Below are 97,319 nucleotides of genomic sequence, written 5' to 3' on the forward strand. Positions count from 1 at the left end.
GGAGCAGATTTTGCGTTGCTCCTTCGAGGAACAACCGGCATGAACCCATCCCTGTCCTTGAGCGCGCTAGCGCTGAAAAAACCGCAGATCAATCGTGCGCGGCTACTACGCAGCGCCTTGCCTGGCTTGTCGCTGGCGTTGCTGCTGGTGGCGATTTTCATCATCCAGCCACGGGCCATAAGCTACATGGGCATGAACCTGATGCTCAACCTCGCGGTGCCGATTGCCTTGGCAACCATCGCGCAGATGCTGATCATCACGGTCAATGACCTGGACCTGTCCCTGGGCAGTTTCATCAGTTTCGTTGCCTGCGTCGCGGCCACTTTGCTCAACGAGCATCCGCTGCTCGGTTGCCTCGCATTGCTGGCCTGTATCGCGGTGTACGCGCTGATTGGGGCGTTGATCCATACCCGCAATTTGCCGTCGATCGTAGTGACGTTGGGCATGTCGTTTATCTGGATGGGCGGTGCCGTGTTGCTGCTACCCGCGCCCGGCGGCAGCGCGCCGCACTGGCTGCAAAGCCTGGTGCGGATCAAGACACCCTGGCTGCCGTTCGCAATCATCGTCTGCATAGTACTGGCATTGCTGGTGCATGCCTTCCTCATGCGTTCGCCCCTCGGCGTGGTGTTGCGCGGGGCGGGCGGCAACCCGCTGGCGGTGGCCAAGGCCGGTTGGTCGCTGCTGCGCATCAAGGTCTCGCTCTATGCCCTGGCCGGCAGTTTTGGCGTATTGGCCGGATTGTTCCTGGTGGGCCTGACCACCTCGGCGGACGCCACCATCGCCCTGCGCTACACCTTGCTGTCGATTGCCGGGGTGATCCTCGGTGGCGGCGAATTTGTCGGCGGTCGGGTGTCACCGATTGGCGCGGTACTGGGTGCCTTGACCCTGGTGCTGGCCGGTTCGTTGTTGTCATTCATGCGCATTTCCCCTGACTGGCAGATCGGTGCCCAGGGCGCAATCCTGATTCTGGTGCTGGCCCTGCGTGCCGCCGTCAATCGCCTGGAGACCCGGCCCCTATGAACCCTCGTGCTTCGTTGTCCACGCTGACGCGCAAACCCTGGTTATGGTCGTTTTTGGCGGCATTGCTGATCTGGCTGGCGACCATCGCCTTTACCGGTGGAGCGGGCGCCGGTTCGCTGCTGTCGGGCGCCCTGAGTTTTTCGGCGTTTTTCGTCATCGTCGGCATCGGCCAGATGTTCGTCATCACAACCGGTCCCGGCAATATCGACCTGTCGATCCCGGCCAATATCGCCTTGAGCGGCGCCATCGGCATGAAGTTGATGAACGGCGATCCAGGGTTGATCTGGCTCGGTGTGCTGGGCGTGTTCTGCAGCGGTCTGTTGGTGGGCTGTAGCAATTACGCGTTGATTCGCGTGCTGCGCATTCCGCCGATCATCGCCACCCTGTCCGCCAGTTTCCTGTTGCAGTCGATGGCCATCGCTTACGGCCGTAGCGTGCGGGTGCAACCGCCGGAAATTTTCTATCAGTTCTGCACCGGCAACCTGTGGGGCGTGCCGTACCTGGCGATCAGCGTTGTCGTGCTCGCGGTGCTGATGGCGGTGGTGCTCAACCGCACCCTTTACGGGCGTTGGGTCATCGCCATCGGCCAGAACCCGCGAGCCGCCGAACTGGCGGGTGGCCGGATCGGGCGTGTGCGATTTGCCACCTATGTGCTCAGCGCGTTGCTGGCCTCCTTGTGCGGATTGCTGCTGGCGGGCTTCTCCGGCGGTGCGTCCTTGAGCATGGGCGATGAATACCTGTTGGCCTCGATTGCCGTGGTGGTGATCGGTGGCACCTCGGTGGCAGGGGGTTTTTCCAACGTGCCAGGGATCTGGGGCGCATCGCTGTTTCTGTATTTACTGGTGAGCATGCTCAACACCTTCGGCACCAGCGCCGGGGTACGGATGATCCTCACCGGGTTAATCATCATCGCGGTGATTACCGCCGTCAGCGGCCGCAGATCGGCCCGCTCCGCTTGAATCTTGGGTACTGACATGTCCGAACCTGTTTACGAATACCTCGACCCGCGCTTTCGCGCGCTGACGTTGCCCAATACCCAGTTGGAGCGGCTGTACGACCAATGCCGCTGGGCCGAAGGTCCGGTGTGGTTCAACGATGGCGGCTACCTGCTCTGGAGCGACATTCCGAACCAGCGCATCTTGCGCTGGACCCCGGAGCAGGGCGTCTCGGTCTATCGCCACGCCTCGAACTTCGCCAACGGCAACACCCGAGATGTGCAGGGACGCTTGATCACCTGTGAGCACGGCACCCGCCGCGTGACCCGCACCGAGCCGGATGGCTCGATCACTGTGCTGGCCGAGCGCTTTGAAGGACGACGCCTTAATTCGCCGAACGATGTGGTGGTGCATCGCGATGGCGGCATCTGGTTCACCGACCCGACCTACGGAATCCTCAGCGACTACGAGGGCTTTAAGGCTGACCCCGAGCAGGCGAGTCGCAATGTCTACCGCATTGACCCGCGTACCGGCGAGCTGAGTTGTGTCGCCGACGACTTTGTGCAGCCCAATGGCCTGGCTTTTTCGCCGGACGGCAGCACCCTCTACGTGGCCGATTCGGCGCGCACCCACGACCCCGATGCACCGCATCACATTCGTGCCCTGACGGTGCTGGACAATTGCCGGCTTGGCGCTTCGCGGGTGCTGGCGCAGATTGAGCCGGGGATTCCCGATGGGCTGCGGGTCGACGTGCAGGGCAATATCTGGACCAGCGCCGGGGACGGAATTCAGTGTTTCGCGCCGTGTGGCACATTGCTGGGCAAGATCCTGCTGCCGGAGAAAGTCGCCAACCTGACGTTTGGCGGGCCACGGCGCAATCGGTTATTCATTACCGCGAACACTTCGCTGTACATGATTCATGTGGCGGTGGCAGGGGCGCAAATGCCTTGAAACATTGCGCACCCGCCCCTCGATCCCGACAAGAGCGACCAAGCGGGTATATAACTTCCTGAGCGGATTCGCGATGTAGCGCTCGTGATGGCCTAACCTCCACTTCAGACAACTCAAAACGAGAGGTCACTCCGGACGTGCAATCGTGCAGATTGGCAGCCAATCACAGGTTACGCACGTCAAAAAATGAAAAAAACCAGATTAGGTAAGTGACTGATTTATGGAAGAAAAACCACAGGTGACAGTCACCAGCGCTGCGCAAGTCGTGACGAGTGAACAGATCGAGCCCGGCACACCTGGCCATGCCGAGCAGCAACGCCTGCGCGCCAGCCAACTGGCCCAAGCGATACGCAACGAGCTGCAAAAAGTCGTGATCGGCCAGGGCAGCGTGATCGACGACGTTCTCACCGCGCTGATTGCCGGCGGCCACGTATTGCTCGAAGGCGTGCCGGGGCTGGGCAAGACGTTGCTGGTACGCGCGCTGGCGCGTTGCTTCGGCGGTGAATTCGCCCGTATTCAGTTCACCCCGGACCTGATGCCCAGCGATGTCACCGGGCATGCGGTGTACGACCTGCAAACCGAGCAATTCAAACTGCGCAAAGGCCCGCTGTTCACCCACCTGTTACTGGCCGACGAGATCAACCGTGCCCCGGCGAAAACCCAGGCCGCCTTGCTCGAAGCCATGCAGGAGCGGCAAGTCACCCTGGAAGGTCGCGCCCTGCCGATCGCGCAGCCCTTCATGGTGCTCGCCACACAGAACCCCATCGAACAGGAAGGCACTTATCCACTGCCGGAAGCCGAGCTGGATCGCTTCATGCTCAAGGTGCGCATGGACTACCCGGACGCCGGGCAGGAACTGGACATGGTGCGTCAAGTCTGCCGCTCTACCCGCGCCGACATGCTCGACGTGCAACCATTGCGCACCCTCCTGCAGGCCAAAGACGTGCTGGTCCTGCAACGTATCGCCAGCGAACTGCCCCTGGACGATCAGGTGCTCGACTACGCCGTGCGTCTGGCCCGTACCACCCGCGGCTGGCCGGGACTGACACTCGGCGCCGGGCCCAGAGCCTCCATAGCCCTGGTGCGTTGCGCCAGGGCGCGGGCCCTGTTGCGCGGTGGCGAGTTCGTGATTCCGGACGACATCAAGGGCTGCGCGCTGGCCGTGCTGCGCCATCGGGTGCGCATCTCGCCAGAACTGGACATCGAAGGGCTGGAGGTCGATCACGTGCTACGGCAATTGCTCGATCAAGTACCGGCGCCACGCCTGTGAAACCGACCCGCCTGCTGTTGCTCTGGCTCGCCTTGCTGCTGGCCGTCGGCATCGTGCTGGGCGCTGTGCGGGCATTGGGAATCGACGTTGCACCAAGCCTGCTACGAATCAACTGGGCGTTGCTGCTGGCGTTGCTGGTATTGGCTGCTCTGGACATCGTGCTGATCAAACGCCTGCCATCCCCGAGGGTTACCCGACGCCTGTCCGGCAGTCTGGCGCTGGGTCGATGGAGCGAAACCAACCTGGAGGTCGAGCATGATTTTTCCCAATCATTGAACATCCAGCTCTTCGACCACGTACCGGATGGGCTGAACGTTGAAAACCTGCCCCTGACGGTGGAGCTTCAGCCCGGCCAACGCAGCCTGACCGGCTATCGTCTGCGCCCGCTCAAACGTGGTCACTTCAGCTTCGAACACTGCGAAGTCAGCCTGCCCGGCCCATTGGGCTTGTGGTCCGACAAACGCCTGCTGACCGTTCCGGACCAGACCCGTGTCTATCCGGATTTCGCCCGCCTCTACGGCGGCCAGTTACTGGCTGTGGATAACTGGCTCAGCCAGCTCGGCGTACGCCAACACCAACGCCGTGGCCAGGGGCAGGAGTTTCATCAGTTGCGCGAATTTCGCGAGGGCGACAGCCTGCGGCAAATCGACTGGAAGGCCACCGCCCGCCAACGCACGCCGATTGCCCGGGAGTATCAGGACGAACGTGACCAGCAGATAATCTTCCTGCTCGACTGCGGACGCCGCATGCGCAGTCAGGACGGCGAGCTGTCGCATTTCGACCATGCGCTCAATGCCTGCCTGCTGCTGAGTTACGTCGCACTACGCCAGGGCGACGCGGTGGGATTCAGCACCTTTGCGAGCGAGCAAGCTCGCTACCTCGCCCCAGTCAAAGGCACCGGGCAACTCAACGTTTTGCTCAATACGGTCTACGACCTGTACAGCAGTCAACATAGTGCTGACTATCAAACCGCCATCACCCAACTTTTGGCCCGACAAAAACGTCGAGCGCTGGTGGTGTTGATGACCAATCTGCGCGATGAAGATGATGAGGAACTGCTCACGGCCGTCAAACGAATGGGCAAACAGCATCAAGTGATCGTCGCCAGCATGAGGGAAGACGTACTCGACCGCATTCGCCAAGCCCCCGTGCAAACCTTGTCCGAAGCACTGGCCTACTGCGGAGCGATGGATTACCTCAATGCACGGACCAAACTCCACGAGAAACTGGACGCTCATGGGATATCAGCAATAAATGTCTTGCCCCGGGAATTGGGTGTGGACTTGTTAACGCGTTATCTGAACTGGAAAAAAAACGGTACGTTGTAGGGGGGCGGTGGCATCAGGCGCAATCAAACATTCCCGCTCCAAAAAACATAAATCGCCTTACCAACAACGAACGCCCCAAAAAACACATCTAATTGCGCAATGTAAAATTCAACCACCCATCTGCAACACCCACCTAAAAAAGACAACCCCATACAAAACGACAACACCAACCCTCCCCCCAATAAAAACTGACGGCAGCATTTTCAAAATCAATAACAAGAAGAAATCCATCAAACACTTTGAAGTACTACCGCCCCTCGACCAGAAGCCATTTCACACTGACGCGTTTAGAGGTTTAGCACGACCACTAACAAAACAGACAGCATGATTGCTCAGCACGAAGAAATTAAAGGTGTTTTACTTATCACGGAATCAAATCAACTACATTCCCCCAACTATCGCGCTCACCCACGCCATTATTGGTTCCGTCATACTCAATTCGAATTTTAAAACCCGCTCTGAACACGGGGTCATGAACGACGCTCAGGCCCACGCTATAGGCATGCCACTGCGCGTTTTGGCTCATCGCGTCGGGTGAGTTCACACGCTGTGAGCCATAACTTTCAAGTTGCACATCAATATTGGCGCGATACCAATACTTATTACTCGGCCGACTGGTCAAAAAGTACCTCAATGTCCGCACATACACTCGGCCACTATCAAATTTATATTGATACTCCACCTGCCCCGTCAACTCCGGAACTCTTAAATGCCGATGATGATAAGTGAAAACCTCCACACCTTCCCAAAAACTATCGAAAAGCTCTTCACCTTCACCGCGCGCTACAAATGAACCATCTTTAAAGTCATCAGCCAGCACGTATTTCACCACAAGATTTTCTTTATCAGCTTTACCATTCATCTGCCACCTCCACAAAGACACTAATAGACTGCCCAGAAAAAATAACTCAATCGCCTATTCATTTACCACTGTCAGAACTGACAGTTATGAAGACACAAATGGAATAACCAATATGACTTTTTATTTCCAAACCAGAAATATTAATACCAGGTTCATTGACGTAAGACTGTGCCCTGGAGAGCAACGACCTTCCTCGCAACAATCTCACGCCCATGACCAAACACGCTGGGCTCTTGTAGGCGGCGCCGCTCAATAGCGTGCATTTGACAAGCCTGTGATGCTTCAACGGAAGCACACACGCTGAGGGTAGTCAGCCTGTGATCATTTGCCTCTCAAGCCGAAGCCGGCAACGTATGAAAACTGAAGTACTGCTTCAACGCCTCTACCAGTTGCCCATACTCCGGCGGCGGCCGGTGCAAGCTGAACCCGGCGTCATAGTGCTGAGGGGTTGCGTCTTCGTGGCACCACAGGCAACACGCCCGCAGGTCGATGACCTGTTGGCAACCATCGCTGGCGGGGATCTTCAGGCGTAAATCGAAGTCCGCGCCGATCATCAGGGGCAACTGACTGATCAGCATCAGCCCGTCCTCGGACACGTTGCCCAGAAATCCGATGGGTTTGTCGGTGATGCTGTTGAACACTTTCAGAAAATACGGCAGTTGATGCCGCTCGATCCGGCGGTCAGTGAACATGCTGAATTCGCTATGCAAGGCCCTTAAGCAGGGCCGCACTAATGCTTCGGAACAGACCTGCCTGGTGTGGTTTGACAGCCACGGGCGGCCCGCTCTCCCCGATCCCGGTGCGACAGTCGCCGAAAACCGCTGCCGCTTACCTCTGCCGATCACAGGTGTTACCTCGGTTTAGAGGCAAGGCTCTAAAACCGGTCTAATCGACTATAGCTCACCACCGCCGGTAGGCCAGCCATCAGATGACCACTGACATCAGAACCGGGTCGGGCGCACCACCGCCGCACTGCGAGTCGGGTAATGGCCCAGGCTCTGCAGGGTTTCCAGGCGAGCGCGGGCGCGGTAGGCGTACTCGCTCTGCGGATAGGACGCGATAATGAATTGGTAAGTCTGAGCCGCATCGATAAACATCTTCTGCCGTTCCAGGCACTGACCGCGCATCATCGAGACTTCAGGCCACACATAGGGGCGTGCCCGGCTGTCGCGCTCGACCTTGGACAACTCAAGCATCACCTGCTCGCAATTGCCACGGTCATAGGCACTGTAGGCATTGTTCAAATGATGATTCATCGCCCAACGGGTGCAACCGGTGACGCTGAAGGCGCTGATGGCAAGGGCAGCAACGAGTACGAAACGCATGGGAAAATCTCCTGTCTTGAACGCTGTATCGACCCATGGTCGGAAATCTTCAGGCGGCCGGGATGCAAAGTTGCGGTGTTCAATAAAGAAAGCAATAAGTAGTGCATACGAACAATGACTACAACTTCGGACCATAGTAGCCTCACTCAGCGCTTGAACTCAGGAGTCTTTGCATGTCCGTCCGTCGTACCAAAATCGTTGCCACCCTTGGCCCGGCCAGTAACTCGCCGGAAGTTCTCGAACAGCTGATTCTGGCTGGCCTGGACGTCGCCCGTCTGAACTTCTCCCACGGCACCCCCGACGAGCATAAGGCTCGCGCCAAGCTGGTGCGTGATCTCGCTGCCAAGCATGGCCGCTTCGTGGCCCTGCTGGGTGACCTGCAAGGCCCGAAAATCCGTATCGCCAAATTCGCCAACAAGCGCATCGAGCTGAAGATCGGTGATCAATTCACCTTCTCCACCAGCCATCCGCTGACTGAAGGCAACCAGCAAGTGGTCGGCATCGATTACCCGGATCTGGTCAAGGACTGCGGCGTGGGCGACGAGCTGCTGCTCGACGACGGTCGCGTCGTGATGCGTGTCGATACCGCCACCGCCACCGAACTGCACTGCACCGTGACCATCGGCGGTCCGCTGTCGGACCACAAAGGCATCAACCGTCGCGGTGGTGGCCTGACCGCACCGGCCCTGACCGAAAAAGACAAGGCTGACATCAAGCTCGCCGCCGAAATGCAGGTCGACTACCTCGCCGTATCGTTCCCGCGTGACGCTGCCGACATGGAGTACGCCCGTCAACTGCGCGACGAAGCTGGCGGCACCGCCTGGCTGGTGGCGAAGATCGAACGCGCCGAAGCCGTGGCCGACGACGAAACCCTCGATGGCCTGATCAAGGCATCCGACGCCGTGATGGTGGCCCGTGGTGACCTGGGCGTGGAAATCGGCGACGCCGAGCTGGTGGGCATCCAGAAGAAAATCATTCTGCATGCACGCCGCCACAACAAGGCCGTGATCGTGGCGACCCAGATGATGGAGTCGATGATCCAGAACCCGATGCCGACCCGTGCTGAAGTGTCCGACGTGGCGAACGCCGTGCTCGACTACACCGACGCCGTGATGCTTTCTGCGGAAAGTGCCGCCGGTCTGTATCCGCTGGAGGCCGTGCAGGCCATGGCACGCATCTGTGTCGGCGCCGAAAAGCACCCGACCAGCAAGACGTCCAGCCACCGCATCGGCAAGGAATTCACGCGTTGCGACGAGAGCATTGCCCTGGCGACCATGTACACCGCCAACCACTTCCCGGGCGTGAAGGCGATCATCGCCCTGACCGAAAGTGGCTACACCCCGCTGATCATGTCGCGCATCCGTTCCTCGGTGCCGATCTACGCGTTCACCCCGCACCGTGAAGCCCAGGCTCGCGCGGCGCTGTTCCGTGGCGTGTACACCATTCCGTTCGATCCGGCTTCGCTGGCGCCGAACGAAGTCAGCCAGAAGGCGATCGACGAACTGGTCAAGCGCGGCATCGTGGTGAAAGGCGACTGGGTCATCCTGACCAAGGGCGACAGCTACCACACCACCGGTGGCACCAACGGCATGAAAATCCTGCACGTTGGCGACCCGATGGTCTGAGTGACTGCTCGCTGAAAGACGAAAGCCCCGCCATGTGAATGCCGGGGCTTTTTATTTTCTGATCCAGTGAATGCGTGGCCCGTAAAGGCCACGCTCAACTCAATGCCTGTTGATAAACCCTGCCAACGCCGCCATCGCTTCCGGCGAACGCAGCCGCTGGGTGAACAACGCACCCTCTTCTTCTATGACCTTGCGCAACATCTCCCGATCCGGCGCCCTCATCAATTGCTTGCTGATACGCACCGCTTCCGGCGGCAGCGACTCAAAACGCAGCGCCATTTCCCGCGCCTTGGCCAACGTCTCTTCGCCACTGCCCAAGGCTTCGCAGGCAATGCCCCATGCGGCAGCTTGTTCACCGTTGAACCCCTCACCGAGCAACAGCAACTCCGCCGCCCTGGCCTGCCCGAGCAAGCGCGGCAGGATCAGGCTGGAACCGAATTCCGGGCACAAACCAAGGTTGACGAATGGCATGCGCAAACGCGCATCGCGGCTGACGTACACCAGATCACAATGCAGCAACAGGGTCGTACCAATGCCCACCGCTGCACCCGCCACCGCCGCGATCACCGGCTTGCGGCATTCAAGCAGGTTGAGCATGAACTGGAACACCGGGCTGTCGAGGCCGCTCGGCGGTTGCTGGATGAAATCGGCAATGTCGTTGCCGGCGGTGAAGCACTCACTGGAACCCGTGATCAGTACGGCATGGATTTCAGGGTCGTGGTCGGCCAGTTTCAGCGCTTCGGCCAGGTGGCTGTACATGGCGCGGGTCAGGGCGTTTTTCTTGTCGGGACGATTCAGCTGCAGGGTCAGCAGCCCCCGTTCGCGTTCAACTTGGATGGCATCGGTCATGGCAGGTCTCGCGTCTGAAAGATCAGCGCTCAACCACGGGGCAGGAAGACGTCGGCCAGCAGTTGATTGCGCGGCAATCCCGCCAGGTACAGGCGTCGAGCAAAGGCGTCGATGCTGTCGGGGGCTCCGCAGAGTAAGGCCTGGGTTTGCCGGGAAACAAGCCGCAGTTGCGCCAAAGCCGCCGGCAACTCGGCCGCGGTCCACAGCTCGATACTCAGGTTCGACCGGTTCGCCGCAAGGGCTTGCAGGGGTTTGGCCAGATAATGCTCATTGGCATCATGGGCCAGGTGAATGACACGAATCGCACCCTGGTGATCCTGGCGCAACGCTTCGCGCAACACACCGAACAGCGGCCCCAATCCGGTGCCCGCAGCCATCAGCCACAGCGGGCGCTCGTGCCAGTCCGGGTCGTAATGCAAGGCCCCGCCACGCAACTCGCCGAGACGGATCCCGTCGCCGATCTTCAGTTGACGCGCCGCATCGCTGAATTGCCCGGGCTGTCGACAATCGAGGTGAAACTCCAGAAAACGGTCATCTTGCGGCAGGCTGGCGAGGGAGTAAGGCCGCGCCACATTGCCCGCCCACAACACCAGATGCTGGCCGGCGCTGTAGCGCAATGGCCGCTGCGGGATCAGGCGCAAACGCAACACGCTGGCGCTCAGCCAATCGACGGCGGCGACCTCGGCCGGCTGGCCATCCCGCTGCGGGTCGAAGGTGTGCACCTGCAGGTCCTCGATCACCTGGCACTGACAGGCCAGGCGCCAGCCTTGCTGACGCTGCTCGGCGCTCAAGGCATCGGGACGGCTGTCGCTCGGCAGGCCTTGCACACATTGCACCAGGCAGGCATGACAACTGCCGGCGCGACAGCTGTAGGGCACCGGCACGCCGTTCTGATTCAGGGCATCCAGCAAATTACTGCCCGCCGCCACCGACCATAGACGGTCGCCAACACGCAACTCAGGCATCGACGTTTTCCCAGGCCGCCGCGCAACGGTTGCGGCCGTCGCGTTTGGCGCGATAAAGCGCCTGGTCCGCGCGCTGCAAGGCATCGTCGAGATCATCACCGAGTTCCAGCAGGGTCATGCCGGCGGACAGGCTGAGGTTGCGCACATTCAGGCCAATCAACTCGACATCGGTGAAGGCTATGCGCAGCCGCTCGCAACAGGAGGTCAAGCTCTCGGGATCGCAATCGGGCAGCAGCACCACGAACTCCTCGCCGCCATAACGGGCCAGGACATCACCCTCGCGCAGACAGGCCGAGGCCACGCCGGCAAAGGCTTGCAACACCTGGTCGCCTGCGGCGTGGCCGTGCAGATCGTTGATGCGTTTGAAATGGTCGAGATCGATCAGCGCCAGGCCATGCACGACACCCACTTCCATGGCGTTCAACTCGCGGGAGGCCAGGCGCAGGAAGTGCCGACGATTGAACAATCCGGTCAACTCATCAGTGGCCACCAGGTCCTCGAGCTGACGCATCATCCCGCGCAGCGTGTCCTGGTGCGCCTGCAAGGCAAATCGCCGCTGACGCATGCGGTGTCGCGAAGCCTGGACATAACCGGCATAGAGCACCAGCCACACCAGCACGATCAACAGCACGCACACTTGCAACGCCGCCAATGCCGGGTCAGGCAACTGGAAGTGGTAGCCCTCCCACAGCGTGATCGCGCTGAAACTGAAAAACACCAGCGAGGCACAACGCACAAATGAGCGACGGGACAGATGGAACAGCCCGAACAGCAGAATCAGTACGTAAAAAACCAGAAACGCCCCACGGGCATCCCCCAGGTGTGCGATCAGCCAGGTTTGCCACCCCAGCCCCAGCAAGACTTGGGCCTCGGTCAGGCTGGGGTCGGCAAAGCGCAGGTTGAGGCCCGAATAGAACAGTGCAAACAGCGTCGCCTGACTGATGACCACCAGTGCGCTGCCAATGGCAACGCCGGAGAGCGACTCTTCATAGTGCCCGGTAAAAAATGCCAGCCACAGCAATACCAATGCCAGGGCATAGGTGCCGGCCGCAAGGGCGAAACGCTTGAGCAACAGTCGCTGGATGGCGTTATGGGTCAATCGTTGACTCACCGAATGAAAGGAGACTGACAGAGCGTCCTACTCTACAGACCGTATGTCACTTTAGTGGCGTGGCCAATAAATGACCATCCTATTTTCAAGGGTGGATAACAGGAATACACGCGACTCAACGGGAGCAAGCTCCCTCGCCACAAAAGCAATATGCCTTTATCTGCCCGTTTCAAACTTGCTGCTGCCTGTATGCGACCAACGATTGATTACCGGCGGGTGTTTACCGAACCGAGGCGCGTTATACTGCCGCGCCTTTTTAGCGTCGCGCCAGCATGCCCGGCGTGCCTTGAAAGGTGCTTGCAACCGACCGATGCACCCAAGCTGCAAGCACCTTATTGAATGTTCCCGTCTTTTAGAGGAGCGCGACTCATGACCGTGATCAAGCAAGACGACCTGATTCAGAGCGTTGCCAACGCCCTGCAGTTCATTTCCTACTACCACCCCGTGGATTTCATCCAGGCGATGCACGAGGCCTACCTGCGTGAAGAATCGCCGGCAGCCCGTGACTCCATCGCTCAAATCCTGATCAACTCGCGCATGTGCGCCACCGGCCACCGTCCGATCTGCCAGGACACCGGCATCGTGACCGTGTTTGTCCGCGTGGGCATGGACGTGCGTTGGGATGGCGCCACCATGGGCCTGGACGACATGATCAACGAAGGCGTTCGTCGCGCCTACAACCTGCCGGAAAACGTCCTGCGTGCCTCGATCCTTGCCGACCCGGCAGGCGCTCGCAAGAACACCAAGGACAACACCCCGGCCGTTATCCACTACTCCATCGTTCCGGGTAACACCGTGGAAGTGGACGTGGCGGCCAAGGGCGGCGGTTCCGAGAACAAATCGAAAATGGCCATGCTCAACCCGTCCGACTCGATCGTCGACTGGGTGCTCAAGACCGTTCCGACCATGGGCGCCGGCTGGTGCCCACCGGGTATGCTCGGCATCGGCATCGGCGGCACCGCCGAGAAAGCCGCGGTGATGGCCAAGGAAGTGTTGATGGAATCCATCGACATCCACGAACTGAAGGCCCGTGGCCCACAGAACCGCATCGAAGAAATGCGTCTGGAACTGTTCGAGAAGGTCAACCAGTTGGGCATCGGCGCCCAGGGCCTGGGCGGCCTGACCACCGTGCTCGACGTGAAGATCATGGATTACCCGACTCACGCCGCTTCGCTGCCGGTGTGCATGATCCCGAACTGCGCCGCCACCCGCCACGCACACTTCGTGCTCGACGGCTCCGGCCCGGCGTCCCTGGAAGCGCCACCGCTGGACGCCTACCCGGAAATCGTCTGGGAAGCAGGTCCTTCGGCCCGCCGCGTGAACCTCGACACCCTGACCCCGGAAGAAGTGCAGAGCTGGAAGCCGGGCGAAACCATCCTGCTCAACGGCAAGATGCTCACCGGTCGCGACGCCGCGCACAAACGCATGGTCGAGATGCTGAACAAGGGTGAAACCCTGCCGGTCGACCTCAAGGGCCGCTTCATCTACTACGTCGGCCCGGTCGATCCGGTCCGTGAAGAAGTGGTTGGCCCGGCTGGCCCGACCACCGCCACGCGGATGGACAAGTTCACCCGTCAGATCCTCGAGCAAACCGGCCTGTTGGGCATGATCGGCAAATCCGAGCGCGGCCCGACCGCCATCGAAGCGATCAAGGACTACAAGGCCGTCTACCTGATGGCTGTCGGCGGCGCGGCTTACCTGGTGGCCCAAGCCATCAAGAAATCCCGCGTGGTGGCTTTCGCCGAACTGGGCATGGAAGCGATCTACGAGTTCGACGTGAAAGACATGCCGGTCACTGTTGCAGTCGACAGCAACGGCGAGTCGGTACACATCACCGGTCCTGCCATCTGGCAGAAAAAGATCAGTGACAGCCTGGCGGTGGAAGTGCAGTAAGTATTTCGACTGACCACTGAAAAAGGCGACAGGGCTAACCCTGTCGCCTTTTTTATTGCCAGATGCGTCCCCCGTAGGAGCGAGCCTGATCGCGATGGACGCATGGGCAACACGGTTTGTCTGTTGCCCCGCGTTATCGTTGACGACCATCGCGAGCAGGCTCGCGCCTACAAGGGTCAAGCGGCGCATGTTATGGTGCGCGCCCTCTGTACCTGTGTGTCATACCCAGCATGTTCGAGTTATCTCGCCCCTTGCGCCTGGCGCTCTACACCCTGGTGATCATCGCCGGTGCCGCCATCGCCGCCACCCTGGCGATGCGCCACACCGTACGCCAGTCCATGGTCGAAGACGCCGCCCGGGCCAATCAGCAATTGGCGCTGTACGCCACGTCGCTGCATACCCTGATCGAGCGTTACCGTGCCCTGCCCTCCGTGCTGGCACTGGACCCGCAATTACGCGAAGCACTCAATGGCCCGGTAAGCGCCGAGCAACAGGACGTGCTGAACCGCAAGCTGGAAAAAATCAACGGCGCCGCCGAGTCCTCGACCCTGGAATTGCTTGATCGCACCGGCCTGGCCGTGGCAGCCAGCAACTGGCGTTTGCCCAGCAGTTATGTCGGTCACAATTATGGTTTCCGCCCTTACTTCAGTCAGACGCGCACCCAGGGCACCGGGCGTTTTTATGCGGTGGGCGTGACCAGTGGGATACCGGGTTACTTCCTGTCCAGCGCCGTCAGCGATGACGACGGGCAGTTTCTCGGCGCGATGGTGGTCAAACTGGAATTTCCGGAACTGGAACGGGAGTGGCGTCAGGGCAGCGACACACTGCTGGTCAGCGACGCCCGTGGGATCATCTTCATCGCCAACCAGCCGGGCTGGCGCTATCGGCTTTTGAAACCGCTCAATGACAGGGATGACACCGAACTCAAGGCCACCCGCCAATACGACAAGCAGCCACTGACACCGCTTGATTATCAATCGCTGCGCCGTTTTGACGAAAACAGCGAGCTGGCACGGGTCGATGGCCCGGACGGTAAGTCTGATTACCTATGGGAGTCCCTTCCGCTTCCCGCCGAAGGCTGGACGCTGCACCTGCTGCGTCGCCCGCACGTCGCGTTCGAGGACAGTCGCAACGCTGCACTCGCCGCTGCCGGCCTTTGGTTGACCCTGGTGTTTCTACTGCTGTTCCTTAACCAGCGCTGGCGTCTGGCGAAAATGCGCCAGCGCAGCCGCGAAGAGCTTGAACAGCTTGTAGAAGAACGTACCCGCGACCTGCGCACCGCCCAGGAAGGCCTGGTGCAATCGGCCAAACTCGCGGCGCTCGGGCAGATGTCCGCCGCCCTCGCCCATGAGATCAATCAGCCTTTGACTGCCCAGCGCATGCAGCTGGCCACGCTGCGGTTGCTGCTCGACCACGGCCGCGTCGACGACGCCTACAAAGCGCTCAAACCGCTGGACGAGATGCTCACGCGCATGGCGGCGCTCACCGGACACCTGAAAACCTTCGCCCGGAAAAGTCCCGGTGGTTTGCGCGAACGCCTGGATCTGGCCACCGTGGTGGACCAGTCAATACAACTGCTCGACACCCGATTGCGCGATGAGCAAGTCAGCACGGTGCTGCATCTGACCCGCCCGGCCTGGGTACGGGGTGATGCGATTCGCCTGGAACAGGTGCTGATCAATTTGCTGCGCAACGCGCTGGATGCGATGCAGGACAAACCCTGCAAGCGCCTGGAAATCCGTCTCGAAGCCGATGAACAATTGTGGCGCCTGAGCGTCATTGATAACGGTGGCGGCATTGCCGAAGAGAACCTGGCCAAAGTGTTCGACCCGTTCTTCACCACCAAACCGGTCGGCGATGGACTGGGCATCGGTCTGGCTGTTTCCTTTGCAATCGCTCACGAGTCGGGCGGGCGCCTGACGGCCGGCAATCGCGACAACGGCGCCGTGTTCTCCCTCGCCCTGCCCATCGACCTGGAGGCCCATGGCTCATGCTGAATTCCGTGATGGTGGTCGACGACGAAAGCAGCATCCGCAGCGCCGTCGAACAATGGCTGAGCCTGTCGGGGTTCGATGTGCAGTTGTTCAGCCGTGCGGACGAGTGCCTGGCGCAGTTGCCGAAACACTTTGCCGGGGTGATTCTCAGCGATGTACGCATGCCCGGCATGAGCGGCCTGGAACTGCTGGCCGAAGTGCAGCAGCGCGATGCCGAGCTGCCGGTGATCCTGCTGACGGGCCACGGCGACGTGCCGATGGCAGTGGATGCGATGCGCGACGGGGCCTACGACTTTCTGGAGAAACCCTTCAGCCCCGAAGCCCTGCTCGGCAGCCTGCGCCGCGCGCTGGACAAGCGCCGGCTGGTGCTGGAGAACCGTGCCCTGCATGAACAGGCGGACAATCGCGCCAAACTCGATGCCACGCTGCTGGGCGTATCCCGTGGCTTGCAGACCTTGCGCCGTCAGGTGCTGGAGCTGGCTGCATTGCCGGTCAATGTGCTGATCCGTGGCGAAACCGGCAGCGGCAAGGAACTGGTTGCCCGCTGCCTGCACGACTTTGGCCCGCGGGCGGATAAACCTTTTGTGGCGTTGAACTGCGCAGCCATCCCCGAGCAACTGTTTGAAGCCGAGCTGTTCGGTCATGAGAGCGGTGCGTTTACCGGCGCCCAGGGCAAACGCATCGGCAAACTCGAATACGCCGACGGCGGCACGCTGTTTCTCGATGAGATCGAAAGCATGCCCTTGGCGCAGCAGGTGAAGCTGCTGCGCGTGTTACAGGAACAGAAACTGGAACGCCTGGGCTCGAACCAGAGTATCCGCGTGGATCTACGGATCATTGCCGCGACCAAGCCGGACTTACTCGACGAAGCACGGGCCGGGCGTTTTCGCGAGGACCTGGCTTATCGTTTGAACGTCGCCGAGCTGCGTCTGCCGCCGTTGCGCGATCGCCGCGAAGACATTCCGTTGTTGTACGAATCGTTCGCCCGCCATGCCGCCGAACGCCTCGGGCGCACCTTCGCGCCGCTGAGCGGCCCGCAGTTGAGCCACCTGCTGAGCCACGACTGGCCAGGCAATGTGCGTGAACTGGCGAATGTCGCCGAACGTCAGGTGCTGGGGCTTGGCGAACCTGTTCCTGCTGGCATCGACCCAGGGCAGTCACTGGCGGCCCAGCAGGAAGCCTTTGAGGCGCAGTGCTTGCGCGCGGCGCTCACCCGACACAAGGGTGACGTCAAGGCCGTGCTTGAAGAGCTGCAACTGCCACGCCGTACGTTCAACGAAAAGATGCAGCGTCATGGCCTGAGTCGAGAGATGTTCCTGCAAGAAAACTGAATGCTCCAGCGCCTTTAATGGCCTCTTCGCGGGCTTGCCCGCGAAGAGGCTGGTCCAGGCAACATTCCCCATGAGCAATTTTTCGCTCACACCCAACCTTTCATGAGCGGATTTCCGCTCATAAGATCGCTCCAACCCCTCTAAAACGGCACTCTCCACCTTGGCACACCTCCTGCTATAGCCCCCGCAGGCTGCGTTAACGCGCGCTCCACAAACAATAATTAGACGAAGGATCCTTCAATGGATAACTCCAATACCCTGCCCCGTGGGTCGGCCGCCGTGCCGACAAGAGAACGCACCACCTCCAGCCGTATCAAGTCGATCTTCAGCGGCTCGATCGGCAACATGGTCGAGTGGTATGACTGGTACGTCTACGCCGCTTTCTCCCTGTACTTCGCCAAGACCTTTTTCCCGAAAGGCGACACCACTGCACAACTGCTGAACACCGCCGCAATCTTCGCCGTGGGCTTCCTGATGCGTCCGATCGGTGGCTGGCTGATGGGCCTGTATGCCGACAAGGTCGGGCGTAAAAAGGCCCTGATGGCCTCGGTGTACCTGATGTGCTTCGGCTCGCTGCTGATCGCCCTGAGCCCGGGCTATGAAATCATTGGCATCGGCGCGCCGATCCTGCTGGTGTTCGCCCGCTTGCTACAGGGCCTGTCGGTCGGTGGCGAGTACGGCACCTCGGCCACTTACCTCAGTGAGATGGCGACCAAGGAACGCCGCGGTTTCTACTCCAGTTTCCAGTACGTGACCCTGATCTCCGGCCAGCTCATCGCGTTGGCCGTGTTGATCGTATTGCAACAATTGCTGACCACCGAGGAGCTGTACGCCTGGGGCTGGCGCATTCCGTTCGCGATCGGCGCACTCTGCGCCATCGTCGCGCTGTACCTGCGTCGCGGTATGGAAGAAACCGAATCGTTCACCAAGAAGGAAAAGGCCAAGGAAAGCGCGATGCGCACCTTGCTGCGTCATCCAAAGGAACTGATGACCGTGGTCGGCCTGACCATGGGTGGCACCCTGGCGTTCTACACCTACACCACGTACATGCAGAAATACCTGGTGAACACCGTCGGCATGAGCATTTCCGACTCCACCACCATTTCCGCCGCCACGCTGTTCTTGTTCATGTGCCTGCAACCGATCATCGGCGGCCTGTCGGATAAAATCGGTCGTCGGCCGATCCTGATCGCCTTCGGCATCCTGGGCACCCTGTTCACCGTGCCGATCCTCACCACCCTGCACACCATCCAGACCTGGTGGGGCGCGTTCTTCCTGATCATGGCGGCGCTGATCATTGTCAGCGGCTACACCTCGATCAACGCGGTAGTCAAAGCCGAACTGTTCCCGACCGAAATCCGCGCCCTGGGTGTTGGCCTGCCCTACGCACTGACCGTGTCGATTTTCGGTGGCACCGCTGAATACATCGCACTGTGGTTCAAGAGCATTGGCATGGAGACCGGCTACTACTGGTATGTCACTGCCTGTATTGCCGTATCGCTGCTGGTGTACATCACCATGAAAGACACCCGCAAACATTCGCGGATCGTCACGGACTAAGTCCAGCCGCGTCACCATCAAAAGGGGCAGACCGTCATGGGTCTGCCCCTTTTTTTGTTTGGCATGGCATGAAAAAACCTTCACCCCCGTGAGAGCCGGATTAATCACGAGTTAATGCTTAACCACCACCCTGAACCTGCCTGATCGATTAACTGCGATGCGCTCACTCAGACCTTGAAAGCAAAAATATCTGCGGGCCTTAACATCTATTTAATCGATTGTTATTAGCATTTATTTGCGCTTTTTAATCAGTTTAATTGGCGTAGCATGAGACCCATGCCCAAGACACAACCGCCAACGAATCTGGAGAAATGAAGATGAAAACCAAACTGTTCCTCGCCCTGGCCCTCACCGTACTGACCGCCAACACCTTCGCCGCCGACGGCTTTGACCGTACCAGCTCCGCCGTTGCAGCAGACGGCTATGAACGCACTGGCTCGGCCACCGTTGCCGCTGATGGCTACGACCGCACCGGTTCTGCCACCGTTGCCGAAGACGGCTACGACCGCACGGGCGGCGCCACTGTCGCCGAAGATGGCTACGACCGTACTGGCGGCGCCACCGTCGCTGAAGACGGCTACGACCGTACTGGCGGCGCTTCCATCAGCTGATCCGCAATCGCGGCACCACAGCCCGGCCTCGGCCGGGCTTGGTCATTTCTGGAGAACACTAAATAAGACAACCCCTCAGGGTCCCCCATAGAAGACCCCGACTCTCGCGATTGACTGGAAATTAGTCATCGTCGCCAGCAATATGACCCTCTCTCGAAAAACCCAGGTTTACCCGATGCCCGACGATATCCACTATTACGAACCTGCCAACGGCCATGGCCTGCCCCACGATCCGTTCAACGCAATCGTCGGCCCACGCCCTATTGGCTGGATTTCCTCCCAGGATGCCGATGGCCATTTGAATCTGGCGCCTTACAGCTTTTTCACGGCCTTCAATTACATTCCGCCGATCATTGGTTTTTCCAGCATCGGGCGCAAAGACAGCCTGAACAACATCGAACAGACCGGTGAGTTCGCGTGGAACCTGGCGACCCGGCCATTGGCCGAACAGATGAACCAGAGCTGCGCTATGGTTGGCCCAGAGGTGAATGAATTCGAGCTGTCCGGGCTGACCACCGTTGCCTCGAACGTCATTTCAGTGCCACGGGTGGCCGAAAGCCCGGTGTCCTTCGAGTGCAAGGTCACGCAGATCATTCAGTTGCAGCGGGCAGACGGGAATGTGGTGCCGAGCTGGCTGATTCTGGGCGAAGTGGTCGCCGTGCATATCGCCAGGAGACTGTTGAAGGACGGTGTGTACGACACCGCCGCGGCAGAGCCGATTCTGCGCGGCGGCGGACCAGCGGACTACTTCCAGTTGGGGCCTGAGGCCTTGTTCAAGATGTATCGCCCGGGGGCGGTCAGGTAGTTACCAGATCAGGGCGCCGTCTTCGCTGACACCCTTGAGGTGAGTCAACTGCAGAGCGGCCGCTTCGTCCGCTTCTTTGGCGGTCTTGAACGTCTGCTCTTCCAGCAGCTTATTGAAGCGAGGCGCCCCCGAGCCACCGATGGCTTTAGTGGCGATTGCGGCGTAATACCCGCCTTCACGGGGAACGACCGCCGATACTGCTTCGAAGGTTTCAAAGGCTTTGCGTGCCATGTCGCGCATCCTGTCTGGTTGAGAATAGTGCCATTAAACCCTCAACCAGCCAGTTTGTGTACCGCAGCCCCGGACTGGCGGAGGGCCTGCGCCGCCGACACATCCCTGAAGGTGTGAAAATCCAGGCTATTGACCACCAGTTCCTGCACCAGCTCGGCGAAGATCTCCATGGCCGGGGTGCTGAAGTACGCGGTCATGGCCTGTTGGTTAGTCCAGAAACCGGAGACCAGCCACAACTCGGGGTCACATTGCGAATGCTGCAAGGCAAAGCTCAGGCAGCCTGGCGCGGCGCGAGACGGCTCAATCAATGCGCTCAAGCGCACACCCAGCTCCTGCGAACGTCCGGCGCGCGCTCGAACAAAGGCCATATGACTGACGGGGATCTGCTTAGACATGTTCAACCCTCCCAGGGAGTCGTGTGGCAGCCGGGGGACGGGCTGCGACAGGATCAAAGGTTAAGGGTTGGCGTGCATGGCTCGTTAGTCGATTTCTGCCGGGACGTTGCACAATCCTGCGAGCGTGCATGGATTGGCTGTAACAATGTGTAAAACACTGTCACGGTTCTGCCCTGCGAGTTTCAAGCAAGTTTTGCCGTCTCTGTCCGGTCTTGTCGGGGTAAAAAGCAACGCCCATGCAGAATCAGGCAAGCATCCGGCAGGATGTGTCTACCGCCGCGACTTGCACAAACTTATGCTCTGCCCGTTCAATCCAACCTTGCCGAGGATGCCTCCCATGTCGTCGCTCGATCACTTTCAAGCCCCGCTGGACGCCGACATGGAGAAACAGCGCGCGGAACTGGCGGCGATCATTCGTCGCAACACCGCCGAAGATGGCAGTTATGCCACCGCTGTCGATTCGCTGCTCATGTCGCGCCACAGCCAAAACCACGACTTCGCCCCGGTGCTGGCGCAACCGGCACTGTGCATCATGGCCCAGGGGCGCAAGGAAGTTCGGCTCGCCGATGAGTTCTTCAATTACGACCCGCTCAATTACCTGGTCGTCTCCGTCTCGATGCCACTGAGCGGCCGGGTTGTGAATGTCACGTCGCAGGAACCGATCCTGGCATTGCGGCTGGACATCGACCCGGCGGAAATCACCGCCTTGATCGCCGACGCGGGTCCGCTTGGCGTGCCCACCCGGCCGACCGGGCGCGGGCTGTATGTCGAACGGCTCGACAGCGCGATGCTCGATGCAGTGCTGCGACTGGCACGGTTGCTCGACACGCCGAAAGACATTGCCATGCTCGCGCCACTGATTCGCCGGGAAATTCTCTATCGGTTGCTGCGCAGCAAACAGGGCCACCGGTTGTACGAAATCGCCATCGCCAACAGCCAGAGCCATCGCATCAGCCAGGCAATCAAATGGCTCAACAGCAACTATGAACAGCCGCTGCGCATCGATGATCTGGCGAAGGAAGTGAACCTGAGCGTGTCGACGCTGCATCATCGTTTCAAGGCGATGACGGCGATGAGCCCGCTGCAGTACCAGAAACAACTGCGATTGCAGGAAGCGCGACGCTTGATGCTGGCCGAAGGGCTGGAAGCTTCAGCGGCGGGATATCGGGTCGGGTATGAAAGCCCTTCGCAGTTCAGCCGCGAGTACAGCCGTTTGTTCGGCGCGCCGCCGTTGCGGGATCTGGCGCGGTTGCGGTTGAGCGTTTAGCCAGGATTTGTGCAGTCAGTACCGGCCCCATCGCGAGCCAGCTTGCTCGCGATGGGGCCAGAGAGGCCAAGATCCAATCCGGATCAGGCTCCCAATACCCTGCACGCCTCGGCAGGAAGGGTCACCGACACCGGGTGCCCGACGCTCAAGCCAAAGCCCTGACACGGCGTGCTCAGCGCCGTGAATGTAACCCCGGAACATTCGACCGTGGTTTCGATGGTCGCGCCGATATCCCGTACGAACGTCACCTTGCCCAACAACCGATTACCCGCCGTCGCCTGCGGCGCCGACAGTTGCAAGTCTTCCGGGCGAATCAGCATCTTCACTTTCTCACCGACCACAATGCTGCTGCAGATCGGCACTTGCAGCGCATCACCGCCCGGCAGACTGATCTTGCCATTGCCCAGCGCCGTGGCCGGGAAGATATTGCCCGAACCGATAAAGTCCGCGACGAATTCGTTGGCCGGGTGCCGGTAGATTTCGATCGGCGTACCGACCTGCTGCACCCGGTGCTCACCCAGCACGACGACAATATCCGCCATGGTCATGGCCTCACGCTGGTCGTGAGTCACCATGATGGTGGTGATGTTCAGGCGTTGTTGCAGCTGACGGATCTCCACCTGCATCGACTCGCGCAGCTTGGCATCCAGCGCCGACAGCGGTTCGTCGAGCAAAAGGATCTTCGGGTGACTGGCAATCGCCCGGGCAATCGCCACCCGCTGACGCTGCCCGCCGGAGAGTTTGGCCACCGGGCGATCAATCATCTGTTGCAGCTGGATCAATTCCAGCAACTCCACCACTCGCGCCTGCTGGTCAGCCTTGCTGACCCCGCGCAGTTTCAGCGGGTAAGCAATGTTCTCGCCCACCGTCATGTGCGGGAACAGGGCCAGGGACTGGAAAACCATGCCGAAATTGCGCAAGTGCGCCGGGGTTTGACCGATGTCTTCACCGTCCAGGCGAATCTCACCGCCGGTCAGGGTTTCAAGACCGGCGATCATCCGCAGCAGCGTGGTTTTGCCACAACCCGAAGGGCCGAGGAAACACACCAGCTTGCCCTCGGGCAAATGCAGGTTTACATCTTTTACCGCGCAGGCCGAGCCGTAGTGTTTCTCGACGTTTTCCAGAATCAGACCAGACATAAATCACCTCAAGAAATCAGGGGTTCTGGCTGGAGGTCGCCGAGCGATGATCAGGCAAGGCAAAAGTCTGCGAAGAAGCGGAGTTGACTTTAGTCAATGAGCATTCTGAGCTGACTTTTAACGCAGCATGATCGAGCGCAGGCACCTCCAGACAGGAGCTAGAACGAAACGCCACCTTCGCCAACCAGCTTCTCCAGCGCCCAGATGAGGACGAAGTCGATCAGCACGATCAGCACGGCAAACGAAAATACGGTTGGGTCGAGTGAAGACACGGTGCGGCTGTACATCCAGATCGGCACGGTCATGACGTCGATGGTGTAGAGGAAATAGGTCACGGTGAATTCGTTGAACGAGACGATGAACGCCAGCAGCATGCCCGCCAGAATCCCCGACTTCATCAACGGCACCACCACATCGACGATCGCCCGCAGCGGTGACGCGCCAAGCATTTGCGCAGCCTCTTCGACTTCGCTGCCGATGGAGAGCATGGCGGCGGTGCAGTTCTTCACCACGAACGGCAACGCCAGGATCACGTGGGCAATCACCAGGCGCGAGGTGGTCATCTGGAACGGCAGGCTGTCGAACACCAGCAGCAACGCCAGGCCCAACACCACCATCGGGAACACCAGCGGCAGCGACATCAGTTGCAGCGCCACGGCTTTGCCGCGGAATTCGCAACGGGTCAGTGCGTACGCCGCCGGCACCGCGATCAGCGTCGCGAACACCATGGTCAGACACGACACCATGAGGCTGGTGGTCATGGCTTTGCCCAGGCTCAACACGTCGCTGGCGTCCGGCGAAACGAAGGTGTGCCAGGCGGCCTTGTACCATTGCAGGCTGTAGCTGCTCGGCGGGAAGTCGAGGTTCGACGCGCCACTGAAGGACATGACGATCATGGTCAGGATCGGCAACACCGCCAGCAACAGGATGAAGCCGGACAGTATGCCTGCGAACTTGCCGGTTTCTCCCGGCAACAGCGACTGGCGCTTTTTGATCAGGGTACTCATTGCGAAGCCTCCAGTCTGCGCCGACGACGGCCAGTGATGTATTCGGACAACGTCATGATGGCGAGCGTGGTGACAATCAGCACCACACCGGCAGCGGACGCGGCGGGCCAGTTCATCAGCGGCGCGATCTGGTCATGCACCATCACCGCCAGCATCGGCACGCGACGGCCACCGAGCAGCAGCGGCACCACGAAGCTGCTGGCGTTATAGGCGAACACCAGGGTGGCACCGGTGATGATCCCCGGCAGGCTCATCGGCAACACCACTTGGCGGAACACTTGAAAACGACTGGCGCCCAGGGTGGCGGCGGCCTCTTCGTAACTGCGCGCAACGCCGCGCATGGCGCTGGCGATCGGCAGCACGGCCAGCGGGAAGGCGGTTTGCACCAGGCCCATCAACACGCCGTTCTGGTTGTAGAGCAGCATGATCGGACGCTTGATCAGGCCCAGGCCCATCAACGTCTGGTTGAGCATCCCGCCCGGGCCGAGAATGACCAGCCAGCCGTAGCTTTGCAGCAGCAGGTTGACCAGCAAGGGCAGCAGCACCGCCGCGAGGAAAATCCGGCGCACGAACGGCGAGGTCAGGCGCGACATGGTGTAAGCCACCGGGATCGCCAGCACGACCGCGATCACTGCGCTGATCAGCGCCAGGCGCAGGGTCAGCAGCAGGGATTTGAGGTAGTAGGGTTCCAGCAATTGCGCGTAGCTGGCCAGGCTGAACCCGCTCCATTCCGCGCCCTTGGTGCCCACGCTCATGCGCAGGACCAACAGGCTGGCGGCAATCAGTACGCCCAGAAACAGCATCGACGGCGAAAGAAACAGCCAGGCGCGCGTCGTCGGCGAAACACCCCGATCAGTGCGCGCGGGAGCGGCACTCACCGGATGGGTCAGAGGTTGGTGTTCCATAGCAAAGGTCTCGTCAATGGAAGATCAGTGGCACACGGAAGCGGGGTATCAACCCCGATCCCCTGTAGGAGCGAGCTTGCTCGCGAAGGACGTGAAGGCGCCGCGTAGTTTCAGGCAGCCCTCGTCATCGTTAACGTCCATCGTCGGAACGCCGCCCGGAGCAAGCTTGCTCCTACAGATCAGGAAGAAAAGATTTCCGTGTAACGACGAATCCATTGGTCATGCACGGTGGCCAGGAAGGCGTTGTCGTGCATGATCGCCTTCTCGGCAATCTGCTCTGGGGTGAGGATGTACGGGCTCTTGCGCGCTTCGGCGGAGATGATCGCCTTGGCGTTGACCGGGCCGTTGTAGATGTCTTCGGCCATCTTGCCCTGTACCAGCGGGTCCAGAGAGTGGTTGATGAAGGCGTAAGCCAGGTCGGTGTCGCCCGGACGGTTTTTCGGCATTACCGATTGCATCAAGTCGGTGTAGAAACCTTCTTTCATGCCGAAGGTTGCACTCAGGCCGTAGTTCGGATCGCGGATCTGTTTCGGGAAAAACGCCGGCGCATACAGGCCACCCATGTCCAGCGAACCGGTGCGGAACAGTTCGGCGATCTGGTTCGGGTTTTCACCCAGGGTCACCACGCGATCCTTGAGCTCGGCGAGTTTCTTGAAGCCCGGCTCGATGTTGTGTTCGTCACCACCGGCCAGTTTGGCGGCGATGATGATCAGGTCCATGGCCTCGGTCCAGTTCGGCGGCGGCAAGAAGATGTTCGGTGCCAGCTCGGCATCCCACAGGGCGGCGTAGCTGTCCGGAGCTTCCTTCTGCGTGCGAGTGCTGTAGACCAGGCTATTGCACCAGAGCAGGTAACCGATACCGTGGCCATTGGCGCCGGTGCGATACTTTTCCGGCACATCGACAATGTTGGGAATGCGGTTGAGGTCGGGTTTTTCCAGCAGGTTGGCGGCGGCCAGACCTTCGGCGCCGACGCCTGCCAGGGTGATGATGTCGTATTGCGGACGATCACCGCCGGCCTTGAGTTTGGCGACCATTTCCGAGGTACTGCCGGTGCGGTCAGCGATGACCTTGACGCCGTATTTGTCCTCGAACGTCGCGGCGATGTTGCGCAGTGCAGCCAGGCCTGTGTCGTCGGACCAGGTCAACAGACGCAGGGTCTTGCCCTGGAAACGGGTATCACTGGCATTGGCCTTGACGAACGGCAGGCTCATGGCCGCCGCAGCAACCGAGGCTACGCCCACAGTCTTGATGAATTGACGTCTGTTCAGATCATGCTCGCCCATTACGGACTCCCTTTGTTTTTTTAGGTATAAGGCAGGTCGAAGCTGTTGCATCCGCGCGACTGGATCAGCGCTTTCCCCTCTATTTTCGGGGGGTTGGTTGAACCAGTGAGTTCATCCTGAGGTTGTGTAAAACCGCTGACTATCGATAAAAACTCATTGAAGCCATGACGCCAGCACATGCCTCCCCGTAAGAGCGAGCCTGCTCGCGATGGACGTCAACGATAACGCGGGGCGTCAGACAGCCCATGTCGTCCTTGCGTCCATCGCGAGCAGGCTCGCTCCTACAAGGAGGGGGTCAGACGGCTCGAATCACGTGCTTGATTTCCTGGAAAGCCTGCAAGCCCCACGGGCCCAATTCACGACCGATGCTGCTCTGTTTGTAGCCACCCCAGGCGGTCTGCGGGAAGATCACCTGTGGCGCGTTGATCCACACAAGCCCCGCTTGCAAAGCGTTGGCGACGCGATCCGCCGTCTCGGCATTGCGCGTCACCACGCTGGCGACCAGACCGAACTGACTGTCATTGGCCAGGGCAATCGCTTCGGCTTCGCTGGCAAAGCTGCGCACGCAAATCACCGGGCCGAATATCTCTTCACACCACAGCGCACTGTCGAGGGGCACTTCGGTGAAGATGGTCGGCTGCAAAAAATATCCGCGCGGCAGATCCGCCGGGCGATTGCCGCCGCAAATCAGCTTGGCACCGGTACTCAAACCGCGGTCGATGTGGCCGAGCACGCGCTGGTATTGCGCTTGATTGACCAGCGCGCCCATTTCCACGTTCGGATCGAACGGGTCTGCCACGCGAATCGCTTCGGCACGGCTCTTCAATCGAATCAGGAATTCATCGGCCAGTTCGTCGGCGACCAGCACGCGGCTGGTGGCCGAGCACATTTGCCCGGCGTTGAAGAAACCGCCGCCACAGGCGACTTCCACGGCCAGGTCGATATCGGCATCGGCCAGCACCAGCAACGAGGATTTGCCGCCCAGTTCCAGGCTCACGCCTTTGACGGTTTCTGCCGCGCGTTGCATGACCTGTACGCCTACCGCGTTACTGCCGGTGAACGACACCTTGGCGATGCGCGGGTCCGCCGACAGCGGCGCGCCAACCGCCAGCCCCGTGCCGCACACCAGGTTGAACACACCGTCGGGCAAGCCGGCTTCGGCAATGATTGCCGCCAGTTCCAGCTCCGGCAACGGCGTCACTTCCGAAGGCTTGAGCACCACGCAGCAACCGGCAGCCAGGGCCGGCGCCAGTTTCCAGGCCGTGGTGACCATCGGGAAATTCCACGGCACGATCAGCCCGACCACGCCGCAAGGTTCGCGGCGCAGACGAGCGCGGAAATCTTCGCTCGGCAGTTCAACGGCGCTGTCCTGTTTTGCGTCGAGGCCTTCGGCCAGACCGGCGTAATACTCGAACGTGGCGATCACGTCATCGACGTCGATGGCCGCTTCGAATTGTGGCTTGCCGTTGTTGAGGGACTGCAAATGCATCAAGTGCTCACGACCGGCCTGCACGCCGGCGGCGATTTTGCGCAGGATCGCGCCGCGCTCGGCACCGGTGGTTTTCGACCAATCGGCGAAAGCCCTGGTCGCGGCGCTGACGGCTTGTTCGACAGCGCGCTCGTCACCGCCCTTCACCGTGGTCAACAGGGCTTCGGTTGCCGGGTTGATCACCCGCAGGTGTTCGCTGCTGGCGGACCATTGGCCGTCGATGAACAGGCCGTCCAACGTGGTGGGTAAGGTCAAGGCCGCGCTCATTTCGACACCGCCTTGGTCCAGGCCGTCTGATCGATTTCGATCAGGGTCGGGCCTTGGCGGTCCGAGGCTGCGCGCAAGGCGCCACGCAGTTGCTCGACGCCGCTGACTGCTTCGGCGGCACAGCCCAGGGCCTTGGCCACCGCGATGAAGTCCGGGGTGTAGATGTCCACGCCGACCGGCTCGATGGCGCGGTTGACCATGTATTTCTTGATCTCTTCGTAGCCCTGGTTATTCCACAGCAGCACGATTACCGGCGTGCGCGCTTCAACGGCGCTGGCCAGTTCCGGCAGGGTGAATTGCAGGCCACCGTCACCGATCAGGCACACCACCGGCGGACGTGCGCCACCTTCGATACTGCCGCCCAACCAGGCGCCAATCGCCGCCGGCAAGGCGTAACCGAGGGTGCCGTAGCCGGTGGACGAGTTGAACCAGCGACGCGGGCGCTGCGGGTTGAACGTCAGGTTGCCGGTGTACACCGGTTGGGTCGAATCGCCGACGAACACCGCGTTCGGCAATTCGTGCAAAACGGTTTCGAGGAAACGGGTCTGGGCCAGGGTCGGCGCATCCCAGGAGGCCGCCAGTTCTTCGCGCAGGCGGGCGGCACGCACCTGGCCCCAATCGTTGCGGCGCTCGGCCAGGGACTTGTGCGACAGCGCGCTCAACAGGGCTTGCGCGGCGTTGCGCGAGTCGGACACAAGGGCCATGTGCGGCGGATAGTTGCGCACGGTCTGGTCCGGGTCAATGTCAACACGCAGCAGCTTGCCGGGAATGTCGAAGCCACCGGCGAAGGTAACGTCGTAGTCGGTCTCGGCCAATTCAGTTCCGATCGCCAACACCACGTCGGCCTCGGCGACCAGCGCGCGAGTGGCGACCAGGCTTTGGGTCGAACCGATCAGCAGCGGGTGACCGGATTCCAGCATGCCCTTGGCATTAATGGTCAGGGCGACGGGCGCGTCCAGCAGCTCAGCCAGTTCAGTCAGCTCGGCGGCGGCGTCGATGGCGCCGCCGCCGGCGAGAATCAGCGGACGCTTGGCGCCCGCCAGCAGTTCGGTCATGCGCGACACCGCAGTCGGCGAGGCCCCGGCGCGGTCGATGTTCACCGGGACGCTGGCCAGCAGGTCGTCGGCGTCTTCCACCAGAACATCCAGCGGAATTTCAATGTGCACCGGGCGCGGACGGCCGGCCTGGAACAGCGCAAACGCCCGGGCCAGAACACCTGGCAATTCCGAGGCCGACATCAGGGTGTGGGAGAACGCCGCGACACCGCCGCACAAGGCGCTCTGGTTCGGCAGCTCATGCAGCTTGCCGCGACCGCCGCCCAACTGGTTGCGCGATTGCACACTGGAGATCACCAGCATCGGGATCGAGTCGGCATAGGCCTGGCCCATCGCGGTGGTGATGTTGGTCATGCCGGGGCCGGTGATGATGAAGCACACGCCCGGTTTGCCGCGGGTGCGGGCATAGCCGTCGGCCATGAAACCGGCGCCCTGTTCGTGACGCGGCGTGACGTGGTTGATGCTCGAACGGGCCAGCCCGCGATACAGCTCCACGGTATGAACCCCGGGGATGCCGAACACCTGCTCCACCCCGTAACCTTCGAGTAACTTGACCAGAACTTCGCCACACGTCGCCATGTCATTGCCCTTTTTATTCGATTGAGACGCCGGGCCTGCGCAGTGTTTATGATGGATTCGCAGGTCCAGGGATGGCCTCATTGGAACGGGCGACACATAGCCGCAACAATGGATAAAAAATCATACTAGCCATGTCCTCACGTCATACCTTGGATCCGAATGAAACGACTGCCTCCCCTGCCGGCGCTGTACACATTTTTGATTACCGCGCAGTGCTGCAACTTCACCCGGGCCGCCGAGCAACTGCACATCACTCAGGGCGCAGTGAGCCGGCAGATTGCCGGGCTGGAGGATCACCTGGGTTATGAACTGTTCATCCGCCAGGCCCGAGGCCTCGACCTCACCGCCGAGGGACGGGAATGGCTGCCACGTGTCCGGCAGATTTTCGGCCTGATCGATGAAGCGGTGGAGCAGATCGGCGAGAAGCGCGAAACCCTGCGACTCAAGGCCCCGACCTGCGTCATGCGCTGGCTGTTGCCACGGCTGTTGCAGTGGCAGAAAGAACGCCCGGACGTGCCGGTCGAACTGACCACCACGGTCAAGCACGGCGTGGATTTCCATCGCGAGCAATTCGACGCGGCCGTGATGTATGGCGCGCCGCCGGAGGCTTCGCTGGTGTCGCAACGCCTGTTCGAAGAACGACTGACACCGGTGTGCTCCAAGCCATTGCTCGAAGGCCCGGTGCCGTTGCACACGCCGAAGGATCTGGAACAGCACATGCTGCTGCACCCGACCCGGGATGAACGGGACTGGAAGGCCTGGCTGGCCTCGGCGGATGTTCGCTTGAGCAATGTGAGCAAGGGTCAGCATTTCGAAACGCTGGACCTGGCGATGTCGATGGCGTCACAGGGAACCGGTGTAGCAATCGGCGACTGGTCGCTGATTGGCGATGACCTGAGCGCCGGGCGGCTGGTCATGCCTTTCGATCTGATCGTAAAGACAGGCTTGGCGTATTACCTGGTCTCCCCCGAAAAACCCGGACCTTCGGCGAAATTACGCGAGCTGACGGGGTGGTTGGTGGAGCAGGCGCAGAGTCGCTGAAAGCCAGGAGTCCTGGCGTGATACCCCTGTGGGAGTGAGCTTGCTCGCTCCCACAGAGACAGTCAGTTCAATAACCGACGGTAAACCGCTGGCGAATGTGCTTCGGCGCTTCCACTTCATCCAGCATTGCGATGGCAAAGTCAGCGAACGTGATCCAGCTGCGCCCTTCGCTGCTCACCAGCAGATTATCCTTGCCGATGCGGAATTTACCTGTGCGTTCGCCTTCGACAAACTCTGCCGATGGCGACAAAAAGGTCCAGTCCAGACCCTGTTCCTGACGCAGGTTTTCCAGGAACTCGGCACCCGCCCCGGCTTCTGCCTTGTACTCGGCCGGGAAGCCTTGGCTATCGATCACCCGGGTGCCATCCGGCAACAACAAAGACCCGGCACCGCCCACCACCAACAGGCGATTGACCCCGGCCTTTTTCACCGGTCCGATGACGGCACTGGCAGGCAGCGTGGCGAAATGCGCGGCGCTGATCACCAGGTCATGACCCGCCACTGCGGCTTGCAACGCAACACTGTCGAGGGCATCGACATTCTGGCTGACCACGCCGGTACGCTGGCCGATCTTCGAGGTATCGCGGGCGATGGCGGTGACACTGTGACCACGGCGCAGGGCTTCTTCCAACAGCTGGCTACCGGCACGACCGGTGGCACCGATGATTGCGATTTTGCTCATGACGTTCTCCAGTTGGCTTGAGGTGTATCTGTAGCGACAAAAATGTTTATGTGGCGGTCATCACAAAAACTCATTCACCCCACTTCATTTCGCCCTTGGCGACCTTGGCGCTCAGCTCCAGAGAGCTTTCGTCACCCAGTGTCGGGAAGCGTTTTTTCATCGCGGCGATCAATGCGGCCGCATCCTTGGCCCTGGCGGTTTCCACGTCGAAGGCCTTGATGTAATCGGCGGTGAATTGCACCGCCGCCAGGGAGCGGGCGCTGTCACCGAGGTAATGTCCCGGGATGACGGTTTTCGGTTTCAGGGTTTCGATCGAGTGCAGCGTAGTCAACCAATCGGCATGGGACTGCGGGGTTTGGGTGTCAGCCATCCACAGGTGAATGTTTTCTGCCACGACCACGCCACCGACCACGGCCTTGATCGATGGAATCCACACGAAGCTGCGATCCGGTTGCTTGCCCTCAAGACCGACCACCTGCAGTTTTTGCCCTTCGAGCATCAGGCTGTCGCCCTTCAGCACATCCGGCACGATGGTTTTAGCCGGTACGTCGGCGCCCATTTTCGGCCCCCAGAACGCCAGTTTGCCGTCGACGGTGTGCTTGATGTGATCAACGGTCGGCCGGGAAGCGAGCACCTTGGCGTTGGGGAATGCAGCCGTCAGGGTGTCGAGGCCGAAGTAATAGTCCGGGTCGCCGTGACTGATGTAGATGGTGGTCAGTTGCTTGCCGCTGGCGCGGATTTTTTCCACCACCTGTTCGGCCTGGGACTTGCCGAATTGGGCGTCCACCAGAATGGCCTCTTTCTCACCGCTGACCAGTACCGATGTCACCGGAAAAATGGCCTTTTCTCCGGGGTTGTAGACATCCAGGGTCAATGTCGACGCAGCGGCGTGAGCGGCGAAACCGAGAGCGGTGGTCGCCAGCAAAACGCGTTTGAGAGTGGTGAAACCGATCATCTGTTGCTCCGTATCCAATGGCTGTGGTGGTCCCTTGCAGGGGCGAGCAAGCTCGCTCCTACAGGGAACAGAGCTTAGTTGCCTGGTTCAGTACAAAAAATGCGATGCTGGAACATAGTTTGTTTCTGAAATCGGGCAAATCATGGATCGTCTACAAGCAATGCGGGTGTTCGTTACGGTGGTCGACCTCGGTAGCCAGTCGGCCGCCGCCGATCATCTGGAGCTTTCCCGGCCGGTGGTTTCCCGGTATCTGGCCGAGCTGGAAGACTGGGTCGGCGCGCGCTTGATGCACCGCACCACACGCAAGTTGAGCCTGACCGCGGCCGGCAGCGAAATCCTGCCGCGCTGCCGGCAAATGCTCGACTTGTCCAGCGACATGCAAGCCGCCGTCAGCGAACCGGACGAAGCACCGCGCGGCCTGCTGCGGGTCAGCGTCAGTACTTCATTCGGCCAGGCGCAACTGGCCGATGCCATGGCGGCGTACGTCAAGCGCTACCCCGGCGTGAGCATCGACATGCAGATGCTTGATCGCACGGTGAACCTGGTCGATGAGCGCATCGATCTGGCGATTCGCACCAGCAATGACCTGGACCCCAATTTGATCGCCCGCCGACTGACCGTCTGCCGCTCGGTGATCTGCGCCTCTCCTGCTTACCTGCGCGAGCACCCGGCGCCGCAACGGGTCGAGGACTTGAGCCAGCACAATTGCCTGACCCATTCCTACGTCGGCAAAAGCCTGTGGCATTTCGAGCAGGAGGGCGAAGACGTCTCGGTGCCCGTGCAGGGCAACATCAGCGCCAACGAAGCCAGCACACTCATGCGCGCGGCGATGGCCGGTGCCGGAGTGGCGATGCTGCCGACTTATCAGGCGGGCGTGCACATCCACAGCGGCGAGCTGGTCCGCCTGTTGCCAAGGGCCGAACCGCGACAGATGAACGTGTACGCGGTGTACGCTTCGCGCAAGCACATGCCGGCGGCATTGCGCAGCCTGCTGGATTTTCTGGTGGTGAGGTTCCCCGAAGAACCGGTGTGGGATATTGGCCTGTAACCTCCGTTCCCACAGGGGCCCTCAACGTTCGTGGCATCACTGGCAACTCACTGGCACTGACCTATGCTCAAAGTAATACCGGAAGGTATTCGTTCAGAGGTCAACGCCATGAACATCAGAACAAGAAGATACCTCGCCATTTTCATCACCTGCGCGGTCACGCTCGGGCTCTATGGCGCTGCGGCCTGGCGGGTCGAGCAGTTACGCAACCTGCCCCGTGAATACGCCAGTTGCAACTTCGAACGCTGCATTCCACACAACGCGACCCTCAATGCCCTCCGTTAACAGAGGGGATCAGGCTTCATTGCCCTGATCGGCCTTCAAGCGGTCGCGGAAGGCCTTGGCCGAGATCCCCACCCTGCGTCGGAACAGGCGTGTGAAGTTGGTCGGATCCGAGAACCCCAACACGTCGGACATTTCGTAAATGGTCATGCTGGTGTAGGTCAGCAAGCGCTTGGCCTCCAGCAATTGGCGTTCGTGCATGATCTGCAACGCCGGCTGACCGGCCAGCTCCCGACAGGTGCCATTGAGGTGGGACACGGAAATCCCCAGCCGATGGGCCAGATCCTCGACTTTGACATGCTGGCGATAAGTCTCTTCCACCAGTTGGATGAACCCGTTGAGGTACTCCCGCGCACGTTGCGGCCGCTGCGAGGCTGAACGACGCTGAATCACCTGACGGCTGACCCATACCATGATCACGCTGACCAGCGAATGCATCAGCATTTCCCGCGCCGGTTGGTGCCCCGTGTATTCGGCTTGCAAGGCCGAAAACAAGCTGTTGAGGTACTCGCTGTTTTCACCCGCCGAGTAGCTCTCGGCCTGGGCCAGCGCATTCCCCGAATGCCCCAGTTGCGCCTGCAGGTGGGCGATCAACGGCGCGGCCAGGGTCACGACGAACCCTTCGACATCTTCGGAAAAACGATAGCCATGCACGGATAACGGCGGCAGGACCAGGATTGCCGGCTCGCTCAGTTGCGTATGTTTGCCTTCGATTTCAAGCTCTGCCTGACCTTTGAACACGAAGAGCAACTGGCATAGATCCGGGTGGCGATGGGGCTTGATTTCCCATTGATGTTCGCGACTGCGTTTGGAAATGGTTTCACAGTGCAGCAAGTCCGGGGTTGGCCAGTTCAGGCTTTCACCGTAGAGCTTGAACACCGGAATCGAAGGCAGGTCAGGCTTGTTCATCACTTCAATCCAGGCCTCGAAATAGATGACGGACGATAATCGCACCGATTGGCAGAATGCACAGATATCGGCTCAGTTTTCACCCTCAATTGACAGACTCGCAAGTGAAAAATGCAAGCACTCGATCCATAAAACTCGCTCAGCGACCCTGGTCGTGTGCTGCTTGGGAGTCATGAAAACAATGAAAACCCTGAAACCCAAGTTGCCATCATTGGCGCCGGTCCTTCCGGTCTGCTGCTCGGTCAATGGCTGCACAACGCCGGCATCGATCCCCTCGTTCTCGAACGTCAGAGCCCGGACTATGTGCTTGGGCGAATCCGCGCCGGGTCCTTGAAAAAGGCATGGTAGAGCTGTTGCGCCAGGCCGGCGCGGGTCAGCGCATGGACGCCGAAGGATGGGTCCACGGTGGCTTCGAACAGGCCCTCGATGGACGTCAGGTGCGTATCGATCTGCACGCCCTGACTGGCGGAAAAAACTGATGATCCAAGGCCAGACCGAGGTCATCCACGACCTGATGGCCGCTCGTCAGGTCGCCGGGTTCGATGGCTTCCATGGCGTGGCGCAGCAGTCGAGGGCTATCGAATAGCCTGCTATCGATTTAAACTGGCGAGCACCCCCCGCTCGCCTTGCCACTGGCGGTTATCACTGCCCGCAGGTTTTCTTCGTGACCAATCTCAAACAGCCTGAAACGCCCAAGCCGGCTATCCGAAGCGTATTGATCGCCCTGATGCTGGCCATTTTCCTCGGCGCCCTGGACCAAACCATCGTCGCCGTGTCGATGCCGGCCATTTCCGCGCAATTCAAGGACGTCAGTCTGCTGGCCTGGGTGATTTCCGGGTACATGGTAGCGATGACGGTCGCGGTGCCGATCTACGGCAAACTCGGCGACTTGTACGGGCGCCGCAAGTTGATGCTGTTCGGCATGGGCCTGTTCACCCTGGCGTCGTTGTTCTGCGGCATGGCCCAGAGCATGGAACAACTGGTGCTGGCGCGGATTTTTCAAGGCGTCGGTGCCGGCGGCATGATCTCGGTCAGCCAGGCGATCATCGGCGACATCGTGCCGCCACGGGAACGCGGTCGTTATCAGGGTTATTTCAGCAGCATGTACGCCGTGGCCAGCGTGGCCGGTCCGGTGCTGGGCGGCTACATGACTGAATACCTGTCCTGGCGCTGGGTGTTCCTGATCAATTTGCCGCTGGGCCTGGGTGCCTGGCTGGTGGCCAATCGCACCCTGGTGGGCTTGCCGATACCGCAACGCAAGCCGGTCATCGATTACCTCGGCACCCTGCTGATGATCGTCGGGCTGACGGCGTTGCTGTTGGGCATAACCCTGGTTGGCCAGGGACATTCATGGCGCAGCGTCGAAGTGCTGGCCCTGCTCGGTTGCGCCGTGTTCGTGCTGGGCTTGTTCGTGACCTGTGAACGACGGGCACAGGAACCGTTGCTGCCCATGCATCTGTTCGCCAATCGCAATGCGGTTCTGTGCTGGTGCACGATTTTCTTCACCAGTTTCCAGGCGATCTCGCTGATCGTGCTGATGCCGCTGCGCTTTCAGAGCGTGACCGGGGCCGGGGCCGACAGCGCAGCCCTGCATCTGCTGCCGCTGGCCATGGGTATGCCGATCGGTGCCTATTTCGCCGGCCGCCGTACGTCTGTGACCGGACGCTACAAACCGATGATCCTGACAGGCGCCGTGCTGATGCCAATCTCGATTCTCGGCATGGCCTTCAGCCCACCCCAGGCGATTGTGCTAAGCAGCCTGTTCATGTTGCTCAGCGGCATCGCCGGGGGCATGCAGTTCCCGACCTCACTGGTGGGCACACAGAACTCAGTGGAACAACGTGACATAGGCGTCGCCACCAGCACCACCAACCTCTTCCGGTCGCTGGGCGGCGCGGTGGGCGTTTCTGTGATGTCGGCGCTGCTGCTGGCGTTGCTGCAGGATTCGAGTTTCGCGCACCTGGCCGGCTCATCGCTGATTGCCGAAGGGCATTCGGGGAATGTGCTGCTGGACGGTTTGAACGCTGCAGCGGGGGATACACAAAACGCTCTGCGGGCCGAACTGCTGCTCACTTTCCGGCATCTATTGATGGTCAGTGCCGGGGTGTCGCTGCTGGGGCTGGCGGCGGCGATTGCCATGCCGAACATGCTGTTGCGGGGGCGGGAAGACAAGGTTCGGTAGATGAACCGAGTCGCCCGCTATCGCGAGCAAGCTCCGGGCGGCGTTCCGACGATGACGTCATGACAGACACAACATCTTTCAAGGGCTGTAATACCCCACAGCCACCAGGAAATGCCCGACTTTCTTCAGGTAGGCATGCTTGTCCTCGACCTTGCCAGTGACCGGATTTTTCCAGCGATAGTCGTATTCGCCGTAATCCTGCCCGGCCATGAGCGCCAGCATCGGCTCGCCCACCGGCTTGCCTTCAGGGTCGCTGATCTTGCTGAAATCGGTGTTGATCAAGCGCAGGTTGGTGCCGTGGGCGACGTAACGCCGGGTATTCAGGTCGACGACAAACACATACAGGTCATCCTGCAAATAACCGCCCTTGAGGGAATTGATGGCGCTCAGGGTGCCCTTCTCGTCTTTGGCCAGATCGGCCGCGGCTTTGTTCAGCAGTGCCATGGCCTGTTCCGCTGACGCCCGTGGCAGGTAATACCCGACCGCCAGAATCCGCTGGCCGACACGCTGGTAGTAGACGTGCTTGCGTTCGATTTTGCCGTCGGCCCAGTTCTGCCAGCGGTATTCCGCCTGCTGGATGCCGTTGCCCTCCGGCACTTTCAGGGCGTCCTTGAAGGTTTTCTGCAAATCCGGCCCGAGGGTTTCCGATACATCCCGGCCGATCAGCGCCGAGGATGGCCCGCCGCTGGCAAGCATCACGCCCTTGGTATCCAGTACAAAGACATAACGGTCCTTGTCGACAAATTCGCCCTGTCGGCTGAACGCCGCGAAGGCCTTGTCGCCATTCTCGTGGTAATAGGCCAGGGCTTTTTCCAGTAAGGCGATGGCGGCCTGACTGTCAGATTTTTCGGTGTTGGCGGCTTGAACCTGGCCCAGGCACAGCAAAAGCATGCTGCCCAGCAAGGCCAATTTGTGCAGAAACCCCATTGCGCATCCCTCGATCTTGATCGTGTTTCAAGAGCGTAGACGGGTTGGGGCCATGTACGAATATTCAGGATCCGTAGTGAACGGATTGGGGCGGCTTTGCCACCCGGCGGGAGCAAGCTCCCTCGCCACAAGTGTTCATGCGCAGGTCTATTACTGGCGGGCGCGCAGTTGCTGCTGCAGATTCTGGATCTGCGCCTGAAGGGTATTGATATTGCGAGTGACCTGGCTGCGGAACGCATCGAATTCGGCAGTGTTGGTCGAGCCTTGGACAGGCGTCGGGCGATTGTCCTGTTCGCTTTTGAGCACCACGATCTCCTGCTCCAATCGCTCGATGGCGGCGCTCGGATTGCCTTGTTTCTTCAATGCGGTGATGTCGGCACCGAGGCTTTTCAGCTGTGCATCGAATTTTTCCGTGTCTGCCGGAGCACTCTTCAACGCGGCCACGTCGCTGATCAAGACTTTGACCTGAGCCTGCAATTGCGTATTGGCGGTTTGGTGCTCAGTGCTCTGCGCGCTGATTTGCGCCAGGCGCTTATCCAGATCGGTGGTTTGTGCCGTCATCTGCGCCAGGCGCTTGTCGAGATCCGAGGTCTGGCCCGCGACGCCTTGTTGTTGCTGACTCTGATCCTGCAGCTTGCTTTCCAGCTGTTTGATTTGCAGCTTCAGGGCTTCGCTGTCGCTGGTGACGTTGGTCTGACTGGCCACCACCTTGCCGGAAATATCCTGCAGGCGCCCCGCCGCTTCTTCACTGATCCGGGCGAAGCTTTCCTGGGTGGCCACCAATTGCTGCTCCATCAGCGAAATCTGCTGAAAGCTCCACCAGGCCAAGCCCGCGAACGCAAAGAACAAAGCCCCGACCAATGCCCACAACGGCCCGGTGCTCGGGCCTTTGGCCTGCACTACCGGCACAGGCCGTGAGTGCACGGAAGTACGCGTGGTGACCGGAAAATCATCGTCGTCGAGGCTGTCGGCGCGCAGGCTCGGTACATCGTCGAAGTCATCGTTGGCATCGTTACGCATGGACATTGAGTCAACCTTTGTGAAACGCGGTGATAGCTGGATGCGGCGAGTATAACCTTCACGCCGCACCGATTGACCTTCACCCCTGGGCCCGGTTCAGTGCCGCGCTGCTCAGCGAATATCCTGGGCCTTCCACCAGCCGCAGAACTCATCCAGCGCTGTCCACAGACTGACCTTGGGGTCGTAATCCAGATAATGCCGGGCGCGGCTGATGTCCAGGGTGAAATTTTTGTTCATGACCTGCATGCCCAACCGCGACAGGGTCGGTTCGGGACGCCCCGGCCACAACTTGCACACACCCTCATTGAGCGCTGCGACGGTGTAGGCCAGGCCGTAGGAACGGTAGCGCGTTACTTGTGGGACTTCCATTTTGCGCATGACGTAATTAACCACGTCCCACAATGGAATCGGCGTCCCGTTGCTGATGTTGTAGGCCTTGCCCAGGGCGGACCCGCTGGTCAGCAAACTGCTGAGCAACGCTTCGTTGAGGTTCTGCATGCTGGTGAAATCGACCTTGTTCAGGCCGTTGCCGATAATTGCCAGGCGCCCCTTGCGCTGCATGTTCAGCAGGCGCGGGAAAATGCTCATGTCACCAGCACCGGTAACGAAGCGCGGACGCAGGGCCAGGGTCTCGAGGCCGAATTCCTGGGCACCGAAGACTTTTTGCTCGGCCAGGTATTTGGTCGCGGCGTAAGGATGCTTGAAGCGTTTGGGCACCTGTTCTTCGGTCAACCCCAGGTGATCGCGACCATCGAAATAAATCGATGGCGATGACAAATGCACCAGCCGCCGGACCCGCTGTTTCAGGCAGGCTTCGACGATGTTTTCGGTGACCTGGACGTTACCTTGGTGAAAGTCCTGATAACGTCCCCACAAACCGACGGCGCCGGCGCAATGCACCACGGCCTCGACGTCGGAACACAGGTCACGCGTCAGTTCAGGATCACTCAAATCGCCCTGGATGAACTCGGCGCCGCGCCGCACCAGATGCTCCACCCCTTCGGCCCGGCGACCGTTGACCCGCACATCCAGGCCCTGTTCCAGGGCAAAACGCGCAAAGCGTCCGCCGATGAAACCGCTTGCGCCGGTGACCAGAATCTTCATGTATTGCTCCAACAAAATGCAGTTGCGAGCTTCAAGCCTCAAGCCGCAAGTTAAAAACGATGCGCAAGCACTTCACTTGCAGCTTGCAGCTTGACGCTTATTGCTGCTCCAACGGCACCAACCATTGCTTCGACGCGCGCACCAATTGATCGGTAAGAAGACCCAGCAATTGACCGCCATTGCGCCAATGATGCCAGTACAGCGGCACGTCGATCGGTTTATCTGGCAAAAGCTCCAGCAACGCACCGCGCTCCAGCTGTTCGCGAACCTGCAATTCGGGCACCAGTCCCCAGCCGAGGCCCGCTTCGGTGAGGCGAATAAACCCTTCAGAGGACGGGCATAAATGGTGTTCGAACCCACCATCGACGCCGAGAGACGCCAGGTATCGATGCTGCAGGAAATCATCCGGGCCAAACACCAGCGCCGGCGTCCGGGCCAACTGATCGGCGCGCACGCCCTGGGGGAAATGCCGGGCAATGAAGGCCGGACTGGCCAACGCGCGGTAGCGCATCGCCCCCAGCAACACACTGCGGGCGCCCGCCACCGGCCGCTCGCTGGCACAGAGGCATGCAGCCACTTCACCTGCACGCATGCGTTTAAGGCCCACGGTCTGGTCTTCGACCACCAGATCCATCAACAGATGTTGTTCCGCGCAAAAATCCCCCACGGCCTGCGCCCACCAGGTGGCCAGGCTGTCAGCATTCAAGGCGATACGCAGGCGTTCGGGCAGGCCTTCTTCGTCCAGCGCCGGCACCAGCGTCTGCAAATCCCGCTCAAGCAAACGCACCTGCTGCACATGGTTGAGCAAACGCCGGCCAATTTCCGTGGGAGTAGGCGGTGTGCCCCGGACCAACACCGGTTGGCCGACCCGCGCTTCAAGCAATTTGATGCGTTGAGAAATCGCCGACTGCGACAAACCCAAGACCTGGGCGGCACGCTCGAACCCGGCCTGTTCGACCACAGCGGCGAGGGCAGACAGCAATTTATAGTCGAACATCAGTTTTCCTAATGAGCGATCAGCAAGATTGGTTTTTCTTATACAGCCTGACACGGGAGAATGGCCAGCAAGAATGCTTGAACAAGGAACCCCCACATGGCTGGCGAAACTTCATTGGCAACACTGCTGCGCAGCATGAGCCCACAACTCAATGCCGGCGAGTACGTGTTCTGCACCTTGCATGACGGCCAATGGCCGGCGGGCCTGGAGATCATCGGCAGCTTCCGCGAGCAGGAAGGTTTGACCGTGATTCTCGAACGTTCCCGCGCCGAACAGGCGGGCTTCAGTTTCGACTACGTCGCGGCCTGGATCACCTTGAACGTGCACTCGGCCCTCGAAGCTGTCGGTCTGACCGCCGCGTTCGCCACGGCACTGGGGCAGGCCGGCATCAGTTGCAACGTGAACGCCGGCTATTACCACGACCATTTGTTTGTCGGCCAGGCCGATGCCGAACGCGCCATGCACGTGCTGCGCGATCTGGCAGCCAATGCGGAGTAATCATTATGTGGCAAAGCTATGTGAACGGCCTGCTGGTGGCCTTCGGACTGATCATGGCGATCGGTACCCAGAATGCGTTTGTGCTGGCCCAGAGCCTGCGTCGTGAACACCACCTCCCGGTGGCGGCGTTCTGCGTGGCCTGCGATGCATTATTGGTGGCCGCCGGGGTTTTCGGCCTGGCGACGGTCCTGGCGCAAAACCCGACCTTGCTGGCCGTCGCCCGTTGGGGCGGTGCCGCGTTTCTGTTGTGGTACGGCACCCAGGCGTTGCGCCGGGCCTGCTCCAAACAAAGCCTGCAACAGGGCGAAAACCAGACTGTGCGCTCACTGCGAGCGGTGATGCTCAGCGCGCTGGCGGTGACCCTGCTTAACCCGCATGTCTATCTGGATACCGTGTTGCTGATCGGCTCCCTCGGCGCCCAGCAGACAGAGCCCGGCGCCTATGTGGTGGGGGCGGCCAGTGCTTCGTTGCTGTGGTTTTTCACCCTGGCGCTTGGCGCGGCATGGCTGGCGCCCTGGCTGGCTCGCCCCAGTACCTGGCGCATCCTCGACCTGTTGGTGGCCGTGATGATGTTTGCGGTAGCGTTGCAATTGATCACCGCCGGCTGATTTATTCCAAAAGGCTCTGGAACCTCTATTCCACACAGTTGTTGCGTGGTTATGCCGTCCCCCCGGTGCTATGATCCGACGCCTGCGCCGCAAAGAGTACAAACTCCCCCGGCGCTAGTCTGGCCGCCCGTGATCGGCCTTGCGCTCACCGCAACTGACCTGATTAGGAGATCCACCATGGCTTTCGAATTGCCGCCACTGCCTTACGCACACGATGCACTGCAGCCGCACATTTCCAAGGAAACGCTGGAATATCACCACGACAAGCACCACAACACCTACGTCGTGAACCTGAACAACCTGGTGCCAGGCACCGAGTTCGAAGGCAAGACCCTGGAAGAAATCGTCAAGTCTTCCTCGGGCGGTATCTTCAACAACGCCGCTCAGGTCTGGAACCACACTTTCTACTGGAACTGCCTGGCGCCAAACGCTGGCGGTCAACCTACCGGCGCGCTGGCTGAAGCCATCAACGCTGCTTTCGGTTCGTTCGACAAGTTCAAGGAAGAATTCAGCAAGACGTCCATCGGCACCTTCGGTTCCGGTTGGGGCTGGCTGGTGAAAAAGGCTGACGGTTCCCTGGCCCTGGCCAGCACCATCGGCGCCGGCAACCCGCTGACCAACGGCGACACCCCGCTGCTGACCTGCGACGTCTGGGAGCACGCTTACTACATCGACTACCGTAACCTGCGTCCGAAGTACGTCGAGGCGTTCTGGAACCTGGTCAACTGGAAGTTCGTAGCCGAGCAGTTCGAAGGCAAAACCTTCACCGCGTAAGCTCGATACCCGTCAAAAAGACCCGGCTTTCCAGCCGGGTTTTTTTTTGCATGAGTGGTTGAGTCGGTCAGGAATCGTCAGCTGGCAGGCCGCTTTCGCGGGCAAACCTGACGCCTGCAGACGAATCGCGCAATCCAAAAAGAACCAGCCCCTGTTCCCACGACGAAACCATTTTTCAAGCCCTTGCCCCAACGCTACAGCCGTCTAACATCAACCAGTAGGAAAATATCTCCACATCCCCTCAAGTTGAAGGACTCGACAACCGACACAGTACTAATCGGACAATTAATCCAGTCAACAACCTATTGGCCAAACTGCAGGAAAAAGCCCCTACAGATGATTGTCCCTTTGACTGCGATCACGGGATTGCCAATACTCATGGCAACTTGATGCTACCCGCACGGAACAAGGAATAGCCCTTTGAAGCTGGAACTCAAGAACAGCTTGTCGGTGAAGTTGCTCCGGGTCGTGCTCCTGTCGGCATTGGTCGTCGGCGTAGTCTTGAGCTGCGCACAGATCGTTTTCGATGCCTATAAAACACGCCAGGCCGTCGCCAATGATGCCGAACGCATCCTCGATATGTTCCGCGACCCTTCGACCCAGGCCGTCTACAGCCTGGACCGGGAAATGGGCATGCAGGTGATCGAAGGCCTGTTTCAGGACGACGCTGTGCGACAAGCCTCCATTGGTCATCCCAATGAAGCCATGCTCGCGCAAAAATCCCGTGAGTTGCAGCATTCCAAAAGTCGTTGGCTGACTGATCTGATCCTGGGCAAGGAACGCACCTTCACCACCCAACTGGTGGGTCGCGGCCCTTACAGCGAGTATTACGGCGACCTGAGCATCACCCTCGACACCGCCACCTATGGGCAAGGCTTTATCGTCAGTTCGGTGATCATTTTCATTTCGGGTGTGTTGCGGGCCCTGGCGATGGGATTGGTGCTCTACCTGGTTTATCACTGGCTGCTGACCAAACCCCTGTCGCGGATTATCGAGCACCTGACCGAAATCAATCCCGACCGTCCCAGCGAACACAAGATTCCTCAGCTCAAGGGCCACGAGAAAAACGAGCTGGGTATCTGGATCAACACCGCCAACCAGTTGCTGGAGTCCATCGAGCGCAACACCCATCTGCGCCACGAAGCGGAAAACAGCCTGCTGCGCATGGCTCAATATGATTTCCTCACTGGCCTGCCGAATCGCCAGCAATTGCAAACGCAGCTGGACAAGATCCTCGTCGACGCCGGCAAATTGCAGCGCCGGGTCGCCGTGCTTTGCGTCGGCCTTGATGACTTCAAGGGTATCAACGAGCAGTTCAGCTACCAGACCGGCGACCAGTTGCTGCTGGCCCTGGCTGATCGACTGCGCGGGCACAGCGGTCGCCTCGGCGCCCTGGCTCGTCTGGGTGGCGACCAGTTCGCCCTGGTTCAGGCCGATATCGAACAACCCTACGAAGCCGCTGAACTGGCGCAAAGCATCCTCGATGACCTGGAAGCGACGTTTGCCCTCGATCATCAGGAAATTCGCCTGCGGGCCACCATCGGCATCACCCTGTTCCCGGAGGACGGAGACAGTACCGAGAAGCTGCTGCAAAAAGCCGAGCAGACCATGACCCTGGCCAAGACTCGATCGCGTAACCGCTATCAGTTCTATATCGCCAGCGTCGACACCGAAATGCGTCGCCGTCGCGAACTGGAGAAAGACTTGCGCGACGCCTTGGTCCGCAACCAGTTCTACCTCGTCTATCAACCGCAAATCAGCTACCGCGATCATCGCGTGGTGGGCGTCGAGGCGTTGATCCGCTGGCAACATCCCGAGCACGGACTGGTTCCGCCAGACTTGTTCATCCCACTGGCCGAGCAGAACGGCACCATCATCGCCATCGGCGAGTGGGTGCTGGATCAGGCCTGCAAGCAACTGCGCGACTGGCATGACCAGGGCTTCAGCGACTTGCGCATGGCGGTGAACCTGTCCACGGTGCAATTGCACCACGCCGAGCTGCCGCGGGTGGTCAACAACCTGCTGCAGATGTACCGCCTGCCACCGCGCAGTCTGGAACTGGAAGTCACCGAAACCGGCCTGATGGAAGACATCAGCACCGCCGCCCAGCACCTGCTCAGCCTGCGTCGTTCCGGCGCGCTGATTGCCATCGATGACTTCGGAACCGGTTATTCATCGCTGAGCTACCTGAAAAGCCTGCCTCTGGACAAGATCAAGATCGACAAGAGCTTCGTTCAGGACCTGCTCGATGACGACGACGATGCAACCATCGTTCGCGCCATCATCCAATTGGGCAAGAGCCTGGGCATGCAGGTGATCGCCGAAGGCGTGGAAACTGCCGAACAGGAAACGTACATCATCTCCGAAGGCTGCCACGAAGGTCAGGGCTACTTCTACAGCAAGCCACTGCCGGCGCGCGAGTTGGGGGCTTACTTGAAGCAAGCCCAGCGCAGCAACGCCGCTATTTTGTAATCGGGTATCCGTCGTGCCTCGCTCCTGCAGGGTGGATTGCGCCCTTGTGCGAATAAGAAATATTTTCAAGAACAGTCTTTACACATAATGCGAAAGATTTGCATTATGTCGCAGTTTTGCGCGCCCGCCGCGCCATACCACCTCCCTTTCGAAGCAGGATGTTCGCCATGATTCGTATGCCTCTGGCTACCGCCAGTCTGTTGGCCATCGCAATTTCCCTCGCCGGTTGCGGTGAGGGCAAAGACAAGGAAAAGACGGCCGCCCCTGCGCCGGCCGCCAGCACTGCCGCTGCCCCGACTGCTGCCGGCAAAGTCGATGAAGCCGCCGCCAAAGCCGTTGTCGCGCACTACGCCGACATGGTTTTCGCTGTTTACAGCGATGCCGAATCCACCGCGAAAACCCTGCAAACCGCCATCGACGCCTTCCTCGCCAAGCCGAACGCCGACACCCTGAAAGCGGCCAAGGCCGCCTGGGTCGCTGCCCGCGTTCCTTATCTGCAGAGCGAAGTGTTCCGCTTCGGCAATACCATCATCGACGACTGGGAAGGTCAGGTGAACGCCTGGCCACTGGACGAAGGCCTGATCGACTACGTCGACAAATCCTACGAGCACGCACTGGGTAACCCTGGCGCCACCGCCAACATCATCGCCAACACTGAAGTTCAGATCGGTGAAGACAAGGTCGACGTGAAAGACATCACCCCGGAAAAACTCGCCAGCCTGAACGAGCTGGGCGGTTCCGAGGCAAACGTCGCCACGGGCTACCACGCTATCGAATTCCTGCTCTGGGGCCAGGATCTGAACGGCACCGGCCCTGGCGCCGGCAATCGTCCTGCCTCGGACTACCTGGAAGGTGCCGGCGCCACTGGCGGCCACAACGATCGTCGTCGCGCTTACCTGAAAGCCGTGACCCAACTGCTGGTCAGCGACCTGGAAGAAATGGTCGGTAACTGGAAGCCGAACGTGGCCGACAACTACCGCGCCACCCTGGAAGCGGAACCGGCTGAAACCGGCCTGCGCAAAATGCTGTTCGGCATGGGCAGCCTGTCCCTGGGCGAACTGGCGGGCGAGCGCATGAAGGTTTCCCTGGAAGCCAACTCCCCTGAAGACGAGCAGGACTGCTTCAGCGACAACACCCACAACTCGCACTTCTACGATGCCAAAGGCATTCGTAACGTGTACCTGGGCGAGTACACCCGCGCCGACGGCAGCAAAATGACCGGTGCCAGCCTGTCGTCCCTGGTGGCCAAGGCCGACCCGATCGCCGACGCCGCGCTGAAAGCCGACCTGGCCGCGACCGAAGCCAAGATCCAGATCATGGTCGATCACGCCAACAAGGGCGAGCACTACGACCAGTTGATCGCTGCCGGCAACACTGCAGGCAACCAGATCGTCCGTGACGCCATTGCATCCCTGGTCAAACAGACCGGTTCGATCGAAACCGCCGCCGGCAAACTGGGTATCAACGACCTGAACCCGGACAACGCTGATCACGAGTTCTGATCAACGCTGCCTGATAAGAAGGCGACCTTCGGGTCGCCTTTTTTTGCCTGATTTTTCAGTGATGCTGATGACTTGCCCATGATGGCGGTGACGCGGTCTCAACTCGAATCCTGCCCCACATCAAGTAAACGATAATTCCTCTTATTCAAATTCCCATCCCCTGTTAGACTTTGCGCCCTTGTTTTGCTCGTCTCGCAGGATGTCTGATGCCCCCGCTGCCTCTTCGCTTGTTCGCACTGTTTCTGGCCCTGGGCCTGAGTGCCTGCGATGACACCCCGCGTTTTACCAAGGCCGAACCCGGTGAAGCCCGCTCGGGTGGCAGCGCAACCGTACGCAAGACCGATCAGAACGCCTTCTCCCTGCCCTCCGCCAACCTGCCACCCTCGCGGCGCGTGGACTTCAGTGTCGGCAACAGTTTCTTCCGCAGCCCCTGGGTGATCGCCCCGTCCACCACCACCGCCCGCGATGGCCTTGGCCCGTTGTTCAACACCAACGCCTGCCAGGGTTGCCACATCAAGGACGGCCGCGGCCACCCTCCGGGGCCCGATGCGCCGAACGCAGTGTCGATGCTGGTACGCCTGTCGATTCCCGATGCCCCGGCCTACGCCAAAATCATCGAACAGCAGGGTGTCGTGCCGGAACCGGTCTATGGCGGGCAGTTTCAGGACATGGCCGTTCCCGGCGTTACCCCGGAAGGCAAGGTGCGTGTCGATTACACGCCAGTGCCGGTTCGCTTCAAGGACGGTGCCGAAATCGAGTTGCGAAAACCGAGCCTGAGCATCACTCAACTGGGTTACGGCCCAATGCACCCTGACACCCGATTCTCGGCCCGCGTCGCGCCGCCGATGATTGGCCTGGGCTTGCTGGAAGCGATTCCCGAAGACGCCATCCTGGCCAACGCCGCCGCTCAGGCCAGGGACAACAAGGGCATCGCCGGACGCCCGAACCGGGTATGGGATGACGCGCAACAGAAAACCGTCCTCGGGCGGTTCGGCTGGAAGGCCGGGCAGCCGAATCTCAACCAGCAGAACGTTCACGCGTTTTCCGGGGACATGGGCCTCACGACCAGCCTTAGGCCCTTTGATGACTGCACCGACACGCAAACGGCCTGCAAACAGGCGCCCAGTGGCAATGGCCCCGATGGCGAGCCGGAAGTCAGCGACAACATCCTGCGCCTGGTGCTGTTCTACACCCGCAACCTTGCCGTACCGGCCCGCCGCGATGTCAGCGCGCCAGAAGTGCTGGCGGGCAAGAACCTGTTTTTCCAGGCCGGTTGCCAGTCGTGCCACACACCGAAATACACCACCGCCGCAAACGCCGCAGAACCTGAGCTGGCCAATCAGGTGATTCGCCCCTACAGCGATCTTTTGCTGCATGACATGGGCGACGGCCTGGCCGACAACCGCAGTGAATTCCAGGCCGGTGGCCGCGACTGGCGCACGCCGCCGTTATGGGGCATCGGCCTGACGCAAGCGGTCAGTGGCCACACCCAGTTCCTGCACGACGGCCGTGCCCGCAATCTGCTTGAAGCCGTGCTCTGGCATGGCGGCGAAGCCAAGGCGGCGCAGCAACAGGTTTTGACGTTCAATGCCGAGCAGCGCGCGGCGTTGCTGGCGTTTCTGAATTCTCTTTAATACGCATTCTTCCAGCGGGAGCCCGACATGTTCCGTCCCAAATTGTTGTTCACCAGCCTTGCCGCGCTAGCCCTCGGCGCTTGTTCGCCACAGGACCCGCAAGCCGTCACCTCGGCGGCCATCGCCAAATCGGTGATCCTGCCGACCTATACCCGCTGGGTCGAAGCGGACCGCCAACTGGCCGTCAGCGCCCTCGCCTACTGCGAAGGCAAGGAGTCACTGGACACCGCCCGCGCCGACTTCCTGCACGCACAAAAAGCCTGGGCGGAACTGCAACCGCTGCTGATCGGCCCGCTGGCCGAGGGTAACCGTTCGTGGCAGGTGCAATTCTGGCCGGACAAGAAAAACCTGGTCGGCCGTCAGGTCGAGCAACTGGTCACTGCACAGCCACAGATCGACGCCGCCGCCCTGGCCAAGTCCAGCGTCGTGGTGCAAGGTTTGTCGGCCTACGAATACATTCTGTTCGACAGCAAACCGGACGTGGCCGACCCGGCACAGAAAGCCAAGTACTGCCCGCTGCTGATCGCGATTGGCGAGCGTCAGAAGCAACTGGCCGAAGAAATTCTGAAGAGCTGGAACAACACCGACGGCATGCTCGCGCAGATGAGCAAGTTCCCGAACCAGCGTTATGCCGACTCCCACGAAGCCATCGCCGACCTGTTGCGTGTACAAGTCACCGCCATCGACACTTTGAAGAAAAAGCTCGGCACGCCGATGGGCCGCCAGAGCAAAGGCGTTCCGCAACCGTTCCAGGCTGATGCCTGGCGTAGCCAGTCTTCCCTGACCGGCCTCGAAGCCAGCCTTGCCGCCGCCAAAACCGTTTGGGAAGGTGTCGATAACAAAGGTCTGCGTAGCCTGCTGCCGAGCGAGCAAAAGCCGTTGGCCGACAAGATCGACGCTGCCTACGCCGCGTCGCTGAAACTGTTCGCCAGCACCCAGCGTTCGCTGACCGAAATGCTCGCTGACGATGCCGGTCGCCAGCAACTCAACGATCTCTACGACAGCCTCAACACCGTCCACCGCCTGCACGAAGGCGAGTTGGCCAAGGCGCTGGGCATCCAACTCGGCTTCAACGCCAACGACGGTGACTGATGAGGGCGAGTGCCATGCTGCGACGTCAGGCTCTGACTTTGGGTAGTTTGCTGCTGGGAGCAGTGACACTGGGCGGCTGGACGCTGTTCAGGCAAAAGGACAAAAGCCCGCTGCTGCTGTCCGCACGGGACGATACCGATGGCAAGCACTACGCCGTCGGTTATCGGCTCGATGGCACCCGGGTGTTTGCCACCCAGGTTGGCCAGCGCTGCCACGACATCATCAATCACCCGACGCTGCCGATGGCGCTGTTCGTCGCCCGGCGTCCGGGCACCGAGAGCTACCTGATCGACTTGCGTAATGGCACGCTGCTGCAAACGGTGGCATCGCAGCCGAACCGGCACTTCTACGGTCACGCCGTGATTCACAAGAGTGGCGACTGGCTATACGCCACCGAAAACGACACGACCGATCCCGGTCGCGGTTTGCTCGGTGTGTATCGGTTCGAAGGCGAGCGGCTGGTACATGCCGGCGAGATCTCCACCCATGGCCTGGGCCCGCATCAGGTGTCGTGGATGCCCGACGGTGAAACCCTGGTGGTGGCCAATGGCGGGATTCGTACCGAGGCCGAAAGCCGCGTCGACATGAACCTCGATGCCATGGAACCCAGCCTGGTCCTGATGCAACGCGACGGCACCCTGCTGAGCAAGGAAACCCTGGCCCAGCCAATGAACAGTGTGCGTCACCTGGGGATTGCCAGCGACGGCACCATCGTTGCCGGCCAGCAATTCATGGGGCCTGCCCACGAGTCCTCGGAGCTGCTGGCAATCAAGCGTCCGGGCCAGCCGTTCGTGGCGTTCCCGGTGCCCGAGCATCAACTGCAGGCCATGGGGCATTACACCGCCAGCGTCGCGGTGCACAGCGGTTTGCGACTCGTCGCCTTGACCGCGCCAAGGGGCAACCGCTTTTTCATCTGGGACCTGGACAGCGGCGAAGTGCGCCTGGACGCACCTCTGCCCGATTGCGCAGGGGTCGGTGCGGTGGCCGATGGTTTTGTGGTGACCTCGGGCCAGGGTCGATGCCGGTACTACGATTGCCGCCAGACAGATCTGATTGCAAAACCGCTGGATCTGCCTGCCGGGCTCTGGGACAACCATCTGCATCTGATTTGAACACGCCGTTGCCTTTTTAGGAGCCGAGCGTGCTCGCGATGGTGGCTGCGCATTCCATATGGCAGTGACTGATACACCACTATCGCGAGCAAGCTCGACTCCCTCAGGTTTTGCGCCCGCCAGGAAAAAGTGGCAGTTGGATTCACGCTCCCACTCGCGGTAATGTGCCCCACTGTCTCACCTGATTTTCTCCAAGGAACTGGAAATATGCTGCGTCGCCGCATGCTGATCATGTTGGGTATTGTTCTGTTGGTCGTGCTGGCCCTGGCCGGTTACAAAGCCTTCTCCATCTACACGATGATCCAAGGCTTTGCTGCGCCAAAACCGCCGATCAGTGTCGCCGTGGCCACGGCCACCGAACAGCCATGGCAGGCCCGGCTGCCGACCGTCGGTACACTCAAGGCTTTACAGGGCGTGGACCTGAGCCTGGAGACCGACGGCACCGTCGTCGATCTGCAGTTCGAGTCAGGGCAGAAGGTCAAGGCCGGCCAACCCCTGCTGCGACTCGACAGCGCGGTGGAAAGCGCCCTGCTCGAAACCGCCCAGGCCGACCTCGGGCTGGCCCAACTCGATTATGGTCGCGGCAGCCAACTGGTGGGCAGTCAGGCCATTTCCAAAGGCGAGTTCGATCGACTCTCGGCAGTCCTGAAAAAGAGCAAGGCGTCGGTCAATCAGCTCAAGGCTGCGCTCGGCAAGAAAAGCATCGTGGCACCGTTCAGCGGAACCATCGGCATTCGTCAGGTCGACGTCGGCGACTACGTGGCCAGCGGCACCATGATCGCCACCTTGCAGGACCTCAGCAGCCTGTATGTCGATTTTTTCGTGCCCGAGCAGTCCGTACCGAAAATCGCCATCGGCCAGCCGGTTGAAGTCATTGTCGCGGCCTACCCGGCCCAGACCTTCCCCGGCACGATCAGTGCGATCAACCCGAAACTGGAGAACAGCACGCGCAACATGCAAGTCCGCGCGACCCTGGCCAACCCGGACGGCAAGTTGCTGCCCGGGATGTTCGCCAGTCTGCAGGTGATGCTGCCTGACCCGCAGTCGCGCATCGTCGTACCGGAAAGTGCGATTACCTACACGCTCTATGGCAATTCGCTTTATGTCGTGGCAGAGAAAAAGTCCGAAGACGGCAGCCTGGAAAAAGACGACAAGGGCCAGCCGATCCTGATCGCCGAACGGCGTTTCATCGAAACCGGCGAGCGCCGTGACGGGCTGGTGATGATTACCAAAGGCGTGCAGAACGGCGAAAAAGTGGTAACGGCCGGCCAGATCAAACTGGACAACGGTGCGCACATCGCTATCAGCGACGACAAGACCCTAGCCGAGAAGAACAGTCAGCCGCGCGCTGACTGATCAAGGAACCCCCATGGCTTTTACCGACCCGTTCATCCGTCGCCCGGTGCTCGCCACCGTGGTCAGCCTGCTGATCGTCCTGCTGGGCTTTCAGGCCTGGAGCAAGCTGCCGCTGCGCCAGTACCCGCAAATGGAAAATGCCCTGATTACCGTCACCACGGCCTATCCAGGGGCTAACGCCGAGACCATCCAGGGCTACATCACCCAACCGATGCAACAGAGCCTGGCCAGCGCCGAGGGCATCGACTACATGACGTCGGTCAGTCGCCAGAACTTCTCGGTGGTCTCGATCTACGCGCGCATCGGCTCGAACAGCGATCGCCTGTTCACCGAACTGCTGGCCAAGGCCAATGAGGTCAAGAACCGCTTGCCCCAGGATGCCGAAGACCCGGTCCTGAGCAAGGAGGCGGCTGACGCCTCGGCCTTGATGTACATCAGTTTCTATAGCAAGGAGCTGAGCAACCCGCAGATTACCGACTATCTGTCGCGGGTCATCCAGCCGAAACTGGCGACCCTGCCGGGCATGGCCGAAGCAGAGATACTCGGCAACCAAGTATTCGCCATGCGCCTGTGGCTGGACCCGGTAAAGCTCGCCGGTTACGGTCTGAGCGCCAGCGACGTGACCGATGCGGTGCGCAAGTACAACTTTCTCTCCGCCGCCGGTGAAGTGAAAGGCGAGTACGTGGTCACCAGCATCAACGCCAACACCGAACTCAAATCCGCCGAGGCATTCGCCGCGATCCCGCTCAAGGTCGAAGGCGACAGCCGTGTGCTGTTGCGGGATGTGGCGCGGGTCGAGATGGGCGCGGAAAACTACGACAGCATCAGCTCTTTCGGTGGTACGCCCTCGGTGTACATCGGCATCAAGGCGACACCCGGCGCCAACCCGCTCGACGTGATCAAGGAAGTGCGCAAGATCATGCCGGACCTGGAAGCCCAACTGCCCCCCAACCTCAAGGGTGAAATTGCCTACGACGCCACACTGTTCATTCAGGCCTCAATCAATGAGGTGATCAAAACCCTGTTCGAAGCCGTGCTCATCGTGATCGTGGTCGTGTTCCTGTTCCTCGGCGCGCTGCGCACCGTGGTGATCCCGGTCGTCACCATCCCGCTGTCGATGATCGGCGTCATGTTCTTCATGCAGATGATGGGGCACTCGATCAACTTGCTGACCTTGCTGGCCATGGTATTGGCCATCGGCCTGGTGGTGGACGACGCCATCGTTGTGGTGGAAAACATTCACCGTCATATCGAGGAAGGCAAGACGCCGCTCGACGCGGCCATCGAGGGCGCCCGGGAGATCGCCATGCCGGTGGTCTCGATGACCATTACCCTGGCGGCGGTGTATGCGCCGATCGGCTTCCTGACCGGTCTCACCGGAGCATTGTTCAAGGAATTCGCCCTGACCCTGGCCGGCGCGGTGGTCATTTCCGGCATCGTCGCCCTGACGCTGTCACCGATGATGTGCGCCCTCCTGCTGCGCCACGACGAAAACCCCAGCGGCCTGGCCCATCGTCTGGATCTGATTTTCGAAAGGCTGAAGCGCCGCTATCAGAAAATGCTGCATGGCACGCTCAACACCCGCCCCGTAGTGCTGGTGTTCGCTGTGATCGTGCTGTGCCTGATTCCGGTGCTGCTCAAGTTCACCAAGTCGGAACTGGCTCCGGATGAAGACCAGGGCATCATTTTCATGCTGGCCAACGCCCCGCAACCGACCAACCTTGATTACCTGAGCGCCTATACCGACGAGTTCATCACGATCTTCAAGGCGTTTCCCGAGTACTACTCTTCGTTCCAGATCAACGGTTTCAACGGTGTGCAATCGGGGGTCGGTGGCTTCCTGCTCAAACCTTGGAACGAGCGTAGCCGGACCCAGATGCAAATTTTGCCCGAGGTTCAGGCGAAACTGGCGGGCATTGCCGGACTGCAGGTTTTCGGATTCAACCTGCCGTCCCTCCCAGGCACTGGCGAGGGCCTGCCCTTCCAGTTCGTCATCAACACCGCCAGCGATTACGAGTTGCTGCTACAAGTGATGGACCGGGTGAAAAAGCGCGCGATGGAGTCCGGCAAGTTCGCGTTCGTCGATGTCGACCTGGCCTTCGACAAGCCGGAGGTCGTCGTGGATATCGACCGTGCCAAGGCGGCCCAGATGGGCGTATCGATGCAGGACCTCGGCGGCACACTGGCCACCTTGCTGGGTGAGGCGGAAATCAACCGGTTCACCATCGAGGGTCGCAGTTACAAAGTCATTGCCCAGGTCGAACGCCCCTTCCGTGATAACCCTGACTGGCTGAACCATTACTACGTCAAGAACAGTCAGGGCGAGCTGCTGGCCCTGTCGACCCTGATCTCTGTGTCTGACCGGGCGCGGCCTCGGCAATTGAACCAGTTCCAGCAACTCAATTCGGCCATTCTTTCCGGGGTGCCGCTGGTCAGCATGGGTGAAGCCATCGATGCCGTGCGCCAGATCGCAAGGGAAGAAGCCCCGGCGGGATTTGCCGTCGACTATGCCGGCGCATCGCGGCAATACGTGCAGGAAGGCAGTGCGCTGTGGGTCACCTTTGCCTTGGCACTGGCCATCATTTTCCTGGTGCTGGCCGCCCAGTTCGAAAGCTTCCGCGACCCGCTGGTGATTCTGGTCACCGTGCCGCTGTCGATCTGTGGCGCGTTGCTTCCGCTGTTCCTTGGCTGGTCGAGCATGAACATCTACACCCAGGTCGGCCTGGTGACATTGATCGGTCTGATCAGCAAGCACGGGATCCTGATCGTCGAGTTCGCCAACCAGTTGCGCAAGGAAAAAGGCCTGACGCCACGCGAGGCCGTAGAGGAAGCCGCAGCCATTCGTCTGCGCCCGGTGTTGATGACGACCGCTGCCATGGTCTTCGGCATGGTGCCCTTGATCATCGCCACGGGGGCCGGTGCCGTTAGCCGCTTTGATATCGGTACTGTCATCGCGACGGGGATGTCGATCGGGACGCTGTTCACATTGTTTGTATTGCCCTGCGTATACACACTGCTGGCTAAACCCGACCAACCTTGAATGATACCGATCGCTCAGTGTCAGTGAGCGTTGAGCAATCAGGCACAAAAAAGGCCTCGCATTAGCGAGGCCTTTTATTTGGGCTTCATTCTGTTCAACTTTGCGGTTTCAATCCTTGAGTGAGCCCGAACATAAACAACAACAAATCATGATCGGGCTGGGTTGCTACGGACGCCTTGGCGACCCGTGGCAATGGGCAGTGCGCGTCACCGTGCGCTGAACTGAGAACTTGCGTGCGGGGCTCCTCCCAGGCAGCCACCGCCAGTGAAGCAACCGCCAAGGCCCCTGCCAGAAACAAACCTCGCGCGACTTCGAGTTTCATTGCTATAAACCTTTGATAGCGCTGCCAAACGCCGTGTTGTAAAAGTAGACGAGTTTGCTCCAGTCCGTCGTGTTGAACGACGAATGGCGGCGCAACTGCTTCATGTCGTGGATCGCCGCGCGCTGGGCGCTGAGGCGTTGGCGGCATTTCTCCAGGTCAATGAGGGCGACCTCGACCTTGGCTGCATCCCCCTCGCCTGTCACGCGTACGAACACATGCTTGATATAGATACAGCTGTGCTGCCAGCGGCCTTTGTGCATACGGGCCAGGTTCTCGGCCAGATCCTTGAGCACGCGATCATGCACCGCCTCCCCGTAACGCTCACGGCCACCGCCTGCGTACCATTGTTCGATTTCTTCAAAGCCGTCCAGTGATTTGGTAACCAGCAGCGCGCGCCATTTGTGCACAGGATCGCGCTGTGCGCCGCAGAAAATGATTTCAGGAACACGAACGCCGAGTTCACGAACACCGATGAGCGCATCACGCTCGCGCAACACCGTCGGCCGACCGAAGGGGTGCAACCAGGTGCGATGGATATGCCCGGTCTGCCGTTTGACGTACAGCAACTGACCATCGCTGCCCACGACCCGTTGCACACCGCTTTCACCACCGCGACGGACGTTGGGTTCTTCTACCCATTCACCACGCTGGTTCCAGAAATAGTCGAAGCGGTCCTGGGGAGCGACTTCCGTTTCTGCTGCACATTGCACTGCCATTCAATTACCTCTTGCGTAACACATATACCCGCCACATCGCATAGAGCGGTAAAAAGTCCAGTTGTTCCTGAATGCGGAAACCCGCCTGCTCAAATTCTTTTTCTACCGTAGCTGCCGGTAATACAAATCGGTTTTGGTAACCTTCCTGCCCGCGGTTTTTCTCCGCGCGCTTGCGCTTCCAGGCTTTGAAATTGCCGTCCACCCACAACGAAAGAATCACACTGTCACGGGTGACGCGTTCGAATTCACGCAAGATGGTCAGTCGATGCTCGGATTCACCGATGTGATGGAGCAAACGCATGCAGAAAATGCTGTCGACGGCGTTATCAGGCAAAGCGATGTCGAATGCAGATGTATGCAGGGCTTGCACCCGCTTCACCACATCGGCCGGTTGCGCCTGCGTCGCAATCTTCAACATGGACTCGGAGTTATCGGCGCCGATGATCACGCGATTGGGCTTTTCTGCCAGCAACGGCCAGAAACGCCCCGCGCCGCAGGGTAAATCAAGGACCAGCCCCGGCTCACCAACCAGCGCCAGTGCTTTACGCGCCAATTGTTCATCCCGCCAGTGGGACAGCCGGCGGCCAAGTCCGTCCTTGTGCTTGCGCAGGTACCGTTGGGCGTGTTGGTCGTCGTACTTTTCGGAAAAATCCAGTTTGATCGGGCCATCTGCCATTATCAAAGTCTCCTGAGCTTCTGATACCGACCACCTTAGGCAGCGAATAGTCAGTGTCAGGTTACGCCTTTGTGAAAAAAAAGTTATGCAAAAGCCAGAACTTTTTCAAGATTTTACAAGGCGGCGATAGGGCAAGAATTGGCCGACTTCAGGCTAATCAGTTCACATTGGATGTATACAGCTGCACCTCAAAACGACAACCATTGGGTTCCATGGTTGTCAGGCTGACGCTCCAGCCCTGGTTTTCACAAATTCGTTGTACCAACGACAGCCCGAGGCCCAGCCCCTCCCCGCGTTTTTCGGTACCACGGACGAACGGTTCGAACATCGCTTCACGCTTTTCTTCGGGGATGCCCACTCCACTGTCTTCGACCAGGAACCCATTGCTCGTGAGGGTCAAGCGGATGAATCCATGCTCAGTGTAATGAAGCGCGTTACGCAGCAGGTTGCCCATCACCGCGTGCAGCAGGGTCGCGTTATAAGCAGTGGATTGCGGACTACCGGGTTCGAAGATCAACCTCAGTCCTTTCGCCTCGATCGGCTCTCGCCAAAGATTCAGTAGCCCATCGGCCACCTGACGAACGGATTGCTGCGGCGCCATACTGGCGTCTTCGCGTTGAGCGCGGGCCAGCATCAAGAAGGTCTGAACCAGCTCGCGCATCTCCTCACAGGCACGAGCGATTCGCTCGACCTGAGCACGGCCACGCTGATCGATCCCCGGGTTTTCCAACAGCAATTCGCAGGAACTGGCCAGCACCATCAAAGGCGTGCGCAGTTCGTGGCTGACGTCACTGGTGAACAGCCGCTCCCGGGTCAATGCCTGACGCAAGCGTCCGAGGGTGGCGTCGAAAGCCACGGCCAGCTCGCCCACTTCATCGGCTGCATAATCCGGCGCCAGAGGTGGCGCCAGCCCTAGCAACTGGTCACGATGACGCACCTGGCGGGCCAACCGAACCACCGGGGCCATCACCTTGCGCGCCAGCACCCAGCCGAGAAAAACCGCCAGCGCCAGGCTGAGCACGAAGCCCACCAGCACCACGGCAAACAGGACCCGCTCGCGCTCTTCGAAGTCGCTCTGGTCCTGCAACAGCACATAACGCCGTCCGTCGACTATTTCGACCATCGCGTGGTATGACAGATTCTCGCGGAACACTTCATGAAATCCCGCGTCCAGGTGCCGCAAATCCTTGGGCAGCTCGAAGTCTCCATGCCCGCCACTGAAATAGAACAACTGGTCCGGTTCAGGGCGATGGCTCCACTCCTCGACGTTGTCCATCAGTAACAGGCGTTGCAGGTCGCCACCCAGACCTGCCGAAATAAGCTTTTCTTCCACCAGGTGCACGGTGGCGATAATGCCCATGGCAAAGGCGCCCGCCACCAATGCGCTCATCAACGCGAAGGCAATGATGATGCGCTGGGAAAGGCTCTGTTTAAACTCCATCACGGCCCTCGGCCAAGCGATAACCCACGCCGTGCACAGTCTGCAGTAACGGTTTGGCGAAAGGCTTGTCGATCACTTGACGCAGTTGATGAACGTGGCTGCGCAGGCTGTCACTGTCTGGGCAGTCATCGCCCCACAGCGCTTCTTCGAGAATTTCCCGACGCAGCACATGAGGGCTTTTCTGCATCAGCACGGCCAGCAACTTCAGGCCCACCGGGTTGAGTTTGAGCAAGCGACCTGCGCGGGTGACTTCCAGGGTATCGAGGTCGTAGCTCAAGTCGCCGACCTGCAAGGTGCGGCGACCGCCACCCTGGGTTCGGCGCATGACCGCCTCGATGCGCGCGGCCAGTTCTGACAGGGCAAAGGGCTTGATCAGGTAATCATCGGCACCGGACTTGAAGCCTTGCAGCCGGTCATCCAATTGATCGCGGGCGGTGAGCATGATCACCGGCGTATCGCGTCGGGCGTCTTCGCGAAGGCGTTTGCACAAGGTATAGCCGTCAATACCGGGCAGCATGATGTCGAGCACAATCAAGTCGTAATGTTCGGTGGCCGCCAGGTGCAGGCCAGACAAACCGTCCTGCGCGCAATCCACGGTGTAACCCTTGAGTCCCAGGTAATCAGCCAGATTGGCGAGGATATCGCGGTTGTCTTCAACCAATAAAATTCGCATCGGCATCTCCTCCGTATACAGTAACGGCCGTCTTGGCCCGCGCAGCTTAAGGCCAAGTGCTGCTCAGGGCTAGGGCCGCAGGGCACAGAGTCGGCTTAGGCGACCAAAGCAGCCAATTAACGAGCTTTTCACCCCCCGTTCACAAGCCCGCGACCGCTCTTGAAGTAGAATGGTGCTGATTGCTTATAAGGAATGATGCCAATGGATGTTTTAAAGACGGCGCCCATGCGTTTTCTACAGCTGATTGCCGGCACTTGGCTGGCCATTTTTTTCCTGACCCGAATGGTTTTGCTGCTGACTCACCTGGATGAGGCCGGTAGTGGTTTCCTTTCGGTTTTCGGTATCGGACTGCTTTACGACCTTGGCTTCATTGCCTATGCCGTGCTGCCGATGGGGTTGTATTTGCTGCTCTGCCCGCCAGCATTGTGGCGCCGCCGTGGCCATCGCTGGTTTCTTCAGGGACTGTTGACCGTCAGTCTGTTTGCAATGTTGTTTACCTCGGTGGCCGAATGGCTGTTCTGGGATGAGTTCGGCGTGCGCTTCAACTTCATTGCCGTCGACTACCTGGTGTACTCCGACGAGGTGCTTAACAACCTGCTCGAGTCCTATCCGATTGGCACATTGCTGAGCATCCTCGCCGTACTGGCCGTTGCCTTGAGCTTCGCATTGCGCAAGCCCTTCAATGCTGCGCTGAACGCACCGTTGCCGCCGCTGCGCACCCGGCTGGCCAATGCGCTGGGCCTGTTGATCGTCGCCGGTCTGAGCGCACAACTGCTTAACCAGGATGCCCCGCGTGCCCAGGGTGGCAACGCCTATCAAAACGAACTGGCGAGCAATGGCCCTTATCAGTTCTTCGCAGCCTTTCGCAATAACGAACTGGATTACCAACAGTTCTACGCCACCCGCCCTCCTGCCGTTGTCGCGCAACAGATTCGCGCCGAGTTGAGCGAACCTGGCGCCCGCTTCATCGGTGAGGATCCACAAGACATTCGTCGGGTCATCGACAATCCTGGCACGCCGCGCAAGCCCAACATCATATTGGTCACCATCGAAAGCTTCAGTGCCAAGTACATGGGCAGCAACGGCGACGAGCGAAATCTGACCCCGAACCTCGATGCCTTGCGTAAACAGAGCCTGTACTTCAACAATTTCTACGCCACCGGCACCCGCACCGATCGCGGCCTAGAGGCCATTACCCTGGCGATCCCGCCAACGCCGGGACGTTCGATCGTCAAGCGTGTGGGTCGCGAAAGCGGTTTTGCCAGCCTCGGTCAGCAACTCAAAGCCGTGGGCTATGACAGCGTATTTGTCTACGGCGGACGCGGTTACTTCGACAACATGAACGCCTTTTTCGGTGGCAATGGCTACCGGATCGTGGACCAGAGCAGCGTCGATGAATCGGAGATCCACTTCAAGAACGCTTGGGGCATGGCCGACGAAGATCTCTACAGACAAACGCTCAAGCTGGCGGACGCGGATCACGCAAAGCAACAGCCATTCCTGCTGCAATTGATGACGACGTCCAACCATCGCCCTTATACCTATCCAGACGACCGGATCGACATCAAATCCGGTAACGGGCGCGATGGCGCGGTTAAATACACCGACTACGCCATTGGCGAGTTCCTTGATCAGGCTCGCAAAAAGCCCTGGTTCGACAATACAATCTTTATCTTCGTCGCCGACCATACCGCCGGCAGCGCAGGCAAGGAGGACTTGCCGATCAGCAACTATCAGATTCCGTTGTTCATCTATGCGCCCAAGCTGATTGAAGCCCGTGAGACAGCACAGCTGGCCAGCCAGATCGACCTGGCCCCCACGCTGATGGGGCTGCTGAATCTGGATTATGTGTCGACGTTCTTTGGTCGCAATCTGCTGCAGGACAATCCTCTGCCGCCGCGCGTAGTGGTTGGCAATTATCAGCATTTGGGCCTGTTCGACGGCAAGGACCTGGCCATTCTGAGTCCCCGTCAGGGCCTGCGGCGTCACGATGAAGCATTGACCGAGAGTCGCGAGTCCAGGGCTACTGCCACCGACCCGCTGATCACCCGGGCAATCACCTATTACCAAACCGCCAGTTATGGCTACAAGCACCAGCTGCTTGACTGGAAAGCGCCCATGGAGGGCACCGGTCAAGTCGGCGAACGTTAACCGAAAAGCCCCGGGCTGATGCCCCGGGGCTTTTTCAATTGCTCAGGATCCATCATGTCATCAACTGTTGTCCGCCCTGCCTCTCGCCCGCTTAATTTCTGGGTGTGCCTGGGCGTTCCCGCCATTGCGGCGATCACTCTTGTATTGCTGGAACTGACGTCCCTGGACATGGATCTCGCCAGGCTGTTCTATGACCCGACAGCCGGTGAATTCATCGGCAAGCACAGTTACTTCCTGGAAAACATCCTGCATGACCGCGCCAAGCAAGTGGTCATCGCGTTTTCGGTTTTCGCCATCCTCGGTTTCATTGGCTCGTTCTTCATGGCCAGACTCAAGCCGTTCAAACGGGAGCTGGGTTGCCTGGTGCTGTCCCTTGGTTTGGCGACCTCGTTTGTCACCCCGATGAAAGCGGTGACGGCGGTGCAATGCCCGTGGAGTCTTGAGCAGTTCGGCGGCCACGAAACCTACAGCGAATTGTTGAGCCCTCGCCCGCACACCAATAAACCGGGTCGATGCTGGCCCGGCGGTCATGCCGCGACCGGGTTCACACTGTTTGCCCTGTTCTTCGTACTGCGCGACCGTCGCCCGCGCATGGCGCGTGCCGCGTTTGTCTTCGCCTTCACCCTGGGCACGGTGTTCTCCCTTGGCCGGATGATGCAGGGTGCGCACTTTTTCTCGCACAACGTATGGACGGCGATTTTCTGCTGGCTGATCAGTTTGGGGTCGTATTACTGCATTCTTTATCGGCCGGCGATGAAGGCGCAACGCGAGGCAAACACAGAACCTGTCGGCGCCTGAAACGACGCCATCGCAGGCACGCCGCGCGCCCACACCGGATTGCTCTGCACCTGTACAAGCGCGGCCAGCCCGCGGTGGTAGCGACGCGGTCTACCGAGTCGCCAACGTGAAGCCAATAAAAAACCCCGCCTGCTTTCGCAGGCGGGGTTTTTTCGTACGGGGTAAGGCTGGCTTACATCATGCCGCCCATGCCGCCCATGCCGCCCATGTCTGGCATGCCGCCGCCAGCTGGTGCGTCGTCCTTGATCTCGGCGATCATGGCTTCGGTAGTGATCATCAGGCTGGCAATCGACGAAGCCGCTTGCAGAGCCGAACGGGTCACTTTGGCCGGGTCCAGGATGCCCATTTCGATCATGTCGCCGTACTCGCCGGTCGCAGCGTTGTAACCGAAGTTACCTGAGCCTTGCTTGACCTTGTCGACCACAACGCTTGGCTCGTCACCGGAGTTGGCAACGATCTGACGCAGTGGCGCTTCTACAGCGCGACGCAGCAACTGGATGCCAACGTTCTGGTCATCGTTGTCGCCTTTCAGCTCGCTGATGGCTTGCAGGGCACGAACCAGTGCCACGCCGCCGCCAGGTACCACGCCTTCTTCAACGGCTGCACGGGTAGCGTGCAGGGCGTCTTCAACGCGGGCTTTCTTCTCTTTCATTTCGACTTCGGAGCCAGCGCCAACCTTGATCACTGCTACGCCGCCGGACAGTTTGGCCAGACGCTCTTGCAGTTTTTCACGGTCGTAGTCCGAGGAAGTTTCAGCAACCTGGGCACGGATCTGGGTGATGCGGGCTTCGATGTCGCCTTGTACGCCAGCACCGTCAACGATGATGGTGTTTTCCTTGGACAGGGTGACGCGCTTGGCGTTGCCCAGGTGCTCCAGGGTAGTGCTTTCCAGGCTCAGACCGATCTCTTCGGAGATCACGGTACCGCCGGTCAGAACAGCGATGTCCTGCAGCATGGCCTTGCGGCGGTCGCCGAAGCCTGGAGCCTTGACGGCTGCGACTTTAACGATGCCACGCATGTTGTTCACAACCAGAGTCGCCAGGGCTTCGCCTTCAACGTCTTCGGCCACGATCAGCAGTGGGCGGCCGGCTTTGGCAACGGCTTCCAGCACTGGCAGCATTTCGCGGATGTTCGAGATTTTCTTGTCGACCAGCAGGATCAGCGGACCGTCGAGTTCGGCAGTCATGGTTTCCGGCTTGTTGACGAAGTACGGGGACAGGTAGCCACGGTCAAACTGCATGCCTTCTACAACCGACAGTTCGTTTTCCAGGCCCGAGCCTTCTTCAACGGTGATCACGCCTTCTTTACCGACTTTTTCCATGGCTTCGGCAATGATGTCGCCGATGGAGCTGTCGGAGTTGGCGGAGATGGTGCCGACCTGAGCGATTGCCTTGGTGTCAGCGCATGGCTTGGACAGGCCTTTCAGTTCTTTGACGATCGCGATGGTCGCTTTGTCGATACCGCGTTTCAGGTCCATCGGGTTCATGCCGGCAGCGACGGCTTTCAGGCCTTCGTTGACGATCGATTGAGCCAGAACGGTAGCGGTGGTGGTGCCGTCGCCCGCGTCATCGTTGGCACGGGAGGCAACGTCTTTGACCAGCTGCGCGCCCATGTTTTCGAAACGGTCTTTCAGTTCGATTTCTTTGGCTACGGAAACGCCATCCTTGGTGATGGTCGGAGCGCCGAAGCTCTTCTCGATGATCACGTTACGGCCTTTCGGGCCCAGGGTCGCTTTTACCGCGTCAGCCAGGACGTTGACACCGGTCAGCATTTTCTTGCGGGCGGAATCGCCGAATTTAACTTCTTTAGCAGCCATGATCGATATTCCTTAAATACTTTGTAGTAGCGGGAAAATGAGCGGGGAATCAGCCTTCGATAACAGCGAGGATCTCGTTCTCGCTCATTACCAGCAGGTCTTCGCCGTCGACTTTCACAGTGTTGCTGCCGGAGTACGGACCGAACACAACCTTGTCGCCCACTTTCACGGCCAGTGCACGCACTTCACCGTTGTCCAGTACGCGGCCGGTGCCTACAGCGAGGATTTCGCCGCTGTTGGCTTTTTCAGCAGCCGAGCCTGGCAGGACGATACCGCCAGCGGTTTTCTTTTCTTCTTCGCTGCGACGGATGACGACGCGGTCATGCAGAGGACGAAGCTTCATTGTCGATCTCTCCTAATTGTGGTTTTCATCGGCCGGTGTAGTCCCGGCGGGTTTAACAAAGTCCGGCGGTGCCGGGTGCGGTTCGTCGAGCGAACCGCGGAAGTCTGTCTGGCATGTTCGCCAGAAACCTTGCGGTGACCGTTACATAAGGGCGCATAAGATTATTACAAGAGCGGGGATCGAAAAAAATTCATCTCGATGCGCCGCAAACGAACACGGCACCCGAAGGTGCCGTGTCGAAATGGAGCGTTACTTGTTATCGCGATGCTCGAACTCGCCCTCGATCACATTGGGCTCCCGGCCCAGCGGTTCGCGAGGTGCAGGACCGCCGCGGGACTGAAGGTCATCGGCGAACGCACGTTGGCGGATCGCTTGCTCCTCGGCGCGCTGGCGCATTTGATTGGCGAGCAGACGACGGGAGACGGGCAGCAGCATGATCAGGCCCAGCACGTCGGTGACGAAGCCCGGCAGGATCAACAGACCGCCCGCAAGGGCCAACATCAGGCCTTCGAGCATGGTCTGGGCGGGCAGCTCCCCACGATTCAGGCTTTCACGGGCACGCAATGCGGTTGCCAGACCGGCGATCCGCAGCACGAACACGCCGAGCATCGAGCCGAGAATGATCAGTAGCAGGGCCGGGAAAAAACCGATTGCCCCGGCCACCTTGACGAATACGAACAACTCCAACACTGGGAGCAGTACAAAGAGCAACAAAAAAGGGCGCATCAAATGGTTCCTCAACGCAAGAATGCCTTGCCAGTAATCCCTAGATGACGTCGCCGTTTCGTGAATTCAAGCGTCAGCCACTTCATTTTTCGGCCATTGTTCTGCATGAGCCAGGAAAACCAAGGCTTCGCGAACTTGTGTCGGAGTATTACATGGCGCTTGGAACGGCAACCAGTGAAGCCCCTGGCCAATGCGCAGGTGCATGCCCTCGCTATCGATACCGACCATCTGCGCCGGTGAGGTTTTCGGTAATCCCGCCAGATCGACGTAATGGGCGATGGCCTTGGCGTGATCGGCATTCATGTGTTCGACCATGCTTACTTCGGCCCTGCCGGCAAAAGGATTGGCCAGGGTCAGTTCGTTGACCCAGTGAATGGCGCCAAAACCGCCGATATAACGATGGCGCACAGGCTTGAGCACCCAGAAATCGAAATCATGGGCCTGGTGATAGTTCTGCGATTCCGGGAAATAGCGATAGTAACGCTCAGCGGCTGCTTCGATATCTGCCTCGTCCTCGAGCTGTTGCGCCTCGGCCAGGTAAGTCAGGCGCCCCACTGCTTGCACGTCTTCGGCCCCGCGTTCTCCGACAAAGAGCGAACATTTCGGATCTTTTTGCAGGTTATGGGTGTGTTGGGCGATACGGCTGATCAGGATCAGCGGCCAGCCCTGGGCATCCAGACAGTACGGAACCACGGAGCCGAACGGAAAACCGGGCATTGCCTTGGAATGCGTGGAGAGTACCCCGCGGTATTCCTTGAGCAGCAATTCTCGGGCATGCTTGGCAGCTTCAACGCTCAATTTATGACTCCTTATATAGAATCCGTCATAAAAACGGACGGGCGCCTGGCGAAAGTACCAGATCGCCAACAGGGCAGTTCTCATGTGCAGCCGGGCCACGCCAGGCGCCGATCGAGAGGCTCTCGCCAACGAAACCACTCTAGACCTGCTACCGGGGCATGCGAATGCAACTCACTGACAAAGTAATCATTATCACTGGCGGTTGCCAGGGTTTAGGCCGTTCCATGGCCGAGTATTTCGCCGGCAAGGGTGCGAAACTGGCGCTGGTCGATCTGAACCAGGAAAAGCTCGACGACGCCGTTGCGGCTTGCAAGGCCAAGGGTGTCGAGGCCCGCGCCTACCTGTGCAACGTCGCCAACGAAGAGCAAGTGACCCACATGGTGGCCCAGGTCGCCGAAGACTTCGGCGCGATCCATGGCCTGATCAATAACGCCGGAATCCTGCGTGACGGCCTGCTGCTCAAGGTCAAGGACGGTGAAATGACCAAGATGAGTCTGGCCCAATGGCAGTCGGTCATCGACGTCAACCTGACCGGCGTGTTCCTGTGCACCCGTGAAGTCGCGGCGAAAATGGTCGAGCTGAAGAACGGCGGCGCGATCATCAATATCTCGTCGATTTCCCGCGCCGGCAACGTCGGTCAGACCAACTACTCCGCCGCCAAGGCCGGCGTTGCGGCGGCGACCGTGACCTGGGCCAAGGAACTGGCGCGCTACGGCATTCGTGTGGCCGGCATTGCACCGGGTTTCATCGAAACCGAAATGACCCTGGGCATGAAACCTGAAGCACTGGAGAAAATGACCTCCGGGATTCCGCTCAAGCGCATGGGCAAACCGGAAGAGATCGCCCATTCGGCGGCGTACATCTTCGAAAATGACTATTACACCGGCCGGATTCTGGAAATGGATGGCGGGTTGCGCATTTAAGGCCACCGCAAAACAACGGTAGGAGCGAGCCTGCTCGCGTTGGTGGGTCAGACATCACTGTGTCGAATGACACACCATCGCGAGCAGGCTCGCTCCTACAAAGGATCGTGCTTCAAATCATCAATCGTCGCTGACAGTGATGTTCGGCATCGCCGGGGTCGCGGCTTCCTGCAATACGATACGCGCGCCGACATGACGGGCCAGCTCCTGATAGACCAGCGCAATCGGGCTGTCCGGCTCGGCGATCACCGTTGGCTTTCCACCGTCAGCCTGTTCGCGGATGGTCATTGCCAGCGGCAGCGAGGCCAGTAGCTCCACCCCATACTGGTCGGCCAGCTTCACACCACCGCCCTCACCGAACAGATGCTCGGCATGTCCGCAGTTGGAGCAGATGTGCACGGCCATGTTTTCCACCACGCCGAGCACCGGAATGTTCACTTTGCGGAACATTTCCACGCCCTTGCGCGCGTCGAGCAAGGCCAGGTCTTGTGGCGTGGTGACGATCACCGCGCCGGCCACAGGGACTTTCTGCGCCAGGGTCAGCTGGATGTCACCGGTGCCTGGCGGCATGTCGATGACCAGGTAATCCAGATCGCCCCACGCGGTCTGTGTCACCAGTTGCAACAAGGCACCGGAAACCATCGGCCCGCGCCAGACCATCGGCGTGTTGTCATCGGTCAGGAACGCCATGGACATCACTTCGACGCCATGGGACTGGATCGGCACGAACCACTTCTGATCCTTGATCTGCGGCCGGGTGCCTTCAGCGATGCCAAACATGATGCCCTGGCTTGGGCCATAAATGTCCGCATCCAGAATGCCCACCTTGGCCCCTTCGCGAGCCAGGGCCAATGCCAGGTTGGCGGCGGTGGTGGATTTGCCCACGCCGCCCTTGCCGGAGGCCACGGCCACCACATTCTTGACGTTGGCCAGGCCCGGAATCTGAGCCTGAGCCTTGTGCGCGGCAATGACGCTGGTGATCTCGACACGCGCCGTCGTCACGCCGTCCAGGCCTTCGATAGCCATCTGCAACAGTTGCGCCCAGCCACTTTTGAACAGACCGGCGGCATAGCCCAGCTCAAGCTGGACGTTGACGCGATCGCCCGCAATATCGACGCTGCGCACGCATCCGGCGCTGACCGGGTCCTGGTTCAGATAAGGGTCGGTGTACTGGCGAAGGACGGCTTCCACCGCTGCGCGATTGACGGCGCTCATGGGCAACTCCGATAACGAGACTGGAAAATCAGGCGGGTATCCTACGCCGGACACAGATTTGTGGCGAGGCTGGAAAATTTCCTGCGGCGAGGGGCTTGCAAAACAACTCCCCTGAGCCATGGGGTGAAAAATATGCGCCGGCGCTTTATAGTGGCCGACCTCCGTTTCATCAAGTAGCCGAGCCCCATGTCCGAGCCACGCAAGATTCTCGTCACCAGCGCCCTGCCCTATGCCAATGGTTCGATCCACCTCGGCCATATGCTGGAATACATCCAGACCGATATGTGGGTGCGCTTCCAGAAGCACCGCGGCAACCAATGCATTTATGTCTGCGCCGACGACGCCCACGGTTCGGCGATCATGCTGCGCGCGGAAAAGGAAGGCATCACCCCGGAACAACTGATCGCCAACGTCCAGGCTGAACACAGCGCCGACTTTGCCGACTTCCTGGTGGACTTCGACAACTTCCACTCCACTCACGCTGAAGAAAACCGTGAGCTGTCGAGCCAGATCTACCTGAAGCTGCGCGACGCCGGGCACATCGCCACGCGCTCGATCACCCAGTATTTCGACCCGGAAAAGAAAATGTTCCTGGCCGACCGCTTCATCAAGGGCACCTGCCCGAAATGCGGCACCGAAGACCAGTACGGCGATAACTGCGAAAAATGCGGCGCGACCTACGCACCGACCGATCTGAAAGATCCGAAGTCGGCAATTTCCGGCGCCACTCCGGTGCTCAAGGATTCCCAGCACTTCTTCTTCAAGCTGCCGGACTTCCAGGAAATGCTGCAAACCTGGACCCGCAGCGGCACTCTGCAAGACGCCGTCGCCAACAAGATCGCCGAATGGCTGGACGCGGGCCTGCAACAGTGGGACATCTCCCGCGATGCGCCGTACTTCGGTTTCGAGATCCCCGACGAGCCGGGTAAATACTTCTACGTCTGGCTGGACGCGCCGATCGGCTACATGGCGAGCTTCAAGAACCTGTGCAGCCGTACGCCGGAGCTGGACTTCGACGCGTTCTGGGGCAAGGACTCCAGCGCCGAGCTGTATCACTTCATCGGCAAGGACATCGTCAACTTCCACGCCCTGTTCTGGCCCGCAATGCTTGAAGGTGCGGGCTACCGCAAGCCGACCGGCATCAATGTGCACGGTTACCTGACCGTCAACGGCCAGAAAATGTCCAAGTCCCGCGGCACCTTCATCAAGGCCCGGACCTACCTGGATCACCTGTCGCCGGAATACCTGCGTTACTACTACGCGGCCAAACTGAGCCGTGGCGTCGATGACCTGGACCTGAACCTCGAAGACTTCGTGCAGAAGGTCAACTCCGACCTGGTGGGCAAAGTCGTCAACATCGCCAGCCGCTGCGCCGGTTTCATCCACAAAGGCAACGCCGGCGTGATGGTCGACACCAACGCCGCGCCGGAATTGACCGAAGCGTTCCTGGCCGCCGCGCCAGGCATCGCCGACGCCTATGAAGCCCGCGACTTCGCCCGCGCCATGCGCGAAATCATGGGCCTGGCGGACCGCGCCAACGCCTGGATCGCTGACAAGGCACCGTGGTCGCTGAACAAACAGGAAGGCAAGCAAGACGAGGTGCAGGCTATCTGCGCCACCGGCGTCAACCTGTTCCGCCAACTGGTGATCTTCCTCAAACCGGTGCTGCCACTGCTGGCCGCCGATGCCGAGGCGTTCCTCAACGTCGCCCCGTTGACCTGGAACGACCATGCGACCTGGCTCGCCAACCATCAGCTGAACGAGTTCAAGCCGCTGATGACCCGGATCGACCCGGTCAAAGTGCAAGCCATGACCGATGCATCGAAAGAAGACCTGACCGCCAGCCAGACCGACACCGGCGCCGCCGCCACGACCGGTAACGGCGAGTTGGCCAAGGATCCGCTGTCACCGGAAATCGAGTTCGACACCTTTGCGGCGGTCGACCTGCGCGTCGCCCTGATCGTCAAGGCCGAGCACGTGGAAGGGGCCGATAAGCTGTTGCGCCTGACCCTCGACATCGGTGACGAGCAACGCAACGTGTTCTCCGGCATCAAGAGCGCTTACCCGGACCCGTCCAAGCTCGATGGTCGGCTGACCATGATGATCGCCAACCTCAAGCCCCGCAAAATGAAGTTCGGCATCTCCGAAGGCATGGTGATGGCGGCCGGCCCTGGTGGCGAAGAAATCTACCTGCTCAGCCCTGACAGCGGCGCCAAGCCTGGTCAGCGGATCAAGTAAGGTTACTGCGGCAAACCGATCCCACAGTCGTGCCTGGCGCGACTGTGGGATTTTCATGTCTGGCCCACCCTCCGCCCTTGCCGGATAATGCCTAAGCTTTTTAGACCGCTCCCGTTAAAAAGCCCCGTTCTAGCCGGCACGATCATGACCGAAACGCTTCTTACGCTTATCAGTGCAGCCCTGATCAACAACCTCGTGTTGCACTGGCCGCTGGGTGTCGATCCGCTGCTGGGCAGCAAGCGCCAGCAGGTCCATGCACTGGGCCTCGCGACCACGTGCCTGATGTTGATTGTCGGCACCCTTGGTCATGCGCTTTACCACGGGTTGCTGGTGCCGTTGGACATGGCATCACTGCGGCTGTTTGTGTTTCTGCCGTTGAGCGTGTTGTTGATCGCTCCGTTGCTGACGTTGCTGGAGCGGATATTCCCGACACTCTCCTTCGAGGGGCTCTGGTTGTTGCTGCTGGGCAACGCGGGCGTACTTGGCGTAGCGCTGCTCAACGCCGAGGATGACCAAGGGCTCTTTCACGCCATCGCCCTGAGCCTGGGTGCCGGGCTGGGTTTCTGGCTGGTGCTGAGCCTGTTTCAAGACCTGCGCCAACGCACACTCGATAACGATGTTCCGCTGCCCTTCCGCGGCCTGCCGATCGACCTGATCAGCGCCGGACTGATCGCAGTGGCTTTTCTCGGATTCAGCGGACTGATCAAAACATGAGTCTGATTCAACGCATCGACGCCCTCTTGCCACAGACTCAATGCGGCAAGTGCGGCCATCCCGGATGCAAGCCCTACGCCGAAGGTATCGCCAGCGGCGAGCCCATCAACAAGTGCCCGCCGGGCGGCAGCGAAACCATCAATGCCCTGGCCGAACTGCTGCTCGTACCGGTGCTGGAACTGGACACCAGCCGTGGCTCGGCTCCGGCGCAGATCGCCTATATCCGCGAGGCCGAATGTATTGGTTGCACCAAATGCATCCAGGCCTGCCCGGTAGACGCCATCGTCGGCGCGGCCAAACTGATGCACACGGTCATCATCGACGAGTGCACCGGCTGCGACCTCTGCGTGGCCCCCTGCCCGGTCGACTGCATTGAAATGCATCCGTTGCCGATCTCCGCAGTGCTGCCGATTGTCGGCGGCCTGGCATTCAGCCTTGAAGAGCAACGCGCCCGCACGGCCAAACGCAATCGGGCGCGGCGCCGTTTCGAGCAACGCAACGCCCGCTTGCAACGTGAAGAAGAACTGAAGGCGGCCGAACGACAGGCCCGGGCGCAACGTGCCGCCCAACCCAGCGCAGCGACGCTTGACCCGGTGCAGGCCGCCCTTGAACGCGTCCGCGCGCAAAAGGCCGCCACTGCCGATGCCGCACTGAAGAAAGCCAAGATCGATCTGGCGATGAGTCGGGCGCAATTGAACAAATCGCTCAAGGCCTTCGGCCATCCGCCGACCTTCGAGCAGCAATCGCAGTTGGTGGTCCTGCAGCAGCAGTTCGAAGCGGCCGAGCAGGCCTTGGCGCTGCTGGGAAGCACGGCTGCGCCCGCGCCCGCCGTTGCACCAGTAAAAGATGCCGATCTGAAACGGGCCAAGATCCAGTTGGCCATGCGCCGCGCCGAACTCAAAAAGGCTCAGACCCTTCAAGCGCCCGCTGAACAGATCGAAACCCTGGAACGTGCGCTCAGCGAGGCCGAGCAAGCCTTGCATGCCGCCGAAGCGCTCAGCGGACAACCCTTGCCAGACCTGACGCGCGTGGAAAAGCGTCCGATCGACAGCCAGCTTCGGCAACTGAAGACCGAACTGGCCTATGCCCGCGCTGACGTCAGCAAACTCGAACGTCGCGCCGACACCCCCGCCGAACAGATGGAAAAGGCTCGCGCTCGCCTGCAGGAAGCCGAGCGTCAGGTGGATGCCCATGTCACCCCTTGACACGGTCGACGAGCGCCTTCAGCAGGCCATGCAGCGGGTACTCCTGGCTACGTTGCCGGGCATGCTCACGTTGTTCTGGCTGTACGGCTGGGGGGTCTTGATCAACCTGGTTCTGGCGGCGGTGAGCGCTTTGGCCGCTGAAGCGGCGGTGTTGAAGTTGCGCAAGCGGTTACTCCAGCCGACCCTGAGCGACGGCAGTGCACTGGTCAGCGCGACATTGCTGGCCCTGGCCCTGCCGCCTTACTGCCCTTGGTGGTTGACGGTCAGTGCCGCCGCGTCTGCCATGCTGTTCGGCAAGTACTTGTATGGGGGCGTGGGCAAAAATCCGTTCAATCCGGCGATGCTTGGCTTTGCCCTGGTGCTGGTGACGTTTCCGCAACAAATGACGCACTGGCCATCCTCCCACGGTATGGACCTGATGGGCGGACTCCAGCAAGTTTTCGGTTTTGGTCAGTTGCCGGATGCCTGGGTCCAGGCCACGGCACTGGATGGCTTGAGGATCAACAAAAGCCTGACCATGGATGAACTGTTCGCCACTCATCCTGCCTTTGGCCAATTCGGTGGTCGAGGTGTGGAATGGGTGAATCTGGCGTTTCTGGCGGGCGGCGCTTTTCTGCTGCAACAGCGCCTGTTCAGTTGGCACGCGCCAGTCGGCATGCTCGCCAGCCTGTTCCTTATCAGCTTGTTGTGCTGGAACGGTTCGGGCTCCGACTCCCATGGTTCGCCGCTGTTTCATCTGCTCAGCGGCGCCAGCATGCTGGGGGCATTTTTCATCGTGACGGAACCGGTGTCCGGTGCGAAAAGCCCCGGCGCACGACTGCTGTTCGGCGCGGGTGTCGGACTGCTGACCTATCTGATTCGCACCTGGGGTGGCTATCCCGACGGCGTGGCATTCGCCGTCCTGTTAATGAACCTGTGTGTACCGGCGCTGGAGCGGTTTGTCGCGTCCAGGCAGGAACGGATTTCGCCATGAGCCGAGCATCGAGCGTTGCGATCCTTGTGGTCATGGCAGGTCTTGGCATTGGCTCGACGTACTTCGTGCAACACACCAGCGCCTCCCGCATTGCCGCCCAACAGCACCTGATCGACAGTCGTAACTTGCTTGACCTGTTGCCGCCGGACAGCTACGACAATCAGCCACTGGAACAGCCGCTCGCTCTCGACGTCACAGCCTTGACCAACAGCACGCTGCTGGGTGGCTACCTGGCAAGCAAGTCCGGCCAGCCCTATGCCGTGTTGCTGCGCAGTCAGACCCTGGGTTATGCCGGCGCCATCGACTTGCTGATCGCCGTCGATGCCAATGGCCGGTTGGTGGGGGTCAAAACCCTGAAGCAATCCGAAACCCCGGGGCTTGGCGCACGGATCGCCGATTGGCCGAATGCCTGGCTTCAGATGTTTTCCGGCAAGTCTCGGACAGATCCTGGCGACAATGGCTGGGCGCTGAAAAAGGATCAGGGGCAATTCGATCAGATCGCGGGCGCGACCATCACATCAAGAGCGGTGATCAACGCCACCCATGACGCTCTGCGCTATTGCGATGAACACCGGCAAGCACTGTTCGGGAGTCCTTCCCATGAATAAATCATTCCTTGTGCAAAACTCGCTGATGCTTGCACCGTTGATCGGCGCTACCGGCTCGCTGATGACCGCTGCGGGCTTCACGCTGACGTTCATCATGGTGACCAGCGTTTTCGCCCTGTGCATGAATGCATTGCGGCCTCGACTGCTCCCGGCGACGCACTTGCTGGCAAGCGTGCTGCTCGCCGCCACATTGACCAGTTGCGCGGAACTCGGCGCCCAACTCTGGTCGCTGCAATGGCATCAGGACCTGGGCATTTATGCCGGGCTGGTTGCCTTGCAATGCGTGGTGTTGGACTGCACTGGATTTTTCCAGAGAACCTGGCCGGCTCGCCTGCGGTTGTATGGCTTGTTCGGCGTATTGATGGTGGGCTTGGGGCTGCTCCGGGAACTCATTGGCCGCGGGACCTTCGGCAGCCACCTGTCATGGCTGACGAATGCCTCGCCAGCGCATTGGGAAGGCTGGATCTTAACCACCGACGGTGGCTTGCGCCTGACCACGCTGGCCCCTGGCGGATTCATTCTGCTGGGATTGCTGATTGCCCTCTGGCAAATCTGGCACCGCCCCACACCTTAAATTGAACGTCTTCGAGGAAACTCACTGCCCATGAATGCCGCAAAACGTCTGGAAATTTTCCGCAGGCTGCATGAAGACAACCCGGAACCGAAGACCGAACTGGCCTATTCCTCACCGTTTGAATTACTGATCGCTGTGATTCTCTCGGCGCAATCGACCGATGTCGGCGTCAACAAGGCCACGGCGAAACTGTTCCCGGTCGCCAATACGCCGGCGGCGATGTATGCCCTGGGCGTCGACGGACTGTCGGAATACATCAAGACCATCGGCCTGTACAACAGCAAAGCAAAGAACGTGATCGAAACCTGTCGCCTGCTGGTGGAGCGCCATGCTGGCGAAGTGCCGCAGACCCGAGAGGAACTGGAAGCGCTGCCCGGTGTTGGCCGCAAGACCGCCAACGTGGTGCTCAACACAGCATTCCGCCAACTGACCATGGCCGTGGACACCCATATCTTCCGAGTCAGCAACCGCACCGGCATTGCGCCGGGCAAGAATGTGGTCGAGGTCGAGAAAAAACTGATGAAATTCGTGCCCAAGCAATACCTGCTCGATTCCCATCACTGGCTGATCCTTCACGGGCGCTATGTTTGCCTGGCTCGCAAGCCCCGCTGCGGCAGTTGTCGCATCGAAGACCTGTGCGAATACAAGCACAAGACCTCCGACGATTGAGGCACTATTGGATTTATTGATTTATCGATTGAAAAAATCTTTTTTACCCGCCGGGAGATTGTCGATATAAGGAGCCCCAAAGGCAGTCTTAGCCTGGAGTAACTAAATGAGCACTGGCAAAGAGCAATTGGACGTAGAAGACGACTTTACCCCCATTGAGGCCGATGACGCTGAACCTGTGGTTGAAGTGGCGAAAACCAACCTGAGCAAACGCCGTACCATCGACAATCTGCTGGAGGAGCGCCGACTGCAAAAGCAATTGGCCGATTACGACTTTGACTTATGACACCTAAAAGCCTCCCGAAACGGAGGCTTTTTACTTTGGCTGCTGTACGGTAAATGCCGCTCATCGCTGAGCGCCAAATACTGATGCAATCACACCAGCCCGTTGCGCTGGGCCAATTCAATCAGGTCCACCAGAGAGCGCGCATTGAGTTTCAACAGCAGGCGAGTCTTGTAAGTACTAACGGTTTTGTTACTAAGGAACATCCCATCGGCAATCTCCTTGTTAGTCTTGCCCTTGGCCAACTGTTGCAAGACCATCATTTCCCGCCCTGACAGACGATCCACCATATCGGCTTCACTGGCGTTACCCAAACTAGCGCGTACGGTATGCAAGGCCTGATTGGGAAAGTAGCTGTAACCGGACAAAACGGCCTTTATTGCACTGAGCAACTCAGTGAGGTCCTGCTGCTTGCAGACATACCCGGCAGCCCCCGACTGCATGCAACGCATGGAAAAATGTCCAGGCGCCTGGGACGTCAATATCAACACTTTCATTGGCATCGCAGTGGATGATAGTCGGGCAATGACTTCCAACCCATCCAGTTTCGGTATTCCAATATCCAGAATGACAATGTCCGGCATATGTTCACGCGCAAGTTGCAATGCATCCACGCCATTATCTGTTTCTGCAATGACTTCGTAGCCATGACGTTCCATCAGCATACGTACCGCAAGACGAATGACGGGGTGATCATCCACGATCAGCACTTTATTCATGGGCAGTCCAATTTCGCTGTTCGAATTTTTAGAGCCCGCACAATAGCCTAGTCGTTTCACCCATGGCATGCCGCCCCCCCCCGGCCACCTACACCGAGAGACATTCCCTACAAATATCGCGGATTAGTCTTACAAAAAAACCGTCTCAGCAAGGCATCGAAAACGAAACCCACGGGAAGACAATTCAATTCTCAACGGTTTTTCGTATCAATTTACGACAAAAAAGTTGAGCAAAAAATCGGAGCAACCGCAGTCTGGCTGATACAGCACACTCAACCACGGCCAAAAAGTAACCGATATTTTCCGTACTTATATTCATACCAGAAATATCACACACCACGTATCCACTTACTCTTACAGCGAAGAAAATCTGACAAACAATCATTACAAAGACACAATTTAAAACCCACTTCCAGCCAAGCCAAATTAAATCAACACAACGCTCACACACATTAAAATGGATATACTTCCTATACAAATCCAAATCATTAACAACACCCAACCAAAATATCGTTATTAAGTCACCGAGAAAAGACAAATTATATATGAGTGAACAACATGACAAAACTCAAAAAAAGAATCACCAACCCCATGACCGTTATCGCGATATTCGCAACACTTTCTGAAACATCCGCAGCGATTTCTCTACCCTTTCTGGATAATAAGGAGAGAGAAATCTACATATGGTTCCTGATCAGCTTCCCCTTTTATTTACTGCTTCTATTTTTCGTCACACTCAACTTTAATTATCGCTCGCTGTATGCGCCTTCAGATTTTGACAAGGGAAAGCACTTCATAAAAGTGCTGGACAAGTCCAAGCATCCAGAAAACAGCCACTCAACGACGTCAAGTGAACATACTGAACGGCATAAGCCAGTGGATGCCGGGCGATCCGCTTCGCCCCCCTGCGCCGCTCAGGCCTCGCTCGTAGACCCAGGCTTGCAGGGTCTGCCCTCGGTTGAACATCACATCCGAATGACCACGCTGCTCAAGGAGTTATGCATCATTGATGCACGCTGCCTGAGCAAAAAAATCGAATTCAGCGCTTTATTGGAGAATATCGAGAGGCCACGGGACAGGCAGGCACACGTGATTTTGTTTCTCACCTGCGCAGAATCGGAGGCCATACTGAAAAACTGTGCAATCAAACATTCCAAGCTGACGCGCAAGCGCCATAGCGCCACATGTTGCGCTGCTTACAATTTGAACACACATGAGGTGACGGTCATTGACCATAGCGGCCAATCGATATCAGAGACGCGCGGGAAATATCAGAGGGAGACAGATAGCAGATAAAGAGGGTGACAAGAAAATCGCGATGTCGAAGGACCAGATAAACACTATTTCGGGCTTGTGGCCTCGTCGATGACGAGGCCACAAATCCCTTACCCGCTCAAAGGCCTTAGAAAAGCTTCCGGCCCTTGTTCGCAGCAATGCGCATGCGCAATGCGTTGAGCTTGATGAAACCCGCCGCGTCGGCCTGATTGTAGGCGCCGCCATCTTCCTCGAAGGTCGCGATGTTGGCGTCGAACAACGACTCGTCGGACTTGCGACCGGTCACGATCACATTGCCCTTGTACAGCTTCAGGCGCACAACGCCATTCACGTGAGCCTGGGACGCGTCGATCATCTGCTGCAGCATCAGACGCTCCGGGCTCCACCAGTAGCCGGTGTAGATCAGGCTGGCGTACTTCGGCATCAACTCGTCCTTGAGGTGAGCCACTTCGCGGTCCAGGGTGATCGATTCGATCGCACGGTGGGCGCGCAGCATGATGGTGCCGCCAGGTGTCTCGTAGCAGCCACGGGACTTCATGCCCACGTAACGGTTCTCGACGATGTCCAGACGGCCGATGCCGTGTTCACCACCGATACGGTTCAACGTCGCCAGCACGGTAGCCGGGGTCATTTCGACGCCGTCCAGTGCGACGATGTCGCCGTTGCGGTAGGTCAATTCCAGATACTGCGGCTTGTCAGGCGCCTTCTCCGGGGAGACGGTCCAACGCCACATGTCTTCTTCGTGCTCGGTCCAGGTGTCTTCCAGCACGCCGCCTTCATAGGAGATGTGCAACAGGTTGGCATCCATCGAGTACGGGGATTTCTTCTTGCCGTGACGCTCGATCGGGATTGCGTGCTTCTCGGCGTAGTCCATCAGCTTCTCGCGGGACAGCAGGTCCCACTCGCGCCAAGGGGCAATCACTTTCACGCCTGGTTTCAAGGCATAGGCGCCCAGTTCGAAACGAACCTGGTCGTTGCCCTTGCCGGTAGCGCCGTGGGAAATGGCGTCTGCGCCGGTTTCGTTGGCGATTTCGATCAGGCGTTTGGCGATCAACGGACGAGCGATGGAAGTACCCAGCAGGTACTCGCCTTCGTAAACGGTGTTGGCGCGGAACATCGGGAAAACGAAATCGCGCACGAACTCTTCGCGCAAGTCGTCGATGTAGATCTCTTTCACGCCCATGGCCTGAGCCTTGGCGCGTGCCGGTTCGACCTCTTCGCCCTGACCCAGGTCAGCGGTGAAGGTCACCACTTCACAGTTATAAGTATCCTGCAGCCACTTGAGGATCACCGAAGTGTCCAGGCCGCCGGAATACGCCAGAACGACCTTGTTTACGTCCGCCATGCCATCACTCCACGGGGTTCTACGGAAAGCCGGGAAGTCTACCGCTCATGCAGGATAATTTACAGAGGCGCGACAGCTTATGACGACGAAGCGACAGATTATGTCGAGAGCGCGACGATGACCGGCGAGTCAGGAGGTCGCCGATGTGGCTGGCTTCGTGGCCTGCGGGGCCACCTGCTCTGGCGGAGCTCCGCGTTCCAGGCGAACGGCGACCCGACGGTTCTTGGCCCGATTGGCATTGTTTGTGTTGGGTGCCAGTGGGTAACGCTCACCGTGGAAGCGCATGGTGACCTGCGATTCCTGAATGCCATTGGCCTTGAAGAACTCCATGACCGCCAGGGCCCGGCGCCGTGACAGGTCGCGGTTGGTCAGGCGGTTGCCGCTGTTGTCGGAATGACCGTCGAGTTCGATGTGATTGACCGTCGGATCGGCCTTCATGTACTCCAGCATCACCTGCAGCTTGGCTTTCGCCGCCGCATCCAGGTCGATACCGCCACCAGGGAAACCAACTTCGGATTGTTTCACCTGCTCGAAGTTCTGCGGCAACAACTTCGCCACGCAACCCTGATAGTCGGCAAACGCCTTGCTGAACTTGACCGGCAGCAACCGCACTTCCGACACACGCCCATCCCCCGAAGAATGCCGGATCACAGGGCTGCGTCCGTCCATCAGGCCACTGATCAATCGCCCCGCCTGCACCTGCGAACTGTTGAACAGCACATTGCCGCTGCCGATTCTCACCGAACCCAGGTTGATATCGCCCCGCCCCGGTTGCCACGGCGCAGCCGCCGCCAGCAAGGTGGCCGACCCGCCACCCATCATGGCGTTGTAGGCATTCAGACGAAACGTCGCCTGCTCGCCAGCACGGCGCACGAATTGTCCCGAGCCAAAATCAGTGATCGGCTGGGTCAGTCTGCATTCGAACTTGTCACCTTCGACCGTCCACTCGATGCTCTCCAGTCGGGTCTGGAAAGTGAGCGCCATCGCAGGAAGGCTGGCAAACACACTGAGCAAGGCTAAATAACGCTGGCGCACGGGAGGCTCCACTGGCTTCTACAACAAAAAGACCGACACACATATGTTTACGGCATACCTGTTGGATATCGGAAGCTTCCCGTAAAACTTGATAGCGAGTGCCTGCAAGAGTCTTTTCCGGTAGCATTCCCCTCAGTTTGACCCGCCTGGAATCCCCTCATGTCCGACCGCCTGACCCTGCTGCGTCCCGACGACTGGCACATTCATCTTCGCGATGGTGCCGTGTTGACCAATACCGTTGCGGATGTTGCGCGCACCTTTGGTCGCGCCATCATCATGCCCAACCTGGTTCCGCCGGTCCGTAATGCGGCTGAGGCCGACGGCTATCGCCAGCGGATTCTCGCTGCTCGCCCGGCCGGCAGCCATTTCGAACCGCTGATGGTCCTGTACCTGACCGACCGCACCCAGCCTGAAGAAATTCGCGAGGCCAAGGCCTGCGGTTTCGTCCACGCCGCCAAGCTGTACCCGGCCGGCGCGACCACCAACTCGGACTCTGGCGTCACCAGCATCGACAAGATCTTTCCCGCACTGGAGGCCATGGCCGAAGTCGGAATGCCCTTGTTGATCCACGGCGAAGTCACCCGTGGCGATGTCGATGTATTCGACCGCGAAAAGATCTTCATCGATGAGCACATGCGCCGTGTGGTCGAGCGTTTCCCGACCCTGAAAGTGGTGTTCGAACACATCACGACCACAGACGCCGTGCAGTTCGTCAACTCGGCTTCGGCCAACGTGGGCGCGACCATCACAGCGCATCACCTGCTATACAACCGCAACCACATGCTGGTGGGCGGGATTCGTCCGCACTTCTACTGCCTGCCGATCCTCAAGCGCAATACGCACCAGGAAGCCCTGCTCGACGCCGCCACCAGCGGCAGCGAGAAGTTCTTCCTCGGCACAGACTCGGCGCCCCACGCCCAGCATGCCAAAGAAGCCGCTTGTGGCTGCGCTGGCTGCTACACCGCCTATGCCGCGATCGAGTTGTATGCCGAAGCCTTCGAACAGCGCAATGCGCTGGACAAGCTGGAAGCCTTCGCCAGCCTCAACGGCCCGCGTTTCTATGGCCTGCCGGCGAACACCGATCGCATCACCCTGGTCCGCGAAGAATGGACCGCCCCCACCAGCCTGCCGTTTGGCGAGCTGACCGTTATCCCGCTGCGCGCCGGTGAAAAACTGCGCTGGCGCCTGCTGGAGGAACACGCGTGAGTGAAGAGCATTTCGACGACGAACAGGAAGGTCATGGCGGCGGAGGCGGTCCCCGTCATCCAATGGCTGCCAGGTTTCGTGGTTACCTGCCCGTTGTCGTCGACGTAGAAACCGGTGGTTTCAACTCGGCCACCGACGCCCTGCTGGAAATTGCCGCGACCACCATCGCCATGGATGAAAAGGGGTTTGTGTACCCGGATCACACCTACTTCTTCCGTGTCGAGCCGTTCGAAGGCGCGAACATCGAAGCCGCCGCCCTGGAATTCACCGGGATCAAGCTCGATCACCCGTTGCGCATGGCCGTGAGTGAAGAAACAGCCCTGAACGACATCTTCCGTGGCGTACGCAAGGCCCTCAAGGCCAATGGATGCAAACGGGCGATCCTGGTCGGACATAACAGCAGCTTCGACTTGGGCTTCCTCAACGCTGCGGTCGCGCGCCTGGACATGAAGCGCAATCCGTTTCACCCGTTCTCCAGTTTCGATACCGCGACCCTGGCCGGTCTGGCTTACGGCCAAACCGTGCTGGCCAAGGCCTGTCAGGCAGCCGATATCGACTTCGATGGTCGCGAGGCTCACTCGGCTCGCTACGACACCGAGAAGACGGCCGAGCTGTTCTGCGGCATCGTCAACCGCTGGAAACAGATGGGCGGCTGGGAAGATTTCGACGATTGACCTGTAGGAGCGAGGCTGCTCGCAATAGTGGTCAACGATAACGCGGGGGATCTGGCTCTCTGCGGTATCCAGCGTTCATCGCTAGCAGGCTCGCTCCAACAGAAAGCATAAAAAACACCCATAAAAAAACCGGCCTCGAAGGCCGGTTTTTTTGTACCTGGAACGTGCCTTACAGAGCAGCAGCGTGCTCAGTCAGGTAAGCCGCAACGCCTTCTGGCGAAGCGTTCATGCCTTTGTCGCCTTTTTTCCAGTTGGCAGGGCAAACTTCGCCGTGCTCTTCGTGGAATTGCAGAGCGTCGACCAGACGGATCAGCTCTTCCATGTTACGGCCCAGTGGCAGGTCGTTGACGATCTGCGAGCGAACAACGCCTTTGTCGTCGATCAGGAACGCGCCACGGAAAGCAACGCCGTCAGCGGACTGAACGTCGTAGGCCTTCATGATTTCCTGCTTGATGTCGGCAGCCATGGTGTAACCCACCTGGCCAATACCGCCGTTGTTCACCGGGGTGTTGCGCCATGCGTTGTGGGTGAAGTGCGAGTCGATCGACACAGCAACCACTTCCACATTGCGCGCCTTGAAGTCAGCCAGGCGGTGGTCCAGAGCGATCAGCTCGGACGGGCAAACGAAGGTGAAGTCCAGCGGGTAGAAGAACACCAGGCCGTATTTGCCTTTGATGGCCGAAGACAGGGTGAAGCTGTCAACGATTTCGCCATTGCCGAGTACGGCCGGTACGGTGAAGTCAGGGGCTTGTTTGCCTACGAGTACGCTCATTGGATATCTCCTGGTGTAGAAACGTAAAAACAAGGTTGGTGCCAGCCTGCCACCCTCAGGCGACAGCCCTGTGACACAAACCCGTTTCGGAAAGACCGGCCATCATACACTGCGTGTTTGACCTGTCCTCAACGGTTTTTCCCTCGACGCCTGAAAACGCCAGGCCGAATTTCGTTTCACCTGTCCTGGAAGCAACCGTTCGTCAGTACCGGGAAAAGCGTTCATAAAGCACTTTGACAATCATTCTCGTTAACATTAAGATCCACCGCATTCGAGCATAAACAAGCGACGGTCTTCACTTATGTATGTTTGCCTCTGCACTGGCGTCACCGACGGCCAAATCCGCGATGCGATCTATGAAGGATGCTGCAGCTACAAGGAAGTCCGCCAGGCTACCGGCGTTGCCGGTCAATGCGGCAAATGTGCCTGCCTCGCCAAGGAAGTGGTACGCGAGACCCTGACGAAACTGCAAACGGCCCAGGCAGCGATTCCTTTTCCAGCAGAATTTACAGCAGCATAAATACCGTATTTCAAAAAACCGGACGCCTGTCCGGTTTTTTTATGCCCGCAAATCAATCGCTTATGTTCCAGACGCGGAACACAAACATTCTTATTCCTATTAATTTTCATATAAGTTTCAATAACTTAGGTTTGACACTATTAAGTGTGCAGCTCAAACTCCGACTTATTGATAGCTAATAAAGGGCAGGACCCCATCATGAAAGGCGACGTAACAGTCATCCAGCATCTCAACAAAATCCTTGGCAATGAGCTGGTCGCAATCAATCAGTACTTTCTGCATGCACGCATGTATGAGGATTGGGGCCTGAACAAACTCGGCAAGCACGAGTACCACGAGTCCATTGACGAGATGAAGCACGCGGACAAGCTGATCAAGCGCATCCTGTTCCTGGAGGGGCTGCCGAACGTTCAGGACCTGGGCAAGCTGCACATCGGCGAACACACCAAGGAAATGCTTGAGTGCGACCTGCGCATCGAACGCACCGGTCATGCCGATCTCAAGGTGGCCATTGCTCATTGCGAAACAGTGGGTGACTTCGGCAGCCGTGAACTGCTTGAAGATATCCTTGAGTCCGAAGAAGAACATATCGACTGGCTGGAAACTCAACTTGGCCTGATCGACAAGATTGGTATCGAGAACTACCTGCAATCGCAGATGGGCGAAGACGAGTAAGTTCTACGCCATTGATCTCGATGCAATAAAAAGCCCCGCTCTCTTTCAAGGAGGCGGGGCTTTTTTTGTACTTGCTCTTGCAGGAGCTGAGCTTGCTTGCGATGGTCGTTAACGATAACGCGGGGAACGGTTCCCCACAACGCTCTTTAGTCCATCGCGAGCGGGCTCGCTCCTACAGGAAGCGAATCAGGCTTCGGTCTTCTGGGCAGCAGCCTTGGCAGCAGCGTCCTTGATCAGCGCCTGCAGCGAACCATCAGCGGACATCTCGGTCATGATGTCGCTACCGCCAACCAGCTCACCCGCCACCCACAGTTGCGGGAAGGTTGGCCAGTTGGCGTATTTTGGCAGGTTGGCGCGGATTTCCGGGTTTTGCAGGATGTCCACGTACGCAAACTTTTCACCACACGCCATCACGGCCTGCGCGGCTTTCGCGGAGAAGCCACACTGCGGGGCATTCGGCGAGCCTTTCATGTAAAGCAGAATGGTGTTGTTGGCAATCTGCTCTTTAATCGTTTCGATGATATCCATGGAGCACCTCGGCTGAACTTTCCGACTCATGGGTCGGCACGGTGGCGCATTGTAACGGAAAGCCGAGCACCCTGCTCGGTCTCTCCGTCAGATACGATCAGGCCGCCGCCACGGTCACCGGAACACCGTTCAACGCCGCATTGCCCGACAACTCATCGAGTTGACACTCATCCGTCAGGTCGTTGGCGCTGGAGCCTGGCTGGCCGCTGGCAATGGTCATTTGCACACCGGGTCGCGCATGGCCCCAACCGTGCGGAAGGCTGACCACACCTTTCATCATATCCAGGCTGCCGACCACTTCAACTTCGATCGTGCCGACCCGGGAGCTGACCCGCACACGCTGCCCGTCACTCAAACCGCGACTGGCCAGATCATCCGGGTGCATCAACAACTGATGACGCGGCTTGCCTTTTACCAACCGGTGATAGTTGTGCATCCACGAGTTATTGCTGCGTACATGACGGCGGCCGATCATCAATAACTCGTCAGCAGCCGGTGCCCGCAATGCAGCAAAGCGCGCCAGATCGGCAAGGATCGCGGCTGGAGCGGCCTGGATTCGCTGATTGGCAGTTTTCAGACGTGGCGCCAGATTGGGTTTCAGCGCCCCAAGATCGACCCCATGGGGATGATCGAACAGCGTTGCCAAAGACAGTTTGTGTTCCGAGACATCGCCATACAACCCCATGCGCAAACCGCGATCGATCATCTGCGCCGGCGCCATGGTCGGCTTCAACTCCTTGCCGGTTTTCGCGGCGAAGGCCTTGGCCAGCCCGACGAAAATCTCCCAGTCATGCAGCGCGCCTTCGGGCTTGGCCAGGATTGCGCGATTGAAACGACTGACGTTACGCACCGCAAACATATTGAACGTGGTGTCGTAGTGGTCGTTTTCCAGCGCCGAGGTGGATGGCAGGATCAGGTCGGCATAGCGCGTGGTTTCATTGATGTACAAATCGACGCTCACCATGAACTCCAGCCCGTCCAGCGCCTGTTCCAGTTGTCGGCCATTGGGCGTGGACAATACCGGATTGCCCGCCACGGTGATCAGCGCACGGACCTGCCCTTCTCCCTCGGTCAGCATCTCCTCGGCCAACGCCGACACGGGCAACTCGCCAGCATATTCGGGGCGCCCCGACACACGGCTCTGCCACAGATTGAAGTGCCCACCCGATGTGGAGGCCACCAGGTCCACCGCGGGCTCGGTGCACATCGCGCCCCCGACGCGATCGAGGTTACCGGTGACCAGGTTGATCAATTGCACGACCCAGTGGCACAGCGTGCCGAACGCTTGGGTCGAGACGCCCATGCGGCCATAGCAAACCGCGCTTGGCGCGGCGGCGAAGTCCCGCGCCAACTGGCGGATCTGCTCGGCCGGCACCGCGCACAACGGGCTCATGGCCTCGGCGGTGAAACCTGCAACAGCCTCGCGCACCTCATCCAGGCCATCCACCGGCAAATGGCTGTCGCGGGTCAAGCCCTCGGCAAACAAGGTATTGAGCAAGCCGAACAGCAAGGCTGCATCGCCACCTGGGCGCACGAACAGATGCTGGTCGGCGATCGCCGCCGTTTCGCTGCGGCGCGGGTCGACCACCACCACTTTACCGCCCCGGGCCTGGATCGCCTTCAAGCGCTTTTCCACATCCGGCACGGTCATGATGCTGCCGTTGGAGGCCAGCGGATTACCGCCGAGGATCAGCATGAAGTCGGTGTGATCGATGTCCGGGATCGGCAGCAGCAGACCGTGGCCATACATCAAATGACTGGTCAGGTGATGGGGCAATTGATCGACCGACGTCGCGGAAAACCGGTTGCGGGTTTTCAACAGACCGAGGAAGTAATTGCTGTGGGTCATCAGTCCATAGTTGTGCACGCTGGGGTTGCCTTGATAGACCGCCACCGCGTTTTGCCCATGACGCTCCTGAATCGCCGCCAGGCGTTCGGCCACAAGGTTGAAAGCGTCCTGCCACTCGATAGGCTGCCATTCGCTGCCCACGCGTAACATGGGTTGATGCAGGCGGTCCGGGTCGTTCTGAATGTCCTGCAGGGCGACAGCCTTGGGGCAGATATGCCCACGGCTGAACGTATCCAGCGAATCGCCCTTGATCGAGGTGATCTGCACGCGGCCTTCGAGTTCGGTGGTTTCGATGGTCAGGCCGCAGATGGCTTCACACAGGTGGCACGCACGGTGATGGAGAGTCTTGGTCATGGCCAGTCTCTGTCTTGTTCTGGGCGGGCAATGTCGGCCGCGGGAACAAAACTATGGCGCCTGCCCCGCCAGCGCGCCAGCGATGTTCGTCTTGTGAATTGCTGGCCATCAGGCCAGCCGATGGCCGCTGCCGATCAGCTCGATGGCAGCCTGGGCGGCACCTGCGACTGAAGCCGCTGGAGGGTTTCGATCGGTTCGTGGGCGGCCTGCACTCCGGTCAGTTCGCCGATCAGGCGCCAATGCTCGTCCAGCCCGGCGCTGATGGTAACCATGCGGTCGATCATGCGTCGCGCGGCTTCCCGGGTCACTTTGTCGTCACTTCGCAAGAGTTCGAAGGACATCGAGGTCATCGAGGCGGTCAGGTGAGTCAGGGAGCGGGCCGTAAGGCCGAGCAATTCCATCAACTGCTGTTCTTTCGATTCCATGCCAAGGCTTCCTGCATCACTCGTGATTTATTTATACCCCAGCACCTTGCGTTAGCAAATGTTTCAGATTGGCAGCGCTGTGCACGAAGCCTGCAAACAACAGGTCATAAACCGACCACACAACACCGCCAACGCCTCGCTCGATTGCCAAGCTGAGCGGGGCCGGTGTACAAAGACCCGGCTACTGTCAGGAAACAGGCTTCAAAAGCGCTACTGCGGTGACCCCGTAGCCCCTCTGAAATCCCCTAAAAACCGTAGCCCTATTGGTAAGACGCGACATTTAATTATAAGATCGCGCCTTCCCTTATTTCGTCGCCCCGTGCGGCTTACGCCGCAGGTCTCGCCCGTTGTTCCGTTAAACAAGGCTTTGAGCATCTGCGGTTTGTAGCAAAAAGGTAGTCAATGATGAGCGCAAGGCACTTTCTCTCCCTGATGGATTGCACGCCCGAAGAGCTGGTCAGCGTGATCCGTCGAGGCGTTGAGCTCAAGGACCTGCGTAACCGCGGCGTACTGTTCGAGCCCCTGAAAAATCGCGTGCTCGGGATGATTTTCGAAAAATCCTCGACCCGCACCCGCATTTCCTTCGAAGCCGGCATGATCCAGCTCGGTGGCCAGGCGATCTTCCTGTCGCCACGCGACACCCAACTGGGCCGTGGAGAGCCGATCAGTGATGCTGCCATCGTCATGTCGAGCATGCTCGATGCGGTGATGATCCGCACGTTTTCCCACAGCACCCTGACCGAGTTCGCCGCCAATTCGCGCGTGCCACTGATCAACGGTCTGTCCGACGATTTGCACCCGTGCCAGTTGCTGGCCGACATGCAGACCTTCCTCGAACACCGCGGCGCCATCCAGGGCAAGACCGTGGCCTGGATCGGTGACGGCAACAACATGTGCAACAGCTATATAGAAGCGGCGATCCAGTTCGACTTCCAGTTGCGCGTCGCCTGCCCGGAAGGCTATGAGCCGAACCCGGAGTTTCTGGCCCAGGCCGGCGATCGGGTAACCATCGTGCGTGATCCGAAAGATGCCGTACGCGGCGCGCATCTGGTCAGCACCGATGTCTGGACCTCCATGGGCCAGGAAGAGGAAACCGCCAAGCGTCTGGAGCTGTTCGCGCCATACCAGGTCAATCGTGCCCTGCTTGACCTGGCTGCCCCCGACGTTCTTTTCATGCACTGCCTGCCCGCGCACCGGGGCGAAGAAATCAGTGTGGATCTGCTCGACGACCCGCGCTCGGTCGCGTGGGACCAGGCTGAAAACCGTCTTCACGCGCAAAAGGCCCTGCTCGAATTTCTCGTTCCGCCTTCGTACCACCACGCATGAGTCAGCCACTCCTGCTTAACCTGCGCAACCTCGCCTGCGGCTATCAAGACCAGCGGGTCGTGCAGAACCTCAACCTGCATTTGAATGCGGGCGACATCGGTTGCCTGCTCGGCTCTTCAGGCTGCGGCAAGACCACCACCCTGCGTGCGATTGCCGGTTTCGAACCGGTGCACGAAGGTGACATCCAGCTGGCTGGCGAAACGATTTCCAGCGCAGGCTTCACCCTTGCACCGGAGAAGCGCCGCATCGGCATGGTGTTTCAGGACTACGCGCTGTTTCCCCATTTGAGCGTGGCCGACAACATTGCCTTCGGGATCCGCAAGCACCCACAAAAGGATCGCGTCACCGAAGAGCTGCTGGAACTGGTCAACCTGAAAAACCTCGGCAAGCGCTTCCCCCATGAGCTTTCCGGCGGCCAACAGCAACGTGTCGCCCTGGCCCGCGCCCTGGCGCCGGAGCCGCAGCTGCTACTGCTCGACGAGCCGTTTTCCAATCTCGATGGTGAATTGCGCCGCAAGCTCAGCCATGAGGTTCGTGACATCCTCAAGGCACGCGGCACCAGTGCGATTCTGGTGACCCACGATCAGGAAGAAGCATTCGCCGTCAGTGATCACGTTGGCGTGTTCAAGGAAGGTCGGCTGGAGCAGTGGGATACGCCCTACAACCTCTATCACGAACCGCTGACACCCTTTGTGGCCAGCTTCATCGGCCAGGGTTACTTCATTCGTGGCCAACTGAGCAGTCCTGAGTCGGTGCAGACCGAATTGGGCGTGTTGCGCGGCAACCGTGCCTACACTTTGCCAGTCGGTGGTGCAGTGGATGTGTTGTTGCGTCCGGACGATATCGTCTATGCCCCGGACAGCGCGCTGAAGGCGCGGATCGTTGGCAAGACGTTCCTTGGCGCATCGACCTTGTATCGCCTGCAACTGGCGACCGGCGCGCAACTGGAGTCGATCTTCCCCAGCCATGTCGATCATCAGGCGGGTGTGGAGGTGGGCATTCGGGTGGCGGCGGAACACCTGGTGCTGTTCCACGCTTCCGGCAGCACGGCGGCACAGATTCCGGTCGTCGAATCCGGTGTCCGGCGGTACAGCGCTACTCACTGAGAAGCACAATCCCTGTGGGAGCGAGCAAGCTCGTTCCCACAAAGGAATCGGTTTAATCCAGCATCAACGTTCCGCTCGCCATCAGCGTCGCATTCCCACCGATCTTCACCCGCTCCCCCTCCAATCGGCAGAACAACTCTCCGCCCCGCGCCGAACATTGATAAGCCGTCAGGCTTGACTTGCCCAACCGCGCCGACCAGTACGGAATCAGGCAGCAATGGGTCGACCCGGTCACGGGATCTTCATTGATGCCAATGGCCGGAGCGAAATAGCGCGACACGAAATCGTGCTGAGTGCCCCGGGCGGTCACGATCGCCCCCAGCCAGGGCAGCTTCGCCAGGGCAACCATGTCAGGCTTGCAGTCGAGCACCGCCTGCTCGGACTCCAGCACCACGAACAACTCATTCGAACCCAGCACATCGATGGCTTCCACGCCCAGGGCGCGCTCGACATCCAGGTTCACACCTATTTCCGAAGGAACGATCGCCGGAAAGTCCAGCCACAGACGCCCACCGTCGCGGCTCACACTCAGCGGACCGGATTGACAGGTGAAATCCAGACGCTCGACCGGCTCTTTATAGATTTCAAACAATACATAAGCGCTGGCCAGCGTTGCATGACCGCACAATGGAACCTCGGTGGTCGGAGTGAACCAGCGGATGCGCCAACCCTGCCCTTCACGTACCACGAAAGCCGTTTCAGCGAGATTGTGCTCCGCGGCGATTTTCTGCATCAACTCATCGGCGAGCCAGGCATCGAGCCGGTAAACCATTGCCGGGTTGCCGCCAAATGGCCGATCACTGAACGCATCGACCTGGTGAAACTCAAGCTGCATAACCGTCTCCTTGTGTTTTGCCCTTGAGCATGCAGCGGCCGAAAACGCTGCACCAGTGACAGTGCAGGCTAATTTTCGCCATACAGCGGCTCAGGCACGCCCGATGTCAGCGAACGTCGCCTGGGTGTGTTCGGCGAGCACGGCAGGGGCCAATTCAACCTCCAGACCCCGTCGACCTGCGCTGACAAAAATGCTCGCAAAAGGCTGAGCCGAATTATCGATAAACGTGCGCAAGCGCTTCTTCTGCCCCAACGGGCTGATCCCCCCCAACAGATAACCGGTTGAACGCTGCGCCGCCGCCGGGTCGGCCATTTCGACCTTTTTCACCCCGGCCGCGTGAGCCAGGGCCTTCAAGTCCAAAGTGCCAGCAACCGGCACTACCGCGACCAGCAACTCTCCTTTCTCACTGGCTGCCAGCAAGGTCTTGAACACCTGCGCAGGGTCGAGCCCGAGTTTCTCCGCCGCCTCCAGCCCATAGGAAGCAGCCTTCGGGTCATGCTCATAGCTGTGCACTCGGTGTTCGGCCCGAACTTTTTTCAACAAATCCAATGCGGGGGTCATGACAGCTCCAGACTTGGCGGCAGTAGAAAATATTGGGCGGGATTCTAGGACATTGGTTAACAAAAGGCTCTATGGCGCGCCCTTCCGTCCACTCAATCACTAGGTCATTCATGCGACGAATAGTTGCATTCTGACTGATGGTTCACTTTCGACCTTTGACAGCAGTGTTTCTTGTCTATATTTTTTCGTTTTTGAAACTGCTCAAAATGTCCTACCGCAGCACCCAGCAACAAACCGGGCACTGGATGGGGATCCTGACCCGGTGAAAAACGCGCTTTGATCATGATGAAAAAAAAGCGCCAGACAATAAAAAATGAGGTTTCGATGACAACCGCTTTACAACAACCATCACTCTCGAGCCAGTGCATGGCCGAATTCCTGGGCACTGCGCTGCTGATCTTTTTTGGTACGGGTTGCGTCGCCGCCCTCAAAGTCGCGGGCGCCAGCTTTGGTCTGTGGGAAATCAGCATCATCTGGGGTATCGGTGTAAGCATGGCGATTTACTTGACCGCCGGAGTTTCCGGCGCTCATCTCAACCCTGCCGTCAGCATCGCACTGAGCATTTTCGCCGACTTCGAAAAGCGCAAACTGCCGTTTTACATTCTGGCCCAAGTGGCGGGTGCGTTTTGTGGCGCCTTGTTGGTTTACACGCTATACAGCAATCTATTCTTCGATTTCGAACAAACTCATCATATGGTTCGCGGCACTGAAGCCAGCCTGGAATTGGCGTCGGTGTTCTCCACCTTTCCCAATCCGAGCCTGTCCACCTCACAGGCCTTTCTGGTCGAGGTGATCATCACCGCCATTTTGATGGGCGTGATCATGTCCCTGACGGACGACAACAATGGCCTGCCGAACGGCCCGCTGGCGCCAATCCTGATTGGTTTGCTGATCGCGGTGATCGGCAGTTCGATGGGACCGCTGACCGGTTTCGCCATGAACCCCGCCCGTGACTTCGGCCCTAAATTGATGACGTTCTTCGCTGGCTGGGGTGACATTTCTTTCACCGGCGGGCGCGATATCCCGTACTTCCTGGTTCCGGTTTTCGCACCGATTATCGGGGCCTGCCTCGGCGCCGCAGCCTATCGCGGCGTTATTGCCCGCCATCTGCCAAGCGTCGCACCTGCTACAAAGGACACAGCACCGGCCATTGACGGCAAACCAAGAATTTCTTGATACCGTTGGCACGTGATTCTGCCCATTCAATCGCGCGCCAGACCTCACTCCCTTATTTCGTCCAAGGCAATCGACATGACCGACACACAGAATAAGAACTACATCATTGCCCTCGATCAGGGTACGACCAGCTCCCGCGCGATCATCTTCGACCGTGACGCCAACGTGGTCTGCACCGCACAGCGCGAATTCGCCCAGCATTACCCGCAAGCGGGCTGGGTCGAACACGACCCGATGGAAATCTTCGCCACCCAAAGCGCCGTGATGGTCGAGGCCCTGGCTCAGGCCGGCCTGCATCACGATCAGGTCGCCGCCATCGGCATCACCAACCAACGTGAAACCACCGTGGTCTGGGACAAGAACACCGGTCGACCGATTTATAACGCAATCGTCTGGCAGTGCCGCCGCAGCACCGAGATCTGCCAGCAGCTCAAGCGTGATGGCCACGAGCAATACATCAGCGAGACCACGGGTCTGGTGACCGACCCCTATTTCTCCGGCACCAAGCTCAAGTGGATACTTGATCACGTCGAAGGCAGCCGTGAACGCGCGCGCAACGGCGAGTTGTTGTTCGGCACCGTCGACAGCTGGCTGATCTGGAAATTTACCGGCGGCAAGGTCCACGTCACCGACTACACCAACGCCTCGCGCACCATGCTCTTCAACATCCACACTCTGGAGTGGGACGCGAAGATGCTGGACGTGCTGGACATCCCGCGGGAAATGCTGCCCCAGGTGAAATCGTCGTCGCAGATCTACGGCCATACCAAAAGCGGCATCGCCATCGGCGGGATCGCCGGCGACCAGCAAGCGGCGCTGTTCGGCCAGATGTGCGTTGAAGCAGGTCAGGCCAAGAACACCTATGGCACCGGCTGTTTCCTGCTGATGAACACCGGCGACAAAGCCGTGAAGTCCAGACACGGCATGCTCACCACCATCGCGTGCGGCCCGCGCGGTGAAGTGGCCTACGCCCTGGAAGGCGCCGTGTTCAATGGCGGCTCCACCGTCCAGTGGTTACGCGATGAGCTGAAAATCATCAACGACGCCCACGACACCGAATACTTCGCCAACAAGGTCAAGGACAGTAACGGCGTGTACCTGGTACCGGCGTTCACCGGACTGGGCGCGCCGTACTGGGACCCCTATGCCCGTGGCGCATTGTTCGGCCTGACTCGCGGCGTCCGTGTGGATCACATCATTCGTGCCGCACTGGAGTCGATTGCCTACCAGACCCGCGACGTGCTCGACGCCATGCAGCAAGACGCCGGCGAACGCCTCAAGGCCCTGCGCGTGGACGGCGGCGCCGTGGCGAACAACTTCCTCATGCAGTTCCAGGCCGACATCCTCGGCACGCAGGTCGAGCGCCCGCAAATGCGCGAGACCACCGCACTGGGTGCCGCGTACCTGGCAGGCTTGGCCTGCGGCTTCTGGGGCAGCCTGGAAGAACTGCGCGGCAAGGCGGTTATTGAACGCAAGTTCGAACCGGCGCTGGACGAAGCGGCGAAGGAAAAACTCTACGCCGGCTGGAAAAAAGCCGTCAGCCGCACCCGCGATTGGGAGCCGCACGAAGGGGCTGAATAAGCCAGGCTGCGGACTGTATCCGCGAGTAACTGGTCGGGAGGAGATTCCTGCGGCATCATGGGCAAATTTTGCTCGGCAGCCCAAAGGACGCCCCATGAATCTGCCTCCCCGTCAGCAGCAAATTCTCGAACTGGTCCGCGAACGCGGGTACGTCAGTATCGAGGAAATGGCCACGCTGTTCGTTGTTACACCGCAGACCATTCGCCGCGATATCAATCAGCTGGCGGAAGCCAATTTGTTGCGTCGTTACCACGGCGGCGCAGCCTACGACTCCAGCGTCGAAAACACTGCCTACGCCATGCGCGCCGATCAGATGCGCGACGAGAAACAGCGTATTGGCGAAGCCATCGCCGCACAGATCCCCGATCACGCCTCGCTGTTCATCAATATCGGCACGACCACCGAATCGATTGCCCGGGCGTTGCTCAACCACAGCCATCTGAAAATCATCACCAACAACCTGCATGTGGCTTCGATGCTCAGCGCCAAGGACGACTTCGATGTCCTGCTGACCGGGGGCACTGTGCGACGTGACGGAGGCGTGGTCGGTCAGGCCAGTGTCGATTTCATCAACCAGTTCAAGGTCGATTTCGCCCTGGTGGGCATCAGCGGCATCGATGAAGACGGCAGCCTGCTGGATTTCGATTATCAGGAAGTGCGGGTTTCCCAGGCGATCATCGCCAATGCCCGACAAGTGATTCTGGCCGCTGACTCCAGCAAGTTCGGGCGCAACGCCATGATTCGCCTGGGGCCGATCAGCCTGGTTGATTGCCTGGTCACGGATCAGCAGCCTTCCCCTGCGCTGACGCAGCTTTTGAGCCAGCACAAAGTCAGACTGGAAGTCGTTTAAGCACATCCCCCGTGACGAGGGAGCTTGCTCCCGCTGGGCTGCGAAGCGGCCCTCACCCCTTCAATTGAGTTCATTTAGACCCACTGAACTCGCCGCAAAAGCGACGGGAGCAAGCTCCCTCGCCACCAAAGCCGTCCGCTTACACTCTCAATGTTCGTAAATTTTCCTTTCATCGCCATTCGATGAGTTTTTTCAATCGAATCTGACTGGCTGCGTGCGTCTTTATGGGCTAGTATTTTCGCAAATGAACATTTATGTTCGATTTCAAATACAAAACATCAAAGAATCCCGAGGCCCGAGCCGATGCCCACTTCTATCTTGCCCACGCCCCCTCTTGCCGAGGTCTACGATGTCGCCGTCATTGGTGGCGGGATCAATGGCGTGGGGATCGCAGCGGATGCCGCCGGTCGCGGTCTGACGGTGTTCCTTTGCGAAAAGGATGATTTGGCCAGCCATACCTCGTCGGCCAGCAGCAAGCTGATCCATGGCGGCCTGCGTTATCTCGAACACTACGAATTCCGTCTGGTGCGCGAAGCCCTGGCCGAGCGCGAGGTGCTGCTGGCCAAGGCTCCGCACATCGTCAAGCCAATGCGCTTCGTGCTGCCGCATCGCCCGCACCTGCGACCCGCCTGGATGATTCGTGCCGGCCTGTTCCTGTACGACCATCTGGGCAAACGGGAAAAACTCGCCGGTTCGAAAAGCCTGAAGTTCGGTCCCGATAGCGCACTGAAAAGTGAAATCACCAAGGGCTTCGAATACTCCGACTGCTGGGTCGACGACGCACGGCTGGTGGTGCTGAACGCCATGGCCGCCCGGGAACAAGGCGCCCATATTCACACTCAGACCCGTTGCGTCAGCGCTCGTCGCGCCAAAGGCCTGTGGCACCTGCATCTGGAGCGCGCCGATGGCAGTCTGTTTTCGATCCGCGCCAAGGCGCTGGTGAATGCCGCTGGCCCATGGGTCGCCAAGTTCATCCGCGACGACCTGAAGATGGAATCGCCCTACGGCATCCGCCTGATCCAGGGCAGCCACCTGATCGTGCCGAAGCTGTACGAAGGCGAGCACGCGCACATTCTGCAAAACGAAGATCAGCGCATCGTGTTCACCATTCCTTACCTGAACCATTTCACCCTGATCGGCACCACCGACCGCGAATACACGGGCGATCCGGCAAAGGTGGCAATCACTGAAGGCGAAACCGACTACCTGCTCAAAGTGGTCAATGCCCACTTCAAAAAGCAAATCAGCCGCGACGACATCCTGCACAGCTATTCCGGCGTGCGTCCGCTGTGCAACGACGAATCCGACAACCCGTCGGCCGTCACCCGCGATTACACCCTAGCGTTGTCGGGCAGTGGCGAAGAAGCACCGTTGTTGTCGGTATTCGGTGGCAAGCTGACCACCTACCGCAAACTGGCCGAATCGGCGCTGGCGCAACTGGCGCCGTACTTTGCGCAGATGAAGCCGAGCTGGACCGCCAACGCGACCTTGCCGGGCGGCGAAGACATGACCACCCCGCAAGCGCTGAGCGCGTTGATTCGCGACAAGTTCGACTGGGTCCCGACAGAAATTTCGCGCCGCTGGGCGACCACCTACGGCAGCCGTACCTGGCGTCTGCTCGAAGGCGTACAGAACCTCAGCGACATGGGCGAACACATCGGTGGCGGCCTCTACACCCGCGAAGTCGATTACCTGTGCAGTGAAGAGTGGGCCACCACCGCACACGACATCCTGTGGCGTCGCAGCAAGCTCGGGTTGTTCACCACGGCCGCGGAACAGGACAAGCTCAAGGATTACCTGAACAAGGTCGAGCAGCACCGCAGCAAGATCGAAGCAGCCTGATTGCACCGCTTGATACTGTAGGAGCGAGCATGCTCGCGAAAAACGCCAGGGCAACGCGGGGTATCCGGCAGAGCGCGTTATCGTTGACGTCCATCGCGAGCAGGCTCGCTCCTACAAGAGGCGCTGTCTCATATATCCCGCAAATCTGATTCATGGATGGGCTGATCACGGTGCGTCGCCCGCTGGTACTGCGCCGGCCAGATGGCTTTGCGTCCGCCGAGATCGTCATCCGCGTGCAGCGGCCAGTAAGGATCACGCAACAACTCGCGGGCCAGGAAAATGATATCCGCCTGACAGGTGCGCAGAATGTGTTCGGCCTGAGCCGGCTCGGTGATCATTCCTACGGTGCCAGTCGCGATTTCCGATTCCTTGCGAACCCGCTCGGCGAAGCGGGTCTGATAACCAGGCCCAGTGGGAATTTCCGCATTCGCCGCCGTGCCGCCGGACGAAACATCGATCAGGTCCACACCCAGCGCCTTGAGCCGCCGCGCCAGCTCGACGGTTTCATCGGGATTCCAGCCGTCCTCCACCCAGTCAGTGGCCGAAACCCGGACAAACAGCGGCAACTCTTCGGGCCACACCGCGCGCACCGCTTCGGTGACTTGCAGCACCAGGCGGATGCGATTTTCGAATGAGCCGCCGTACTGATCGCGCCGTTGATTACTCAAGGGCGAAAGAAACTGGTGCAACAGATAACCATGGGCCGCATGCACCTCGACCACTTTGAAACCGGCGATCAGCGCGCGCTTGGCCGAATCGACGAAGGCCTGAATGACGTTGGCGATTTCGCCGTCATCAAGCTGCCTGGGCTGAGTGTGCTGGGGGTCGAACGCGATCGGTGACGGACCGACCGGAAGCCAGCCGCCCTCTTCGATCTTGACGCTGCCATGCTTGCCCAGCCACGGCCGATAGGTGCTGGCCTTTCGCCCTGCGTGCGCCAACTGGATACCCGCAACGGCGCCTTGGGCAGCAATGAAGCGGGTGATGCGTTGCAGCGGCTCGATTTGCTCATCGTTCCACAAACCAAGGTCTTGCGCGGTGATTCGCCCGTCGGCCGTGACCGCCGTGGCTTCGGTGAACACCAGTCCGGCCCCGCCGATGGCACGGCTGCCGAGGTGGACCAGGTGCCAGTCATTGGCCAGGCCATCCACACTGGAATACTGGCACATCGGTGATACCGCAATGCGGTTGAGCAGGGTCAGTTGACGAAGGGTATAGGGTTCAAGCAGCAGACTCATGGGGCACCTCTCGAATCAGTGGTCAGGCTCCAGGGTTCTGTTTGAAAAGTCGACGAGTGACAGGAAATAGGTGCAGCACCCGCCCCCGCGGGCAAAAAATTCGACAAGACGTCACAAGGATTATCAAGCAGTGCTTAGAGCCTAGTCGACAATGGGGGATGGGGAAGGGTTCAGGAATGAAACAGACAATCTGCACACAGCACAGTCCTTGTGGCGAGGGAGCTTGCTCCCTCGCCACAAAAACAGTATCAACCAATCCCTTTTCCAACAACAAAAGC

General features: G+C 59.5%; 91 protein-coding genes and 1 pseudogene (1 of these 92 only partly in view). 51 read left to right on the forward strand and 41 right to left on the reverse strand.

Annotated features, from left to right (window positions below; translation table 11 throughout):
* From AC1Q6D_RS12870 to AC1Q6D_RS12895, 6 genes are all read left to right on the forward strand, one after another.
* Positions 1-43, forward strand: the final stretch of a protein-coding gene (locus AC1Q6D_RS12870; RefSeq protein WP_103403953.1) for a sugar ABC transporter ATP-binding protein. It extends 1,412 nt beyond the left edge of the window; the window shows 43 of its 1,455 coding nt (coding positions 1,413-1,455); the start codon falls outside the window, past its left edge; its stop codon occupies positions 41-43.
* Complete coding sequence (locus AC1Q6D_RS12875; protein WP_103403952.1) at positions 40-1,020, forward strand: ABC transporter permease; 981 nt, start codon at positions 40-42, stop codon at positions 1,018-1,020. The genes AC1Q6D_RS12870 and AC1Q6D_RS12875 overlap by 4 nt, the downstream gene beginning before the upstream one ends.
* The gene (locus tag AC1Q6D_RS12880; protein ID WP_103403951.1) at positions 1,017-1,979 is read left to right on the forward strand and encodes an ABC transporter permease; all 963 of its coding nucleotides are present in this window, start codon (positions 1,017-1,019) and stop codon (positions 1,977-1,979) included. Before AC1Q6D_RS12875 ends, AC1Q6D_RS12880 begins: the two co-directional genes overlap by 4 nt.
* Positions 1,980-1,994: 15 nt before the next feature.
* Entirely contained in the window at positions 1,995-2,906 is a 912-nt protein-coding gene (locus AC1Q6D_RS12885) for an SMP-30/gluconolactonase/LRE family protein (RefSeq protein ID WP_103403950.1), read from the forward strand.
* A 220-nt stretch (positions 2,907-3,126) separates the two neighbouring features.
* Positions 3,127-4,176, forward strand: a complete 1,050-nt coding sequence (locus AC1Q6D_RS12890; RefSeq protein WP_103403949.1) for an AAA family ATPase — start codon at positions 3,127-3,129, stop codon at positions 4,174-4,176.
* Positions 4,173-5,504 carry a DUF58 domain-containing protein gene (locus tag AC1Q6D_RS12895; protein WP_103403948.1) on the forward strand — a complete coding sequence of 444 codons (1,332 nt, stop codon included), beginning with the start codon at positions 4,173-4,175 and terminating at the stop codon, positions 5,502-5,504. Before AC1Q6D_RS12890 ends, AC1Q6D_RS12895 begins: the two co-directional genes overlap by 4 nt.
* A 364-nt stretch (positions 5,505-5,868) precedes the next feature.
* Here the strand turns inward: AC1Q6D_RS12895 and AC1Q6D_RS12900 are convergent, their stop codons facing one another.
* The 3 genes from AC1Q6D_RS12900 to AC1Q6D_RS12910 all read right to left on the reverse strand — a co-directional run bounded on the left by AC1Q6D_RS12900 (position 5,869) and on the right by AC1Q6D_RS12910 (position 7,691).
* The gene (locus tag AC1Q6D_RS12900) at positions 5,869-6,366 is read right to left on the reverse strand and encodes a hypothetical protein (RefSeq protein WP_103403947.1); all 498 of its coding nucleotides are present in this window, start codon (positions 6,364-6,366) and stop codon (positions 5,869-5,871) included.
* A gap of 332 nt (positions 6,367-6,698) precedes the next feature.
* Positions 6,699-7,058 carry a PilZ domain-containing protein gene (locus tag AC1Q6D_RS12905; RefSeq protein WP_103403946.1) on the reverse strand — a complete coding sequence of 120 codons (360 nt, stop codon included), beginning with the start codon at positions 7,056-7,058 and terminating at the stop codon, positions 6,699-6,701.
* Between the two features lie 249 nt (positions 7,059-7,307).
* Positions 7,308-7,691, reverse strand: a complete 384-nt coding sequence (locus AC1Q6D_RS12910; protein WP_103403945.1) for a tetratricopeptide repeat protein — start codon at positions 7,689-7,691, stop codon at positions 7,308-7,310.
* 173 nt (positions 7,692-7,864) lie between these two features.
* Between AC1Q6D_RS12910 and pyk the strand changes: the two genes are divergently transcribed.
* The gene (gene pyk, locus AC1Q6D_RS12915) at positions 7,865-9,316 is read left to right on the forward strand and encodes a pyruvate kinase (RefSeq protein ID WP_047532568.1); all 1,452 of its coding nucleotides are present in this window, start codon (positions 7,865-7,867) and stop codon (positions 9,314-9,316) included.
* Positions 9,317-9,415: 99 nt separating this feature from the next.
* On the opposite strand, the gene AC1Q6D_RS12920 is transcribed toward pyk, so the two are convergent.
* The 3 genes from AC1Q6D_RS12920 to AC1Q6D_RS12930 are packed head-to-tail and all read right to left on the reverse strand — an operon-like array spanning position 9,416 to position 12,229.
* Positions 9,416-10,165: an enoyl-CoA hydratase-related protein gene (locus tag AC1Q6D_RS12920; protein WP_103403944.1), complete on the reverse strand. Its 750-nt coding sequence runs from the start codon at positions 10,163-10,165 to the stop codon at positions 9,416-9,418.
* Positions 10,166-10,194: 29 nt separating this feature from the next.
* Positions 10,195-11,130 carry an iron-sulfur-binding ferredoxin reductase gene (locus tag AC1Q6D_RS12925; protein WP_103403943.1) on the reverse strand — a complete coding sequence of 312 codons (936 nt, stop codon included), beginning with the start codon at positions 11,128-11,130 and terminating at the stop codon, positions 10,195-10,197.
* Positions 11,123-12,229: a GGDEF domain-containing protein gene (locus AC1Q6D_RS12930; protein ID WP_047532575.1), complete on the reverse strand. Its 1,107-nt coding sequence runs from the start codon at positions 12,227-12,229 to the stop codon at positions 11,123-11,125. Before AC1Q6D_RS12930 ends, AC1Q6D_RS12925 begins: the two co-directional genes overlap by 8 nt.
* Positions 12,230-12,610: 381 nt before the next feature.
* Here AC1Q6D_RS12930 and AC1Q6D_RS12935 point away from each other — a divergent pair, with 381 nt between their 5' ends.
* From AC1Q6D_RS12935 to AC1Q6D_RS12960, 6 genes are all read left to right on the forward strand, one after another.
* Positions 12,611-14,134, forward strand: a complete 1,524-nt coding sequence (locus AC1Q6D_RS12935; RefSeq protein ID WP_103403942.1) for a fumarate hydratase — start codon at positions 12,611-12,613, stop codon at positions 14,132-14,134.
* Between the two features lie 230 nt (positions 14,135-14,364).
* The gene (locus AC1Q6D_RS12940; protein WP_103403941.1) at positions 14,365-16,131 is read left to right on the forward strand and encodes a sensor histidine kinase; all 1,767 of its coding nucleotides are present in this window, start codon (positions 14,365-14,367) and stop codon (positions 16,129-16,131) included.
* On the forward strand, positions 16,125-17,459 hold the full coding sequence (locus tag AC1Q6D_RS12945) for a sigma-54-dependent transcriptional regulator (protein ID WP_103403940.1): 1,335 nt from the start codon (positions 16,125-16,127) through the stop codon (positions 17,457-17,459). The genes AC1Q6D_RS12940 and AC1Q6D_RS12945 overlap by 7 nt, the downstream gene beginning before the upstream one ends.
* A gap of 240 nt (positions 17,460-17,699) precedes the next feature.
* Complete coding sequence (locus tag AC1Q6D_RS12950; protein ID WP_103403939.1) at positions 17,700-19,019, forward strand: MFS transporter; 1,320 nt, start codon at positions 17,700-17,702, stop codon at positions 19,017-19,019.
* 317 nt (positions 19,020-19,336) lie between these two features.
* Positions 19,337-19,630: a hypothetical protein gene (locus tag AC1Q6D_RS12955; protein ID WP_103403938.1), complete on the forward strand. Its 294-nt coding sequence runs from the start codon at positions 19,337-19,339 to the stop codon at positions 19,628-19,630.
* A 175-nt stretch (positions 19,631-19,805) separates the two neighbouring features.
* Positions 19,806-20,435: a flavin reductase family protein gene (locus AC1Q6D_RS12960; RefSeq protein ID WP_103403937.1), complete on the forward strand. Its 630-nt coding sequence runs from the start codon at positions 19,806-19,808 to the stop codon at positions 20,433-20,435.
* Here AC1Q6D_RS12960 and AC1Q6D_RS12965 read toward each other — a convergent pair whose 3' ends face one another.
* Together AC1Q6D_RS12965 and AC1Q6D_RS12970 are read right to left on the reverse strand one after the other, a co-directional pair.
* Positions 20,436-20,666 (reverse strand): hypothetical protein, encoded by a 231-nt coding sequence (locus AC1Q6D_RS12965; protein WP_103403936.1) that lies wholly within the window; start codon positions 20,664-20,666, stop codon positions 20,436-20,438.
* A gap of 41 nt (positions 20,667-20,707) precedes the next feature.
* The gene (locus AC1Q6D_RS12970; RefSeq protein WP_103403935.1) at positions 20,708-21,061 is read right to left on the reverse strand and encodes a putative quinol monooxygenase; all 354 of its coding nucleotides are present in this window, start codon (positions 21,059-21,061) and stop codon (positions 20,708-20,710) included.
* 337 nt (positions 21,062-21,398) lie between these two features.
* Here AC1Q6D_RS12970 and AC1Q6D_RS12975 point away from each other — a divergent pair, with 337 nt between their 5' ends.
* Positions 21,399-22,328 (forward strand): AraC family transcriptional regulator, encoded by a 930-nt coding sequence (locus tag AC1Q6D_RS12975; protein WP_047532588.1) that lies wholly within the window; start codon positions 21,399-21,401, stop codon positions 22,326-22,328.
* A gap of 83 nt (positions 22,329-22,411) precedes the next feature.
* Here AC1Q6D_RS12975 and AC1Q6D_RS12980 read toward each other — a convergent pair whose 3' ends face one another.
* From AC1Q6D_RS12980 to AC1Q6D_RS13005, 6 genes are all read right to left on the reverse strand, one after another.
* Entirely contained in the window at positions 22,412-23,467 is a 1,056-nt protein-coding gene (locus AC1Q6D_RS12980; RefSeq protein WP_047532591.1) for an ABC transporter ATP-binding protein, read from the reverse strand.
* Positions 23,468-23,625: 158 nt separating this feature from the next.
* Positions 23,626-24,474: an ABC transporter permease gene (locus AC1Q6D_RS12985; protein WP_103403934.1), complete on the reverse strand. Its 849-nt coding sequence runs from the start codon at positions 24,472-24,474 to the stop codon at positions 23,626-23,628.
* On the reverse strand, positions 24,471-25,379 hold the full coding sequence (locus tag AC1Q6D_RS12990) for an ABC transporter permease (RefSeq protein ID WP_103403933.1): 909 nt from the start codon (positions 25,377-25,379) through the stop codon (positions 24,471-24,473). The genes AC1Q6D_RS12985 and AC1Q6D_RS12990 overlap by 4 nt, the downstream gene beginning before the upstream one ends.
* Positions 25,380-25,558: 179 nt before the next feature.
* On the reverse strand, positions 25,559-26,662 hold the full coding sequence (locus AC1Q6D_RS12995; protein WP_103403932.1) for an extracellular solute-binding protein: 1,104 nt from the start codon (positions 26,660-26,662) through the stop codon (positions 25,559-25,561).
* A gap of 295 nt (positions 26,663-26,957) precedes the next feature.
* Positions 26,958-28,406, reverse strand: coding sequence for an aldehyde dehydrogenase family protein (locus tag AC1Q6D_RS13000; protein ID WP_103403972.1), 1,449 nt, complete (start codon positions 28,404-28,406; stop codon positions 26,958-26,960).
* Positions 28,407-28,414: 8 nt separating this feature from the next.
* Positions 28,415-30,052: a 5-guanidino-2-oxopentanoate decarboxylase gene (locus AC1Q6D_RS13005; protein WP_492618470.1), complete on the reverse strand. Its 1,638-nt coding sequence runs from the start codon at positions 30,050-30,052 to the stop codon at positions 28,415-28,417.
* A 159-nt stretch (positions 30,053-30,211) separates the two neighbouring features.
* Here AC1Q6D_RS13005 and AC1Q6D_RS13010 point away from each other — a divergent pair, with 159 nt between their 5' ends.
* Positions 30,212-31,093 (forward strand): LysR substrate-binding domain-containing protein, encoded by an 882-nt coding sequence (locus AC1Q6D_RS13010; protein WP_047532602.1) that lies wholly within the window; start codon positions 30,212-30,214, stop codon positions 31,091-31,093.
* A 67-nt stretch (positions 31,094-31,160) separates the two neighbouring features.
* Here AC1Q6D_RS13010 and AC1Q6D_RS13015 read toward each other — a convergent pair whose 3' ends face one another.
* Positions 31,161-31,775, reverse strand: coding sequence for an NAD(P)-dependent oxidoreductase (locus tag AC1Q6D_RS13015; protein ID WP_103403930.1), 615 nt, complete (start codon positions 31,773-31,775; stop codon positions 31,161-31,163).
* Between the two features lie 70 nt (positions 31,776-31,845).
* Complete coding sequence (locus tag AC1Q6D_RS13020; protein ID WP_103403929.1) at positions 31,846-32,730, reverse strand: MBL fold metallo-hydrolase; 885 nt, start codon at positions 32,728-32,730, stop codon at positions 31,846-31,848.
* A gap of 142 nt (positions 32,731-32,872) precedes the next feature.
* On the opposite strand from AC1Q6D_RS13020, the gene AC1Q6D_RS13025 reads away from it, so the two are divergent.
* Both AC1Q6D_RS13025 and AC1Q6D_RS13030 read left to right on the forward strand, forming a co-directional pair.
* Positions 32,873-33,778: a LysR family transcriptional regulator gene (locus AC1Q6D_RS13025; protein ID WP_207291534.1), complete on the forward strand. Its 906-nt coding sequence runs from the start codon at positions 32,873-32,875 to the stop codon at positions 33,776-33,778.
* A gap of 63 nt (positions 33,779-33,841) precedes the next feature.
* On the forward strand, positions 33,842-34,063 hold the full coding sequence (locus AC1Q6D_RS13030) for a hypothetical protein (protein ID WP_103403927.1): 222 nt from the start codon (positions 33,842-33,844) through the stop codon (positions 34,061-34,063).
* Between the two features lie 9 nt (positions 34,064-34,072).
* On the opposite strand, the gene AC1Q6D_RS13035 is transcribed toward AC1Q6D_RS13030, so the two are convergent.
* A complete protein-coding gene (locus AC1Q6D_RS13035; RefSeq protein ID WP_103403926.1) occupies positions 34,073-34,969 on the reverse strand; it encodes a helix-turn-helix domain-containing protein in 897 nt (298 codons plus the stop codon).
* Between the two features lie 159 nt (positions 34,970-35,128).
* Here AC1Q6D_RS13035 and AC1Q6D_RS13040 point away from each other — a divergent pair.
* Positions 35,129-35,495 (forward strand): annotated as a pseudogene (locus AC1Q6D_RS13040) (FAD-dependent monooxygenase); the annotation flags it as partial.
* A gap of 138 nt (positions 35,496-35,633) precedes the next feature.
* Positions 35,634-37,151: an MDR family MFS transporter gene (locus tag AC1Q6D_RS13045; RefSeq protein WP_103403925.1), complete on the forward strand. Its 1,518-nt coding sequence runs from the start codon at positions 35,634-35,636 to the stop codon at positions 37,149-37,151.
* A gap of 78 nt (positions 37,152-37,229) precedes the next feature.
* Here AC1Q6D_RS13045 and AC1Q6D_RS13050 read toward each other — a convergent pair whose 3' ends face one another.
* The 4 genes from AC1Q6D_RS13050 to AC1Q6D_RS13065 form a co-directional block, all read right to left on the reverse strand.
* A complete protein-coding gene (locus tag AC1Q6D_RS13050) occupies positions 37,230-38,078 on the reverse strand; it encodes a cache domain-containing protein (protein WP_103403924.1) in 849 nt (282 codons plus the stop codon).
* Between the two features lie 150 nt (positions 38,079-38,228).
* On the reverse strand, positions 38,229-39,104 hold the full coding sequence (locus AC1Q6D_RS13055; protein WP_103403923.1) for an ATPase: 876 nt from the start codon (positions 39,102-39,104) through the stop codon (positions 38,229-38,231).
* A gap of 105 nt (positions 39,105-39,209) precedes the next feature.
* Positions 39,210-40,202 (reverse strand): NAD-dependent epimerase/dehydratase family protein, encoded by a 993-nt coding sequence (locus AC1Q6D_RS13060; RefSeq protein ID WP_103403922.1) that lies wholly within the window; start codon positions 40,200-40,202, stop codon positions 39,210-39,212.
* A gap of 97 nt (positions 40,203-40,299) precedes the next feature.
* The gene (locus tag AC1Q6D_RS13065; RefSeq protein ID WP_090464737.1) at positions 40,300-41,199 is read right to left on the reverse strand and encodes a LysR family transcriptional regulator ArgP; all 900 of its coding nucleotides are present in this window, start codon (positions 41,197-41,199) and stop codon (positions 40,300-40,302) included.
* 96 nt (positions 41,200-41,295) lie between these two features.
* On the opposite strand from AC1Q6D_RS13065, the gene AC1Q6D_RS13070 reads away from it, so the two are divergent.
* The 10 genes from AC1Q6D_RS13070 (at position 41,296) to AC1Q6D_RS13115 (ending at position 55,287) form a co-directional block, all read left to right on the forward strand.
* On the forward strand, positions 41,296-41,697 hold the full coding sequence (locus tag AC1Q6D_RS13070) for an ACT domain-containing protein (protein ID WP_103403921.1): 402 nt from the start codon (positions 41,296-41,298) through the stop codon (positions 41,695-41,697).
* Between the two features lie 5 nt (positions 41,698-41,702).
* Positions 41,703-42,305 (forward strand): LysE/ArgO family amino acid transporter, encoded by a 603-nt coding sequence (locus AC1Q6D_RS13075; protein ID WP_103403920.1) that lies wholly within the window; start codon positions 41,703-41,705, stop codon positions 42,303-42,305.
* A 177-nt stretch (positions 42,306-42,482) separates the two neighbouring features.
* Positions 42,483-43,079 carry a superoxide dismutase gene (locus tag AC1Q6D_RS13080; protein WP_008156084.1) on the forward strand — a complete coding sequence of 199 codons (597 nt, stop codon included), beginning with the start codon at positions 42,483-42,485 and terminating at the stop codon, positions 43,077-43,079.
* Positions 43,080-43,499: 420 nt separating this feature from the next.
* Positions 43,500-45,551 (forward strand): putative bifunctional diguanylate cyclase/phosphodiesterase, encoded by a 2,052-nt coding sequence (locus tag AC1Q6D_RS13085; protein WP_103403919.1) that lies wholly within the window; start codon positions 43,500-43,502, stop codon positions 45,549-45,551.
* A 167-nt stretch (positions 45,552-45,718) separates the two neighbouring features.
* Positions 45,719-47,053, forward strand: coding sequence for an imelysin family protein (locus tag AC1Q6D_RS13090; protein WP_103403918.1), 1,335 nt, complete (start codon positions 45,719-45,721; stop codon positions 47,051-47,053).
* 206 nt (positions 47,054-47,259) lie between these two features.
* Complete coding sequence (locus AC1Q6D_RS13095; RefSeq protein ID WP_103403917.1) at positions 47,260-48,687, forward strand: di-heme oxidoreductase family protein; 1,428 nt, start codon at positions 47,260-47,262, stop codon at positions 48,685-48,687.
* 27 nt (positions 48,688-48,714) lie between these two features.
* Positions 48,715-49,779 (forward strand): imelysin family protein, encoded by a 1,065-nt coding sequence (locus AC1Q6D_RS13100; protein ID WP_103403916.1) that lies wholly within the window; start codon positions 48,715-48,717, stop codon positions 49,777-49,779.
* 14 nt (positions 49,780-49,793) lie between these two features.
* Complete coding sequence (locus AC1Q6D_RS13105) at positions 49,794-50,891, forward strand: DUF1513 domain-containing protein (protein WP_103403915.1); 1,098 nt, start codon at positions 49,794-49,796, stop codon at positions 50,889-50,891.
* 207 nt (positions 50,892-51,098) lie between these two features.
* A complete protein-coding gene (locus AC1Q6D_RS13110) occupies positions 51,099-52,247 on the forward strand; it encodes an efflux RND transporter periplasmic adaptor subunit (protein WP_103403914.1) in 1,149 nt (382 codons plus the stop codon).
* A gap of 13 nt (positions 52,248-52,260) precedes the next feature.
* Positions 52,261-55,287: a multidrug efflux RND transporter permease subunit gene (locus tag AC1Q6D_RS13115; protein ID WP_103403913.1), complete on the forward strand. Its 3,027-nt coding sequence runs from the start codon at positions 52,261-52,263 to the stop codon at positions 55,285-55,287.
* Positions 55,288-55,381: 94 nt separating this feature from the next.
* On the opposite strand, the gene AC1Q6D_RS13120 is transcribed toward AC1Q6D_RS13115, so the two are convergent.
* From AC1Q6D_RS13120 to colR, 5 genes are all read right to left on the reverse strand, one after another.
* Complete coding sequence (locus AC1Q6D_RS13120) at positions 55,382-55,609, reverse strand: hypothetical protein (protein WP_047532645.1); 228 nt, start codon at positions 55,607-55,609, stop codon at positions 55,382-55,384.
* Between the two features lie 2 nt (positions 55,610-55,611).
* Positions 55,612-56,325, reverse strand: a complete 714-nt coding sequence (locus AC1Q6D_RS13125) for a lipopolysaccharide kinase InaA family protein (RefSeq protein ID WP_103403912.1) — start codon at positions 56,323-56,325, stop codon at positions 55,612-55,614.
* Positions 56,326-56,329: 4 nt separating this feature from the next.
* Positions 56,330-57,001, reverse strand: coding sequence for a class I SAM-dependent methyltransferase (locus AC1Q6D_RS13130; RefSeq protein ID WP_103403911.1), 672 nt, complete (start codon positions 56,999-57,001; stop codon positions 56,330-56,332).
* Between the two features lie 157 nt (positions 57,002-57,158).
* Positions 57,159-58,442, reverse strand: coding sequence for a sensor histidine kinase (locus AC1Q6D_RS13135; protein ID WP_103403910.1), 1,284 nt, complete (start codon positions 58,440-58,442; stop codon positions 57,159-57,161).
* Positions 58,432-59,115 (reverse strand): two-component system response regulator ColR, encoded by a 684-nt coding sequence (gene colR / locus AC1Q6D_RS13140; protein WP_047532651.1) that lies wholly within the window; start codon positions 59,113-59,115, stop codon positions 58,432-58,434. Before colR ends, AC1Q6D_RS13135 begins: the two co-directional genes overlap by 11 nt.
* A gap of 201 nt (positions 59,116-59,316) precedes the next feature.
* Here colR and AC1Q6D_RS13145 point away from each other — a divergent pair, with 201 nt between their 5' ends.
* Together AC1Q6D_RS13145 and AC1Q6D_RS13150 are read left to right on the forward strand one after the other, a co-directional pair.
* Entirely contained in the window at positions 59,317-61,266 is a 1,950-nt protein-coding gene (locus tag AC1Q6D_RS13145) for an LTA synthase family protein (protein WP_103403909.1), read from the forward strand.
* A gap of 54 nt (positions 61,267-61,320) precedes the next feature.
* Positions 61,321-62,064: a phosphatase PAP2 family protein gene (locus tag AC1Q6D_RS13150; RefSeq protein WP_103403908.1), complete on the forward strand. Its 744-nt coding sequence runs from the start codon at positions 61,321-61,323 to the stop codon at positions 62,062-62,064.
* Between the two features lie 172 nt (positions 62,065-62,236).
* Here the strand turns inward: AC1Q6D_RS13150 and groL are convergent, their stop codons facing one another.
* From groL to AC1Q6D_RS13170, 4 genes are all read right to left on the reverse strand, one after another.
* Positions 62,237-63,880 (reverse strand): chaperonin GroEL, encoded by a 1,644-nt coding sequence (gene groL / locus AC1Q6D_RS13155; RefSeq protein ID WP_047532656.1) that lies wholly within the window; start codon positions 63,878-63,880, stop codon positions 62,237-62,239.
* Positions 63,881-63,929: 49 nt separating this feature from the next.
* A complete protein-coding gene (locus AC1Q6D_RS13160; protein WP_047532658.1) occupies positions 63,930-64,223 on the reverse strand; it encodes a co-chaperone GroES in 294 nt (97 codons plus the stop codon).
* A gap of 249 nt (positions 64,224-64,472) precedes the next feature.
* Complete coding sequence (locus tag AC1Q6D_RS13165) at positions 64,473-64,949, reverse strand: FxsA family protein (RefSeq protein WP_103403907.1); 477 nt, start codon at positions 64,947-64,949, stop codon at positions 64,473-64,475.
* Between the two features lie 66 nt (positions 64,950-65,015).
* Positions 65,016-65,747: a HugZ family pyridoxamine 5'-phosphate oxidase gene (locus tag AC1Q6D_RS13170; protein WP_103403906.1), complete on the reverse strand. Its 732-nt coding sequence runs from the start codon at positions 65,745-65,747 to the stop codon at positions 65,016-65,018.
* A gap of 164 nt (positions 65,748-65,911) precedes the next feature.
* Here AC1Q6D_RS13170 and AC1Q6D_RS13175 point away from each other — a divergent pair, with 164 nt between their 5' ends.
* The gene (locus AC1Q6D_RS13175) at positions 65,912-66,670 is read left to right on the forward strand and encodes an SDR family oxidoreductase (RefSeq protein WP_103403905.1); all 759 of its coding nucleotides are present in this window, start codon (positions 65,912-65,914) and stop codon (positions 66,668-66,670) included.
* A 120-nt stretch (positions 66,671-66,790) separates the two neighbouring features.
* Here AC1Q6D_RS13175 and apbC read toward each other — a convergent pair whose 3' ends face one another.
* Positions 66,791-67,885 (reverse strand): iron-sulfur cluster carrier protein ApbC, encoded by a 1,095-nt coding sequence (gene apbC / locus AC1Q6D_RS13180; protein WP_103403904.1) that lies wholly within the window; start codon positions 67,883-67,885, stop codon positions 66,791-66,793.
* A gap of 186 nt (positions 67,886-68,071) precedes the next feature.
* Here apbC and metG point away from each other — a divergent pair, with 186 nt between their 5' ends.
* The 8 genes from metG (at position 68,072) to AC1Q6D_RS13220 (ending at position 75,152) form a co-directional block, all read left to right on the forward strand.
* On the forward strand, positions 68,072-70,123 hold the full coding sequence (gene metG, locus AC1Q6D_RS13185) for a methionine--tRNA ligase (protein ID WP_103403903.1): 2,052 nt from the start codon (positions 68,072-68,074) through the stop codon (positions 70,121-70,123).
* 144 nt (positions 70,124-70,267) lie between these two features.
* Entirely contained in the window at positions 70,268-70,837 is a 570-nt protein-coding gene (locus AC1Q6D_RS13190) for an electron transport complex protein RnfA (RefSeq protein WP_103403902.1), read from the forward strand.
* Positions 70,834-72,042 carry an electron transport complex subunit RsxB gene (gene rsxB / locus AC1Q6D_RS13195; protein WP_103403901.1) on the forward strand — a complete coding sequence of 403 codons (1,209 nt, stop codon included), beginning with the start codon at positions 70,834-70,836 and terminating at the stop codon, positions 72,040-72,042. The genes AC1Q6D_RS13190 and rsxB overlap by 4 nt, the downstream gene beginning before the upstream one ends.
* Positions 72,029-73,015: an RnfABCDGE type electron transport complex subunit D gene (locus AC1Q6D_RS13200; RefSeq protein WP_103403900.1), complete on the forward strand. Its 987-nt coding sequence runs from the start codon at positions 72,029-72,031 to the stop codon at positions 73,013-73,015. Before rsxB ends, AC1Q6D_RS13200 begins: the two co-directional genes overlap by 14 nt.
* Positions 73,012-73,623, forward strand: a complete 612-nt coding sequence (locus AC1Q6D_RS13205) for an RnfABCDGE type electron transport complex subunit G (protein ID WP_090464775.1) — start codon at positions 73,012-73,014, stop codon at positions 73,621-73,623. The genes AC1Q6D_RS13200 and AC1Q6D_RS13205 overlap by 4 nt, the downstream gene beginning before the upstream one ends.
* Positions 73,616-74,197, forward strand: coding sequence for an Rnf-Nqr domain containing protein (locus AC1Q6D_RS13210; RefSeq protein WP_103403899.1), 582 nt, complete (start codon positions 73,616-73,618; stop codon positions 74,195-74,197). The genes AC1Q6D_RS13205 and AC1Q6D_RS13210 overlap by 8 nt, the downstream gene beginning before the upstream one ends.
* A 30-nt stretch (positions 74,198-74,227) precedes the next feature.
* Positions 74,228-74,866, forward strand: coding sequence for an endonuclease III (nth, locus tag AC1Q6D_RS13215; RefSeq protein WP_103403898.1), 639 nt, complete (start codon positions 74,228-74,230; stop codon positions 74,864-74,866).
* 106 nt (positions 74,867-74,972) lie between these two features.
* Positions 74,973-75,152 carry a PA3496 family putative envelope integrity protein gene (locus AC1Q6D_RS13220; RefSeq protein ID WP_047532681.1) on the forward strand — a complete coding sequence of 60 codons (180 nt, stop codon included), beginning with the start codon at positions 74,973-74,975 and terminating at the stop codon, positions 75,150-75,152.
* Positions 75,153-75,241: 89 nt separating this feature from the next.
* Here the strand turns inward: AC1Q6D_RS13220 and AC1Q6D_RS13225 are convergent, their stop codons facing one another.
* A complete protein-coding gene (locus AC1Q6D_RS13225; RefSeq protein WP_047532683.1) occupies positions 75,242-75,868 on the reverse strand; it encodes a response regulator transcription factor in 627 nt (208 codons plus the stop codon).
* Between the two features lie 558 nt (positions 75,869-76,426).
* Between AC1Q6D_RS13225 and AC1Q6D_RS13230 the strand changes: the two genes are divergently transcribed.
* Positions 76,427-77,164, forward strand: a complete 738-nt coding sequence (locus AC1Q6D_RS13230) for a hypothetical protein (RefSeq protein ID WP_103403897.1) — start codon at positions 76,427-76,429, stop codon at positions 77,162-77,164.
* 106 nt (positions 77,165-77,270) lie between these two features.
* Here AC1Q6D_RS13230 and AC1Q6D_RS13235 read toward each other — a convergent pair whose 3' ends face one another.
* Positions 77,271-78,488 carry an argininosuccinate synthase gene (locus tag AC1Q6D_RS13235; protein ID WP_020799894.1) on the reverse strand — a complete coding sequence of 406 codons (1,218 nt, stop codon included), beginning with the start codon at positions 78,486-78,488 and terminating at the stop codon, positions 77,271-77,273.
* A gap of 129 nt (positions 78,489-78,617) precedes the next feature.
* Positions 78,618-79,523, reverse strand: a complete 906-nt coding sequence (locus AC1Q6D_RS13240; protein ID WP_103403896.1) for a flagellar protein MotY — start codon at positions 79,521-79,523, stop codon at positions 78,618-78,620.
* Positions 79,524-79,682: 159 nt separating this feature from the next.
* On the opposite strand from AC1Q6D_RS13240, the gene pyrC reads away from it, so the two are divergent.
* Together pyrC and rnt are read left to right on the forward strand one after the other, a co-directional pair.
* Positions 79,683-80,729 carry a dihydroorotase gene (gene pyrC / locus AC1Q6D_RS13245; RefSeq protein ID WP_047532687.1) on the forward strand — a complete coding sequence of 349 codons (1,047 nt, stop codon included), beginning with the start codon at positions 79,683-79,685 and terminating at the stop codon, positions 80,727-80,729.
* Positions 80,726-81,403, forward strand: coding sequence for a ribonuclease T (gene rnt / locus AC1Q6D_RS13250; RefSeq protein ID WP_047532689.1), 678 nt, complete (start codon positions 80,726-80,728; stop codon positions 81,401-81,403). Before pyrC ends, rnt begins: the two co-directional genes overlap by 4 nt.
* Positions 81,404-81,572: 169 nt before the next feature.
* On the opposite strand, the gene AC1Q6D_RS13255 is transcribed toward rnt, so the two are convergent.
* Positions 81,573-82,175, reverse strand: a complete 603-nt coding sequence (locus tag AC1Q6D_RS13255; protein ID WP_047532691.1) for a peroxiredoxin — start codon at positions 82,173-82,175, stop codon at positions 81,573-81,575.
* A gap of 301 nt (positions 82,176-82,476) precedes the next feature.
* Between AC1Q6D_RS13255 and AC1Q6D_RS13260 the strand changes: the two genes are divergently transcribed.
* Positions 82,477-82,695, forward strand: a complete 219-nt coding sequence (locus tag AC1Q6D_RS13260) for a bacterioferritin-associated ferredoxin (RefSeq protein ID WP_081997943.1) — start codon at positions 82,477-82,479, stop codon at positions 82,693-82,695.
* 198 nt (positions 82,696-82,893) lie between these two features.
* Complete coding sequence (gene bfr, locus AC1Q6D_RS13265; protein WP_090324906.1) at positions 82,894-83,370, forward strand: bacterioferritin; 477 nt, start codon at positions 82,894-82,896, stop codon at positions 83,368-83,370.
* A gap of 186 nt (positions 83,371-83,556) precedes the next feature.
* On the opposite strand, the gene grxD is transcribed toward bfr, so the two are convergent.
* From grxD to plzR, 3 genes are all read right to left on the reverse strand, one after another.
* On the reverse strand, positions 83,557-83,898 hold the full coding sequence (gene grxD / locus AC1Q6D_RS13270; RefSeq protein WP_047532696.1) for a Grx4 family monothiol glutaredoxin: 342 nt from the start codon (positions 83,896-83,898) through the stop codon (positions 83,557-83,559).
* Between the two features lie 97 nt (positions 83,899-83,995).
* On the reverse strand, positions 83,996-86,101 hold the full coding sequence (locus AC1Q6D_RS13275; RefSeq protein WP_103403895.1) for a molybdopterin oxidoreductase family protein: 2,106 nt from the start codon (positions 86,099-86,101) through the stop codon (positions 83,996-83,998).
* A gap of 134 nt (positions 86,102-86,235) precedes the next feature.
* A complete protein-coding gene (gene plzR / locus AC1Q6D_RS13280; protein WP_103403894.1) occupies positions 86,236-86,526 on the reverse strand; it encodes a PlzR type 4 pili assembly inhibitor in 291 nt (96 codons plus the stop codon).
* Between the two features lie 405 nt (positions 86,527-86,931).
* Here plzR and argF point away from each other — a divergent pair, with 405 nt between their 5' ends.
* Positions 86,932-87,852 carry an ornithine carbamoyltransferase gene (gene argF, locus AC1Q6D_RS13285; RefSeq protein WP_103403893.1) on the forward strand — a complete coding sequence of 307 codons (921 nt, stop codon included), beginning with the start codon at positions 86,932-86,934 and terminating at the stop codon, positions 87,850-87,852.
* Positions 87,849-88,958: an ABC transporter ATP-binding protein gene (locus AC1Q6D_RS13290; protein WP_103403892.1), complete on the forward strand. Its 1,110-nt coding sequence runs from the start codon at positions 87,849-87,851 to the stop codon at positions 88,956-88,958. Before argF ends, AC1Q6D_RS13290 begins: the two co-directional genes overlap by 4 nt.
* A 52-nt stretch (positions 88,959-89,010) precedes the next feature.
* On the opposite strand, the gene AC1Q6D_RS13295 is transcribed toward AC1Q6D_RS13290, so the two are convergent.
* Together AC1Q6D_RS13295 and ybaK are read right to left on the reverse strand one after the other, a co-directional pair.
* Complete coding sequence (locus AC1Q6D_RS13295) at positions 89,011-89,793, reverse strand: PhzF family phenazine biosynthesis protein (RefSeq protein WP_103403891.1); 783 nt, start codon at positions 89,791-89,793, stop codon at positions 89,011-89,013.
* 90 nt (positions 89,794-89,883) lie between these two features.
* The gene (ybaK, locus tag AC1Q6D_RS13300) at positions 89,884-90,354 is read right to left on the reverse strand and encodes a Cys-tRNA(Pro) deacylase (protein ID WP_047532707.1); all 471 of its coding nucleotides are present in this window, start codon (positions 90,352-90,354) and stop codon (positions 89,884-89,886) included.
* 324 nt (positions 90,355-90,678) lie between these two features.
* Between ybaK and AC1Q6D_RS13305 the strand changes: the two genes are divergently transcribed.
* The 4 genes from AC1Q6D_RS13305 to glpD all read left to right on the forward strand — a co-directional run bounded on the left by AC1Q6D_RS13305 (position 90,679) and on the right by glpD (position 95,803).
* A complete protein-coding gene (locus AC1Q6D_RS13305) occupies positions 90,679-91,530 on the forward strand; it encodes an MIP/aquaporin family protein (protein ID WP_090464793.1) in 852 nt (283 codons plus the stop codon).
* Positions 91,531-91,605: 75 nt separating this feature from the next.
* Complete coding sequence (gene glpK, locus AC1Q6D_RS13310) at positions 91,606-93,111, forward strand: glycerol kinase GlpK (RefSeq protein WP_103403890.1); 1,506 nt, start codon at positions 91,606-91,608, stop codon at positions 93,109-93,111.
* Positions 93,112-93,205: 94 nt separating this feature from the next.
* The gene (locus AC1Q6D_RS13315) at positions 93,206-93,961 is read left to right on the forward strand and encodes a DeoR/GlpR family transcriptional regulator (RefSeq protein ID WP_103403889.1); all 756 of its coding nucleotides are present in this window, start codon (positions 93,206-93,208) and stop codon (positions 93,959-93,961) included.
* Positions 93,962-94,264: 303 nt separating this feature from the next.
* Complete coding sequence (gene glpD / locus AC1Q6D_RS13320; RefSeq protein ID WP_103403888.1) at positions 94,265-95,803, forward strand: glycerol-3-phosphate dehydrogenase; 1,539 nt, start codon at positions 94,265-94,267, stop codon at positions 95,801-95,803.
* A gap of 128 nt (positions 95,804-95,931) precedes the next feature.
* Here the strand turns inward: glpD and AC1Q6D_RS13325 are convergent, their stop codons facing one another.
* Positions 95,932-97,041 (reverse strand): NADH:flavin oxidoreductase/NADH oxidase, encoded by a 1,110-nt coding sequence (locus AC1Q6D_RS13325; protein WP_103403887.1) that lies wholly within the window; start codon positions 97,039-97,041, stop codon positions 95,932-95,934.
* Positions 97,042-97,319 lie beyond the last annotated feature (278 nt).

It is taken from the genome of Pseudomonas sp. MT92 (assembly GCF_058792515.1).

Coding starts and splice junctions, on each gene's coding strand:
- AC1Q6D_RS12875 (WP_103403952.1), top strand. CDS start 40: ATGAACCCATCCCTGTCCTTGAGCGCGCTAGCGCTGAAAAAACCGCAG.
- AC1Q6D_RS12880 (WP_103403951.1), top strand. CDS start 1,017: ATGAACCCTCGTGCTTCGTTGTCCACGCTGACGCGCAAACCCTGGTTA.
- AC1Q6D_RS12885 (WP_103403950.1), top strand. CDS start 1,995: ATGTCCGAACCTGTTTACGAATACCTCGACCCGCGCTTTCGCGCGCTG.
- AC1Q6D_RS12890 (WP_103403949.1), top strand. CDS start 3,127: ATGGAAGAAAAACCACAGGTGACAGTCACCAGCGCTGCGCAAGTCGTG.
- AC1Q6D_RS12900 (WP_103403947.1), bottom strand. CDS start 6,366: ATGAATGGTAAAGCTGATAAAGAAAATCTTGTGGTGAAATACGTGCTG.
- AC1Q6D_RS12905 (WP_103403946.1), bottom strand. CDS start 7,058: ATGTTCACTGACCGCCGGATCGAGCGGCATCAACTGCCGTATTTTCTG.
- AC1Q6D_RS12910 (WP_103403945.1), bottom strand. CDS start 7,691: ATGCGTTTCGTACTCGTTGCTGCCCTTGCCATCAGCGCCTTCAGCGTC.
- pyk (WP_047532568.1), top strand. CDS start 7,865: ATGTCCGTCCGTCGTACCAAAATCGTTGCCACCCTTGGCCCGGCCAGT.
- AC1Q6D_RS12920 (WP_103403944.1), bottom strand. CDS start 10,165: ATGACCGATGCCATCCAAGTTGAACGCGAACGGGGGCTGCTGACCCTG.
- AC1Q6D_RS12925 (WP_103403943.1), bottom strand. CDS start 11,130: ATGCCTGAGTTGCGTGTTGGCGACCGTCTATGGTCGGTGGCGGCGGGC.
- AC1Q6D_RS12935 (WP_103403942.1), top strand. CDS start 12,611: ATGACCGTGATCAAGCAAGACGACCTGATTCAGAGCGTTGCCAACGCC.
- AC1Q6D_RS12940 (WP_103403941.1), top strand. CDS start 14,365: ATGTTCGAGTTATCTCGCCCCTTGCGCCTGGCGCTCTACACCCTGGTG.
- AC1Q6D_RS12945 (WP_103403940.1), top strand. CDS start 16,125: ATGCTGAATTCCGTGATGGTGGTCGACGACGAAAGCAGCATCCGCAGC.
- AC1Q6D_RS12950 (WP_103403939.1), top strand. CDS start 17,700: ATGGATAACTCCAATACCCTGCCCCGTGGGTCGGCCGCCGTGCCGACA.
- AC1Q6D_RS12955 (WP_103403938.1), top strand. CDS start 19,337: ATGAAAACCAAACTGTTCCTCGCCCTGGCCCTCACCGTACTGACCGCC.
- AC1Q6D_RS12960 (WP_103403937.1), top strand. CDS start 19,806: ATGCCCGACGATATCCACTATTACGAACCTGCCAACGGCCATGGCCTG.
- AC1Q6D_RS12965 (WP_103403936.1), bottom strand. CDS start 20,666: ATGGCACGCAAAGCCTTTGAAACCTTCGAAGCAGTATCGGCGGTCGTT.
- AC1Q6D_RS12970 (WP_103403935.1), bottom strand. CDS start 21,061: ATGTCTAAGCAGATCCCCGTCAGTCATATGGCCTTTGTTCGAGCGCGC.
- AC1Q6D_RS12975 (WP_047532588.1), top strand. CDS start 21,399: ATGTCGTCGCTCGATCACTTTCAAGCCCCGCTGGACGCCGACATGGAG.
- AC1Q6D_RS12980 (WP_047532591.1), bottom strand. CDS start 23,467: ATGTCTGGTCTGATTCTGGAAAACGTCGAGAAACACTACGGCTCGGCC.
- AC1Q6D_RS12985 (WP_103403934.1), bottom strand. CDS start 24,474: ATGAGTACCCTGATCAAAAAGCGCCAGTCGCTGTTGCCGGGAGAAACC.
- AC1Q6D_RS12990 (WP_103403933.1), bottom strand. CDS start 25,379: ATGGAACACCAACCTCTGACCCATCCGGTGAGTGCCGCTCCCGCGCGC.
- AC1Q6D_RS12995 (WP_103403932.1), bottom strand. CDS start 26,662: ATGGGCGAGCATGATCTGAACAGACGTCAATTCATCAAGACTGTGGGC.
- AC1Q6D_RS13005 (WP_492618470.1), bottom strand. CDS start 30,052: ATGGCGACGTGTGGCGAAGTTCTGGTCAAGTTACTCGAAGGTTACGGG.
- AC1Q6D_RS13010 (WP_047532602.1), top strand. CDS start 30,212: ATGAAACGACTGCCTCCCCTGCCGGCGCTGTACACATTTTTGATTACC.
- AC1Q6D_RS13015 (WP_103403930.1), bottom strand. CDS start 31,775: ATGAGCAAAATCGCAATCATCGGTGCCACCGGTCGTGCCGGTAGCCAG.
- AC1Q6D_RS13020 (WP_103403929.1), bottom strand. CDS start 32,730: ATGATCGGTTTCACCACTCTCAAACGCGTTTTGCTGGCGACCACCGCT.
- AC1Q6D_RS13025 (WP_207291534.1), top strand. CDS start 32,873: ATGGATCGTCTACAAGCAATGCGGGTGTTCGTTACGGTGGTCGACCTC.
- AC1Q6D_RS13030 (WP_103403927.1), top strand. CDS start 33,842: ATGCTCAAAGTAATACCGGAAGGTATTCGTTCAGAGGTCAACGCCATG.
- AC1Q6D_RS13035 (WP_103403926.1), bottom strand. CDS start 34,969: ATGAACAAGCCTGACCTGCCTTCGATTCCGGTGTTCAAGCTCTACGGT.
- AC1Q6D_RS13050 (WP_103403924.1), bottom strand. CDS start 38,078: ATGGGGTTTCTGCACAAATTGGCCTTGCTGGGCAGCATGCTTTTGCTG.
- AC1Q6D_RS13055 (WP_103403923.1), bottom strand. CDS start 39,104: ATGTCCATGCGTAACGATGCCAACGATGACTTCGACGATGTACCGAGC.
- AC1Q6D_RS13060 (WP_103403922.1), bottom strand. CDS start 40,202: ATGAAGATTCTGGTCACCGGCGCAAGCGGTTTCATCGGCGGACGCTTT.
- AC1Q6D_RS13065 (WP_090464737.1), bottom strand. CDS start 41,199: ATGTTCGACTATAAATTGCTGTCTGCCCTCGCCGCTGTGGTCGAACAG.
- AC1Q6D_RS13070 (WP_103403921.1), top strand. CDS start 41,296: ATGGCTGGCGAAACTTCATTGGCAACACTGCTGCGCAGCATGAGCCCA.
- AC1Q6D_RS13075 (WP_103403920.1), top strand. CDS start 41,703: ATGTGGCAAAGCTATGTGAACGGCCTGCTGGTGGCCTTCGGACTGATC.
- AC1Q6D_RS13080 (WP_008156084.1), top strand. CDS start 42,483: ATGGCTTTCGAATTGCCGCCACTGCCTTACGCACACGATGCACTGCAG.
- AC1Q6D_RS13090 (WP_103403918.1), top strand. CDS start 45,719: ATGATTCGTATGCCTCTGGCTACCGCCAGTCTGTTGGCCATCGCAATT.
- AC1Q6D_RS13095 (WP_103403917.1), top strand. CDS start 47,260: ATGCCCCCGCTGCCTCTTCGCTTGTTCGCACTGTTTCTGGCCCTGGGC.
- AC1Q6D_RS13100 (WP_103403916.1), top strand. CDS start 48,715: ATGTTCCGTCCCAAATTGTTGTTCACCAGCCTTGCCGCGCTAGCCCTC.
- AC1Q6D_RS13105 (WP_103403915.1), top strand. CDS start 49,794: ATGCTGCGACGTCAGGCTCTGACTTTGGGTAGTTTGCTGCTGGGAGCA.
- AC1Q6D_RS13110 (WP_103403914.1), top strand. CDS start 51,099: ATGCTGCGTCGCCGCATGCTGATCATGTTGGGTATTGTTCTGTTGGTC.
- AC1Q6D_RS13115 (WP_103403913.1), top strand. CDS start 52,261: ATGGCTTTTACCGACCCGTTCATCCGTCGCCCGGTGCTCGCCACCGTG.
- AC1Q6D_RS13120 (WP_047532645.1), bottom strand. CDS start 55,609: ATGAAACTCGAAGTCGCGCGAGGTTTGTTTCTGGCAGGGGCCTTGGCG.
- AC1Q6D_RS13125 (WP_103403912.1), bottom strand. CDS start 56,325: ATGGCAGTGCAATGTGCAGCAGAAACGGAAGTCGCTCCCCAGGACCGC.
- AC1Q6D_RS13130 (WP_103403911.1), bottom strand. CDS start 57,001: ATGGCAGATGGCCCGATCAAACTGGATTTTTCCGAAAAGTACGACGAC.
- AC1Q6D_RS13135 (WP_103403910.1), bottom strand. CDS start 58,442: ATGGAGTTTAAACAGAGCCTTTCCCAGCGCATCATCATTGCCTTCGCG.
- colR (WP_047532651.1), bottom strand. CDS start 59,115: ATGCGAATTTTATTGGTTGAAGACAACCGCGATATCCTCGCCAATCTG.
- AC1Q6D_RS13145 (WP_103403909.1), top strand. CDS start 59,317: ATGGATGTTTTAAAGACGGCGCCCATGCGTTTTCTACAGCTGATTGCC.
- AC1Q6D_RS13150 (WP_103403908.1), top strand. CDS start 61,321: ATGTCATCAACTGTTGTCCGCCCTGCCTCTCGCCCGCTTAATTTCTGG.
- groL (WP_047532656.1), bottom strand. CDS start 63,880: ATGGCTGCTAAAGAAGTTAAATTCGGCGATTCCGCCCGCAAGAAAATG.
- AC1Q6D_RS13160 (WP_047532658.1), bottom strand. CDS start 64,223: ATGAAGCTTCGTCCTCTGCATGACCGCGTCGTCATCCGTCGCAGCGAA.
- AC1Q6D_RS13165 (WP_103403907.1), bottom strand. CDS start 64,949: ATGCGCCCTTTTTTGTTGCTCTTTGTACTGCTCCCAGTGTTGGAGTTG.
- AC1Q6D_RS13175 (WP_103403905.1), top strand. CDS start 65,912: ATGCAACTCACTGACAAAGTAATCATTATCACTGGCGGTTGCCAGGGT.
- apbC (WP_103403904.1), bottom strand. CDS start 67,885: ATGAGCGCCGTCAATCGCGCAGCGGTGGAAGCCGTCCTTCGCCAGTAC.
- metG (WP_103403903.1), top strand. CDS start 68,072: ATGTCCGAGCCACGCAAGATTCTCGTCACCAGCGCCCTGCCCTATGCC.
- AC1Q6D_RS13190 (WP_103403902.1), top strand. CDS start 70,268: ATGACCGAAACGCTTCTTACGCTTATCAGTGCAGCCCTGATCAACAAC.
- rsxB (WP_103403901.1), top strand. CDS start 70,834: ATGAGTCTGATTCAACGCATCGACGCCCTCTTGCCACAGACTCAATGC.
- AC1Q6D_RS13200 (WP_103403900.1), top strand. CDS start 72,029: ATGTCACCCCTTGACACGGTCGACGAGCGCCTTCAGCAGGCCATGCAG.
- AC1Q6D_RS13205 (WP_090464775.1), top strand. CDS start 73,012: ATGAGCCGAGCATCGAGCGTTGCGATCCTTGTGGTCATGGCAGGTCTT.
- AC1Q6D_RS13210 (WP_103403899.1), top strand. CDS start 73,616: ATGAATAAATCATTCCTTGTGCAAAACTCGCTGATGCTTGCACCGTTG.
- nth (WP_103403898.1), top strand. CDS start 74,228: ATGAATGCCGCAAAACGTCTGGAAATTTTCCGCAGGCTGCATGAAGAC.
- AC1Q6D_RS13220 (WP_047532681.1), top strand. CDS start 74,973: ATGAGCACTGGCAAAGAGCAATTGGACGTAGAAGACGACTTTACCCCC.
- AC1Q6D_RS13225 (WP_047532683.1), bottom strand. CDS start 75,868: ATGAATAAAGTGCTGATCGTGGATGATCACCCCGTCATTCGTCTTGCG.
- AC1Q6D_RS13230 (WP_103403897.1), top strand. CDS start 76,427: ATGACAAAACTCAAAAAAAGAATCACCAACCCCATGACCGTTATCGCG.
- AC1Q6D_RS13235 (WP_020799894.1), bottom strand. CDS start 78,488: ATGGCGGACGTAAACAAGGTCGTTCTGGCGTATTCCGGCGGCCTGGAC.
- pyrC (WP_047532687.1), top strand. CDS start 79,683: ATGTCCGACCGCCTGACCCTGCTGCGTCCCGACGACTGGCACATTCAT.
- AC1Q6D_RS13255 (WP_047532691.1), bottom strand. CDS start 82,175: ATGAGCGTACTCGTAGGCAAACAAGCCCCTGACTTCACCGTACCGGCC.
- AC1Q6D_RS13260 (WP_081997943.1), top strand. CDS start 82,477: ATGTATGTTTGCCTCTGCACTGGCGTCACCGACGGCCAAATCCGCGAT.
- bfr (WP_090324906.1), top strand. CDS start 82,894: ATGAAAGGCGACGTAACAGTCATCCAGCATCTCAACAAAATCCTTGGC.
- grxD (WP_047532696.1), bottom strand. CDS start 83,898: ATGGATATCATCGAAACGATTAAAGAGCAGATTGCCAACAACACCATT.
- AC1Q6D_RS13275 (WP_103403895.1), bottom strand. CDS start 86,101: ATGACCAAGACTCTCCATCACCGTGCGTGCCACCTGTGTGAAGCCATC.
- plzR (WP_103403894.1), bottom strand. CDS start 86,526: ATGGAATCGAAAGAACAGCAGTTGATGGAATTGCTCGGCCTTACGGCC.
- argF (WP_103403893.1), top strand. CDS start 86,932: ATGAGCGCAAGGCACTTTCTCTCCCTGATGGATTGCACGCCCGAAGAG.
- AC1Q6D_RS13290 (WP_103403892.1), top strand. CDS start 87,849: ATGAGTCAGCCACTCCTGCTTAACCTGCGCAACCTCGCCTGCGGCTAT.
- AC1Q6D_RS13295 (WP_103403891.1), bottom strand. CDS start 89,793: ATGCAGCTTGAGTTTCACCAGGTCGATGCGTTCAGTGATCGGCCATTT.
- ybaK (WP_047532707.1), bottom strand. CDS start 90,354: ATGACCCCCGCATTGGATTTGTTGAAAAAAGTTCGGGCCGAACACCGA.
- AC1Q6D_RS13305 (WP_090464793.1), top strand. CDS start 90,679: ATGACAACCGCTTTACAACAACCATCACTCTCGAGCCAGTGCATGGCC.
- glpK (WP_103403890.1), top strand. CDS start 91,606: ATGACCGACACACAGAATAAGAACTACATCATTGCCCTCGATCAGGGT.
- AC1Q6D_RS13315 (WP_103403889.1), top strand. CDS start 93,206: ATGAATCTGCCTCCCCGTCAGCAGCAAATTCTCGAACTGGTCCGCGAA.
- glpD (WP_103403888.1), top strand. CDS start 94,265: ATGCCCACTTCTATCTTGCCCACGCCCCCTCTTGCCGAGGTCTACGAT.
- AC1Q6D_RS13325 (WP_103403887.1), bottom strand. CDS start 97,041: ATGAGTCTGCTGCTTGAACCCTATACCCTTCGTCAACTGACCCTGCTC.